We start from the raw sequence: 115343 nt of genomic DNA, 5'->3' as shown, positions 1-115343 counted from the left end.
TCTCGCTCACGCCCGATGCGCCCGAACCGCTGGCACCATTGCCACTGATTGTGGTGGTCATCGACGAACTGGCCGATCTGATGATGGTAGCCGGCAAGAAGATCGAAGAATTGATTGCGCGGCTGGCACAAAAGGCACGCGCCGCCGGGATTCACCTGATTCTGGCGACCCAACGGCCATCGGTGGATGTCATCACCGGTCTGATCAAGGCCAATATTCCCACCCGGGTGGCATTCCAGGTGTCGTCCAAGATCGATTCCCGCACGGTGCTTGATCAGATGGGCGCGGAAGCGTTGCTGGGGCATGGCGACATGCTGTTCCTGCCACCGGGCTCCGGTTATCCACAGCGGGTGCATGGTGCGTTCGTTTCCGATGAGGAGGTGCACCGCGTAGTGGAACACCTGAAGTCATTCGGCGAACCGGATTATGAAGAATCGATTCTGGCCGTACCCGAGTCGGAAGAAATTCAACTGGAACTGGGCGGCGATGCCGGTGATGTCGAAGCCGATCCCTTGTATGACGAAGCTGCCGCCTATGTCATTCGCAGCCGGCGTGCCTCGATCTCCTCGGTGCAGCGTCAATTCCGCATCGGCTACAACCGCGCCGCGCGGTTGGTGGAACAAATGGAAAGCGCCGGCATTCTGTCGGCCATGTCGCGCAATGGTGCGCGCGATGTACTGGCACCGCCGCCGGCAGATTGAACACCGGCCAGGTTGATGCAATCAGCCTGGTCCGCCGGCTTTGCGACTCTGATAAAACACCATGAATTCGGCAAATGGCATCGCCTTGCCGTACAGCCAGCCCTGTCCGAATTCCACTCCCAGCGCCTGCAGATAATCGGCCTGCTCCCGGGTTTCGATGCCTTCGGCGACAATTTTCAGTTGCAAGGTTTTGGCCATCGCCACGATATGCGGCGTCACGCTGCTGTTGAGCAGATCCAGGCCGCTGCTGCTGATGAATGACTTGTCGATTTTCAACGCATCCAACGGCAAATCCTGTAAACAGGACAGACTGGAATAGCCGGTGCCGAAATCGTCGATCGCCACCGCATGTCCCGCCGCCCGCGCCCGCGCAATGGTAATTCTGGCGGCATCGGTATCGATCAATCCGCGCTCTGTCATCTCCAGCCAGAGATGGCGGGCGGCGACGCCGGCGTCCCGCAAGGCTTGCTCCAGTACATTGAGAAAACGGCCGGTCTTGATATCCTGGGCACAGATATTGATGGCGATATGCAAATCAGGCTCGGCCTTGAAGTGCTCTTTGAAATCGTGGATGACGGTATGCATGACCTGATCGGTAATGGCCTGAATCAGGCCGTTGCGTTCGGCCAGCGGAATGAACAGGTCGGGACGCACCATACTGCCATCGGCGCGACACCAGCGCACCAGTGCCTCGGCGCCGACACAGACGCCGCTGCGCATATTGAGCAACGGCTGGTAATGCACGCTGAACCCGCGCCGGTCCACCGCCACGCCAAGCTCTCCCAGCAATGACAAGCGACGGCGCGCCAGCCAGATGACGATGCCAATGAGCAGGAGTGCCGCAGAGGCGCCGAACGGCATGAGCAGCCATTGCTGTTGCGCGACCCGCTCCAGCACCCTGGCATGCGGTTCGGTCAGCACCGCATGCAGATCAACGCCACGCACCACAACCGACAACGGCCCGCCGTCCGGGCCTGGCGGAACATGCAACAGCGACCGGTTCATGGCCAGATCAGGATCATGCTGCGTACCGAAAACACGTCCGTCAGCGGTCATCACGGCCAGCGTCATTTCCGGTTCCAGCACGATGTCGGCAAAACGGGCCGGATCGATCAGGACGTTGTACGAACCAAGATGCAACGCCGTCATCCGCTTACCCATGGTCACGACCGGTTGCATCCGCAACGTGACCTGAATACCGTCGGCCATCGTAAAGTCGGACGCTACCTGCGCCACGCGTGCCGTGGTGACGCCCCACGAAGTGCATTTCAGCAGGCCGGCATCGAAATATCCCATTTCCTCCACATTCTTCGAATTGATCACCGCCAGGCGCATTTCCTGTATGTGCTGCTCAGAACATGGGGGAGCCGTAAATTGCCCGGCATTCTGCAAGACCTTGCGGGCCGCATTCAAGGTCAGATCGGCACGCACGGTGGCCTGCCCAGCAAAGACCGTGAGCCGCTTCCGCTCTTCGCCGATGGCGCTGCTCCATGACAGACAGAACGCCGTCACCAGTGAGATGAGCGTCCCGGCGAATGCGGCCAGAATGGAAATGAAAATGATATATCTGCGATTCAATGTCGCTCCTGTTGCCAACAGGCAATATACAACTCATTATCAAAAAGACAAAATTCAACCGATAAATTTCATGTGCAGTCACCTTGGAATACAACAAAGTGTCAGCCAATTTTTTCTAATGAAATATCGTCAATAAGCGATTCACAGCCCTGGAAGCAGATCTTACAATTCGGTTTTTTGATGGATTCGCTGAGCGGAATCCGGCTCGCCTTGCGGTGCACCGGCACGTATTGAACACGCGTATCAGACCGTACGAAATATCCATCACCGGGCCGTCGCCTCATTCGGCAACGTGACAGCCACACGAGGCGGCAACGAGATGAACGATATGGCACGGATCGCCCCGGCCAATGCAGCGCTGGCAACCGGCGCACACGATGCCGCCGCGTCACAGCCGGCGTTGTCGCCGGCCACGCTGCAATGCGCCCGCCGGGCACACGCTCCATTTCACAGAAAGGATGTGCAGCACCCGCTGCCGGAGAAACAATCGTCATTCATCTGACCGATCCAGGCCGGCAACCGCATCGCCAGTACCCAACCCTCAGGAGGCATGTATGCGCCATCAATTTCTTTTTCTGTGCGCAATGGCAACCGCCACCATAGGCAACGCCCACAATCCGGTCCAGTTCACCAAAGCAGAAAAAAACTGGATCGCGGCACATCCTGTCATCCGCGTGGTCTACGACGCCGACTTCAGACCATTCTCCTACCTCAGCCACGGCGTCTATCGCGGACTGGTCGCCGATTACCTCAACTTCATTGCCAATGTCAGCGGCCTGCGCTTTGAAGCCGAACCCGACAGCGGCGATCGCGATGACCTGTCGCGCCGTCTCGGCGCCAGAGAAATCGATCTGGTCGCCGTTACCGTCAAAAGCAGCGTACTGAACCAGCCGCACCTGCTCTACAGCACGCCGTTTTACAAGGGCAACTCGGTCATCGTGACCCGCTCAAGCGAACTGATCGTGCCCCGCCTGCGCGATCTCGACGGCAAAAAACTGGCCGTGCGCAACGGCACCTACATGAAGCTGGTCAATGCCGAATATCCCGACATTGTCACCATGCCCTTCTCCACCCAGGAAAAAGCCATGGAAGCCGTCGCCGGCGGTCTGGCCGATGCCGCCCTCGATCTCGACGCCGTGCTGATCCCGATCATGCATCACCGCTACGCCAGCCAGCTCAATGTGTCGGGCGTGGCCGCCGACATTCCGATTCAGTTGCGCATGGGCGTGCGCCCGGAATTGCGCGAACTGGCGGCGATCATCAACAAATCGATGGCCTCGATGACCGCCAAGCAACGCGATGACCTAGCCAAGAAATGGCTCAACAGCGGCGATTACGGCGCCCCCAACTGGGTTGCCTTGTTGCGCTACTACACACTGGAACTGGCGGTCGCGGGAGCCGCCATCCTGCTGATGTTCATACTGGTCCTGCGGGAGCGCCAGGCCGGGCGGCGTGCCACCCGCAGCGAACGTGAAAAATCGCTGTTTCTGGCGGTCATGAGTCATGAAATCCGTTCCCCGATGAATGCCATCCTGTCCTCCATTGAATTGCTTCAGGAGCAGCAACTGGATGCCTCCGCCAATGAAATTCTGACCATGGCGGGCACGGCTTCCGAATCATTGCTTGCGCTGCTCGACAATCTGCTCGACTTTTCCAAACTGGAAGCACGGCGACTTGAGCTGATGCTCGCGCCACATGAATTGCGTACGCTCGTGCAAGATGCGGTCAGCATGGCGCGCCTCAAGGCGCGCTTCAAGGGATTGCCGATCCACGTCAACATTTCGACCCCGCATCAATGTCACGTCATTGTCGACGCCGCACGCCTGCGACAAATTCTGATCAATCTGCTTTCCAACGCCACCAAGTTCACCGACCAGGGGGCAATCTATGTGACGGCAGGTTTCACGCCATTGTCGATCGGGGATGCGAATGGCACGCTGGCAATTACCGTCGTCGACAGCGGCATCGGTATTTCGGCGGAAGCACAAAAGCGACTGTTCCGGCCGTTTTCTCAGGCATACGATGCCAGGGCACGACATCGCGGCGGCAGCGGGCTGGGCCTGGCAATCTGTCGCGAACTCATCGTACTGATGGGCGGCAGCATCGATTTGCGCAGCGCTCCCGGCACCGGCACCACGGTCAGCATCCGCATCCCCTGCCAGTCGCAATACCGCTCTGAGCAAAAATTTCCCGAACCTCTGCCAGTCGCCGACGTTCGCGTCAACGCCTACTCGTAACTCAGGCCTATTCGCAACGCCGCCGGGGGACTGCCGCCACCCGCAGGCGGGCGAAGCAGAGCAGCCAGTCAGGTCTGCTGCGCTGGCGGCACAGCATCTGACAGCAGACGGTCAGGACAATCGTTCGAGCTGTTCACGCAACTTGAAAAAATCGCTGTCGTTGCGAATTCCCAGCTTCTTGAATGCAAAGCTTTTTTGGGTGCTGATCGTTTTTGGGCTGCGCATGAATTTCCCTGCAATTTCAGTCACCGTCATGCCTGCCAGAAAACAGCGCACCACTTCTTTTTCTCTCGGTGTCAACAATACACCACGCAAGACCAGATCGTCGGCTTCCGCGTTGCCGGCCGTTTCGGCGATATCGGTTTGCCGCAGCGAAGTCATGCCCAGCATCGACTTGGTCATCAGCGGCGACACATAAATTTCACCCGCCGCCACCAGACGAATAGCCTTGACCAGGTCCGTCAGATCCTGCGTTTTGGCGATGAATCCATGACCGCCGGCACGCATCACCAGTGATACCGTACTTGGATTGCAATGCCCCGATGCCACCAGGATACGGCTGCCCGCGTATTGCGAACGCAAGGCGCGGATCAGATTGAGCCCGTCGACTTCTTTCGGCCCGAGAGCATAATCGACGACCAGAACATCGGCCGAAATATGTCGCAAACCGGCAAACAGTTCTTCACTGCTACGGTACATGCCAACGACCAGAAAATCTATTTCGCGGGCCAGAATGCTGGCGAATCCGTGCAGCGCGACATCATGATCATCGAGCAAAGCGACATGAATCGGCTTATTGGCGGGGTTGGGCATTTCTATCGTCTTTCAATGAACCGGCAGACTGCCGGATTGGTAAAAGGGAAGCAGATAATTGGCGACGCTCATCCGCAGGCAGCAGATTCAGGGCCGGCTTCAGCCCATCATTGAGGACGCGGCCAGCAGGCGCACGTCGAGACTGTCGACCACTTCATTGACGGCATCAACGGCATCCTGCACGATGTGCCATTCGATGCTGTCGAGTCGCAGAGCCGATTCCAGCGAATGCGCCAGTTCTGCAGCCTCCTGAGCACCGAACATGGGAGCGGCGCCTCTGATACGATGGCTCAGGTGTTTCAACAGCAGAATATCCCGGTCGGTACACGCCAGTCGCATGCGCATGGCATCCATGCGCATGGAGCGAAAGAAAAGATCATACAGTGCAGCGCCCTTGAGTGGTTCCTGCACCACGGGCGCAATTGCCGGATCTTCATGCGGCAACCATGCCGCCAGCAATTTTTTCAGTTCCTGCAAACGCAATGGCTTTTCGAGTATGCCATCCATTCCGCTCTCAAAACATTTTTCCTGATGCAAGGCATCGGTGGCCGCAGAAATCGCGATGATCGGAATCTGTTGCGCGGCATCCGCATGCCGGTCACGAATTGCCCGTGCCGTTGCGTAACCGTCCATATCCGGCATGTAGCAATCCATCAGTATCAACGCCACCGGTTGTTGCGGCAACAACGCCAGTGCCGCCGCCCCGCTGTCTGCCATCAACGCGTTCCGGCCAAGTACCTGCAATTGCCGCTCGATGGTAAAGCGGTTGGCAACCTGATCATCGACCACCATGATGGTTGAGGGCAATCCTGTCCGTGGTCTGGTGGCCGGCGGTGCAGACGGTTGCGCACGCGCTTGCTGCGTTATCCTGCCATCTCTTCGGTAGCTGCCGCGACGCTCACCGAGGCGAAGCAAGGTCGCGGCAATACGGTCACGCCATTTCATCGGCTATCCTCTCTTCCTGAAAAAATACGCTATGCCCGCCACTTGTTCCGGACTCCCCGCCACCGCACGGACTATCGGCTCTCAGCCTTTACAAGTCGGCATCAAATATGATGTTGAACTGCGAATGGTAAAGGCCGCCACGGAACCTGAGCATCTGTTCGACCCGATCCGGGGTAACGCGCAAATGCAAAAACGATCTCTGCCGGTACAAATAGTGACGCGGCTGCAATGTCTCTGGCGGCCGCGCCCCCGGACGCAGCGGCAGTATCGTCACCGGCATGTTTCTGACTTCGCTGCCATCGGCCTTGGTAACGAATGGCAAGGTCATCGCGATATCCATGACGACTGTTGCGAGGGCTTTCTCATTTCTAAGTACGCAACGCCCGTGACAAAAATCATCGGCACCCTCAATATAGACCCGGAACGGCGCCGAACTTGTCAGATAAAACGGCATGTCGTATCTGAGGCCGGGTACGCTGGCAGAATTTTCGATTTTCCAGCGATCCCAGCCACCTGCCGGCGACAGAACCACTCTGCTGAATTTGGCGTCCACTGCAATATCCGTGACCACCTTCAACACCAGATTGACGACGATTTTATTGTCGTTGAATTTGAAGTGTCGTCCGAAATCCAGTTCCTTGCCCGGACCGGTTGTATATTCAATCCGTGCGGTATATTCGCCGGCGAGCATCCGTTGCGGATCGGGTGTATGGATCTGATAAACCAGACTGAAGACGTCTGCGGCTTCGATCTCGGAGCCATTCATCGCATAGCGCTTGCACAGTGTGCCGTGCAGTATCCAGCAGGAATCCTGGTGCTTGAGATAACCCGAAAAAGTTTGACCAAAAATGCCGTGCAGTCTGCCATTGAGCAAGCGCGGGGCAAACGTCACCGGATAGGAAGCCCCGCTCGTCGTGTGCGTGACCATTACCTTCTTTGCGCCGGGAAACTGCAACTGTGCCGACGGCCCTTCTCTGGGCCTGATGCTGCGAGCCCTCACAGGAGGAGGATACCAAATCTGCTTCTGACCGCGCGGCGGATAAAGCGCAGCACGAAGCTGCGGCAACAATACCGACGATTCGCGCACATTACACAACGACGGCGCATCGGCACATAGTCCGGTGGCCTTCCCGGCGACAATGAACCGCCGTTCGGCACCGCCGGGCGGCATTTTGAACTCGGCGTTGATGGTCACCTCCACCGCTTCGACAGCAGCCCCTGCCAGCAGCAGCCAGCACAACATCACACCCGGCCACAACCAGCTCCCCGTTTTGCAACTTCTGATCATCACTCTCACAGCTCCTTGTTTGCATCATCATGAATATAACGACCGGCTTGCGATCGCGATGCATATGGATTCAAAAATCGGCATCGAACATCAATGTGACGTTGCCCACGAATTTGCCGCCATAGCGACGCATGTCTTTGGATTCCGGCCAATTGACATTGAAATGCACTTGCGACAGGCGCCGGGCCACGGCCCCCGTATCCGGTGCCAGCAACGGCGAGGCGTCGCGGTTATTGGACAACACCAGAAGACTGACATCAGCATCATCACGTTTCATGCCGGGCAGTGTTACGGCAATCTGCAGCGGTATATTCTTGTTGAAAAATGCATGACGTATCCCGCAACCATCGCCCATTGGAATGTCACATCCAGACAGATACACCTTGAACGGCCCCGAGGCACTCAGATAAAACGGCAGCTCGGCCTTCAGATAAGGTGGCGGCTGAGTTCCCCACTGCTGCCATCCGCCCGGCGGCAGCAACTCGACAGATGCCGATCCGGAGGCCAGTTGCACAGCCATTTCCTGCGTCACCGTCAGATTCACGTTAAAGACGAGTTCATTGGTGTTGTAGGTAAATCCGGCACCGAGATCAAGATCACCACCCTCGCCCACGGTATAGCGCAGGCTGCCGCGATAGACGCCGGCCGGCATATCGTGCGCTGCCGCTGCAACCATTTCATAACCAAGACTGATATTGGAAATACGCGTAATCGTGCGTTCCACTCTGGAAAACATGCGACATACCGGTTTTTCCGGCGCGAGCAGCCAGGCGAACTGATAAGAACGGGGGGTCGAGCCGCCGCGTGCGCCAAAGCTGCATTCCGGATCAAGCTGCCAGGAAGCGTTGTTGGGCGATTCTGGCATTTCCAGCGACATGCCGAACAATTTGGGAACAAACTTCAGCGTGCGCGACACGCCCAGTCCCGTATGCGTTATCTCGATCTCCATCGGGCCCGGCACCTTGAGCAGCAAATCACTGCCATCCGGACCCGGCTCCGTTCTGGCAACCATGTGCTTGGGACCGTCCGCCACGATACGCGTCATGACGGAGAACGGGAAATCCCCGCAGAAATACATCACGCTCCTGCATATGCCGGACACCGGCGTGGTATTGACGAATACCTGCCCGTCCCTGCCGGCCCCCCGCTTGAGCGAGGCGCTGATCTGGTGTTCGATCGCAGCCGCTGGTCCGGCCCAGACGAACAACAGCATGCAGCTGCGACAACAGGCCAGACCACCGTTTCGCACGCGCAGCATGGTCAGTTCAAACAGATACAGGAAAACGATCATCAGCAATATCCCTCCATTGTCATCCCGCCGTCAGAGGTCGCCGGCGCGTTTGCTGCGGCATTCACTGGAGGCCGGCACGGCCCGGCAATGTCACCGCCGCGATATTGGCGTCATGGCAGCGCACGTCTCCCAGCATCAGCATGTCGTCCTCTTTTCTGTGCGATCCCGGGTCGACCTTCAGACTGCACAGCACGATATCTCTGTTGCGCACTTCGATAGTCGGTGTGCGCGCACTCATTTCCAGAACGAAAACACCATCGGCTTCACTGACGCTGCGTCCGGCATGATTCACTACATGCAGGCCCTTGAGCGGCAGGCCCTCTGTATCAACAAGACGTCCCAGTACCGTCAGCGTTCTGGTAACGGTGATCTTGCGATATGCGACGCCGCCCTTGTTCAGGTGATACCCGCTGGCCGCCGGCGAAATGGCGATGGCCGTATCGGTATCGCGCGCCAGATCAAACTGCACCGTGCCCGGCTTGTAGGCTCCCACCGGCACGAAATTGCGCCCCTTCCGGAGCAGCGTACTGCCGCCGGCAGTGTCGTCGGCGCGCAAATCGAGTTCCGCCACATCGGATTCAATGTCGACGATCAGCCCGGCCGTGCCGCCCGGCAAATACTCTCCGCTGGCCGCCACGCCACCGCCACCGACGGCAACCGTACTGGTCAGGTTGAGGGCAGCAGTCGTGTCGCCATTGAATGACGAGCGCTGGGCATAGCCGTCACCACGCATGTAAGTATTCTGAAAGCCTGCGGCCGCATTGAGATTGAGTCCGTAACGATCCAGCAAGCCGCCGACCGACACCACGCGCAGCGCGTCCTCGTCGTGATGCCGGATATAGTTCAGCGCGGCGTACTGATCGCGGCCGCCATCGACCGCGTTACGCGCACCCATGCTGGCGGAAATACTGTCGCTGCCGCTGCCCAGACTCCAGTTGAGCGTCAGATCGAGTCCCCGGTTGCGCCGGTTCACCCCGTCGATGCTGTCAGCGCGTTGAAATACCGACAGCCGCCATTGGGCATCATTGTTGAACAGCTTGTGCCGGTGGCTGACGCCCAGATCCAGGCTGACACTATGGCTGGCGCCGCTGCTGTGATTGAAGCGGCCATCGGCCGAGGTCCTGCCGCCGAAGTTTCGCTGCAACGCCACCGACGAATTGGTGGTAACTCCCTGATAGCGCGCCACCGCGCTGGCTCGCGCGGAGCGATCCGGATTGCCGAGCCAGGCCCGGCTGTGGCTGAAGACCGCACTGCCGCTGTCAAACCTGAGAATGGTTTGCGCATCGATACCGGTGCCGAATTTTCCGGCCCGGTAGACATTGCCGTAGAAATTGACGCGTTCAGCCAGACTCCAGTCAACCGAAGATCCCAGCGACTGATGCGTTCCCAGGCGTTGCACCGACATACCCAGAATGACCCGTGGATGCAGCATGTAATTGGCGCCGATGCCGGCAAAAATCTTGCCCTCTTTTCCGTAGGACTGATTGTCAAGCAAGGTCCGCTGGCGTCCCAATACCACGTTGTAACGCCAGCGCTGCTCCGGGTTCCGCCAGTTGCTGGGTTTGTAAATCAGTTCTTCTTTGCGCGATGTCACGATGCCGTCTTCGATCACCCGCACCTCGACGTTATAAATCCCGCGCGGCAGCACCCGGGTATCGATCACCTGCAAGCCGGCCTTGACCGGCTGTGTGTTGATCAGACTGCCATTGCGGAATATTTCAACCATGCCCTGCCGGCTGGCGGTCACGTAGAGCGGATAGGTGCTGGCAGTGTCTTCATCTGCCATCAGGCTGTCGGAACTGCCGAGCATGGCCCCCAGAACGGTATAGGCACGTCCTCCGGGATTGCGCGGCTGGCGCAACATGCCTTCACCGCCGGGGGTAAAGAATCCGGCGCGCAAAAAATTGCCTTCCAGTTCACGCTCGGCATACAAATGCTGAACCGAGTGCCGTTTTTCGCGACCGGCCCTCTTTTCCACCAGCGCACCGAATGCGGTATTCCAGTATCCGAAACTGCCGCGCGCATCTACCGCATAGCGACCGGTAAACGTCTGACCTTCGCCGCCCAGCACATTGAGTTCATTACCGACAATGGCGCCATAACTGCCGCCTGGCGGCAAGCTCCGGTAACGCACTTCATTGTCGCTACGCTCAACCGCCGTCGTCAACACGGCGAGCACGGAGTTTTCCAGGCTATAGTGCAGCGCGACCAGCTCGCCGCCACACTTTTCGGTACAGTCGCCAAGTCTGGCGCCGGCCTGCAGCACGTCGGCCCATTTTTTTCTGCGTGCCGGGCTGATCCGGCTTCCGCTGACATCAGTAAACTCAATCAGATGGACGGTTTCATCACGGGAGACAAGTATTCTTGCCTCGCCGAGCAATTCGCCATCGAGTTCGATCAGCACGACGAGCGGCACATCGAAGAAGTGATCGCGAAATTCGGCAGGCAATCCTTCGGCCTGCGTCAATAAATTCAGGCTTGCGGAGGAAGCCTTCGCAGGCACCTGCTCTTGTCCGTGCGCGGTATCGGCAACAGACAAGGCCGCAGCAATAAAAAACGGGAATAGTTTTGACATCCGGTGTTGCAGGGCGTCCAGCGCCCTGCTGAATATGGCTTTATCGATTACGGAAAAAATCAGTTTGCTGCGGGATTGGTTTCAAACAGCAACGAGACAACACCTGAATAATTACCAAGAGCAAGTCCGCTTGGCGGATGCTCTCCGGGGGTGATGGAAAAGCCGAGACTGGCACCGTCTCCAGTCCTTGTGTCGTTGTGTAAAGCGACGGTCTGCGACTCCATTGACAGCATCTTGTCACCGACAGAGACATGCAGCGGAACGCTGGCAGTGCCATTGGTCAGAATCGCCAGGCCAACCAAACGGGCAGAAACATCGCCAATATTGCTGCGTACCCGGAGATGCCGGTTGGCGGCAACCAAGCGCCGGTTCTGAGTATCGAAAGCCAGTTTCACCGGAACGGTATGATCCCAGCCCAACGGCGATACCGAAAACTGCTCTGATGGCACATGCGCCTCCACATGCACCAGCATCGGAACCCGCTGACTCGTCTGCGCCGATACCGGATGCCACGCCAATGCCATACCGAGTGCAGCCAATGAAGATATTTTTTTCAAAAACATAATGCTTCCTTTAAACATATAAAAACAGTTAAGAACAGAACTACCCTGCAAACTCAAACGTCTTGTCGCGCTTTCCTTCATGCAATTTGAAGCGGTACTCATGCCCCGCTTCTTTTACAAACTCTCTGGTCCGGCCCGGCAGGACGTGATATTTCGAGGGGGTGCCGCAATCATTCCCGTCAACCTCGCAGGCATGGAAATCGGCCAGTACGACAGTGGCGTTACCGTTGTTGCGCACAATGATTTTCTGATCCTGCTCAACGACCTCGGTGTGATAGCTCGGACGTTTCGGCGCTACGAACAGCATCGCGCCGTATCCCATCAGCATCGTCACGCCGGCAGATACCGATTGCCGGTATTCGGCCGCATTTTCGGGACTGAATCCTTCTTTTTCTTCCGGTGCCACAGGCACGAAACGCACGCGGAAATAACGCTCCCTGTCGCGTTGACCGAGATACATCAGGCGTGCTGCCTGCATGCCGCCGGCCGGAATGATCAGACGGGCCGGACTTGCCACGAGCGTGGCTCCGGCCTGCTTCTGGCCGAGACTGATGGCGGCGGCGATTTTTTCTTGCGGCTCGCCGGTTTCGCCGAAGCTCACCTCGGTGATACTCACGCGGACAAAGGCGGTGCTATCGCCGGAATTGCGGATGCGTTTGAGCAAGGTGCTGCGGTCGTCCTCCAGATAGTCATACATGGCACCGATATGAATGCTCGGCGCCGCAACTGCAGCCATGCTCAACATCCCTGCCCCCCACAAAACCAGGCTTCGAATCATCACTCTTCCCCTATTCATTACTGTGCTTGCCGTGCGGCATGTCACCCCGGAAACTCATCCGCGAAAGTCATCTCTTTTCGTTGAGAGCACCTCGCATACTGTCCCGTCATCATAGTGACAGCGACCTGCGAACGAAATCAGCAAAGGCTGAAATTGAAATAGGAATTGGATTATTTTTGGGAGGCAACCGGCACCGGTTTGCAACGATCCGATGCTCTGGCACGCGCGCATCCGGCTGGCCGCGGCAACCGCACGGTGACGCCCGGAAACCGCTGCCATCCGCAACGGACCGCGGCAAGCGGCAGCCAGCAATGCATGCAGAAAATGTCAGGGAGGAATTTTTGCGGCAGAAACGGCAGGCGTCAGCGCGCAGCGGGAGCGATATTCATCTATGATAGCGAGCCTTGCATCAGGAACTCATCCATGTCCGACCAGAATACCCTCGACAGCGAATCGCCGGAAATCCCGGAAACCATCAATGAACCGCGCCTGTGGCGCGACGACGGCTGGACTGCCCGGGTAATCAACAATGATGACGATGACGGCTGGGCGGTCGAAATGACCCGCGAAGGCGAGCCCGAACCGACCCTGACCGGCCCCTGGACCATGGGGCGCGACAAGAAGAATCCGAAACCGCTGGATCGCTCGGCGTTCAACACGCTGGTCAAGACCGCTTCGGAATTCCGTCGCCGGCATGAACAACAATTACATGCGCAATTGCACAAGAGCGTGGAAGTCGGCACCAGTGGCATCCGGGTAACGCTGGATATTGTGCCGGATGATGATTTTCCCTATGCCGATCTGGCCGCGCATGATAATGACGGCGAGTTGCTGGCAAAGGTACAGGTGGCGGCGAACTTCAGATTGACCGAGGCCACTGCTGCAGCCTGGATAGAAAACGATTACCGCAAGCCGGCGTGAGGGCGGGCCTGCGGTGAACAGGTACTGAGAACCGCTGACACTTACAGGCGGTAGATCTTTTCTCCGGTCTGGACAATTTTGAATTTGGCGTCGGACAAGGGGTCAAGCGAACGTCCGTCGGCCAGTTTATAGGTTCTGGAGCCGGCTGGCGCATTGACATCGGCATCGGTCAGCCGTGTTTCATACACCTCAACATGGTAAGGCGCTCCGGTCTTGCCTTTTGCATCAAATTTCTCTACCAGATCCATATCAGTCTCCTTTGTTTGAAATGCGTGCGGATCAACGATACCAGATTTACATTTGCATCGCATGGAGATTTCAGCGCGGATCGGGCTTCGGACAGAGAATGGCGCCGTCATGCCGGCAAACATGCCAGCACATCAACATTGCCGTTTTGCAAAAACATCAGGCCGGATAGCGGGTACTTGCCATCAGTGTGCGGTACTCAACGATACTCAATGGCTGCACCGGTCCGCCGATATCGGCGTGGCACAAGGCCGCTCTGGCCTGCCGGCCGGGTTCGTCGATCAACAACAGGGCGTTGGTGCCGGCGCTGCCGGTCAGATGATATTCGGTCCACTCGCCATCCGGATGCGTGACCCGCATGAAGGCCTGCGAGGCGCGATCATTGCCACCCAAATGAATACGTATCTGTGCACTGGGCATCTTGAGTTCCCTGCTGGAAAATTGATCGAAAATCCAGGCCGCAGCCTACGGCCGTGAACGCGATCCGCATTGCGGGTGCGCCGCTCGGATCCGAGATCAATTCTGTTTTTTGTGACCGCAAAAAAACATCGCAATTCAGCGAGTTTTTAATGAAATATTATTGAGCTTCGCGCACTGATCCGCGCGCCTGACCTGCTGCGCACGGGCAGCAATCTACATGGCGCCAGACAAACGGCCGCAAATCGTGGCAAAGTACAGGCTTGAACAAAAAGGAATGACGATGGCAAAGAAAGAAAAGCTGGATCCCGAAACACAGGCGTTGATTGAATGGTGCACTGAAGTGGAGAAATTCCTGGTTGCCGGCGGCGCAACGCTGGATCAGGCGCAAGAACATATTGAAGAAGAAGTCGAATGGTTTACCGACATGTTCTACGACGGGCTGACACCGGAACAAGCCGCCAGTGCGGCATTGAACTGAATTGACATACGCCGCCGGCCGCCGCCGGCGCGCACTCCTGTAACGGTTGCAACGGCCGTTATGCCATTTTGCGGCAGCACCTGAGCGCACCCTCGTCCTGCTCTGCAACATCGCTCCCACCGCGTTTTATTGCATCTTCATAGTGATCTGATATGTTTCCTTCGGGAAATATTTATGCTATTTTTTCACGTCACTGTTCTACGGATTTATCCAGGCTTGACGGCTTCACGTATCCACCCGTCCGGTCATTACCGGAGCACTGCCGGATTACCGGTTCACCTGCCTGCCGGCGTCTGTTACTTCGCCATCGCCATCATAAGGATACCGATTCATGCCAATTTCTATCGTAGACAACCAGCCGCTTCACTATCTCGATGAAGGACAGGGTTTTCCCATTGTGCTGGCGCATTGCTATCTGTGGCACAGCGGCATGTGGCGTCCGCAGATCGAAGCCCTGTCGCAGCATTACCGGGTCATCGCGCCCGATCTGTGGGGTCATGGCGGCTCCGGGTCGCTGCCGCCAGCCACCACCGATCTGCAAAGCCTGGCCCGCAACATGCTGCAATTGCTGGATAACCTCGGTATCGGCTCGTTCTCGATGGTGGGCCATTCGATCGGTGCCTTATGGGGTACCGAGCTGACGCTGCTGGTACCGGCCCGGGTCAAGACGCTGGTGATCATGGATGCCTGTCTCGGGGTCGAACCTGTCGGTTCCCGTGCCCGTTACTGGTCCTTGCTGGACCAGATCGAAACCGCCGGGAAATTTCCCGAACCGCTGCTGGAAGCAATCGTGCCTCTGTTTTTCAATCCTTATGACGACATCGCCTCGCCGCTGCGTACCGAACTGCATGATGCGCTCGCCACCACGCCAGCCGAACGGGTACTCCAAAGCATCGTGCCGCTCGGGCGCATGATGTTCGATCGCAAGGATGTCGGTGAACGTCTGCGCCTGCTCAATCGCAAACGTACTTTGTTTCTGACGGGCGTGGCAGATATTCCCAGACCCCCCACCGATTTGCAGGAACTGGCAGACAAGATCGGCTGCCCGTTTGTTTCCATTCCCAATGCCGGCCATCTCAGCACGCTCGAAAATCCCGACTTCGTCAATCAGGCATTACTGGAATTTCTGGCGCCGCCGCGTACCAATTATCTGAACTTCATCCAACGCCTGATACACGCCTGAAAACAGCGGACAAGGCGACATCCCCCCACCCTTTCATTTGCCGGACAACAGCCGTTGATACAGCGGCAAGGCAGCATCGGCGATGCGCTCCAGACTGTCTTCCCGCAACTGTCCGAGATCGACCGTCAGCTCACTGTGCAGACCAGCCCAGCGCAACAGCGCGGAAAATGCTTGCGGCGCGTCGAACATGCCATGCAGATAGCTGCCCAATATCTGACCGTCCTCCGACACTGCGCCTTCATTGCGCAGGCCGTCGCCGGCGTCCACTGTCATCAGTTGAAACGCCGCACGCCTGAAAGCATTGCCGTGTGATTTGCCCATATGGATTTCATAGGCACTGACCGCGGCTGCGGTGTCATCGACCAGACAATGTCCGCGCACTTGCAACAAGGTTTTGTCGACGGTCAATTCGGTGCTCATATCCAGCAAACCGAGGCCGGCCGTATCGCCGGCAACACCCTCTACACCGTGCGGATCGCTGACGCTGTGACCCAGCATTTGAAAACCGCCGCAAATGCCAATCACCTTGCCGCCGTAGCGCAAGTGTTTGCGCAGCGCCGCCGGCCATCCCTGTTGCTGCAGCCAGGCCAGATCATTACGGGTATTTTTGCTGCCCGGCAAAACGATCAGATCCGCAGCCGGAATCGGCTGGCCCGGACCGATGAAACGCAAATCAACTTCGGGATGCGCGCGCAAGGCATCAAAGTCAGTGTGATTGCTGATGCGCGGCAGCACCGGCACCACTACCCGAAAACTACCGCTGGCGCTCTGCCCTTGCTGGATCGCATCTTCCGCATCCAGATGCAAGCCCTGCAGATACGGCAGCACTGCCAGCACCGGTTTGCCGGTACGCTGCTCCAGCCAGTCCAGCCCTGGTTGCAGCAGGCTGATATCGCCGCGAAACCGATTGATGACAAAACCGATGATGCGTGCCCGCTCGCTCTCGGACAAACAATCCAGGGTGCCGATCAGATGCGCAAAGACACCGCCGCGATCAATATCGGCCACCAGAATCACCGGACAATCGACCGCTTCGGCAAAGCCCATGTTGGCGATGTCACGCGCACGCAGATTGATTTCGGCCGGGCTGCCGGCCCCTTCCACCAACACCGTCTGATACTGTGCACGCAGGCGGCGGTATGACTCCAGCACCGCCGCCATGGCCGTGGTCTTGTACTGGTGATAATCGCGCGCATTCATGTCGGCCCGCACTTTGCCGTGAATGATCACTTGCGCGCCGGTATCGCTGGAGGGCTTGAGCAAGACCGGATTCATGTCGGTATGCGCAGCGATGCCGGCCGCCACCGCTTGCAATGCCTGCGCGCGGCCGATCTCGCCACCGTCAATCGTCACCGCACTGTTGAGCGCCATGTTTTGCGGCTTGAATGGAGCGACGGCTACGCCATGGCGGCGCAGCAGACGGCACAGGGCCGCCACCACCGTACTCTTGCCGGCGTCGGAAGTGGTGCCTTGCACCATCAGCGTATGGTGCGGGAAATCCGGCAAACTCATGATGCGGTTCCTGCGCTGGCAGACCAGCCGTGCAATGCGCGCTCCAGCCGTTGCCAGCCGGTTTCATGCGGCGGCAGACCAAGCCGTATGCCGCCCGCCCCGCGTGTAAACAAGCGCACCCAGATGCCTTGCTGCGCCATGTAGTCATGCCACGCGCCGGCATTCGCTTGCGGCCACCACTGATACAAGGCACTGCCGCCGGAGACGATGCCGCAGCTTGCCAGCAATTGCCGGAGGCGACTGCCATCGACCAGCAAACGTTCGCGCGTGGCCTGCTGCCAGGCGCTGTCACGCAAGGCCGTCAAACCGATTTCCTGCGCCGGCCCGCTGACCGCCCAGGGACCGAGCCAGTCACGCAAGTCGTCGAGCAGTATCCGATTGGCGGCAACAAATCCGAGACGCAAACCGGCCAGGCCGAAAAATTTCCCGACCGAGCGCAACACGATCAGGCCCGCCATCTCGGCATGTGCTGCTACGCTCTGCAACGGCAACGTATCGCCGAACGCTTCATCCACCACCAGCCAGCCGCCACGTGCTGCCAGCCGTGCGGCCCAGTCCAGCAAGACGCCGGGGGCGACGCCGGCGCCGGTGGGATTATTCGGATTGCAGACCACCATGACATCGCAGGTATCAATTGCCTGCGCCAGATGAGGATAGTCAATTTCCCGTACCGCGTGACCCGCCTGCTGCCAGCGATGGGCATGCTCGGCGTAAGCCGGTGCCGCCACCACCACCCGCGATAGTTTATCCGCTGCCTGCTGCCGTCGCAACTGCGGCAAAGCCTGAATCGCGGCTTGCGTGCCGGCCACTGCCAGCATGTCCGGTGCGCCGTAATAAGCGCATGCTGCGGCCACCAGTTCACTGCTGGTTTCCGGCAAGCGATGCCACACCAGCTGGTCCAGTATCGGCGACGGATACGGTTGCGGATTAATGCCGGTCGACAAGTCCAGCCATTGGCTCAGCGGTCGTCCGTAACGCTGCACGGCTTCGTGCAAATTGCCACCATGTTCCAACATCTGCGTTTTCCTTTAAGACTTCAGTATCCAGGCGATCACCAGCGTGACCACCAGCCACAGCACGGTGGTACGCATCACCAATTGCCAGGCGCGCACGATATCGGCCGCCTGCGGCGCGACACCGGCACCCAGCAGCGGCCGTTGTTCAAGTTCGCCGTGATAGGTAGCAGCGCCGCCCAGCGCCAGATTCAAGGCCCCGGCGCCGGCCGCCATTACCGGGCCGGCATTCGGACTGCTCCATTGCGGCGCCTGACGACGCCAGCAAGACCAGGCCTGACGCCAGTCACCCAGTACCGCATAGGACAGTGCGGTGAGACGCGCCGGCAGCCAGTTCAAGACATCGTCGATGCGCGCTGCGGCGCAACCGAATTGTTGATAACGCGGGGTGCGATAGCCCCACATGGCATCCAGCGTGTTCGACAAACGAAACAGCACGGCACCCGGTCCGCCTGCCAGCAAAAACCAGAACAAGGTACCGAACACGGCGTCGTTGCCGTTTTCCAGCAATGACTCCACGCCGGCCTTGGCCAGATCGGTTTCTTCTGCGGCACCGGTGTCACGACTGACGATGCGTGCCGTCAGTCGCCGCGCAGCCGGCAAGTCGCCCGCCGCCAGTGCCTGCGCAATCGGCAAGGCGTGCTCGCGCAAACTGCGCAAGCCGATGCAGAAATACAGCAGCAAGGCATGCACCGCTGCGGCACACCAGAATTGCACTGCGGCCAATTGCATCAGCAACCACCATGCCAGCGCGGTCAGTGGCAGTACCGCCAGCGCCCATGCCGCCAGCCCCCGCCAAAAACGCGCACGGCCACGATTGCAGCGGCGCTCGATGGCATTCGCCCAACGCCCGAATCCGACCAGCGGATGCCAGCGCCGCGCTTCCCCCAGCAACAGATCGAGCAGCACCCCGGCCAACATCAGCCAGGCCACGCTCATCAGGCTCATGACCTGCATCATCGCGGTTCCTTGAGCGTCAATGGCAAGCCGGCGGCAACCCATTGCACCCGGTCGCAGATTGCCGCCACCGCTTGATTCAGGCGTCCTGCTTCATCCACGAACCAGCGCGAGATTGCACCTTGCGGCACGATGCCCATGCCAACTTCGTTGGATACCAGAATCACCTCGCCGGGCGCCGCTTGCAAGGCCTGCAAGAATGCGGAACGCTGTTGCAGGAACAGCGCCGGTGCAACAATCTTGCCGATTTCCGGATAATCATGCTGCCCGGCAAACAGCAAATTGGATAACCAGACCGTCAGGCAATCCACCAGCACCAGATTGTCTGGCCTGCTATGCGCCGTCAGCGCGGCAGCGAGCGACAGTTGCTCTTCCACCGTATGCCATGTGGCCGGACGTTGTTGCCGGTGCAAGGCGATCCGCGCCGCCATTTCTTCATCACCAACCGCAGCCGTGGCGATATACGTCACCGGCTTGCCGCTGGCGCTGGCCAATTGTTCGGCATGCCGGCTCTTGCCCGAACGCGCACCGCCGAAAATCAAGGTGCGCTTGCCATCACGCACATCCATGCCTGATGCCGATTCATGCATCGTGCTGCTCCCTCGTATTTCCCCACGTATTCTGAAATACCAGATCGTCCAGTGCCTGCCGCCCGGCCCAGCCCTCCTGCTCCAGCATCGGACGCGGATAAAATTCCCTGACCTGCCCCAGACAAATGATCGCCACCGGTTGCGCACCCGGCGGCATCTGCAACAAGGTCGCCAATGCCTCTGCATCGAACAGCGAGACCCAACCCATGCCGATGCCTTCAGCACGTGCCGCCAGCCACATGTTCTGAATCGCGCAGGCGACCGAGGCCAGATCCATCTGCGGCAAAGTGCGGCGCCCGAACACATGTTCTTCGCGCCGGTCCATCAAGGCCGCCACCAGCAATTCACCGCATTCGCGCACACCTTCGACCTTGAGTCGCATGAATTCATCCTCGCGTTGCTGCAAAGCCTGCGCCGTCAATATCCGTTCCTGCTCCACCAGCGCATGCATGGCCGTGCGCAGGGCCGGATCACTGATGCGCAAGAATCGCCATGGCTGCATGAAGCCGACGCTCGGCGCCAGATGCGCCGCCTGCAGCAGCCGCGTCATCAACGCCGGCGCCAGTGCATCCGGCAAGAAATGGCGGATATCACGCCGCTCACCGATGACTTTGTAGATACTGGCAATGTCGGCAGCGCTGTAGGCATGGTTCATGGACGGCTGCTCCCGGTAAATAATGCTGCGGCAGCCAACGGCGCCGATCCGAAATACGCATGCAGATAAGTCGCGGTTACGCCATCTTGTTGCCATACCCGTTCGCCTTCCGAGGTATTGAACAGGCGTTCGCCATGCGCAACCGGCGGCAATGGCGTGACCGTCAGCGAATGATGAAAGGTGTGACAACGCAATACGCCGTCACGCCATGTCAGCGCTTGATAACCCAGCCCTTGCAAGCGCGGCGACATGCTGGCGCGGCCCGGCAGAATGCCTGTCATGCGCCCCGACTGGCCGTGCTTGTCAGTCAGTTCGTCGAGCAGATACAGCAGGCCGCCGCATTCCGCGTACAGCGTTTTACCCGCCGCCACGTGGTCACGCAAGGATTGCCGCATGGCATGGTTTTCCTGCAATGCGGGCAAATGCAATTCCGGGTAACCACCCGGCAGGTACACACTGTCGGTGACCGGCAATGCCGCATCATGCAATGGTGAAAAGAAGGACAGTTGCGCCCCCATGCCACGCAACACATCGAGATTGGCCGGATACGCAAACGAAAATGCCGCATCGCGGGCCACGGCAATCCGCACCCCGCGCAGTTCGGTTCCGGTCACCGCAGGGGACGCTCCGGTCACGCGGTCGAAATCGCATGGCGGCGGCAAGTCAACCAGCGCGGTCGCGCCAAGCAAGTCGGCCACTGCGACCAGACGCGTATCCAGATCCGCCACTTCGGCGGCCGGCACCAATCCCAGATGGCGCTCCGGCAAACTGAATTGCTGACGCCGCGGCAAGCTGCCAAGCCAGGCGATTGCGGCCGGCAACCCCTGCTGCAACATTTCTTCATGGCGGGCACTGGCAACGCCATTTGCCAACACGCCGGCAACGCGCAATCCCGGCCGATAATTCGCCAGCCCGCAGGCCAGCGCGCCCAGCGTTTGCGCCATGCCGGCCACATCGACTACCGCCAGCACCGGCACCCCCAGCAACTGCGCCAGATCGGCACTGCAGGGAGTACCGTCGAACAAGCCCATGACGCCTTCGATCAGGATCAGATCAGCTTCTTGCGCCGCGTCATACACCAGTTGCCGGCACGCATCGGCGCCGGCCAGCCACAAGTCGAGCTGATACACCGGATGGCCGCTGGCGCGTTCCAGAATGGTGGGATCGATAAAGTCCGGGCCGCACTTGAATACCCGCACATGCCGTCCCTGACGCCGGTGCCACAACGCCAGCGCTGCGGTCACGGTGGTCTTGCCGTGATTGGACGCAGGCGCGCTGATGAACCACGCCGGACAACTGCGCCGGCTCATCTGCCGTGCTCCGCTGGCGCTTGCATGCGCATCAGAATTCCACGCCTTTCTGCGCCTTGATGCCTTGTTCCTTGTACGGATGCTTGAGCGGTCGCATCTCGGTCACCAGATCGGCTTGCTCCAGCAATTGTTCCGGTGCATGGCGGCCGGTGACTACGATATGCAACATCTCCCGGCGCGCGGCAAATGCTGCCAGCACTTGTTCCAGTTCCAGATACTGGTATTTGAGGACGATATTCATTTCATCCAGAATCACCATGTCGTAACTCGGATCGGCAATCATCCGCAGCGCCTCGGCCCAACCGGTCGCTGCCGTTTGCATGTCAGCATTGCGGTCCTGGGTATCCCAGGTGTAGCCGGCACCCACCACATGGAAATCGCAATTGGCATGAGCACCCAGGATTTCGCGCTCGGCACTGTGCAAAGCGCCCTTGATGAATTGCACCACGCCGAGCTTCATGCCATGCCCGAGAATGCGCATGCCCATGCCGAACGCCGCGGTCGACTTGCCCTTGCCGGTGCCGGTATAGACGATCAGCAAGCCTTTTTCCTTTTGCGCTGCGGCTTTCTTTTTTTCAAAGCCTTCCTTGTGACGCTGGGTCATGCGCTTATGCGATTCTTCATCCGTTTTCATTGCTGCTCCTGTTATGGGTCATGACGGCTTATTTCCATTCCGTGCCGGTACGCGCCGACAATAAGGCGGCCACCCGGGCGCGGCTGGCGTGGTAACCGATGAATACCAGTTCCGAACCGGCCGGCGGGTGCCGCGCGGCATCGTTGGCGGCTTGTTGCTCAACGTCGATCGTGACGCGGGCGCGTACGCCCTGCACCAGCATGGCCTGCGCGGTACCGGCCGCGTGCACGAAACCTTTGGTGCGCAATACCGGCTCGACGGTGGCGGCTTCCACCAGCGCCAGACGCAACTGTTCTGCCGCTTGTGTCTCTTTGCTGCGCAGCGTGAATGACAGCCAGCCCGGGTCTTGCTCGTGAAAATGCTTGTGCGTCGCCAGCCCGTGACTGTGCGCGCCCAATCCTGAATGAACGTGACCGTTCAGGCGCTGCTGATCGGCCAGCACCTTGCTGTCGGCACCGGGCAGGCGCGGCAGCGGCGTATAGGTGTGCTGATGGCTGTTGAGGGTCGGCTGATGCAACCGCAAGCCGAGCGCCAGCCGGATATCGAGTCGCGCCTGATACGCCAGTTCCAGAAAGCGCACGTTCGGCGCGCACTGGCGCACGCGCTGTTCGGCCTGCAACAGATCATCTTCCTGCAAGCTGTCGATTTTATTGAGCACGACGACGTCGGCGTATTCCAGTTGCTGCTCGAACATGCCGGCAATCGCATCGGTGCCGACGCTGTGATCTCTGCTGCGCGCAAAACGATCCGACAGCAACAAGGGCGTATCCACCACCGCCAGCGTCGCATCGAGAATGAAATGCGGTGCCAGTTGCGGGCCCTGCAACAACTCCATGGCGGCGGTCGGCAACGCCAGCCCCGAAGTTTCGATCAACACATGATCGACTTCCGCGCGCCGTGCCGCAATCGCCAGCATGGTCGGGATAAACAACGCATCGTCGCCGTAGGCAATCAGACCATAGGGAAAATCGTGCACCCGCACATGACCGCTGCTTCCTTCTTCGTCCGCACGCAGCAAGTCGCCGTCGATAGTGACCGCGCCGAATTCATTGATCAGCAACGCCAGCCGCCGGGTTTGGCGGCGCTCCACCAGACTGCGCAACAGCGTGGTCTTGCCGGCGCCGAGAAAGCCGGTGACGATGGTGACCGGTATCAACTTGTTCATGTTGACATTGGTGCTGACACGCATGCCGGCATCCACGCCTGCACCTGCCGGCTGACCTGTTCAAAGTCGGCAGCCTGCAACGGATATTCGAGTACCGGCCGGCGTACCGTCAGCATCCGGATACCGAGCGCTTGCGCAGCGTCAGCCTTGGCCCGATAGCCACCGGCAACACCGGAGTCCTTGGTCACCACGCAATCAATATTCCAGTCACGCCACAAGGCCTCATTGAAACCTTGTGAAAACGGCCCCTGCATGGCGCAGATATGGCTGCGCGGGATACCGAGATCGATCGCGCGCTGGATGAATTCAGGTTCCGGCGTCACACGCACGAACCACATTTTTTCAGCCGCACCGGGTGCATGCAGAAAACCGGCCAGGTCCTTGGAGCCGGTTGCCAGAAAAATCCGCTGACTGCCGGCAATCGCAAGGCGCGCGGCCTCGTCCATGCTGTTGCAGATATCGCCGGCATGGTCGTCAGCCTGCACTGCACTGGCGCGCTCATAGCGTACATACGGCAATTCCAGACTGGCTGACAAGGCCATCAATTGCTGCGACATCAGGGTCGCATAAGGATGCGTCGCATCGACAATGGCGCGCGCCCGCGTGCGCTGCAAGACTTGCTTGCGCGCTTCCACCCCCTGCCGGCCGGACCAGACCGTGACGCCGGGGCAATCCTTGAGCGCCACCGCACCGCCATACTCGGTGGCGGTCGATACCACTACCGGATGTCCTTGCGCCGCCAGTTGTGCTGCCAGTGCGTTACCGTCGCTGGTGCCGGCAAAGACCCACACCGCCTCCTGCGGCAGATGCGCACTGTCGTCGAGCAATGCCGCCGGCGTCGCTTCATTGGTCCAGTTGTTGTAACCACGCGGCGTGAAGATCCAGTCGCGCTTGCGCTGGGTGAAACGGTTGCCGATCACGATGCTGGTCAGCATGTCGAATTGCAGTGCCGGCAATTCATCGAGCCGATGAATGCTGACCTGCTGGCCCGGGCGATAGGCGTTTTTCACCACGCCGCACAAGGTATGCGGTGCCTTCGACTGCAACATGATATTCAGGATTTTGTACACGCCTTCCTGGCGGCCGGCGCTTTGCACGTTGTACAACACGCACGCCAGATCGGCCTGGGCAATGTGGCTGGCACGATTTTCGATCCACTCCCACGGACACAGCAAATTGGACAGACTGAGCGTGGCGAAGTCGTGCGACAGCGGCGAACCCAGCAAGGAGGCGCAGGCATTGGCCGAGGTCACACCGGGAATCACATTGACGGCGTAAGTGTCATCCTCGCGCATATCATCGAACGCCAATGCCGCCATCGCATAAATGCCGATATCGCCGCTCGAAATCAAGGATACCCGTTTGCCGGCGCGCGCCTGCTCAATCGCCAGCAGCGCCCGTTCGCGTTCCTGCGTCAGCGGCGGCGTATGAATTTCCTTGCCGGCCAGATGCTCGCCGATCCAGCGCAAATACAATTCGTAAGCCACGATCACTTCACTGTCGCGCAAGGCCGCAATGGCCCGGGGCGCAATCAGATCGTCGAAGCCCGGCCCTACCGATACCAGATTCAATACACCACGCATTACTGTTCTTTCATATTCATTATGTGATTCATTCCTGTGCGCCGCGATCTTCGACCACCGCCACCGTCACGCCATCGAATGCCATCTTCGGCAATGCCAGCGCGCCGCGCGGACTGGCAATCAGCGCACACGGTTCGCACACGCCTTCGACACCGATGTTTTGCATCACCCACTCCGAAGGCTTGGTGACCCAGGCGCGGGCGGCAATGGTGGCGGTCGCGATGATGCGCAACGGCAAATCGTTGCTGGCGCAAAATGCCAGCAAACCGGGTTCGTCCGCTTTGACATCGATGGTCGCCACTTCCCGCACTTCCTGCAAACTGCGACCGCCCAGCTTGTCGAGCGCCAGTGCCACTGCTGCACCGATTTGCCCGGCGCTGGCCAGCTTGCGGCAACCGATGCCGAGCACCAGCGGCTTGAGCGCTTCGGTGGCCGTCGTGACTACCGGCACCGCGCCCGTGATCGCCGCCACCCGGTACGCCAGCCGGTTGGCACCACCTTCATGTCCGGCCAGCAAGGCCACCGCAAAGCGTGCCGCCTCATCCACCAATACCAGTGCCGGATCGCTGTATTTATCCTGTGGCAAGCCATCCAGAAAGCGGACCGCAATGCCGCTGGCGCCCACCATGATCCATTGGGCATGATGACGATAGGCGGCCGCGAATTGCTGCTTTTGCGGTATGCCCTGATTCAGCCACGGCCGGTACAAGGTGCCGTCCAGTTGCGCCTGCATGCGCCCCGCCAGCCGTTCACCTTCGGCTCTGACGATCCAGATCCCCAGCGGCGACTGCGGCGCGCTCATGATGACGCCTCGGCAGTCACCGTCTCCGGCTCCGCTGCGAGCACTTCACTCTTGCCTTTGCGGGTTTTCTTGACGACCCGGAACAAGTGCGTGAAATCCTTGGAGTACAAACTCGACTCCACCTGCTGGCCCTTATCCAGCGCGGCACCGACCAGCATCATGGTGGTCAGGTTCCAGGCGCCGCGTTTGGTTTCTTTGAGAATGGTGCCAAGCGTGCCCTGATAACTGCGCTGGTCCGGCCAGCTGGCGCGATGCACCAGTGTCACCGGCGTCGTCGGCGGATAGTGCAGCAACAGATCGGTAACGATTTTTTTCAGATGCGGTCCCGACAAGAAGATGCACATGGTGGCATGATGCGCCGCCAGCAAGGCAATCGATTCCAGTTCCGGCACCGCAGATGCCCGTCCGGAAACACGCGTCAGAATCACCGTTTGCGACACTTCCGGCTTGGTCAGCTCGGCACTGACAGCGGCCGCAGCAGCAGTGAATGACGATACGCCCGGCACCACTTCGTATGCAATGCCGAGTGCTTCCAGACGCCGCATCTGTTCCGCCGTCGCACCGTAAATCGCCGGATCGCCCGAATGCAGGCGCGCCACATCCATATCGGCGGCATGCGCGCGCTGATAACACGCTTGCTGCTGTTCCAGATCCAGTTGCGCGGTATCGATCAGTTCCGTGTCCGGGCCGCAATGTTGCAACATTTCTACCGGCACCAGCGAACCGGCGTACAACACCATCTTGACGCGCCCAAGAATCCCGGCGCCGCGCAAGGTGATCAGGTCGGGAGCGCCGGGACCGGCGCCGATGAAATATACCTTCATGATTGATGCCTCTTTTCCAATGCATTCTTGCGGATCAGCATGGTCGCCAGATACCCGCTCGGGGCGGCGGCGCAGCTGGTGTCGAGGGTGCTGACATCGCTCGCCAGCACTTCACCTTCCAGACCGATGCGCCGCGCAAAAGCGCAATGCTGCGCAATGCCCATTTGTTGCAACAATTCCAATACCCACGGCAAGCGGGCCCCGACTTTCATCAGCACCACGATGTCATGACTCTCGATTTCCTGCCGCAAGATAGCGGCGTCCTCGGGGCACGGCAGGATAAGCGTACGCTCTTTTCCGGTCCCCAGCGACCAGTCCAGTGCGGCAGCTGCCGCGGCATAGCTGGTGATGCCGGGAAAGGTGTGGTGCGGAAACTGCGGCAACAGATCGCGCAGTGCTGCCAGCACGTAACCGTAGGTCGAGTAAGTCAGCGAATCACCAATGGTCAGATATGCCACACTGCGGCCGGCGCGCAGTTCGGCGGCGATCTCTTGCGCCAGTTGCGCATAGTGTTCGGTCAGCACGCTGCGATCCGGATCCATGTTGAATTCGATTTCACGCAAGCGGCCCGGATTGCGTTCGAGGCCGATATCAATCCCGGCCAGACATTGCAATGCCACCGACAGCCCGGCACCGCGCGCGCGCGGCGCGTAAATCAGATCAGCCTGTTGCAAGGCTTGCAATGCCGCCAACGGCAAATAGCCGGCCGGACCGGGGCCGACGCCGATGCCCCACAACATGGCCGGCGCGGTCGCCTCTTGTTTCATTTCAGTCATGCACCTGCTCCAAGCAAATTTCCATCCAGATCGAACAAGCGTACCTCGACCCGGTCCACCGCCGGCAAGCGCTGTTGCGCCAGTGCCGCAATACGGTCTTCAATCTCCAGCCAGAATGCTTGCGCACCGGCTTCATTCTTCAGCAGCAGGATGATCGCCTCCACCGTGTTGGCTTGCTGCATGGCGGCAATCAATTCAGGCGCAAATCCCAGCACCGGCACCAACCCGGCAGCTACCCGCGCTACCCCGAGCATGGCCATGTTGCTCTTGCTGGAATGCGTGTCCCACACGCCATCCAATACCTTGGCCAGTTTGCCCGGATGCCCGGCCAGCCACAACACCGGCAAACGCCGGCCATGTTCGGTCAGCGCCTGCTGCGTGAAATCCAGCGCATCGCCGAGAAAATTGGCGATTTGCACGCTGCGCGGTTCCGGCAAGCCCAGTATGTCGCGCGCAAATACGCGTCCGATCTTGCCCGGCAGATACGCCACGCTGTCGACCACGCCGCCGCCCTCGGCCGCCAGTGCTACGCGGATATACACTTCAATCGATGCAATCCAGGATGCCATCGACATCGGTTCGACAATCCCCGAGGTCCCCAGAATCGAGATGCCGCCGACAATGCCGAGTCGCGGATTGAAGGTCTTTTGCGCAATCACGGCGCCGTTTTCACAACCGATACTAAGATCAAAGCCCTGCCCGGCATGCGTTTCGCAACCGCCTTGCGCCAACTCTTCCAGCACTTCCTGCACCGCCAGCCGCATCATCTGGCGCGGCACGGGATTGATGGCCGCTTCACCGACCGCCACCCGCAATCCGGGTTTGGTCGCGGTACCGACACCTTCAGCGGCAAAGAAGCGCAGACTGCCAACATCATTCTTGCGCACCTCGGCAAAAATGATGGCGCCATGAGTATTGTCCGGATCGTCACCGCCATCCTTGAGCACCTGGGCGCGCACGCTTTGTTGATCCTGCCATTGCACGTCATCCACCGGCACCAGCAAATAATGCCGGCCATCCGGCAAACTGACTTCAGCCCGGGTCACACGCAACTGCCCCAACAACATGTACAGCGCGGCCTTGACCGCCGCCGTCGCGCAACTGCCCGTGGTGCGTCCGCGCCGCAAGCCATTCGGCGCCAGCACCGTCAAATCGAATTCGGCGCGCTCACGTTCCAGCATAAGGCGTGCCATCGCCGGTCTGTCCGGCGGCCAGCAAATTGACCGCGTCAATCATCAAACCATTGACCACGCTGGCGGCCCACGGTGAGCCACCGCGCGTGCCGCTGTTGGTGATGCGCGGCACCTGCAGGCAACGCCGCAGATCATCCTTGCTTTCGCGGGTGCCGACAAAACCGACCGGCAAGCCGATCACCAGTTGCGGTCGCCAGCCGTGATCGCGAATCAGGCGCGTGGCTTCGACAATCGCGGTCGGCGCATCGCCGATGGCCAGTACGATATCGTTGCCGAATTTTTCCCAGGCCCGTCGCATGCCGGCGGCGGAACGGGTAATGCCCAGGGTTTGCGACATCAGATGCGATTCACGGTCATGCACGCCGCACCAGGTTTCAATTCCCAGTTGTTCCACCAGCGCCCGCTTGAGGCCGGTCTGCACCATGGTGACGTCGGTCACCACCCGTTTGCAACGCAACAGCGCGCGGATGCCGGCATCAACCGCGCCGGCCGAAAAGTAGATGTCGTCCACCGCGTGAAAGTCACCGCTGGTATGTACCAAACGTTGCAGAATGGTCAGATGGGCCGGATCAAAACCGGACCAGTCACGACCGGCAGCGATGATCTCGAAACTTTCGGCTTCGATCGGATGCGGTACATAAGCCGCAAACGGCAGCGGCGTCTCCGTTGCGGTTTGCGCCTCCTTCTGCAACAAGCCGCGCACCGGCGCGTGATGCGCACGCTGCGGCTCGCCGATCTGCTCTTCGAAGCCGACGATCTGCACCCGGTACTTGCACAAGGTGCAATTCATGTCGGCGCGTCCCTCGACGGCTTCACGGGCGCGTTCCAGCATCACATCGGCAACCGCCGGATGCACGCCGAGATAGCCCGCCTGCAATACTTCCAGACCCGGCTCGCGCTGCTGCAGATCGGCAGCAGCGGCATAGATGCGTTTCACCAGCACGCCGTCAAACAAAAAGAACGGCAACACGACGATGCGACTGAAACCGAGCAAGGCAGCGGCGCGCAAGCCATCTGCCACGAGCGGTTTGGCACTGCCGGAATAGCACACGTACACACCGCCGAAACCCATGCCTTCTTCCAGCATGCGCGCCAGCTTGGCCACTTCACCATTGGCATCGGGATCGGTGGTACCGCGCCCGACCACCACCAGACAAGTGTCATCGCGGCGCACTGTTTGCGCGGAGCCGGCTTCCGCTTCCAGAATCCGTTGCTGCGCGGCCTGCAACAGTTGCGGATGCAGACTGAGCGGCGCGCCAAAATGAAAATCGATATCGGGATGGGCTTGCGCCAGTGCCAGCAATTCGGCCGGCATGTCATTCTTGGCATGGCGCGCCGCCAGCAGCACGCCCGGCACCACTGCCAGCCGTCGCACGCCTTGCGCCAGTGCCGCTTCTACGGCGGCGCTGATGGTCGGAGTGGAAAACTCCAGATAGCCGTGGCTGACCGCATGGCCAGGTGCCCGCGTCCGCACCAGTTCCACCAGCGCTTCGAATTCACGTACGGCATCGGCATCGCGGCTGCCATGGCCGGCGATCACGATGCCATACGGCAATTCATCGGCTAATGTCGTCGTGGTACTCAATCCGGCAACGGTTGCTGCACGCAATGTCATTTCACCTCCGGCGGCGGTTCAATCTGGCTGGCCATCGGCGCCGGAGTCCGGATCAGCATGATGCTCATGTCGCTGAATTCCTTGTCGGCGCATGCCGCCAGTGTGCCATGCCATTCGGCTTCGGCGCGCGTCAGATTTTCCCAGACTTCGGTCGGATGATCTGCGGCGACGCCGTTTTCCAGCAAATATGCAGCGATGTGACGCGGCATGAAAGAGCGTGCCGCATCCCATGGGCAAGGAATCACGATGGCATTGCGGCCATCGTTGAGCACATGCACCAGATGACGCTTGAACGGCGTCAGGTCGCCGCGCCGGTGAAAGGTGATGAAGGTGGTTTCGTCGAAACAGACCTTGGCACGCGACGCCAGTATCTGCGCCGAGGAAATGCCGGGCAAGGTTTCCACCGGATGACCGCAGGCGCGCTCGACCCGCTCCAGATATTGAAAGCCGCTGAAGTGAATATCGCCCATGAACACCACCACGCAGCGTTTGCCGGCATGATGCGCAGCCGCCACCAGATCCAGTTGCGCCACCTGATCGCGATAATTCATCAACACCACTTCCGCCGTCGCCGGGATGATGCTTTGCACCACGTTCACCACCGCGTCGAAACCGGCCACCACGTCGGCGTTGCGAATCAATTCGGCGCCACGCTGGGTCAGATAGCCGATATCGCCGGGGCCGGCACCGATACAGATAATCATGCAAATTCCTCTTCAATAAATTAGTCTCAGGACGCGCAACGCGCCCTGATGGTCAGCGCCAGGTTGTCAGCCGACAGCGCTTCCAGCGGCAGGCATTCGGCACCGAGCGCTTGCGCCAGCCGCGCCGCCCGTCCGAGCCGCACATAGCCGGTTTCAGTATCGAGCACCAGTGCGGCAATGCCGGCAGCCGCAATCTCGGCCGCCAGCGCCAGCGTTTCTTGCCACGCATCGCCGCCCGTGCTCAGTGGCACATTGGCTTTGCCGTCGCTCAGCAATACCAATAGCGGCGGTGCATCGTCAGCAGCTTGCTGCAACAGTTGCAGGCTCAGTTGCAAGGCATGCGGCAACGGCGTGCGACCGCCGGTTGGCAATGCGCGCAGACCTTGTTCGGCTTGCTCCACACTGCGCGTCGGCGCCAGCAACAATTCTGCCGTCTCGCCGCGAAAGGCAATCACCGCCACTTCGTCACGCCGTTGATAAACATCGGTCAGCAAGGCCAGCACCGCGCCCTTGACCGCTTCCATGCGCCGTTGCGCGGCCATCGAACCGGAGGCGTCGACCACGAACACGATCAGGTTGGCGCTTTTGCCCACCCGTACTTGCGCATGCAAATCTTCCCGCACCAGTTGCAGGCTGCTGCCGCTGTTACCACCGGCAGCCTGACGCAATGCAGCGCTGCGCAAGGTGGCGCCGACTGCCAGGCTGGCCGGATTGCTGTCAGGGACGGCGCGAATGCTGCGGCCGCGCTCGGCGTCCGCCGCCTTGCTGCGTCGTCCGGCATGCTGTGCCGCACGCGGATCGGCAGCGCTATCGACTTTCAGCGTGCGTGCCGGTCCGGCTTGCGCCACCGCAAACAATTGTTCACCCTGCCCCTCATTGCTGTCGCTGTTGTCGTCGTTGCCGGCATCCTGTGCGTCGGGTTCAGCGCCGCCGTCATTGTCTGCCTCGCTGTCATCCCCGGCCTCGCCACCTTCAGCTCCGGCAGGCGGCGCGGCCTGCTGCATCAGCTCGTCGAGCTTGTCCTGATCCAGTCCCGGCTGTTCGAACGGCTTGCGCCGTCGTCGGTGCGGCAACACCAGTCCGGCGGCATTGCGCACATCCTGCGGCGTCACCTGCAAACGGCCATCGAGGGCGGCAAACGCCCTCGCGGTTTTGTGCATGACGATATCGGCCCGTAAACTGGCGACTTCAAATTCGCAGCACAAGTGGCTGATCAGGTCGAGCAATCCATCGGCCAGTACCACTTGCGGCAACACGCTTTGCGCCTGCGCCAGCGTGGCGCGCAAGTCTTGCTGAGCAAGCTCCCATTGCGCCACATAGGCTGCGGGATCGGCTTCATAGGCAATTCGCCGCCGGACCACTTCAACCCGCTCGGTCTTTTCACGCGGCGCGGCGACATCTACCATCAGGCCGAAACGATCCAGAAATTGCGGCCGCAGATCGCCCTCTTCCTGATTCATGGTGCCGATCAGCGTGAAGCGCGCCGGATGTGTCACCGACAAACCTTCGCGTTGTACCGAATTGACGCCCATGGCTGCCACGTCGAGCAGCACATCGACCAGATGATCGGCCAGCAGATTGACCTCATCGATATACAAGATGCCGCGATGCGCCGCCGCCAGCAAGCCTGGCTGAAACGTACGCTGTGCCCCTTGCAGTACGCGTTGCAAATCGAGCGTGCCGAGTACCCGGTCTTCGGTAGCGCCGAGCGGCAAGGTCACGAATGGCACCGGCCCGGTATTTGCCGCTGCCGCCTCATGGCAAACCTCGCACTCGCCATATGGCGCATCGGGATCGCAATTGAAGGCACAACCGGCGCGCCGCGTGATGGCCGGCAAGACTGCCGTCAATGCGCGTGCCGCAGTACTTTTGGCGGTGCCTTTGTCGCCCCGGATCAAGACCCCGCCAAGACCCGGATCGACCGCGCACAACAGCAAGGCTGTCTTGAGCTGCGACTGACCGACGATCGCCGAAAAAGGAAAATAAAGCGCAGTTGACATCTATGCACCACGCGGTGTTTCGCCGCGCGCCTCAAGCAAGGTTTCACTGTGGAGATACAACTCGCGCAACTGCGCCAGTGTCTGTTCTTGCGGTTGCGCCCACATGCCGCGCCCGGCGGCTTCCAGCAAGCGCTCGGCAATCGCATTCAAGGCCCAGGGATTGGCCTGTTCCAGAAACTGTTGCATGGTCGGGTCGAACGCGTAACTGGTCGCCAGTTCTTCATACATCCAGTCATCCATGACTTGCGCCGTGGCGTCGTAGCCGAACAGATAATCCACGGTCGCCGTCAATTCCAGCCCGCCCTTGTAACCATGGCGCTGGATGCTGGCCAGCCATTTCGGATTGACCACGCGCGAACGGAACACGCGCAGCGTTTCCTGTTTCAGATCGCGCACCTGGGCCCGCGCCGGGTCATGACTATCGCCGAAATAATGGCGTGGCTGCTGACCGGTCAAGGCGCGGATGGTGGCAATCATGCCGCCGTGATATTGCAGATAATCATCGCTGTCGAAAATATCGTGTTCGCGATTGTCTTGATTGTGCAAGGCTACCTGCACCCCGCTCAAGCGCGTGCGGAAAGCTTCACGCTGGTCGCTGCCCTGCGTGTCGCGACCATAGGCATAACCGCCCCAGTTGACATAGGCTTCGGCGAAGTCGGCATCGGCTTGCCAGTTCTTTTCCTGAATCAGCGGCAAGATCCCCGCGCCATAGCTGCCCGGCTTGGCGCCGAACACGCGGTACGCGGCGCGACGTGCAGCTTCCGCCGGCGCCAGACCCTTGACGGCCCAGCCGGCGACTTCCTGCAAATAATGCTTGCGCACGAAGTTATCGGTGGCAGGCTCGTCGAGTGCGATCACGGCATTGACCGCATCGTCGATCAGTTCGATCAATTGTGGAAAGGCATCGCGGAAAAATCCGCTGATGCGGGTGGTCACATCGATGCGCGGACGTTGCAACTGCGCCAGCGGAATCACTTCGATGCCGGACACCTGCCGATTGCCCGGACGCCATACCGGACGCACGCCCAGCAGACACAGAATCTGCGCCACATCGTCGCCATGGGTGCGCATGGCGCTGGTGCCCCAGATACTGATGGCAACACTTTCCGGATAAGCACCGGTTTCGCGCACATGGCGTTCCAGCACTTCACGCGCCAGTTGCTGACCGACGCGCCATGCCGATTGCGACGGTACGCTGCGCGGATCGACCGAGTAGAAATTGCGGCCGGTCGGCAAGATATGCGCCATGCCGCGTGTCGGCGAACCGCTCGGTCCGGCCGGTACATAGCCGCCGGACAAACCACCAAGCAGGTTGTCGATTTCATCGGTAGCGCGATGCAGATTCGGCACCAGTTGCCGACAGACGAAATCCAGAATCCGATGCAGTGCGGCAAACGGATCTGCGCCATTTGCGGGCGCATTTTTTTGCATCGCCGGCGGTGCTGCGGCAGGCGTTTTCGGCATCAATGCGCGCTGCCGTACTTGCGACAACATGCTGCCGCCGCTGCGGACCGCACTGACTTGCATGCGCGCCGCTGCCACTTTACCGTCGGCCACATGGGGAAACAATGCCGTCAATACTGACGCAATCGCTGATGACTGATACTGTTGCACCTGCAAATCTTGCATCAGTTGCAGACACAGCGCATCAATCGCTTCGATTGCATCCGCCCGCGTCACGATGGCACGTTGAGCGATACGTGCCAGTGCTTCATCCGCATTCAGGCGCTGACCCTTGTGTTCCAGCAGCATGTCGAGCTTGAGACCGAACAGCCGCGCCACCTCCTCCTGCAAACCGGGAATATCCTGATTCGGCAAGCGCGTGAGCGACACCAGCATGTCTGGCATCTGCTGCTGATCCGGCGTCTGTCCGAGCGTATGCAAGCCATCGCGGATTTGCGCTGCGCCGAGTTCGCACAGATAGCCGTCGAGATCTTCGATCAGATGCGCCACATCGGCACCGCCCATGCTGCTCAGGACTTCCGGCAATTCACCGTCGTGTGCGTGCGAATGATCGTGATCATGGTCGTGATGATGGTCGTGTCCATGATGATGGCCATGGTCGTGCGCATGGCCGTGATCATGATCATGGTCATGGTCATGATCATGATGCAGCAGCTTGATCTGCAGATCGGCATCCAGATTGGTGGCTTTGACCAGTTCCCAAATCTGCTGTTGCAGCAACGGCAGTTTCGACGGATCCAGTATTTCCACCTGATAATACTCATCCACCAATTGCGTCAGTTGCGCCAGCGCGCCATAACTGTCGGCAGTCGTCATCGGCGGCGTCAGATGATCCACCACCACTGCATGTCCGCGACGCTTGGCTTGCGCCCCTTCGCCCGGATCATTGATGATGAACGGGTAAAACAATGGCATGTCGCCCAGCAAGGCATCCGGGAAACAATGCTGCGACAAGCCGACGCCCTTGCCCGGCAACCATTCCAGCGTGCCGTGCTTGCCGACGTGGACAATCGCATCGGCGCCCCATTCGTCACTGAGCCAGCGATACAGACCGTAATAATGATGCGTCGGCGGCAGATCGGGCTGATGGTAAATCGCATCCGGATCCATACCGTAACCGCGCGGCGGCTGCAAGGCGATGAATACATTGCCCAGCTCCAGTCCGGCCAGCGCCAGCTGCCCGTCATGCACATAGGCCTCGCCCGGTGCCGCGCCCCATTGCGTTTGCATTTTCTGTTGCAAGACCGGCGGCAATTCGGCGAACCATTGCGCATAGCGCGCCGCCGGAATCCGTGCCGCGTGCTGCAATTGCTGCTCGGTCAGATAGATGTTGTCGTAGGAGCAACGGTCAACCAAGGCATGAATCAACGCCGTGCCGCTTTCCGGCAAATCGCCAATGGCATAGCCAGCTTCGCGCATGGCCGTCAGAATGCGCATCAGCGACGCCGGCGCATCGAGACCGACAGCGTTGCCGATTTGTGAAGCCTTGCTGTTGGAATTGGTAAAAATGAACGCGATCCGCTTGTCGCCGTTGGCGGTGTGCCGCAAGCGCGCAAAGCGCGCCGCCAGGCCGGCAATGCGTGCCACGCGATCGGCCAGCGGCCGGTATTCGAACAGCGTCGCCAGATCAGTATCGCCCGCCATGCCGGCCGCCGGCGCCTTGAATGACAGCGGTACCGTAATGATGCGGCCATCGAATTCCGGCAGCACCACGTTCATGGCGGCATCAAGCGGATTCATGCCGCGCGTCGATGTTTCCCATTGCTCCTGCGTCATGCCGCTGGTCATGGCTTGCAGCACCGGCACATTCAATTGTTCCAGCACCGATACCGACCAGCCGGCCGGGGTCGGCCCGCCCGGCGTAATTTCGCCCATGGCAAACGCGGTGGTGTTGATCACCACATCGACATGCGCGCCTGCTGCGCCGGCTGTTGCGGCGGCGCTGAAATAATGCAGCGCCGCCGGCAATCTGGCATCACCGGTGGCGCGCAAAGAAGACGTAAATACCGGCAAGACATCCATGCCACGCTGTTCCAGTCCGGAAATCAAAGCATCAATGAAGCGCGTATTGCCGCTCATCCAGTGTGCGCGATAAAACACAATGCCGACCGCCGGCTTGCGTTTTTGCTTATCCGGATTGGCCGCGCTGCGCCAGCACAGCCAGTCGCCGATAGCGGCATCCGGCTCCAGATCGGGGTGATAAATGCCGTGTTCGGGCAAGGCCACGGCGCTGTCATAGCCGAAGCCGCTCAACAGCAGATGGTCTGACAGATAGCGCAACAACTGCGCCAGATTGACGCTGCCGCCGCCATGAAAATATGCCAGCACCTGTTGCTGCACATCGGGCGCAACAGTCGATACCGCGGCCAGTTCGGCATCCGGTTCACCGGCACCGCTGACCGCGATCAGATGCCGGCCGCCGGCCTGAGCGTGCCGCAACAAGGCGCCGAAACCAGGAACGCTGCCGAGCCGGCCCAGCACCCGCAGAATGATGATTTCCACACCGGCCAATTCACCGCTGAGCAAGGCGTTGAGGTCGGCGTCATGCTCCAGCGCCTGCAGGTTGACGCCGTGGGTACGTGGAAAATCCGGCGGCAATTGCGTCAGGGCGTGGTGCAAAATCCCCAGATCACTCGGCGCATGCGTCAGCAAGGCAATCCGGACCGGTGTCGCGTTGACGGCAGAAGACATATCAACCCTGTTCATTTTCTTCGGTCACCACGTCGCCGCTGCCGAGACGATGGAAAATCAGTTCACTGACTTCATGGCCGCCCACCAGATGCTCCACCACCACGCGCTCAATCGCGGCAGCATCCTGACAGCGATACCAGACGCCTTCCGGATACACCACCACCACCGGCGCCTGCGCCTTGCACGCCACCATGCAATGAGTACGGGTGCGCTTGACGCGCAACTCGGGACGCGCATCGATCTGCGCGCCGAGTACCGCGAACATGGCTTCGGCCAGCACACCATCTTCGGTGCAGCGCGGTCCGGTACACATCAGTACGTGCCGGGTATGGGTTCTCATGATGCTTTCTTGATCTGCAGCCGGGCTGCCGGGAATGTGCGATGGATTGACGCTGCATCTTGCCGCCAGCGGCGCTGGCCCGACAACAGAGCCGGCGCCAGTGCAAGGCAGCAGTCGGTCAGGCGAATTTCTTGTAAAAGAAGCCGGTCAGTCCGCCCAATGCCAGCCAGAACACCGCATTGGCAATCGCCGTGGCCTGAATGAAGGCCAGCGCCAGCGATTCCGGTGCGGCACTGGCATGCACTTCCGGCTGCGGTGCGCCGACCAGATGTGGCACCAGCAACAGCACCAGTCCCAGCAATTTCAGCAAGCGATGACGGGCGTAGACAAAGATGCCGAGGCCCAGCGCGGTCGAACCGGCTGCCAGCAACCACCACAATTGTCTGTCATGCAACGGCGCGGCCTGCGTGCCCGGCACTTCCGGCGGCAAACCGAGCGACGGCGCCACGAAAAACACCAGATAACCGGCAGCTCCCCATAACAAACCGGAACGCCAGCCGACCTGCCGTCCGCTGACGCAGATCGCGGCTGCCAGGAACAAGGCGAAACCGATAGCCATGCTGATATTGGCCAGCACCGTATAGCCGGTGCGCTCGACACCATTGGCCGGCTCCCAGGCATCGGCTTCATGGTCGTGCTCGTGGCTGCGGATGGCTGAGGTTTCCGTACTGTGGTCGTGACCTGCGGCGGCAGTGGCAGCCTGCGCCGCTTCTTCATACACTTCCGCCTGCAAAATGATTTTCGACACCTGCACCTGCTGCACCGCCGTCAGCAAGGCGCCGGCCAGTACGCCCGATACCAGCACCGCCGCAGCGATGCGCTTGAATACTGCCAGATTGATCATCAATGCAACCCGTTCAATGGCACGGGAAGCCGGCCGAATGGCGACCGTCATGCGCAGCGTTATGCAATTCGACCTTGGAGGCAAAGCCGGCGGCATAGATCAGTGCCGCACCGAGTACGCAAGCCAGCAGCGCCGGCAACAGACGGTCTTGCCACAGCCGGCTGCCGGCAGCGCTGGTGGCAACATTGGTGACAGCAGCGCCGGATAAAGATGACATGTTCTGTTTCCTCTGGTGTGGTGTGACGCGCCGGGACACGATATCCGCAGCAACGCATGGCTCTGCATGCAAAGCCATCAAAATCAACACGAAGGAATGGAAACGGGTGCAGGAAAGCAGTCCGCCCGATCGCCCTCCGCGATACAAACTTACGAACTCATTCCGTGAACACCGCGCGCGGCGGCGATTGCATGCAATGAGTGTTGTCACCGAGGGCCGGTCTCCGGACTGGCGAGCCGGACCGAATTTCCATTTCCCTAAGGAAATTGAAATTCGTCCGCGATTTGCGCCTTCCCATGCTGTGCACAGTGGCTGATTGCAAACCGTTGACTCGCTTACCGTTGCGGGGGCAGTGCAGGAATTGCCTGCGCGGGACGGACCAGCCGACCGGCAGACGCACCTGCTTCCCGTTTAAATGTTCTGCGCGAACAGGTCTTTGCGCAGAAAATACCCAAGGCGATGCTACCCGCGCAGTATAGGTGTGACGCTACAAACTTGCAAGCCGCGCCAGCTCTGCCTTGGCCGGTTTTACAGTCCGGCCGCGGCCTGCTTATTCCAAGGTCAGATGCCCGGGCGCTTCACTCAGGGCCGGCGGCGCCGGCGACGCAACAAACCGGCGATCAGCAACAAGATTATCAGAACGGCAATGCCGATGACCGGGATCATGTAGGGTTGCGTTTTGGCCAGCAAGGGTTTGGGCCCGCCTTCCCGCGCCACCGCCACGTCATGGGCGGTCACCTTCGCTTCCGGATTGCCGTATTGCTGCAATACATAGTTGGAAATCGCGGCAATCTGATCGTTGCTCAACGGATTGAGATAAGACATGCTGTCGAAGCGCGGCATCATGACTTCCTTGTCGCCCACCTTGCGTTCGACCCCATACAGGATGGTCGCCACCAGATTGGCCGGATTGGCTGATCCGGTCGCAGTATTGTGAAACAGCGACGGATAATTGCCATTGTCGCTGCCGCGTCCGCTGGCCTGATGGCAACTGGCGCAATAGGCACTGTAAAGCACCGCGCCGCTATCCAGGCTATGGCGCTCATTGGGTCCGCGCGCACCGCGCAGACTGGCTTCCATGCTGCGCGCCTGACCAAAATCATGCGCCGCCTTGACATCGGTTGCAGTGCGGATCGGTTTGGTGTTGCGCAGATAAGCCACCAGCGCCGTCACGTCGTCGTCATGCAGATACTGCAAACTATTTTCGATGGCCTCCGCCATGCCCCCGGCGGCTTGACTCTTGCCACGCACATGACCGGTTTTCAGATAGGTCCGCAAATCGTTGTCGCTCCAGTCACCAATGCCACTGACTTTGTCGGAAGTGATATTCGGCGCATACCATGGCCCCAGTGCCGCACCGCCCAAGGCTTGTTTCTTGTCTTCCGCCATCAAGGCGTTGCGCGGCGTGTGGCAGGCACTGCAATGCGCCAGCCCTTCGGCCAGATAGGTGCCGCGATTGATTTCCTGCTTCTGGCTGCCATCGGCAACAAAACGCCGGTTATCCAGAAACAGCAGATTCCAGGCCGCCATCGAGGCCCGGATATTGAACGGGAACGGCAAGTGCGTCGCCGGCGGCGCTACCTCGACCGGTTTCACCGCTTGCATGAAATAGGTGTACAGCGCATGCACGTCATCATCACTGAGCAAGGTGTACGAAGTGTACGGCATGGCCGGATACAGATGACTGCCGTCAGCCCGCACGCCCTCGCGCAAGGCGCGTGAAAATTGCTGCTCCGTGTAATTGCCGATACCGCTGGTTTTGGACGGCGTGATATTGGTCGAATAAATCAGACCCAGCGGCGATGCGATACCGTAGCCGCCGGCAAACGGCGCGCCACCTTTGGGTACGGTATGGCAAGCCATGCAGTCGCCGACCACCGCCAGATAACGCCCCTGTTCGATCAGCGCCGCGCGGGTGCCGCCACTGGGCAACGGCACGGGCTCAGCTTGTTGTGCCTGGCCGGTACCTGCCGCCAGCAGCAAGCCCACGGTGACCGCCACCAGACGGCAACGCTGCAGCAATTGATTGCGCCCCATGATTCAACCTTTCGCCAGCGTTTGCGAGATGGCATCGGCGGCTTTCAAGCCCAGCGCCGCCATGCTCAAGGTGCTGTTGACCACGCTCGCCGACGGCATCGCACCGCCGCCCGGCAACCACAAATTGGCGTGATCGTGGGTACGGCAATTGCCATCCACCACCGAGTCATTCGGATTGCTGCCCATGATGTTGCCGCCCATGATGTGATTGTTCGCATTCAGGCTGGTGGTGATATCGAACTCGACCGCCTTGAACAAGCGCCCGATCTCTTCCAGTTGCTTATGTGCCGCCTCGGCGCCACGCCGCACGTAATCGCCGACGTCGTAGTGAATGTCCGGGCACGCCAGACCCAGCGGATCGCGCCGGGTCGGACTCAGGGTCAGGCGATTGGCAGGATCCGGCAACGGCTCAAGGCTGATGGAGAGATCTACGCCATAAGCAGCACGACGGCGGATTTCATCATCGAGTTCTTTGCCTACCAGCCCCAGTTTCAGCGCTTGCTGCGTGGCCGGACCGACCCGCGATATATTGTTCAGGATCATTTTGTTGGCAGAATATTCCGAGCGGAATTTGCCGTCGCGCGGCCCCACCAGACAACTGCTCTGCGCCGGACCGCGCCCGGTCCAGATCGGCTCATTGGCCAGAAACGTGCAATGGAATCCGGAGTGGTCCATCATGTTGCGGCCGACCTGATCCGAGCTGTTGGCAATGCCGTTCGGATTGCGCGGATTGGCTGCCAGCAATAACAGCCGTGGTGTTTCTATACTGTTGCAGGCGAGCACGAAGGCCTTGCCGCTGGCGCGATGCGATTTCTTGCCGGCGTCGTACCAATGCACGGCGGTGACACGATTATTGTCATCCGTATCGATCTTGTACACCACCGCTTCCGCAATCACTTGCGCGCCCTTGCGCTCGGCGCTCTGCACATGGTTGATGCCGCTGTACATGGCGCCAATCGGGCAAATCGGCTGGCAGTTATTGTTGCCGCAGCAGGCCGGCCGTTCTTTCCATGGCTTGACGCTGCGTCCTTGCGGAATCGGCACCGAACGATATCCATACGGATTGACGATTTCGGCAAAGCGCTTGTCGCCATAGCCCCACGGCACCATATCCATCGGATACGGCTGGCTGCGTTCAACCGGCGATTGCAATGCCGGATCGTTGGGCCCGGACACACCCATTTCCTGCTCGGCGCGGCAATAGTAGGGTTCCAGTTCCTCATAGGAAATCGGCCAGTCGCGGCCGACACCATAGGCACTCTTCATGCGCAGATCGACCGGCAGATGGCGCCAGCACGATGCCGCCCAGTGCCAGGTAGTGCCGCCCACGGCGCGCAGATAACCTTGCTGAAAACTGCTGCCGCTGGGGCCGCTCAAACCGACGTAATCATTCTTGGGAAAGTACAGCGGCGCCGGCGCATTCGGCGCTTGCGGATACAGTCCCTGATAATCGGAACCGACACGATTTTCAAATGGCATGTTGCGCCAGTTTTCCACTGCCTGGCCGCGCTCGATACGCAAACCTGCTTCCAGTATCAATACCGAATATCCCTGCCCGGCCAGTTGATCGGCGATCATCGCGCCGACCACACCGGATCCGACCACGATGACATCGGCAACGGCATTGCCGTCGGCTTCAAAAATAGGTGATTTCATGTTCAAGACTTTCCTGGCTGCTGCTTCGGTTCAGGCGTGCCAACGGTAGACGGGGCACTCGCTGCCGGCCGCTCTTGCGGCGCGCCGACACCTGCTTCAGGTGGTGCTTCGGTCCACCAGCCACCGCCATGCGTGCAATAAGTAGGCACTTCCTGTGCATCGGCGGTCGGCCGGTACATCAGCGCTTCGTAATACGAAACCACGGTGGCTTTGGCGCCGCTGCCGATGGTGCCGGTGTACCAGGCAGCCACAATCGCCAGCGCGGCCTCGCGCAAACCGGCCACGGCGGATGCCGATTCCAGCAACGCCTTGGGTTCCTGTCCCGGCTGCACCAGTGCACTCAGGCTGGCAACCTGCGTAGCGAAATCGGGATTCAAACCATGCAGCGCGACTGCCATGCGGCCAGCGGTTTCGGGGTTGAGATCAGCATGTCCGGTCAAGGCTTTCGATAACGCCAGAAAGGCGCCGCTGGCCACTGCCGTATTGGCATTGCCAGCGCCGGCGTTGGCACCGCTGGCGGTCGGCGGCACCGACTGACCAATCGAAAAACGCGGCATCAATGCGGCATCCGCCAAAAAGGCGGCAATGCCGATCAGCAAGGTGCGTCGTGACAAGATGTGCGAGGCGGAACGAGAAGAACCGGAAGAGCTGTCGGTCCCGGCGGCAAGCGCTGCGGACGGTAGTGAGGCAGTTGATGTATCTGACCCGGAAGAGGTTCGGGCGGCGGAAGCACCGGAAGTGTGGACGTTGTAACGAGGATCAGATGGCGTCATGCGCGAGACTCCGATCCGTTGTTCAGTGTCATCATTCGAATTCCTTCTGGGTATCGATGCAACGATGTTACTCCAAACATAAAAAGCAAATGCAAAAAATTTAAAGACATAACGATGTTGTTTTGTGGTCGGCGCGTTGAGCGCCGGCATCCTTTTATTTTTTCGGTGGCGTCAGACTGACCGGATCGCTGGCGGGAAACGTATGTTCCAGCGCATCATCAAGTTCCTGTTCGAGGTGTGCTTCGCGAGCGCTTTTTTTCTGCCGCGCCAAATCCTTTTCATCCGCTTCGACAATGTCTTCGGCGACACCGTTATCGCTGGCAATCTGTTCCACGGCTTCCGGACTTTCCGGTGCCCGCGGTGCCGTCGCCATGCTCACCGAGGCGCGTTCGCCGGTGCCATGCGAGTCGCTGTCGGACTCCGTTGCCAGATTGCATACATCGCTGCCGCTGTCGGAGGTATCTCCAGGTCCCAGTGCGCGATTGCCATGTCCTTTTCCCAATTGCCGGTCGGCAGTCGAAAAAATGTCCGGATCAAGGGTGCTGGTGACCATGATATTTCTCCTGAAAAATGATATTGAGGCAGGCCAACTTCGCGCTGCCTTGTCTGACTTGTCTGACCTGCGCCGGCGGGTTCAGGCTGCGCAGTTTGATCGGTATCTCAGCCGGCTCCGGCGCACGTCGTTCAGGATCCGGATTGCGCGGCGGGTCTTCTACCGGCGCCGGCTCACGTACCGGCAGATCGGGCGGCAATTCTGCCGGATCGGGGATCTCTTGCGGTGTATGCATACCGGGGGTCAAGTCGGGTTTTGATGCGGGATGGGTTCCTGGCGCGGTGTCGGATCCAGCGGCGGCACCTCCAGCGGGGGTACGTCCTGCGGCTTGTGTTGGCATAGCGACATAAACATCCTTTCATCATAAATGGAGCACATGCTTCAGGATAGGACAAAATCACCCAATGTCGATATCAGACAAACGCGCTTTTTCACTTCCATAACACCTACAAAAACAAGGGAGAAAAAATCGAAAGATTAATCAATGGAAGTTACGATTTGCGCGACTGCGAACGACGATACATGCGCATCAAGGGTGTCGCCGAAATGCCGTGCAACACGATCGACATTGCCACCACGGTCAATACATCGGTCGCAATCCGGCGCGTCAATGGCTGGTCCCAGTATTGCAAGGAAAAACACAAATAATAGAGGGAGCCGATGCCGCGGATGCCAAACCAGGCGATCAGCCAGCGGTGCACCGCCGAGGTGTTGGAAGCAGTCAGGGCCATTGCCACCGACAGCGGGCGCACAATGAAAAACAGCAACAGCGCCAGCAACGCCCCTTCCAGCGAAACACCGGTCGCCGACAATAATATGCCCAATAACAACACCATGAAAAATTCGGCAAAATGTTCCATTTGCTGATTGAAACCGAGCACGGTCTGCGTCAGATATACCGGCGCCTGCTCCGGATCTGTGGCAGCTTCGGTACCCGAACCCGAGGCCGCGACAATCTCACCGGCGCTCTTGTCGCCACTGCTGGCCGACTCCATTTGACGCATCGCCAGACCCGCCGCAAACACCGCCAGAAATCCGATGCCGTGGACCAGTTCAGCCAGGCCATAGGACAACATGACGATGCCGATTGCCATGAATTCTTCCATGCCGAGCGCGAGCCGGAAGCGCTGGCGCATGAGTAGTACCAGCCGCGACAAGCCCCAGCCGACCAGCGCACCGCCGGCAATGCCCGCTGTCACCCCCCATGAGACATGCCACCAGAAGGCTGCGCCGCCGTATGACTCAGCCTGCGGCACGCCGAGCAATGCCAGCGCCAGCATGATGAACGGAAAGGCGGTACCGTCATTGAGTCCGCCCTCGCCGCTCAGACTGAAACGCAAGCTGTCGGGATCATCAATATCTTGTATTTGCACATCGGAAGCCAGTACCGGATCGGTGGGCGCCAGAATCGCTGCCAGCAACAAGGCCACGGCAAACGGCAAATCAAACAGGAAGGCGGCGCACCAGGCCAACAAAGGAATGGTCACCAGCATGGCCAGCACGCCGAGCCGGAACGGCAGCCACCAGAGACGGTTGCGCCACGCCACCCGCAATTTGAGGCCGACCGTAAACAGGGACAGCAACAAGGCCACGCGCGTGATGACGGTCAGCCATGACGACTGCGACATCAGGTCCACTGCAATCAGGCCGCTGCCGCCCGGGCCCAGCAGCCAGCCGACCGGCAGATAAATCATGGCGGCGCTGAACGGTAATTGCTGCAACATCGGCTCCAGAAACACCATCGACATCAGCAATACGCCGGCCAGCAAAAAATAAATGGTTGGAATATCGATGATGTCTCCCGGTGCTTACGATGACTTGCCGCCAGGGCCGTCTGGCAAGGTGCCGCGCTTCAGCCTGGCGGCACTTTGCTGGGCGGCGCCGTGGGCGCCAGTCCGTCATCCATACTGGAACCCGGGTCTTCGCTGCCGTCCGGGGCGATCACGGGTATCGTGCGCCCTTTCGGCGTTGCTGCCGGCGGCACAATCGGTTGTTCACGCAACAGGTCGGATGAGGTGCCGGGCAATGAGTCCGGCCCGGAAGACATGTCACGCGTCAGTTGCCCCTTGGCATCGCTGCTGAAATTGTCGTCACGCGGATCGGTCTCGCGCCCGGTAAGATCGCCGCCGGCCTGTTGATCGGTAAAGCTCGGACTACCCTGTTCCAGCGGTCGTCCCAGCGGATCGGTGTACTTGCGCTTGGGTGTATCCATGGCCAGCTCCTGTGAAGGTGAGGAAAGCGAGCCAGACTCGCGACACTGCGACACTGGCTCCCTGCATCATAGGCCGGCCACAGCCGCCACGCTGCCGGACAAGCACTGCTTTGGCTGTCAGCGTAAAAGCCGGGTGCGGCGCAAAGGACGATTGAATGACGATTGAATGCGGATCAGCGCGGAGTGGCAGAAATCAATGCCAGCACTGCTTCCAGTTGTTCGAGATCGAATGGTTTGGGTAAGGAAAAGGCATCAATTCCGGCATTCTTGGTGACCACGTTACCGTAGCCGGAAGCGAATACGATATGCAGCGCCGGCTGGGCAACCCGTGCCCGGCGTGCCAGCTCAACCCCGGAGATGCCGGGCAGACTGACATCGGTAAACAACACATCAAACGCACCAGCGGCCAACGCGGTCAATGCAGTTTCGCCATTGGTGTGTCCCTCGGCGCTGTGCCCCAGCGACTCCAGCAATTCACATACCAGATGCTGGGCGTCGAGGTTATCTTCCACCACCAGGATACGGAAACCGGCAGCGGGCTGCACCGCCACCGGGTCCGGCATCACGCTGGCCTTGCGATCCAGCATGGCGCGGATTTTCCGGGCCAGGGTTTCCTGACGGTACGGCTTGCTCAGCAAGGCCACGCCGCTGTCGAGCCGGCCATCATGAACAATGGCATCCTCGGCATAACCCGAGGTAAACAATATCTGCACCTGCGGCAACAGTTCTCTGGCGTGACGTGCCAGATCAGGACTGCGCACATGGCCCGGCATGATCACATCGGTAAACAGCATGTCGACGGTAACCCCACGGCGCAGCATATCCAGCGCGTCATCGCCGTTGACCGCAGTCACTACCCGGTAACCGAGGGTACTCAACGTATCGTGCACGGTGAGCCGCACACTGGCATCATCCTCTACCACCAGTACCGTTTCATTGCCGCCGCGCACAAGCTCGTCACCCGGTTCCTGCACGATGACATCGGCTGCCATCGAGCGCCGCAGATAAATGCGAATCGCCGTGCCGCGCCCCAGTTCGCTGTCGATATCGATGTGGCCGCCGCTCTGGTGCACGAAGCCGTACACCATGCTCAGCCCCAAACCGCTGCCGGCGCCTTTGGTGGTAAAGAAGGGTTCGAATGCGCGGGCCCGCACATCCGCCGGCATGCCACGGCCGTTATCACTGATCGTCAGCACCACGTATTCGCCCGGGCTGACATGGTCGGCGCCCGGCCATGCCGGGTCCGGCAATGTCGCATTGCGCGCCTGCAGCGTCAGGACGCCGCCATCGGGCATGGCGTCGGCCGCATTCAGCACCACATTGACGATCATGCTTTCGAACTGATGCGGATCAATCAGCGTATTCCAGATGTCGCTGTCAATCGCGTTGTCGATCTGTATTGTCTCTACCAGTGCCCGTCGCAACAAATCCTGCATGCCATGCAATACCCGCCCCGGATTGGTACTGACTGGCTGCAACGGCTGCCGCCGCGCGAATGCCAGCAATTGCGTCGACAGTTTGGCACCGCGCCCGGCCGCCGTCACGGCGCGTTCCAGACGCAGATTGGTTTGATCGGACAAGTTGCGATCGGCTTGCAGCAATTGCAGATTGCCGGTAATGACTTGCAAGACATTATTGAAATCGTGCGCAATACCGCCGGTCAATTGCCCCACCGCTTCCATTTTCTGTAATTGCCGCAAGGCTTCTTCAGCTTCGCTGCTCTTGCGGATTTCTTCGGCCACGCGCAGTTCCAGCGTTTCATTCAAATGCAGCAATGCCTCTTGGGCAACACAACGCTCGGTGATATCGCTGCCTTCGATAAAAATGCCGGTGACACGTCCGTCCACCGAGCGAATCGGCTGGAAGATGAAATCCAGTACCCGCGCCTCCAGTTCGCCGTGCTCGGTCGGCAACAAATAATGCTGCTCGCGTCCGACATAGGGGGTGCCGCTGCGATACACATGATCCAGCAAATCGAATACCGACTTTTCTCCGTCTGCCACCTCAGGCAATACGCTGCGTATCGGCTTACCCGTAACCGCGGTACGGTGAAACAAGCGCAGACAGGAACTGTTTGCCAGTTCCACCACATGCGTGGGTCCGCGCAACACGGCCATGAAACCCGGCGCCTGCTCAAACAGATCGCGCAGAAATCCGGTCTCCACCGCGAGGCTGCGGTTAATGCGCTGCAAACGCTGTTCTTTTTGCTGCCGCTCACGGTCCTGCAACATGCGCGCCGTGGTTTCAATCACGGTACACAATACGCCGCGTACTGCCGCAGCTTCATCATAGACAGGGGTATAGAACAGATCGAACCAGACGTCTTCGTCGCGCCCGTTGCGGGCCACGACCATATGCTGATCCGTGTAGGTCAGCACTTCGCCGCGAAACCCGGCTTCCAGCACCTGGCGGTTCCAGTCCCAGATTTCCGGCCAGATCGCCGGCACTGTCGCGCCCAGTGCGTGTGGATGGCGGGCGGCTGCAATCTCGGCATAGCTGTCGTTGTACAACATGACATGGTCTTCGCCCCACATCAGCACCATGGCCACCGGCGAGTTCAAAATGATATCGACCGCCGTACGCAAGCTTTGCGGCCACGCATCAAGTTTGCCCATGCTGGTCGCGGCCCAGTCGAAACCGCGCACCAACGCGCCGGCATTGCCGCCACCGCGCGGCCAACCGGATTGTGTGATGCTGCTGTTGATGACTGTACTCATGGCGCTGATGGCATTGGCTGACGCAGCCGGTCAATGACGATTCCCCCGTATGGCTTATAGTAAAACATTCTGGTGCGTCAGCACCGCCGCCGCGCGTCATTCAGACTTGTCCGATACAGCCGCAAGCCGCGCAACTACGGCATTGCAGCGTACACTTCATGATGTCCTACAGCATTTTCAGGACTCTTCCGACACCTCAGGACAGTGCGTGCGTGACGATCTGCTGCGCTTGCGCAAAGATTTCTTGCAGATGGGCGTCATTGCGAAAACTCTCGGCGTAAATCTTATAGATGTTTTCCGTGCCGGACGGTCGTGCCGCAAACCAGCCGTTATCGGTCACGATCTTGAGGCCGCCGAAGGCTTTGCCATTGGCTGGCGCAGTCGTCAATATCTGACGAATGGTTTCCCCGGCCAGCTCGGTGGAGCGCACATTCTCCGGCGACAACGCGCTCAGCAATTTCTTTTGCTCCGGCGTTGCCGCGGCCTCGATACGGCCGTTGCATGGCCGTCCCAGGCGTTCGGTCAGCGCCTGATACATCTCACCGGGATCGCGCCCGCTGCGGGCGGTCATTTCCGCCGCCAGCAGCGCCGCCGTCATACCATCCTTGTCGGTGCTCCAGGAAGTACCATCCATGCGCAGGAACGATGCGCCGGCACTTTCTTCGCAACCAAGTCCCAGGCTGCCATCGGCCAGGCCGCCGACAAACCATTTGAAGCCCACCGGCATTTCCTGCAATGGCCGTTGCAAATCAGCGGCCACGCGGTTGATCATCTGGCTGCTGACCAGCGTTTTGCCAATCCCGGCATCGGCACGCCAGCCCGGACGATGCGTGAACAGATAAGACACCGCAGCCGCCAGATAATCATTGGTCGGCATCAGGCCGACGCTCTTGGTGACAATGCCGTGACGATCGTGGTCGGTATCACAGGCAAAAGCGATATCGAAACGCTCCCTGAGACCGATCAATTCCTTCATCGCATACGCCGACGACGGGTCCATGCGAATCTGCCCATCCCAATCCAGCGGCACAAAGCGGAAAGTAGCGTCTACCAGCGGGTTGACCACTTCCAATTGCAAACCGTGGCGTTCCGCAATCGCCGGCCAATAATCGACACCAGCACCGCCGAGCGGATCGACGCCCATGCGGATGCCGGCGCTGCGAATGGCGGCGACATCCACCACGTTCGGTAAATCGTTGACGTAAATATCGAGGAAATCGTAGCGATGCGTACTCGATGCACGCAACGCACGTTCGAACGGAATCCGGGCAATGCGTCCGACACCTTCCTGCAACAAGGTATTGGCACGGCGTTCGATCCAGGTAGTGACATCGCTGTCGGCCGGACCACCGTTGGGCGTGTTGTATTTGAAACCACCGTGTTCCGGCGGATTATGGGACGGCGTGATCACAATGCCATCGGCAGGCGCATGGGCATGCTGGCGGTTGTGCATCAGAATCGCATGTGACACCGCTGGTGTCGGCGTGTACTGACTGCCGCGCGCGATCATGGTTTGCACGCCGTTGCCGGCCAGCACTTCAAGCGCGGTAGCAAAGGCCGGCATGGACAAGGCGTGGGTATCGATGCCGAGAAACAAGGGGCCGGAAATAGCGTTTTGCTGCCGATAGTCGCAAATTGCCTGCGTGATCGCCAGCACATGCCATTCGTTAAAACCGTGGGCGGTAGCACAGCCGCGGTGACCGGAAGTACCAAACGCCACGCGATGTGCGGCGACGCCGACATCCGGCTGCAGTGCGTAATAGGCAGTGACCAGTGCTGCCAGATCGGTCAGTGAAGATAAGGTGGCGCGTTGCCCCGCCAGAGGACTGATGCTGCTCATAAATGGTTTTCATTTCCGAATGAGAAGATGGATGCCGTAATGCAAGGTGACCACGCCATTCTAATGCTTGCGGGATCAGACAGCTATCGCCCCCTCCGGTCGCGCTCCTGACAATTTCTGACGGTGCGGCTTCAAGGTGCCGGCACGACTCCCAGATCAATCTCGGCAAGGCGCGGCAAACGTGGCGACGGGCGATGCGTCTGCGGCCTTTGGGTGCGATTTTCGATGTTGAGGGCGGCCAGTTTTTGCAACGCCGCGATGCGGTTGGTGCCCGGCCTGCGCGCGGCACTTTCCAGTTCTTGCAGCGCCGCTGCCAGCCATGGATACAGCGTATCGCGTCGCAGTTGATTACGCTGCGTCAGTTGCAACAGCCAATCGGCAGTCAGAATCGACGGCTCGCTGGCCTGACATACGCGGCCGCCAAGACGGGCATTGCTGCCGAGATAGGCCAGCGCCAGACGGCGACGGCAATCGGCAATGCCTTCCTGCGTATCGTATCGGGTGCGACAGGCAGCGGCTTGTTGCACATAGCCAGGCCAATCGCCCTGCACTACTTGTTGCGGCGCATGCGCCGTCGTGACTGATGCTTCCGACATGTCCCATCCCCCTGCAAAAGACGCGGCAAGAATGCGGCAAAAAGCCGGAGCGATACCTGGGACAATGCATGAATCAACACGCCGTTTTTCTGAAGCTGGCTGCTGCATCGAGCGCACACTGACTATCTGCGCTGCACATCCCCGTCACGCCACCAGACCGCATCGTGTTGCGCCGAACTCCGGTGTGATTCAGCGCGCGCATGACAGCAACCGCCGCATGCCCCCGCCGTACAACGCCATTCACATGCAAACCGGCCGCATCCACAGATGCGGCCGGTTGATGTTGCTATCTACGCTCGTTTGATGATACGCAACAGCAGCAGCAGGACTACTGCGCCGATGGTTGCCGTAACGATGGAAGCTGCCATGCCGCCGCCGACGCCGATCCCGAACAACCCTGCCAGCCAGCCGCCAATAAAAGCACCGACGATACCGACCAGTATGTCCACCAGCAAGCCGAAACCGCCACCTTTTACCAGAATGCCGGCCAACCAGCCAGCGATGGCACCGATAACCAGCCAAGCAATAATTCCATGGGACATGATGTTCCTTTCAGTTTGTTTTTGTCGAACACCGTCGTGATGCACGGTTGACATGATGATAAGAGTGCCTGCACGGCAAATGTATCGGACGGTTTCCGATTCGCTTGTAGGACAACGGGAAGTCCGCTGGCTTCGCTGCACTGCCGCAAGTCCTACAAGGCAAAGAGACAGTTTCCTATAGTCAATCGATATCAGTTTTCTTTATGGTAAGTCCAGATCTTATTTGATCCGCCTTTCAATCAACATAGAGCAGAACATGACCAAAATCACTAAAGCTGTATTTCCGGTAGCCGGGCTCGGCAGCCGCTTTTTACCGGCCACCAAGGCGCAGCCCAAAGAGATGTTGCCGATCGTCGACAAGCCGCTGATTCAATATGCAGTAGAAGAAGCCGTTGCCGCCGGCATCACGGAAATGATCTTTATTACCGGCCGCAACAAGCGCGCCATCGAAGATCACTTCGATACCGCCTACGAGCTGGAGTCGGAACTGGAAGCGGCCGGCAAGACCAAGCTGCTGGAATTCGCGCGCAATGTCATTCCCAAGCATGTGAATTGCGTCTACATCCGGCAGTCGGCGCCACTGGGTCTCGGCCACGCGGTGTTGTGCGCGCGCCCGGTCGTCGGCGATGAGCCGTTCGCGGTGATACTGGCGGATGACTTCATGGATGTCGATCAGGGTCGCAAGAATGTATTGGCGCAAATGACCGAGGTATTCGAACGCGAAGGAAAAAGTCTGCTGGCGGTACAAAACGTGCCGCGCAATGAAACGCGCCAATATGGCATCGTCAGCGCCCGGCCGTATCAGGACCGTCTCGATCAGGTCGATGCCATGGTAGAAAAGCCGTTGCCCGAAAATGCGCCATCGACGCTGGCGGTAGTCGGCCGTTACATCCTGACGCCGGCCATTTTCGATCATCTGGAAGGTATCGGCAAAGGCGCCGGTGGCGAAATCCAGCTGACCGACGGCATCGTCGCGCTGATGCAAGAACAAGCAGTGCTGGCCTATCGCTATCACGGTCTGCGCTATGACTGCGGCTCCAAACTCGGTTACCTGAAAGCCACAGTTGCGATGGGTGCCAAGCATCCGGAAACCGGCGCTGCTTTCACTGAATACTTGCGCCAGTGGCAGGATGAAAACACGCCGCAACCGGCACTCAAGCTGGCCAGCGCCGGCTAACAGCAGCGCCCCGGACGGCGTACACTGCACGCGTTTCAGGCAGATGGCGCTGCACGGCGCGGTCGGCAGAGCCATCCGCTCAAAATATCTCCGCGTCACAAGCATCTGAGCACTGCCATTCTGTGCAAGAATGAGGCCGGTGATCGCTGCCGCCTGCACGCAATGACGGCAACCGGTCGACCCCGTGACGGCCGCCCGCTGCTGCCGCCCACTTGCCCGCTGTGCCTGCCATGGAGTGCCTGTCGTCGCATCATGCAACCAAAGTTACCCGAACTGATTGAGCTGGAACGCATCATTGAAGCCGGCAAGTCCTTGCTGAACGCACGCATTGCTTGCAATGTCGAGGTCAAGGGCGAACGTTTTCCGGTCTATGTACTGACCATGGGCAGCAGCGACCCGCAGGCCCCGGCAGTCGGATTTTTCGGCGGCGTGCACGGTCTGGAACGCATCGGCACGCGCGTCTTGCTGGCGTTCCTGCGCAGTTTGCTGGCCCGTCTGCAATGGGATCCGGTATTGCATCATCAACTGACTTCGGTACGACTCGTCTTCATGCCGCTGGTCAATCCGGGTGGCATGTGGAACAACACCCGCTGTAATCCGGGCGGTGTCGACCTGATGCGCAATGCGCCGGTGGACTCGCTTGAAAAAGTCCCGTTTCTGCTCGGTGGTCAACGCTTCAGCGCCCGTCTGCCCTGGTATCGCGGAGCGGCCGACGCCCCCATGGAACCCGAAGCGCAAGCGTTGTGTGAAGTTGTCCGTACCGAACTGAGCTGCCGGCCATTCAGTCTGGCGCTCGATTGCCACTCCGGTTTCGGCTTGCAGGATCGCATCTGGTTTCCCTACGCCCACAGCGAGATACCGATCCGCCATCTGCCGGAAATCCACGCGCTCAAGGATTTGTTCAACCAGACGTATGCCGAACACAATTACCTGTTTGAACCGCAAAGTCTGCAATATCTGACCCACGGCGACCTGTGGGATTACCTGTATCTGCAAGCGACCACCGAAGGCAACAAGATATTCCTGCCACTGACGCTGGAGATGGGGTCGTGGCGCTGGGTCAAGAAAAATCCGCGCCAATTGTTTTCGCGCGACGGCATCTTCAATCCCAACAAGCCCCATCGGCAACAACGTGTCTTGCGCAGCCATTTGCTCTGGTTCGACTTCCTGACCCGCGCTGCCTGCGCCCACCAGTATTGGTTGCCACAGCCGGCAAGCGATGCCGGCCTGGCGCTGACTGCGGGTATCGCCGCATGAGTTGCTGGGTATTGTTGCGCGGCCTGATGCGTGAAACACGGCATTGGGGCGACTTTCCGGCGATCTTGCAGCAGGCCTTGCCGCACGCCCGCCTGACGCTGCTCGATTTACCCGGCAACGGTCAATTGCATGCGGAGCAAAGTCCGTCGCGGGTGGCGCAAATGACAGAAGCCTGTCGCCAGCAATTACACGCCATGCAGTTGCCGCCGCCTTACCATCTGCTGGCGCTGTCGCTCGGTGCAATGGTGGTATGCGACTGGGCCGCCCGGTATCCCGAGGAAGTTGCCTGCGGCGTGCTGATCAATACCAGCCTGCGTCCGTTCAGTCCGTTTTACCAGCGCCTGCGGCCGCACAATTACCTGCAATTGCCAACCCTGTTACTGGCCGATGCCACCCGGCGCGAACGCGCCATTCTTAAGCTGACCAGCAACCGGCCGCCATCGCTGCAGTTGCTGGCGCAATGGAGTTTGTGGCGACGCCAATATCCGGTAACGCGGCGCAATGCCTGGCGTCAGTTGCAGGCGGCAATGCGCTACCGCGCGCCGTCCGCAGCACCGGCAGTGCCGTTGCTGGTGCTGACCGGCAAAGGTGATCGATTGGTTGATCCACGTTGCTCGCAGGCATTGTCACGGCAATGGCAAATACCGTTGCGGGAACATCCGGACGCAGGCCATGATTTACCACTCGATGACCCGCAATGGGTGGCGGCACAGGTGCGCGACTGGCACCACGCAGGGCCCGACTGCAGTTGAGATCCACAGTTGAAATCCGCAGTTGCGATCTCTGCCTGCGCGCCGGCTTATGCGGTTGACGCATGACCACATGAAGAAATAATCGTAGTCAGATTGCGTCATGCTGCTTATAGTTGGTTCAAGAGAGATTCACTATTCAGCAACGCGACTTTCCAGATAGGACTGCGCGTTGCGAATCCTCTTGTTGCAACCTTCCCGCCCCTCCTCGTACGCTTTCCGTGGCCTCGCCTTCCCGCTTTGTTTTACCCGCGGATTTTTCACCTTGCTGCACATGGCATCGTCAGCGGCAACGAATGTAATCGATTTCATTGCGGCAAATCAAAAATAAATGCATAAAAACAATGATTTGCATGGCTTCAGCAATTGCCGTCATGTAAATAACGCTATATATTGTTTATATCAATTTCAAGGATAAACAATGACCACTCGTACCCCGCAGAAAAAAGCCGCTGCCCCGGCCCGCGCCAAAACCACCGCAGTCAAGGCAACTGCTGCCAAGCCGACACCGGCAAAAGCGGCAGCCGCCAAACCGGCCGCACCACGCAAGCCAGCCGCTGCAAAGTCGGCAACCGTAGCGAAAAAACCTGCTGCTGTAAAAAAAGTGAGGGCAAAACTGGCACCGGTTGCAGCCAAACCTGTTGCTGCCAAGCCAACTGTCGTTGCCAAAGTGGCAGCCAAGGTGATTGCTCCCGCCATCAAGGCACTGGCACCGGCACTGAAGAAGAAAACGGTGCATGCGCCGAAACCGGCCAAGAAATCCGAAATCAAGATCAAGAAAATCAAGCAGGTGCGCGACAGTTTCACCATGCCGGAAACTGAATATGACGTCATCGGTCAGGTCAAGAAAGCCTGTCTGAAGGCCGGATTTGAAATCAAGAAAAGCGATCTGCTGCGCATCGGCATCCTGCAGATCAAGAGCCTCGATGTACCGAAGCTCAAGACATTGCTGGCTGCGCTGACACCATTGAAAGTCGGCCGTCCGAAGAAATGATGTGAATCAGAATCGCGCAATCTGACCCGGTGCGTGCGCCGGGTCAGTCTCCACGGTCTCGATGCTCTTGAGGCCGGGCCGGATCTTCACCGCATGTACGCGCGGCCCCGCGCTTACCTTCTCGCCTTCGGTAAGTACCGTCCATACATCTTCACCATATTTGAGCGCCTCCAGCACATGGATGATGTGGCTTTCGGCCGGCCTGGTTTTCCAGCGGTTGGTATCGGTATCGGCCAGCCCCCAGCGCACCCGCTGCACATATTGTCCGGTTGGATCGTAGCTGATTGCAGTAATGACGCGAATGACCGGCATGAGATTCCTTGGTTCTTGAGATTGATTCGGATCAGCGCCGGGAGCCAATCATCTTGACCGGCACCCAATTCGCATTTTTTACCTGATATACCGTGAAGGCCGGATTGCGCAAGTTGCCTTCGGCATCGAATGAAATCAACCCGGTAATGCCTTCATACCGGATTTGATGCAACGCTGCAGCAATTTTTTTCGGCTCCAGCGAATTCGCCTCGCGCACCGCTGCCACCAGCACGCCTACGCCGTCATAAGAAAACGGCGCAAACAATTCCATGGTGCTCCCCGCCCGTTCGCGATAGCTCTTCTCGAAACGCTTCCATTGTGCACCTTTGTACGACGGCAAGCCGGGCTCCACCGCAATGGTGCCTTCACCGGCAGCACCGGCGGCGCTCAGGAACGGCTGGCCAACGGTGCCGTCGACACTGACCAGCCGTGCGGCAATATTGAACCGTTTGAGATCGCGCGCGAATTGCCCGGCCTGGGTATCCAGCCCGCCGAAGAAAACCACGTCGGGTTCCGTCAGCGCCATTTCCTTCAAGACCGCATTGAAGTCGGAAGTTTTGCTGCTGACCGTATAGCGCGACACGACATTGCCACCGCCGGCCTGTACCGAGCGCGCAAACTGTTCCGCATAGCCGGCACCGAATGCAGTCCGGTCGTCGACGATGGCGATACGACGTGCACGCAATTGGCGTAATACATAGTCGGCACTCAGGTCAGCGCCTTCATCATCATGCCCCACCATCCGGAAAGAGGTCGCCAGATTTTGCTGGGTATAGGCTCTGGCGGTCGATGCCGAGGCCAGTTGTGCGATGCCGGCCTTGGCATAGATCCGCGAGGCCGGGATGCTGACGCCCGAGTTCCAATGGCCAATCACGCCAATCACGCCGCTTTTGACCAGATATTCGGCGACCAGCACGCCAGTCGCCGGATCCGCCCGGTCGTCCTGGCTGATCAACTTGAATACCAGACGTTCGCCTTGCAAACGTATCTCGCTGCGGTTGGCATCGTCAACCGCCATCTCCACCGCTCGCAACAAATTCAGACCGGCCGGTGCCGAAGCGCCGGTCAGCGGTCCGGCGTAACCGATCAACACCGTCTTGTCGGCAGCCCGCAGCGCCGGCGTCACCAACATCGAACTCATCAGGCAGAAACTGCAAAGGATCTTCAAGCAATCCTGTCTTGTCATCACACATTCCCCGGGTGTATCGTTTTTATCATGACGAGATGCATTGCGCGGCGCATGCATGCTCGCTTGCAGTTGGCGTTAATGTTACCTCAGGCGGTGCCGGAAAATGCATATCCGATGCATCAAAATTTGAAGGCGTACTCCAGCGCCTGACCGACTTCCAGATACTGACCATTTCCTGACGTGACGATGGCATTCTGGCCGAAGGTCAAACCACCTTCCATACGCGGATCGGCGCGGTAAGTTGCCATGGTATCGAGCGGCTCATGCGGCCATTGCGGATGGCGCAGGCCGCTGTGCTGATCAATGCCGGGGATCTCGCAACGGATACACGGTTTGACCAGTTGCAGCACGATGTCGCCGCCGGCGCTCACGGTATCCAGATAATCTTCCTCGCCAACGTCCAGTCCGTCCAGCACCAGGTTCGGCCGGAAGCGCTCCATCGGCAACGCCGGCGCTCCCTTTTGCTGCATGCGGCGATTCAGGTCCTGCAACGTCGCGGTGGCGGTAACCAATAACGGAAAGCCATCGGCAAAACGGGTGCTGGCAGCAATGCCATTGGTCCAGCGTGCACTGCAGGCACGGGTGATGACCGGATCGAAACGCACCAGCCGGGCCTCGGCGCCCATGACTTGGGAAAACCAGCGGCCTGCAATATCGCCCTCGTCGAGCGCCGGCAATTGATCATCCCACACCGTTACCGGTATCGCGTCCAGTGGCGCGGCCGGTGTCAGCGGCACCTGCAAGGCCGGCATGCCGGGCGCTTCGACGCTGAGCCGGTCGCCATGCAAGGTCGGCACGATGGTCGCCATGTGCGCATGTTCCCGTTGTGACAGAAAGCGGCCGGCGGCATCAACCAGCATCCACTGGCGGTCATGGGCGAGTCCGGTACTGCCGAGCAAGGCCCGCTGCATGCTGGTGCCACGGCAGGATTTGATGGGATAGATGTACAACGCATTCAGGGTAATCATGGAATCACTATCGGCGAGTAAAGTGCGGCGTGCTCTCACGCATGAGACAATGCGCCACTTTTAAGTTCATCGGGAGACATCATGATGGCAATTGCCAAATTCTTGCACATACTCGGCTTCACCATTTGGGTCGGCGGCATGTTCTTTGCCTACATGACACTGCGGCCGGTGGCTGCCGTCAGTCTGGCGCCGCCGCAACGACTGACGCTCTGGCATGGTGTGTTCAGCAAATTTTTCACTTGGGTATGGCTGGCGATTCTGGCGATTCTCGCCAGCGGCTTGTTCATGATGGCGAAACTGGGCAAACCGCCGATGTATATTTCCGGCATGTTCGTACTCGGCATTCTGATGATGCTGATTTTCGCGCATGTCTTTTTTGCACCGTTCAAACGTTTGACGCGCGCGGTTGCCGCCGAAGACTGGAGCGCCGGCGGCGCCGCACTGGGACAGATTCGTCAACTGGTCGGCATCAATCTGGTGCTCGGCCTGTTGACGATCACGCTGGGCGCGCTCGGCCCCATGCTGCTGTAACGCGCCTGCCGCCGGTCAGCGTTGCGGCTTGGCGGCCGCAGCGCTGTTTCCGCTTTTATCTGCCCGCAACATGCTCTTGATGCCGCGCACCGCCTGCCGGATGCGCGCCTCATTTTCAATCAAGGCGAAGCGCACGTACTCGTCACCATATTCGCCGAAGCCGATACCCGGCGACACACACACCTTGGCCTGTTCCAGCAATTGCCTGGCGAACTCGAGCGAGCCGAGATGCCGGTATGCCTCCGGAATGCGCGCCCAGATATACATCGAAGCCTTGGGGATATCGACCATCCAGCCGGCTTCATGCAAGCCCTTGGCCAGCACGTTGCGGCGACTCTCATAGTTGGCGCGAATGTCTTCCACGCATTGCTGATCACCTTCCAGCGCGGCAATCGCCGCCACCTGCACCGGCGTGAAGCTGCCGTAATCGTGATAACTCTTGATGCGCGCCAGTGCCGCCACCAGCTCCTTGTTGCCGACCATGAAGCCGATGCGCCAGCCCGCCATGTTGTAACTCTTCGACAGTGTAAAGAACTCCACCGCGACATCGCGTGCCCCCGGCACTTGCATGATGGACGGTGCTTTCCAGCCATCGAACACGATATCGGCGTAGGCCAGATCGTGCACCACCAGAATATTGTGTTCCTTGGCCAGCTTGACCACGCGCTCGAAAAATTCCAGCTCCACGCATTGCGCAGTGGGATTGGACGGGAAGCCCAGCACCATCATTTTCGGCTTGGGATAGCTCTCGCGAATCGCGCGTTCCAGCTCGGAAAAGAAATCGACATCGGGACTCATGCGCACCGAACGGATATCGGCGCCGGCGATGACTGCGCCATAGATATGAATCGGATAGCTGGGATTGGGCACCAGTACCGTGTCGCCCTTGTCGAGCGTGGCCAGCATCAGATGCGCCAGCCCTTCCTTGGAGCCGATGGTGACAATCGCTTCGCTGTCCGGATCAAAACTGACGTCGTAGCGACTCTGATACCAGTGCGCGATGGCGCGCCGCAAACGGGGAATGCCCTTGGATGCAGAATAACCGTGAGTGTCCGGCCGCTGAGCGACTTCCACCAGCTTGTCGACGATATGTTGCGGCGTGGCGCCGTCGGGATTGCCCATCGACATATCGACGATATCTTCGCCGCGACGGCGCGCCGCCATTTTCAGTTCGGCAGTGATATTGAAGACGTAAGGAGGCAGGCGATCGATGCGCGAAAAACTGCGCGGAATGCGGGATTGAGTCATGTTGTACTTTCACGTAAGCGCCCGGAACCGTCCGAGCGACGTTGGAACATCAGATGTTCCGCCGACGATTCTACGACAGACTTGATGGCAATGTACAGCCCCTTTGCTGCAAACAATCTGCGGCATCACATTACGCAGACAATGATGAAATCATTGCACCAATGGCAGTACCGGTTGCGAACTCAGGAATTCAAGCAGACGGCGAATCCGCAGTGGTACCATGCGCCCCGGCAAATGCAATGCATAGGCAATATCGCCGTTGGCGGCATCTGCCGTCCAGTCCGGCAGCAGTCGCAGCAATTGTCCGGCCGCCAATTCCTGCCGTATGCAATAGTCGGGCAACACGGCCATGCCCAACCCCGCCACGACAGTCTCCTTGACCAGCCCGAGGTCGTTGGACACCAATACCGGCTCTTGCAACAATTGAATCTGTTCTGCACCACGCGATAATTGCGGTGCGCGGAAACGCTGCAGCCGCGAAAAGCCCGCCAACGGCAGATGCGCCAGCCCGGCTGCGTCAGGTTGCTGCGGCAAGCGCGCCAATAACTGCGGCGCCACACACAGATGCCACGATACGGCAAACAACTTTTTCGCCACGACATTGTCGGGTGGCCGCGACGTCACCCGAATCGCCAGATCGGCGGCATCGCGCAACATATCCACGCTCTGTTCGCTCAACCGCAAATCAACATTGATGCGTGGATTGGACCGCATATAGCTCATGATCAAGGGCTTTAGCCACATCGCCCCCAAACCTGGCGGCGCCGATATGCGCAGCAAGCCGCCGGCATCCTGATTCAAGCCCTGCCCCAGCAGATTCGCCTGCTGCAAGGTCTGCGCCATATGCGCGGCATGGCCGGCCAGACGGTGCCCCGCTTCCGTCAGCGTCACGCTGCGCGTAGTGCGCACCAGCAATGGACACCCCAGTTGCAGCTCGATGGCCTTGATGCGGTGACTCAGCGCAGAACGCGACAAGCCCAATTCCTGCGCCGCCTTGCTCAGGCTGGCAGTGCGGGCGACATGATGAAACACAATCAGCGCGTTGGCATCGAGGTTTTTCATTGGTGAACCTGTTTCAACAAAGAGGTGAGCTCAGCATAGCTTATGCGTACCGGCTTTGCTTTCTACAATGCAGATATCACCATTTTCTGAATCATCATGCATATCGAATCCGAAATCCAGATCGCCGCCACCGATGGTTATCCGCTCGGCGCCACCCTGCACTACGCAGATGATTCGGCGCAACCGCAGTTGCTGGCCATCATCAATTGTGCCACCGGCGTCAAGGCAAGTTATTACGCCAGATACGCACGCTTCCTGGCGGATCATGGCTATCTTGTGATCAGTTGGGATTACCGTGGCATCGGCCGTTCCCGTCCGGCCTCACTGCGCCGGCTGCAAGCCAGCAAACGCGACTGGGGTGAAAAGGATTTTGAAGGCATCTTGCAATGGGCCATCAAGAATTTTCCGCAACACCGGATACATGTGATCGGCCACAGTATCGGTGGCGTGATGCCCGGCTACAGTGAGTCCAATCGGTGCATCGAACGCTTGTTGCTGGTCGGTGCGCAATTCGCTTACTGGAAAGATTACGCGCCGGCGGCACGGCACCGGATGTATTGGAAATGGCATGTGCTGATGCCGCTGCTGACGACGCTCTGCGGCTATTTTCCTGGACGGGCCCTGGGCTGGCTGGAGGACTTGCCGGCCGCGGCGGCCTTCGAATGGGCCACGCGCGGACCCCGCATCGATCACCATGACCCGCATCTGAGCGCGCGCTTCAGTCATCTGCGGGCGCCGATCCTGGCCTGGAGCATCAGTGACGATAACTTCGGCACGCCCGCCGCCATGACTCGCCTGCTGGATTATTACACCGGTAGTGATCGCACGCTGCTGCGCATCACGCCGGCGCAACTGCATTTGCCGCAGATCGGCCATTTCGCATTTTTTCATGACCGTTTCAGCACCAGCCTGTGGCCGGAAACCTGGCATTGGCTGAGTACCGGACAGGTCTTGCGACCGGCGTTGCGACACTTTGCGGCGACGCCGGCTACCCTGCACGCGGCACCGCCGGCCGGCTGAATGTCCCCAGCGCGATGCCGCCCACGATCAGCGCCATTGCCGCCAGCAATGGCCAGCCGAGACGCTCACCGAGAAACAATGCCGAACAGGTGATACCGAAGATCGGCACGCCGAGCAAGCCGAGCGCCGTCGTCATCGCCGGCAGTGCCCGGTTCACCAGCGTGATGGCCCAATATGCCAGCGCGATACCGAACAGACCGCTGTACAGCATCTGCAATACCAGTTCCCAATGCCAGTTGATCTGCGGCCAGCCTTCCAGATACAGCGCACAGGCCGATAACACGCAGGTCGCCAGCAAGGCTTGCCAGAACAGCAGGCCAAACGGATCGGCCAGCCATTTGTGGGCGCGCACATACAAGATGCTGGCGGCCCAGAACATGGCGGCTAGCAAAATCATGGCATTGCCGTACACCGCCTGAGAATTGTTCCAGTCAAATGTCAGCGGATTGAAAATGAACAGCAAACCGGACAAGCCCAGCGCGCAACCGGCTGCACGCTGCCAGGTAAATCCTTCGCCCAGCAACCAGCGCGCGCCCGGCCCCACCCACAACGGCGTGGTGTAAGCCAGCACCACCGAGCGACCGGCCGACACGTGTTGCAGACCGATATTGGCCAGCATGGCGAAAGCACTCATGTGCAACAAGCCGATACTGAACACGACCGGCAAATCACCGCGCTGCGGCAACCGCAAGCGCCCGCGCAATAACAGCAACAACGCCAGCGTGCCAATCCCGGTGCGCAAGGCGCAGGCCCAGATCGGCGTCACATCGTGCAGCATGAGTTTGTTGACCGGCCAGGTACTGCCCCAGGAAAAAATCACCAGCGCCAGCAACACCACCGCATGGCTGCGCCGCAAGGTCACGTTTGGCGCCAGCGATACAGGTTTCATGCGGCGACGGCATTGCCGGTGACATCCTGCATGACTTGCCCGAGACTGCGACGCTGCTTGCCATCAGCATCGAAATTGGCCGGTTCCAGCCAGCGCTCATAGGCATTGCGCAATGCCGGCCATTCACTGTCGGTGATCGAAAACCAGGTGGTATCGCGCGAGCGCTGCTTGTACACCAGCGCCTGCCGGAACAATCCCTCGAACTGAAAACCATAACGCAAAGCTGCGGCACGCGACGGTGCATTCAGGCTGTCGCATTTCCATTCATAACGGCGATAGCCGAGTTCATCGAACGCGCGCCGCATCATCAGGAACATGGCTTCGGTGGCGATACGGGTGCGCTGCAACAGCGGCGAGAAATTGATGTTGCCGACTTCGATCACGCCGGAATTCGGATCAATCCGCATCAACGCCGCCACACCGAGTGCCTGCCCGCTTTCCACATCAACGATGGCGTGAAACAGAGGATCGGTGCTGGTGCTCATTTTATGCACCCAGGATTGGTAAGCCGCAAAATCGGCCGGCGCATCATGAAACAGATAAGTCCAATTAGCACCGTCGACATCCCCGCGATTAGCCTCAAACAGCTGCGCCGCATGCACTTCCGGATCCAGCGTTTCCACTCTGCAATAACGGCCATACATGGCAGTGGCCGGCGGCAGTTCGCGGGGAGTCCATTGCGGCAAGGCCGGTCCGATCGGTTGACCAAGGTGATTGAGGCGAGTTGTCATGGGTATGCCAGGTGATTTGGTTGAACAAGGTGCTCAGATTAGTGCTAAATTTGGCATCTCGAAAGAGCCAATATCAACGGATTTGAGCAAACCAATTTCTGTCAACCAATTCATCGCGAGCAATCCATGCCAGCATCGGTACCAGCCGCCTCCCCGTTTCCGTTTGACCCGACCGGATTGCGCCTGAACGCCGGTAAAGGCCTGGCGATTCAGGTCTATGAAGCCTTGCGCGACCGCATTCTCAGCGGCAGCATTGATCCCCGCGTGAAATTGCCGACCACCCGTGAACTGGCGCTGGCCTTGCAGATTTCGCGTACCACCGTGGTACGCGCCTACGATCAGTTGTATGCCGAGGGGTATATCAGCGCCCGCGTCGGCGACGGCACTTACGTTTCCGCTCCGGCGTCGGCGCTCACCCGGCAGGCCAATCCCGCCAGCAGCGCGCCGCAATTGTCGCAACTGGCACAGCGCCTGGAACAACGCCGCGCGCCGCCGGCGCCGTCCGGTGCGCCTTGTGCCTTCCGGCTCGGACTGCCGCCGCTGGATTTGTTTCCCAGCGCGATCTGGTCCCGTCTGCATGCCGATTTCTGGCGCCACACACCAGAGCACCGCATCGGCTACAGCGACCCGGCCGGTGATCTGCAATTGCGTAGCATGCTGGCCGGCTATCTGCGCCATGCCCGCGGTTTGGTGTGCGACCCGGAACACATCATCATTACCGCCGGCACCCAGCAAGCCATTTTCACGTGCGCCCAGTTGTTGCTCAATCCGGGCGAACTGGCGGCTATTGAAAATCCCGGCTATCAACGCGCCGGTGCGGCACTGGCGCTGGCCGGGGCGCGCTTGTGCGGGATCGCGGTCGACGCCGAGGGGCTGGTCACCGAGCAGTTGAAGGCGCACAGCGCGGCGCGACTGGTGTATGTCACGCCATCCAATCAATACCCGACCGGCGTTACCTTATCGCTGGCACGCCGGCTGGAATTGCTGGCCTGGGCCGAACACAGCGGCGGCTACATTCTGGAAGATGATTACGACGGTGAATATCGTTACAGCGGTACTCCGCTGGCTTTGCTGACCTCGCTCGACCGCGCCGGCCGGGTGTTGTACATGGGCACCTTTTCGAAAATCGCCTTTCCCGGTTTGCGGCTCGGCTATATCGTTGCGCCACCGGCGCTGGCAGCACCGCTGGCCAATCTGCGCGGCCAATATGATCGCCATTCGTCATGTGCCGAACAGGCCGTCATGGCCGAATTCATTACGCAAGGACATTTTCACCGCCATGTCAGACGCATGCGACGCGCCAGTCGCGCGCGCCGCGATACGCTGCTGGGCGAATGGGAACGACTGCGCCCCGGCGGCGTGGTGTTGCCCGACATCGCGGCCGGTCTGCATTGCTGCGCCAGCCTTGAGTCGCCGCAGCGGGAACAGCAATTGATCGCCGCCGCGCAGGCGGCCGGGGTCGAAATCACCGGACTGAGCCGGTTCTGGTTCGATCACAACGAGGTCGCCGGCAGCGTGGCCGACAGCAGCGGACTGGTGATGGGGTTTGGCAGTATTGATGAGGCCGCCATCGCCCGCGCCGTGAAAACATTGCAGCAGGCCTGGCGGCATGTGTAGCTGCGGGCCGGCTACGCCAATTCCGAAATTTCAATCAGATTCAGATCGGGATCACGCACGTACACCGAACGGATCTTCTGCGTCGCACCGGTGCGCATGACCGGGCCTTCGATGATCGGCCATTGCTGCGCGTGCAGATGTGCAATGACCTGCTCCAGCGGCACACTGGCGATAAAACACAGATCCAGCGCGCCGGGCACCGGCAAATGCGCTTTCGGCTCGAATTCCTGGCCGCGTATGTGAACATTGATTTTCTGGTTACCGAAGCGAAATGCAATGCGCCCGGCGCCGAAGGTTTCCAGTTCCATGCCCAATACCTCGGTATAGAAACGAATGCTGGCTTGTGCGTCAACGCAAGTCAGTACCAGATGGTCGAGATGATCGATGATGCGCATGCCTGCTCCCTGAAATCAACAATGACTCATCAGCACTACTTCAAGCCGATTGTAATTGTTCTGGCTGCGGGTGCAAGTCCAGCCGGCGACCGGCCTTGAGCACCTGACCCGGCACCTCATGCCCGATCATGGCCGGCAGCAAACACGCCGCCTGCAATACCGCAGTCAGATCGATGCCGGTACGATACCCCATCAGGTCCAGCATATGGATCATATCTTCGGTACACACGTTGCCGCTGGCGCCCGGCGCGTAGGGACAGCCGCCAAGGCCGCCCAGGGCGGCGTCGAAACGCACTACGCCGGCATTGATTGCCGCCAGGGTGTTGGCCAGCGCCATGCCGCGCGTATTATGAAAATGCAGGGTCAGTTGCTGTTCGCCAAAGCGTGTGCGTGCGCCTTCGCAAATGCGCTGCACTTGCGAAGGAAATGCCATGCCGGTGGTATCGCACAAGGTGAATCCATGCACTCCGATAGCGGCGAAGCGGTCCATCCAGCGCCAGATCTCATCGTCGGCGATATCGCCCAGCATCGGGCAACCGAAGGTGGTCGACAGCGAAACATTGATCAGCACCGGCGTGCGCTTGAGCACCGCTACCACTTCCTGCAATTGCTGAAACGATTGCTCGCGCCCCATCCGCAAATTGGCGCGATTGTGGCTTTTGCTGAGCGACATCACCAGATTGGCTTCATCGATCTGACATGCGAGGGCACGCTCGGCACCGCGCGCATTCGGCACCAGCACCGTGTAGAGCACATCCGGATGACGCCGGATGCGATGCATGACGGCTTCGGCATCGCGCAAGGCGGGAATGGCCCGTGGCGAAGTAAAGGAGGTCACTTCAATCTTGGCGAAGCCGCAGTTGCTGAGGCGATCAATCAGCGCGATCTTGTCATCGGTGTCGATAAACTTCGCTTCATTTTGAAAACCGTCGCGCGGTGCGACTTCATTGATGTACAGGTTGATCCGGCTGGGATCGGTGGTGCTCGGCATGGGGCCTCCGGTTGGATGTCGCCATGATGAACCGGCCGGCGCTGAATGACCATGTCTGATTATTTGAGCACCCTTGCCAGATCAGCAAGGGTCACGGATCAGCCTTCAGCGCGACTGGCGCAAATCGGAAGTCAGGAACTCAAACAGGCTGGCGGCCTCGGCCGGCAATACTGCACCGGCTTTCACGCCGGCCCACAAGGTGCGCTGCGCCCAACTGTCCGTGAGCGGGATGGCGCGCAAGCCGGCGCCCAGAATTTCTTGTCGTACCGATGCCTGCGGCAGAATGCCGATGCCGAGTCCGGCTTCGATCATGCGGCAGATGGCATCAAAACTGCTGACTTGCATGCGCACTTTCAGCGCCCGCTGTGCGGCACTGGCTGCATCCACCAGCCGCGCCTGCAGCGAACTGCCCTGGCTCAGGCCGATGTAATCAAAATCCAGCGTGGCAGCGAATTCAATCTCGCTTGCGCTCGCCAACGGATGCCCCGGCGGCACCAGCAGCACCAGCTTGTCTTGCCGGTAAAAACGTTTTTCTATTTGCGGCGCCGCGATGTTATCGGCAAAGATGCCGATATCGGCCTGACCTTGCTCCAGGGCATCGACGATATCGCTGCTGACACGCTCTTCCAGTCCGATATGGACGTCGGGGTGAGCGGCCAGAAACAGCGGCAAATCTTGCGGCAGAAATTGAATCACTGCCGATGTATTGACCCAGATCCGCACGTGGCCGCGTACCCCGACTGCAAAATCGTCCATCTCGCCGGCCATGCGGTTGACCTGATCGATGATGCGGCGCGCATGATCCTGCAAGCCCTGCCCGGCAGGTGTCAGCGTGACCCCGCGCGGCTGGCGCAGCAACAAGGTGCAATCGGTGGTTTTTTCCAGTTCGGCAATTCGCTTGCTGACCGAGGACAACGTGGTGTGAGCGCGCTCGGCCGCCTTGGTCAGACTGCCTGATTCCGCCACCAGCAAGAACAGACGCAAGGATTGCAGATCAAAATGGGTGGGATTGATCATGGACAACGCGCGGTATCCGGCGTCGCCGGCGACCGGCCGCTACCCGCGACAATCATGGCTGCCGCACCGCTTCGAAACGTTGCGACAATTCCTGACGCAGTTTCTTGCGCAGAATGGCTTCGTCGAAGCGTCGCTTCTCTTCCGCCGAGAATGGCCGCAACGGCTGCACTGCGACCGGGCGACGCTCATCATCGACCGCCACCATCGTGAAAAAGCAACTGTTGACGTGACGCACGACCTGGGTCCGGATATTCTCGGCCACCACCTTGACGCCGACTTCCATCGACGAGGTCCCGGTGTGATTGACGCTGGCCAGAAAGCTGACCAGTTCGCCGACGTGGATGGGCTGGCGAAACATGACCTGGTCGACGCTCAGGGTAACCACATACTGTGCCGCATAACGGCTGGCGCAGGCATATGCCACCTGATCCAGCAGCTTGAGAATGGTACCGCCATGCACATTGCCGGCAAAATTGGCCATATCCGGCGTCATCAGGACGGTCATGGTGAGTTGATGAGATGGCATGTCCATGGCTTTTGGCTTTCTCTGAAAAATCGGTCCGGCAAATTCGGTATTGGCACCGCCGCTGACATCAATGTTCAGCGACAGCAATCAACCGGGAAGCGTAGCGCTTCTGCGCACCGCTCGCAAGTGCGCCATGCAGAAAATCTGCCAGCTACCCTCATTCGTGCCCGCGACTTGCAAAATGGCGTGCCGCATGCGCCATAAAGGCGCTGATCGAAGCATTGATCGCTTCCGGCGAACGTCCGGCAACATGCGGGCTCAATACCACATTGGGCAAATCCAGCAAGGCCGCCGGCGGCAGTGGTTCACTTTCATAGACATCCAGCCCGGCACCGGCGATCTCTCCGTTACGCAAGGCCTGTGCCAGTGCCGCCGTATCGACCACGCTGCCGCGTCCGATATTGACCAGATAGCCGTCCGGCCCCAGCGCCTTGAGCTCGGCACTGCTGACCAGATGACGCGTAGCCGCCCCGCCCGGCGTCGCCAGCACCAGCACATCGGACCAGGCCGCCAGTTCGGCTACGTGCGCATAGTAGGGATAACTGACATCCGGCCGCTGCGAACGGCCGCAATACGCGATTTGCATATCAAAAGCCGCCGCGCGACGGGCAATTTTCTGGCCAATATTGCCAAGCCCGACCACTCCCAGGCACTTGCCCGACAATTGCGGGCGCATCGGCAAGGCATCGCGCCAGACACCCTCGCGGCAGGCACGGTCAAATTGCGGAATGGCGCGCACCACGGCCAGCAACAAGGCCAGTGCCTGATCGGCCACGACATTTTCATTGGTGCCGGCACCGTTGGCGACTTCAATCCCATGCGCGGCGGCATGGACGGCGTCAATATTTTCAACACCCGCGCCTTGCGCGCAGACCAGCGTCAGGTTCGGCAACGCACGCATCTCCACTGCGCTCAGTCCGGCCGTGCCGTTGGTCAGCACCGCCTGCGTGGCATGCACGGCGTGGGCCGGATCAGCGGCCGCAGCAATCATGGCCGCCCGGCTGGCCGGGTCCGGCGCATACACAAAATCGAACATGGCAGCAATGCGACGCTGGTTTTCCTCGCTCATGTGAATCAGGATCAGCAAGGCAATTTTTGGCAATGGAGTAATGGATGTCATGGCAGTCAGAATGAGGAAAATGCAGGAAAACAAAAGCTGTGCGATGAATTCTATGGCGAAATCAGGATCCGCGTTTTTCACCCAAAACTGTCGCTGTCGCCATTCGTGTACACCGCCTCAGTAAACGCTTGACGGGGGTGCCCCCATCAACTATATTTCGCGCATCTAATTTTTCGGATTCGACACGAAGTGGACAGTTGTTCTAAACATGCCAAGCAGATGGGTTTGTAACCCGAAACGTCCTTTTCAGTAGCGATCCCCAGCTGCGACCGAGACGTATCGGTTGCAGTGTCTGGCGAGTCAAACTCGCACACCGCCTTTCCCATCTTTTCATTATTGAGTGATCCGCAGCGCCGGCCGCATGGTCGCACCTGTCTGCGGGCGGCCCGATGCTGCATGCGTCTGGCCACAGGAAAGGATTACAGATGGAACCTCATATCTTCGCCCTGCGCGTCTTGCTGGCGCTGTTTCTGGGCTCGGTCATCGGCGCCGAACGGCAAATGCGGCAACGCATGGCCGGCTTGCGCACCAATGCGCTGGTAGCCACCGGGGCCTCCTTGTTTGTGATGGTGTCGGCCTTTGAATCCGACCCGCAAGGCGCGACCCGCATCGCTTCGTATGTAGTGTCGGGTATCGGCTTTCTCGGTGCCGGCGTGATCATGCGCGAAGGCATCAACGTGCGTGGTCTCAACACTGCCGCGACCTTGTGGTGCTCGGCTGCGGTCGGCGTACTGTCCGGACTGGGTCACGCCTTCGAAGCGGCCATCGGCGCGGCTGCGATTCTGGGCGCCAATGTCTTGTTGCGCAGCGTATCGCATCTGATCAATCGCCAGGATTTGCAAGGCGCCACCGAAATCGAACAGGTGTATCGCCTGTCTATCGTCTGCCGTCCCGATGATGAAGTACAGGTACGCACGCTGATGCTGCATATGCTCAACGGCATGCCGCATCTGGTGGTGCAATCGCTGCACAGTGAAGATTTGCCTCAGGGCGACCGGCTGGAAGTGCGTGCCGACCTGATTACCTCGCCCAGCAACCATTTGCAACTGGAGCAGATCGTCAGCCGGGTCAGTCTGGAAAAAGGTGTCAGCGCCGCGCGCTGGGCAGTACTCAATGCAATTGAAGTCTGAAGTCTAACGTGTAACAAGAAAGGAGCATGCCATGCGTATTCCCACACTCGATGCTTTCCTCAACGGTGGCTACTTTCAGGTCCGCAGTACAACGCCGGGTACTGTCGAATCGTTTCCCTACCGGATTACCGCCTTGTGCCGCGGCGGCGATGTCAGCGATATCAGCGCGTTGATGCAATCGCATCTGGAACAGGCCTTCGGCCATGGCATCACGTTGCAGAACCGGCCGCACATGGCCTTGCCGCTGACGGAAATTGTCGCCGATATCAGTTGCAGCATTGCTCAGCGCGGCGAACTGGTGCAACTGGTGACGCGCCTCGGCTACGAATCCGGCGTCCGCAGCGTACGCTGGGAAAGCGTTCCGCACCGCCCGTGCTGAACCTGTTGCGGCCTGCCAGCGATGGCTGGCCGCATTTCAATGCCTGCGTTCGCGCGCGGCATGGAATCATGATCTGTTCCGCAACTGACTACGCCCCGCAACCTGTATTATTTCTCTCACACCTGAAGCAGCATTGCTGCTATCGTACGCATCATTAACGTTGTCCAAAAAAAACATCACAGACAACCACTTCCGTTTTCCATTCATACAGCGACGATGGAATCGAATTGCATGCCAGCGCCAAACGAGACAAACATTGCGGCACCCACGATACTGACCACCAGAATTTTTGCGATGTCATTCGTCGCGCTGGTCTGTATCTCCATCCTTTTGCTGCATATATTGTTTGTCTGGATGGCCCGGGTCAAGGATATCGACGACGCCGAGACGGCTCTGAGCAACTTGTCGCAGGCGCTGGCACAGCACGCTGAACAATCCGTTACCTCGGCCGATGCGGTGTTGCTGGGGATCGTGCAACGACTCGAAGTCGAAGGCATGGATCGCGATTCGCTGGCACGCCTGTACCCGTTGCTGGTGTCGCAAGTCAATGAACTGCCGCAATTGCAGGGCCTGTTCATTTACGACCATATGGGCCGCTGGATGGTGAACTCGCTCGATGATTCGCCCTGGCTTCTCAACAATGCCGACCGCGAATATTTCATTTATCACATGACCCATATGGATCGCCAGGCCCATGTCGGCATGCCGGTGCAAAGCCGTTCCACCGGCGACTGGATCATCCCGGTGTCGCGCCGCATCAACCGGATTGACGGCAGTTTTGGCGGGGTTGCGCTGGCCACCATCAAGGTCGAATTTTTCGTCAACTTCTATGCCGGTTTCGATATCGGCAAATTCGGTTCCATCGTGCTGGCCCTGCAAAATGGCACCATGCTGGTACGCCGCCCGCTGCTGCCTGACTCGATTGGCAAAAGCATGGCCAATACCAATATTTTTCGCGACCACGCCGCACTGCATCCGAATGGCATGGCGATCATCAAATCGACCCAGGACGGGGTGGATCGTCTCAACACTTACCGCCGGCTGGAAAAATATCCGCTGTTCGTGGTGGCCGCACAATCCTACGACGAAGTGTTGGCCGCATGGCGCATGGAGACCATCATCCAGAGCACCGGGGTGCTGATATTGATTGCGCTGCTGGGATGGATTGGCAAACGACTGGTGGATCAGATCCGCTTGCGCGCACAAGCCCAGCAAAAGTTGCTGGAAGCGCGCGCCAAGCTGGTGGAAATGAATCAGGCCTTGAAGAAAATGGCGCTCGAAGACAGTCTTACCGGGGTCGCCAACCGGCGCCAGTTTGACGTTCGCCTGAAAAGTGAATTCAGCCGCGCCCGGCGGGAGCAGCAATCACTGGCATTGCTGATGATCGACATCGATCATTTCAAACAATACAACGACCTGTATGGCCATCCCGCCGGCGATGCCTGCCTGCAAGCCGTGGCGCGCCTGCTGACGACACAGCGTCCGGGCGATCTGACGGCCCGTTACGGCGGCGAAGAATTCGCGATTCTGTTGCCCAACACCAGTTTTGATGGCGCGCTGCAAATTGCCGAAAAAATTGCCGGCAATGTCGGCGGCGTAGTGACCGTCAGTATCGGCGTGCATGCACTGGTGCCGGCGACCGACCAGCGCAATCCGCTGGCGCTGGTCAATGCAGCGGATCGCGCCCTTTATCTGGCCAAGGCCAGAGGCCGCGACCGCGTATGCAGCAGCAGTGACATCGACACCAACCAGATCGATCCGGCCTGATATCGCTGCTGGTTATTTGTGCGGCAGCATGGCGATGGCCGCTTTGCGCGCCTCCTGCTCCGCCGTCTTCTCATCATGAAACACCTGCTCCGGCAACACCCGTTGCGACGGGAATACCGGATGACGGTGCATGGGATTGGTGGACGGGCCGAAGATGGTCACATTGGCGACCCAGCCGTCGTCCTCGCTGGTCAGCTTGACGCCGCTGTACTCGATTTCATAGTCGCCCAGGTGTTCTGTCGGCATAGTGCTCTCCTCTGGTGTCGGATAATCAGCCGCCTTCTGCCGAACGGTCACCGAGATGACTGATGGCATATCCCTTTTCTGAAATCTGGCTCATCGCGTCGTTGGGATCCAGCGTGAAATGGACTTTGCCATCAAGTTCGAAATCAACGTTGCGATCAAACACCTGCCAGTCGGTATTGGTGACTTCCTGCGGCAAAGCATTCTCGGTCGGGACAATCAGATAGGAATACAGATTGGCGTCTTCGCTTCGTTTGTACACATCGACTTTCATGGGGGGCTCTCCGGTGAGGGGTAATCCTGCTTGAATCGAGATCGTGCCAATACAACCGCCTGTGCTCACTGTACTACTTCAGCAGCATTACCGGTAATCGAAAAACGACATCGGCTGGGATCATTGCAATGAAGAAATTACAAAGTGGAAACACGGCATGCCGGCGCCACTTGCAATCAAAGTCATGCACGGCCGATAGTTTCGGCGGTGCACTTCGCTGGGACTGAGTCACTATTCGATAGTTCCAGCTGATTCCGGCCCGGCAGACCAGCATCAATTCCCGCCCCATCGTACTCTGGACAAAACAACAACACTCGGCCGCGCATGCTATTGCGGTGACGGCGCAGTACAAACCGTTCCCGGTGCCGCGCCGCTGCCGTCAATACACGGCAGCAACGCTTGGGGTAACATTGACGACATCTGCATGTGGTCGCGTTGATCGCATGCGTACCTGAAAAAGAAACAGACACCGTATGGAATCCATCGACTTCGAAGTTCTTGCCGCCGCTCAGCGCTGGCATGATGAGGGCCACTATGTGTTGCTCGGCACCGTGGTCCATACCTGGGGTTCGGCACCGCGTCCGATAGGTTCCATGATGGCGATTCGCGCCGATGGTCATGTCCGTGGTTCGGTTTCCGGCGGCTGCGTCGAAGACGATCTGATTCAGCGGGTGCAAAGCGGCGAACTGCGTCAGACCACGCCATTCGAATTGCGTTACGGCCTCAATGCCGACGAAGCACATCGTTTCGGACTGCCATGCGGCGGCACGCTGGCGCTGGTGATGGAGCCGGTATCAGCCCATTCCGCGTTGCCGGAATTGCTGGCCGCAATCAGCCAGGGTTTGCTGGTTACCCGCACGCTTGATCTCGCTACCAGTATCGCCACCATCAAGGCCGGCACCAGCGGCAGCCAGACCCGGCTGGCGGATGGCCGGCTGCAGACCCAGCACGGCCCGCGCTACCGGCTCATCATCATCGGTGCCGCGCATATGTCGCGCTACGTCGCCCAATTTGCGCTGGCGCTGGATTATCACGTGATCGTGTGCGATCCGCGTCCGGAATACCTGGATGAATGGGATGTCGCCGGCGTCGAATTGTCGCGTGAAATGCCGGACGATTTATTGCTGCGTCTGCAACTGGATTCGCACAGCGCAGTGGTGACCCTGACCCACGATCCGAAACTCGATGACATGGCATTGCTGGAAGCACTGAAATCGGCGGCCTTCTATATCGGCGCCATCGGCTCCCGCACCAACCATGCACGGCGCCGTGAGCGACTCACCTTGTTCGACATCAGTCCGGCTGAAATCGACAAGCTGCACGGCCCGGTCGGCCTGCATCTCGGTGCGCGCACGCCCCCGGAAATCGCGATTGCGATTCTGGCTGAAATGACGGCCATACGAAACGGCGTCGAAATCAAACAAAGCCATGTGATGCGGACCGAAGACAGCGGATCGGCGCCTTGTATCGTCAAATAAGCGGGATTCAGCGGCAGTGCAGGTCGTCGCGGGTATCGATATCCCGGTGAATGCCGGGATCGTTGACCGGAATTTCCTGCACCGGAAATTCCTTGAGCAATTGCCGCCCGCCACGGTCGCCTTCGAGGGCCATCAGACGTGACCAGTGACGCCGGCTGAACGCCACCGGATTGCCGCGTTGTCCCTGATAAACCGGCACCGCAATATCGACGCCATCCTTCAATGCCGCCAGCAAGCCGGCATACGTCGAAGGTTTGACGTAAGGCATGTCACCCAGCGCAATGATCCACCCCTGCGCTTGCGCGGCATGCTGCAAACCATACTTGAGCGATGCGCTCATGCCCAGCCCGGCTTCAGTGCAGATCAGCGCGGTGCAACCGGCTGCCGTCAATCCCGGCACCAGCAACGGGGTCCGGCATACCGCCAGCACCGGCACCGTTTGCAGCAGGTTGGCGGCGGCAGTCAACACTATCGCTTGCTGCAGATCGGCCGGTATCGCCAACAGTTTGTTGTCAACGCCGGCCGGATCAAAGCGCGAACCTGTGCCGGCGGCCAGCAAAATGCCGCAATAGCCGGTATTTGCCGTCGTGGTGTCGGGAGAAGAAAGAGCGGACATGCTGCCAGTGTAAGCCGAGACCGGCCTGCGGTTCAATCTGCTTATTCCAGTTGCGTCGTCAGCCAGCGCAAGGCACCTGCGCTGCTGCGAAAATCCTGCATGGAGCGACAGGCAATGGCCGGATGGCGCTCACGCAACATGCGCGACAAGGCGGCGCCCGGCCCCAGTTCCAGCGCCACCGTAATGCCCTGCTCGGCGCAGGCATCCATGCAGGCGGCCCACTGAATCGGTTCCGTCAATTGACGCGACAAGCTGCTTTGCGCGGCCGCCACGGTATCGATCAGTTGTCCCGAAATCCCCTCCGCCACGCGCACTAGCGGCACTTGCCAGTCCAGCGTCCTGAGCATGGCGGTGAATGGTATCTGCGCCGCCGCCATCAGTGGCGTATGCGAGGCAATGCCGACCGGCAGCGGGCTGACCCGGGCACCGCCGGCTCGCCATTGCGGTTGCATCGACGCCAGCGCAGCGTGATTGCCACCGATGATCATGCTGTCAAATCCGGTTTCGATGGCAATCCAGGCCGATTGTCCCTGCAATTGCCGGCGCACCGTCGCGGCGTCAATACCACTGAGCGCCAGCAATCCTTGTTGCGGTTCAGTATGCAGGCAATCATCCATATATTGCGCGCGCTGCGCCGCAGCGGCGATCACTTGCGGCACCGGCAGCGCGCCGGCCACGCCGTATGCGCTCAGTTCGCCGATGCTGTAGCCCGCCACCAATGCCGGCGCCGGCAATTCATCTTTGAGCATGGCCCACATCGCCAGTGACGATGCCGCCACCAATGCCTGGGCATAGCGATTGGCAAACAGGTGCCGGTCATCCGCCAGCAATGCCGTCAACGGTTGGCCGCAGCGCGACTCAAGCGCACAGGCTTCCAGAGCTGCGCGGCCACGCGCATCAGCCAATGCCAGATCGAACATCCCGGCATGCTGCCCGCCTTGCCCCGGACACAGAATCGCCAGACGCGCCGTCATGCCGCCATCTCTTGCTGGCATATCTGTTGCAGCAAACAACACGCTGCCAGCAAATCAGCAGCGCCACCCGGCGACAGCCGCAGCCTCACAAATTCGTGATGACTTGCCAGCGCCAGCGCCATCCAGTGCGGATTGCCGGTACCGCCGGCGGCAAGGAAACGGTGACTGGCCCCGCGCACTACCGCCATCCCGCCGGCGCCGCCACGATGATAGATGTTAGTGTCGCTGACGTGCGCCATCAAAATGAAAAAACCATCAATCTTGGCGTGCTCCCAATCACGTCCGGCAGCCAGTGCTGCCTGCATGTGCGGCAGCGCAATCTCGAACAGAGCCGGAAATCCCAGAGCGGCTTCTTCCCGCGCGCCGCCAACCGCATGCTGCACCGCCACTTGCAAACCGTTGCTGAGTCGGGTGTCGGTGGCGACCGCAACGACATCGGTATGCTGCGCCAGCGCTTCGCCCCAATGCAACAACAACACCGCTCTGATCGCCGGCGGTGACAGCGCAATCCCTTGCGCATGACAGGCGGCCATCGCCGCGCACAGCATGCCGAGACTGAAAATGGCGCCGCGATGGGTGTTGACGCCGGCAGTCGCCAGCAACATGCGCTGCTCGGCGGCCACACCCAGCCGCTTCAATTCCGTGAATGATGCAGCGGCGACCCCGGCCTCGGCAATCAAGCGGAAATAATGGCGCAAGGAAAACAGACTACGCATGAAAGTCGCAGCATTCATATCGTGATGACTGCCATTATCGACCAGCGACACCAGCCCCGGCTTGGGATAAAGCGTCAGCTCCTGATACAGGCTGCGCACCGCCTGACGTGCCAGCCGGCGACAGAAATCACGCATCGCAACAGCGTCACGGCGACCGGTTGACGCGGATAAGCCGACGGCTGACAACACCGGTTGCCTGTGGCCGGCAGATGGAGAGGCGTTCAGGCTGCGCATGTCGTCACTGCAAGTGTCGCCAGTAGTGCATCAACCCGCATCAAAACTACGTCGGCGGCACGTTTTACCAGCACCCGGTCCGCGCTTGTCGCTCTGGCCCATTCTTTCCACGCCACCGCCAATTCACCGGGAAACACCAGTTCGCCATCCAGCGGCAACCATGCTGCATGACGGATCAGCAAGGCCAGTGTCGCCTGCAACTGCGGCACCGAGATCGGACGCAACAACACATCAATATCGGAGGAGGCTTGCACATAGGGCTGCCCGGTCAGTACTTGCAGGGCGAATGAGCCATATACGGCCAGCGTCAATGTCGCTGGCAATTGCCGCAACTCCTGCAACAACAATGGCAGATGTTCCCGCCACGCTGCAGGAATGGCGGGCGCATTGATGACAGCACTGCCCTGCACCACCTGGTCCAGACTCAGCGCTGCCAGTTGTCGGGTCACACCGGCATGCGATACGCGCAGCGCGATGCGCCGTTTATGGCCGTTGCGGTCGGGCGGCAAGGCCACGCCCAGGCACAACTGACCGGGTCCGGCATCTGCATCGTGACGCCGCACTATCGCCGGCCAATCCTGCGCCTGCCATTGCATCAGTGCCGCACGGTCCGATGGTGCAGCCTGCGCCAGCGCCTGCTGCCAGCCGACGGCAGACAGCCAGACCAGATTATGCCGGGGCAACATCGCTGTTCGTGACAATCGCCGTCACTACCCGCTGCGACCAGTTGCGGCCACCGCGTGCCAGACCCAGTGCAGCCCGCTCGTCCACTGCACTGGCAGTCTGGACAGCCTGCGCCAGCGCCGCTGCCAGATCACCGCTCCAGATATCGGCTACGCCGCCCATGCGTTTATAGTTTTCCGGCCCCGGTGCAAAGACCGGATTGCTCTTGGCCAGTTCGACCAACGTTTCTTCCGGCACTTTGGTAATGCGCGCCATGGCAGGCAAGCCCATCACGCGAATCGTTGCATCCGGCAAGGCATAGCAGGCATCGGCCATCAGCCCGCTGGTGATGAAGCCGCCCGACAAGGCCTGGTCATAAACCAGGCCGATGATGCGATGACCCTGCCGCCGCGCCAGTTCGATACACTTACCAAGATGCGCCATGTAGCTGTTGATGCCGAGCATTTCGTCACGATGCCGCAAACGCTGCCCCTGCGTATCGACCAGAATCACGATGGCACGGCCGGGATGTTCCCGCACCGTCTGTAAAATCGCCTGCGCCTGCAGCAAGGCGATCTCCACCCCGATCGGTGTATGTCCGGTAGTGCCGACGATGCTGACGGTCGCGCCTTCGACTTGCGCCGTACCGCTCAGGAAATTCTCTTTTGCGCTGATGCTGTAGCCTTGCGGAAACAGCGCCTGCGCCAGTGGTTGCCATTCCATGCTCACTCCTTGATCCGATAGGCTGCCGTCAACGCCACAAACGGCTCTGCTTCCAGCATCGGCAATTGTGCCGCTTGCGCAATCCCGAGCCGGCTCCAGATATCGGCCGGGTCTTCGGCATCGCCGAACGCAGTCAAGCGCTTGCTCAGCATGGCCTGTTCTGCTTCCAATGCCGCCAGCGTCAGACCACTGTGGCTGCCGCTCAGGCTTTGCATGGCTTGCAAGACCGCATCGCGGAATGCCGTCGTATCGTCCGCCACCAGCGCCTGGCAATCGCCCAGCAAATAACGATGCTTGCCGCCGGTGGTGCGCCACACCAGCGCGCGGTCGCGCGAATCGAATTCTTCCACGCCGTTGGCGGTTTCAATCACTTCCGGTCCGGACATGGCCAACCGCCCTTCTTCCGACATGATCACGCTATTGGCGCAACGGGCGACGATGCCCATGCCGCCGAAACAACCGTTGGCGCCGCCGACCAACACAATCACCGGAATGCCGGCAGCGCGCGTATCGAGCACGGCACGCATGACTTCGGATACCGCGATGAGGCCGGCATTGGCTTCATGCAAACGCACACCGCCGGTTTCCAGCAGCAGAACGACTGCCGCCACCTGTTCCTGCACTGCACGCTTGAGCAAACCCACCAGTTTGGCACCATGGACTTCGCCTACAGCGCCGCCCATGAAGCCGCCTTCCTGCGCTGCTGCCGCCACCTTCTGGCCGCCCAGCAAACCCAGCCCGACCATGACGCCGTCATCGAATGACACCGGCGCATCCAGTTGCCCCAAATGCGGACTGACGATGCGCGCCGCCGGCGGCAGAAATTCGGTAAAGCTGCCGGCATCGAGGATCTGTGCCATGCGTTCGCGCGCATTCGCTTCCAGATAACTGCTCATGGCGCCACCATCGCTTCGACCGCCTGATCCAGTCGCAAACTGACGACTGCCGGTGTGGCTCCCATGTCATTGATGGCGATACGCGTATCGGCCAGTTGCCAGCGTTTGTGAAAGTCGCCCATCACCGCTTCCCAGATCGCGCCGAAGCCGCGTGCGGCAGTCTTGATTTCAATGCTGCAAGCACCGTTCAGCGCTGCCGGCTCGATCAACACTTCCAGGTTGCCGGAACTGACCACGCCGACCAGTTGCGGACTTGCCTTCAAATGACGCTGACCGTTTTCGAAACGGAATACCAGAGTTTCCATGATGTACCACTACCTTCTCGTCAAATCGCCTGCGAATGCTGCGCAAAACCGGCCAGCATCAGGCGTTACCAGTTGCGGAAGCGTTTCGGCGGGTGATACAAGCCACCCGACGCGCGCACCAGATCTTTCATGTTCTTGGCAGCCAACAGATCGCGGGTCGCCAGCCGCTTGTCGATGCCCATGTCTTCCGGACGCCGGATAATGCCGCGGTCGCGCAGGTTTTCCACCATGCGACGGTCGCGCCCGAGTCCGACCGGGGTGTAACCGGCCACACCGCGTATTGCCTGTTCACGTTCTTCATCGCTGCGACACAGCAGCAGATTGGCGATGCCTTCTTCCGTCAAAATATGGGTCACATCGTCGCCGTAAATCATGACCGGCGGAATCGGCATGTTGGCCTGTTCTGCCAGTTGCCAGGCATCGAGTCGTTCGACGAAGGCCGGTTGCATGTGCTCGCGGAAGGTTTCCACGGTTTGCACCACCAGTTTCTGACCGCGCGGAATGGTGTTTTTGCCGGCGCGTGCCTGTTGCCCTGCTTTGAGCCAGGCCGGACTGGCGTGCCGCCGGCCACGGGCATCGGCGCCCATGTTGGGGGCGCCGCCGAAACCGGCAATCCGGCCCAGCGTCGCAGTCGAGGAATTTCCCTGCAAATCGATCTGCAAGGTAGAGCCGATGAACATGTCGCAGGCATAATGCCCGGCCGTCTGGGAAAAGGCGCGGTTGCTGCGCATGGAACCGTCGGGACCGACGAAAAAGATGTCAGGACGGGCCCGGATGTAGTCTTCCATGCCCAGTTCGGAACCGAAGGAGTGCACCGATTCGACAAACCCCGCTTCAATTGCCGGAATCAGGGCCGGATGCGGATTCAATGCCCAGTGTTTGCAAATCTTGCCGCGCAGGCCGAGCGATGCGGCATAGGTCGGCAAGATCAGCTCGATGGCGGCAGTATCAAAACCGATACCGTGATTGAGGCGTTGCACTTCGTATTCGGCATAAATCCCCTTGATCGCCATCATCGCCATCAAGATCTGGATTTCTGAAATCTGTGCCGGATCACGCGTAAACAACGGTTCGATGTAATGCGGCGTCGGCGCCTTGATCACATAACTGACCCAGTCCGCCGGAATATCGATGCGCGGCAAGACATCCACAATTTCATTGACCTGGGCAATCACGATCCCGCTGCTGAAGGCGGTTGCTTCCACAATCGCCGGCGTATCTTCGGTATTCGGCCCGGTGTACAGATTGCCGTGGCGGTCGGCTGCCTGCGCGGCGACCAGCGCTACCCGCGGCGTCAGATCCACGAAGTAGCGGCCGAACAATTCCAGATAAGTATGAATCGCGCCGATGTTGAGCTTGCCGGACGAAGCCAGCTTGGCCAGCCGCCCGGCTTGCGGGCCGGAAAATGAAAAATCCAGCTTGGCGGCAATGCCCTTTTCGAACAGGTCCAGATGCTCCGGCAAGGCCAGCACCGAAAACAGCATATGCAAGTCATGCAAGCGCGCCGGATCGAGTCCGGCCAGCGCCTTGGCCAGAAAATCGGCCTGCTTCTGGTTATTGCCCTCCAGACACACCCGGTCACCCGACTCGATCACACTGTAGAACAGATCAGCAATACGTTCAGTCGCAACCAGTTTGCCGTTGAGCGCGCCGCCCAAAGATGAGGCGGCGCGCGCCAGGCGCGCATCCCGGTTTTGCTGACGCTGATTCCACTCGCGCTCGCTGCTTGGCATTTACTTTACTCCCATCAACATATCAGGCAAACCGGTGGCAATGCCCGGGAACAGACACAGCAGCACCACTGCCAAAAACATCAAACCAAGGAACGGGATGGTTCCTTTGATCACATCCGACAAGGCAATGTCAGGCGCGATATTCTTGATGACAAACAAATTGAGTCCGACCGGCGGATGAATCAACCCCATTTCCATCACCACGGTCATGACGATACCGAACCAGATCAGGTCGAAACCGGCTTCCCGCAGCGGCGGCAAAATGATGGGCGCGGTCATCAGGATAATCGATACCGGCGGCAGGAAAAAGCCGAGCACGATCACCATCAGCAAAATCACCGCCAGCAACAGCCACTTCGACAGATGCATGTCGACCACCCACTGCGCCGCCGACTGACTGATGTGCAGATAACTCATCACATAGGAGTACAGCAGCGACATGCCGATGATCAGCAGCAGCATTCCTGATTCCTTGATGGTCGAGTTCAGGAATGGCACCAGTTCACGCGGCTTGTAGATGCGATACACCACGGCAATCAGCACGATCGCCAGCAACGCGCCCAAGCCGGCCGTTTCGGATGGTGTCGCCAGACCGCCATAGAGCGCCACCATGACACCGATCAGCAAGATCAGGAACGGCAGCACGCGCGGCAGCATTTCTACCTTTTGCGCCAGCGTGAAATGCTCATCATCCAGATAGGCCGACTTGAGGCCGCCGCTTTGGTAGATTGCATGCGCCATCTTGTATTCCTTGCGCGCCCGATACACGGCATAGCCGGCAAACAGGATCACCAGCAACACGCCGGGACCGATACCGGCCAGAAACAGGCGCCCCAGCGATTGCTCGGCAGCCACCGCATACAGAATCATGGTGATCGACGGTGGCAACAGAATGCCGAGGGTACCGCCGGCAGCAATGATGCCGGCCGCAAACCCGGGCGAATAACCGCGCCGGCGCATTTCCGGAATACCTGCCGAGCCGATGGCCGAACAAGTCGCCGGTGAGGAACCAGCCATGGCCGCAAACAAGGCGCAGGCAAAGACGTTGGCGATGCCGAGACCACCGGGAACCCGGTTGAGCCAGGCGTGAATCGCTGAATACAAATCCTTGCCGGCGGGCGATTTGCCTATCGCAGCGCCTTTCAGGATAAACAGCGGAATCGACAACAAGGTGATCGAGGCGATTTCTTCATAGACGTTTTGCGTCACGGTATCGAGGGAAGACGCCGGCATGAAGAAATACATGAAGCCGGTCGCCACCACGCCGAGCGCGAAGGCAATCGGCATGCCGGAACACATGACGAGAATCGTGACAATGCCATACAGGCAACCAAGGGTAAGCGGTGTCATGTGGCCTCCCGGGTACCAGTGATGCGGGTCAATACTTGCACCAGCAACTGCAGTGTCAGCATGCTCATGCCCAGCGCCATCATCGCGTAAGGAATCCACAATGGCGGTGCAAAGGTCGACGATGTAGTCTGGCCATCCACCCAGGCTTCATGGAACAGCGTCCATGATTTCCAGGAAAAGAAGGCGCAAAACGCGAACGACACCAGATCAACGATGAACATCCGGATACGATTGGCCAGCGGCGACAACATGCCGGCCAGCGCCTCGATGCCGATGTGTCCGCGCAAGGACTGCACATACGCCGAACACAGAAAGATCACGCCCACCAGCATGAAGACCGATGCCTCGTCCTGCCAGTCGGTCGGATGATGGAAAAAGTAACGCACTACCACCGAGTACGTCAGGATTACCGAAGTCAGCAACAAGGCAATCATGGCCAGAAACACCGCCACCTTGTTGTACTTGTCGAGCAATCCGGCTACGGCTGCCAACACGGCGTTGGCAGGCACCGGCGGCTTGGCCGCCGGTTGCATTTCAAAGCCGTGACTCATAGGAGTTTCTCCGCCAGCTTCATCAGATTGGCGCAATTGGCATTCTTGGCAGCGTAGTCTTTCCATGCCGTGGCACGGGCGATGTCTTGCCATTTCTTGACGGTAGCGGCATTCAGGTCAACTACCTTGGCGCCGGCTTTCTGATACACCGCAGCCACGGCGACGTCATCCGTCTGGGCCGCCTTCAGGGCAAACGTCTCCATATCTGCGCCGACGGCCATGATGATGGCTTGCTGTTCTTTGCTCAGGCGGTCAAATACGGCCTTGGAAATCATCAGCGGTTCGAACATGTACCAATACGCCTTGTCGCGTCCGGTGGTCAGGCTCTTGGCCACTTCTTCCAGGCGGAACGACATGAACGAGGTCGACGATGTCATGGCCGCATCCATGGCGCCGGTTTGCATGGCGGCATAGATCTCGTTGGATGGCAGCGTAACGACTGCGGCACCGGCTTCTTTGAGAATCAGGTCCATTTCGCGCGAACCGCCGCGTACCTTCATGCCTTTGGCATCGCTCGGATCAATGATCGGTTTGCCGCGTGAGGCGACGCCGCCCGCTTGCCAGATCCAGCTGACAATCAGAATGCCCTTTTCGGACAGGATGCGCGCCAGCTCCTTGCCGACTTCCGCATTCTTCCAGGCCGAGCCTTGCTGGTATGACGTCACCAGACCCGGCATCAGGCCGATATTGGTTTCCGGCACTTCGCCGCCGGCGTAGTTCAATGGCACCAGCGACATATCCAGCGCGCCTTTGCGCATGGCCGAGAATTGCGCATTGGTTTTCATCAGCGAAGAACCGGGATAAATCTCGAATTTCAGGCTGCCCTTGCTGCGCTTGCCGACTTCTTCGGCAAACAGGCGGACCAGCCGGTCGCGGAAATCGCCCTCGTTGATGGTGCCGCCGGGAAACTGATGTGAAATCTTGAGCGCCGTGGTTTGCGCCCATACCGATGTACTGCCGGCCCACAAAGGTGTGGTTGCCAGCGCCCCCAAAATGCTTCTGCGTTTTTGCGATGTCATGTCTATCCTCCTGGTGAATGGAATATATTTCTACGCTTTTTCTACTCTTTTGATTTTTTATGGCTTATTCTTGTATACAAGATCTTACAGCGCGCATACATTGTCAAGCACAAATTCTGCATTAAAATGTTTTCGCCCTTCACTTGGTAAAGACCATGGACACACCCAAAAACCGATCCGAAACCCTGCGCGAGCAAATCGAAGAAATGATTGCCGTCGGCCGGCTGGCGCCCGGCCAGCATCTCGATGAAACTGTGCTGGCGGAGGAATTCGGGGTGTCGCGTACACCGATCCGGGAAGCCTTGATCCAGTTGGCGTCGATGGGAATTATCGTGATGCGGCCGCGACGCGGTGCCATCGTGGCCGAGATCGGGCCGCAACAATTGATTGAAATGTTTGAAGTCATGGCGGAATTCGAAGCCATGTGTGGCCGTCTTGCCGCACGGCGCATGAGTGTCGCCGAGCATGCGACGCTGATGGCCAGTCATCTGGCCTGCAAGCAAGCGCGCGACAGTTCCGATACGGATGCCTACTTCTACAAGAACGAAGCGTTTCACGAGCAGATTTATGCCGGCAGCCACAATACCTTCCTGGCCGAGCAGGCGCGTGCCCTGCACCGCCGGCTGCGGCCTTACCGGCGTTTGCAACTGCGCGTGCGCGACCGCCTCAAAACCTCATTCGACGAACATGACGGCGTGGTCAACGCCATCATTGCCGGCAACAGTGAGCTGACGGTCGAACTGCTGCGGCAGCACATCATGATTCAGGGGCAACGCTTTGCCGATCTGGTCGCTTCGCTGCACCAGTTGAAGACGGTGACCGACGGCGACAAGCCGGCGCTGGCGGATGCAGCGGCCTGATCAGATGTCAAACCGGATTTCAAACCCGGTTACAAACGCCGCTTGCTTTCAAAATAACGGACTTCCCCGCTCAAGGGATCGGTAAACGCAATCGAGCGCGCCAGCAGTTGCAATGGCGCGTCGTAGTCATCCGGGGTGCCGGCAGGTACCGCGTGCGGATAAAACGTATCGTTCAGGATCGGTATGCCGAGGGCTGCCAGATGGACCCGCAACTGATGTTTTCTGCCGGTGACCGGATTGAGCCGATACAGGCTGTGTGCACCACGGCGCTCAATCAGATCGATATGGGTTTCAGAGTTCGGTGCTCCCGGCACTTCACGCATCAGAAAAAATTGCTCGGCCTCCTCCAGCCTGCTGCGGTAGATCAATGGCAACTGTGTGGATTCCAGCGTCCCGGCTACCGCTTCATAGGTCTTATCCATCTCCCGTTGCTGGAACATGGACTGATAGGCCCCGCGGCTTGCGGTATTGGTTGAAAACAGGATGACCCCGGCTGTCTCGCGATCAAGCCGGTGAATCGGCGTCAGATCGGCCAGCCCGGTTTTTCTTTTGAGTCGTACCAGCAGGGTCTCGTGCAAAAAGCGGCCGGTCGGGATCACCGGCAAAAAGTGCGGCTTGTCGACCACCAGCAAATGCTGGTCCTGATGCAGGATTTCTTCCTCGAAAGGAATCGGCTGTTCACGCCCTTCCAGATCGCGATAGTAAAAAATGCAATCGCCGCGGCGGCACGGACTATCCGGATGCAATCGCTGCCCATGCTGATCAGCCACTTCACCGCGCTGCATGCGCAAACGCCAAGTGGCTTCATCAATCGCCGGAAAACGCATCAGCAAAAATGCCAGCATGCCATCCGCTTGACCGCCGGGCAGCCACAGATAACTCGGGGCCACGCCATCCTTGATCGGCAACGGTGAAGATGGCTTCATGCATGTCCTCCGAGTTTGCGCGCAGCACGACGCTGCCAGGCGATGACACTGGGATTGCATGCCAGATGTTCGGTGATGCGGCTTTGCTGAACCGCAGTCAATGGCAGCGATTGCAGCAAATCCGGCCAGCTTTGCATCGCGCGTTCGACCGTATCGATCAATACCATCTGCAACTTCGGTTCGGGAATCTGCCAGATATTGGCGAGCTGGCGCAACACCGCCGGCGTCAGCAATTGTTTGGGTTTCTGGCGTGGCGCAAATGCCAGCGCATGCCCATTGCCGGTCAGATACGCGGCATAAGCCACAATATCGTAAGCTGGCGACAGCACTGCGCTGGTCGGGGTGCGATACAGCAGGCTGAAATTCTTCAGATGCGCATCGAAATTACCGAGCAATTCGTTGACCTTGATCCGCCGCAACAGCTCGAACACATCTTCTTCACCGAGATTGCTGCGTTCTTGCAAGACCACGCCCAGCGCGGCATAAGTACCGGAATATTTGCCACTGGCCGGGGTACCGGTGATCTGGGCAAAGTCTTCCATGTGCAAACGGCCGGTGGCAGTACCGGCATCACGGTCGAAACGATGGATCAGCAGGAAGTGTTCAGCGTCACTGCGCAAGCCGAATGGCAGGCGATCGGCAATCGCGCTCAATGGCACCAGTTCGAAGTCACAGACATTGACCCCGGCCGCCCGCGCCAGCGTCAATGAGGCGAATTCGACTTCCGGCATGCCGGGATAATCGCTGGCAGGCAATTTGCCGATGAAGTGCTGCCCCCGGCTATCCTTGGAGCGCATCACGTAACGGCCGCCGGCAGCGCGCACCAGACCGATCTTCGGCTGCACCCCGGAAATCGATTCACCATCCGGCGTCGGCAACTGACCGGCGCTCATTTCATAGCTGTCACGACTCTGGGCAATCAATCGTCCGAGTGCCCGATCATCCAGGTTTTCTGCAAGCACCGATACATCACCCGGCAAATCCTTGCCGCAATACGCCAGCAAACCGAATTCATCATCGGGCGCCAATCCGGCACGCTCCATCAGATGTTTGCGCAACTGTCCTTCCGGCAGCAGGTTCTGGAAAAACGGCGGCAAACCGCCCTTGCCATCACCGCGATTGACATCCAGTGCAGGGTCCAGCAATTGTGCGATGGTGCGTTCTTCGGTCGCCGCGCAATACAACTGCGACAAGACCGGTCGCCCGGCAGCAGTGGCATAGGCATCATCGAAACGGAAATACACGCGTCCGTCATCGAGCGCAAACAGCGAACCCACATCCGTTACGCCAAGACGCACGCGCAGTGCCCGCAGCATGGTCATGGTGCGTTCTCCATCAAACTGTCCAGACGCTCCGACAATTCCGTGCGTACGCCCTGATCGTCAGCGGCGCGCAGCGCATACACTTGTTGCGGCACGAACAGCAATTCCAGGCCGAGTTCGGAACACACCGACAATAATTTGCTCAACTCGATATTGCCTTTGCCGGTTTCCAGCGCCAGCAAGGTATTGCGATGGATGCCGCTGCGTTGCGCCAGCACCTGGGCACTCCATTTCCGCTCCTTGCGGGTACGACGTATCTGAGCGCCAATTGCCGCTAATGAGTTCACCATAAAATGGACCTTTCTCAATTAAAACCATTTTATTGTGCAGACAGGAATAAGTCAAAAATGAATAATTAATTGTTCATTTTTAAAAAGTAACAATAAATTGTTTATTTTTAAAAGGGTTTCTTGCGCCTAGACCATCCCTCGTTTGGGGGAAACCTGTCTGTGGACACACAAGGGACTTGATGCTCCATGCGCCTGTATGGAGCATTCAGTTGTATGAGCCAGTTGAAGGCTCCACTGGCGGAGCAAAGTGCCAAGCGCTGCCAGCCAGTGCCGGTGCCTGAAACAGCGTCGTCAGGAAATGATTTTCTCGAGATTTTCGAGTGTCATGCCAGGTTGCATGGGTACGCCAACCCCGGCATCGACCGGAAAGTCCTGCAATACACCCATGCGCACATAACCTCGGCGCAGGTAAAAATCGATCAGCTCATGCCGTGGCGACAGCACCAGCATCAACAGCCGTCGGGCACCGAAATGTTCTGTTGCGTGCTGTTCGGCGCGCGCCAGCATGACCTTGCCAACACCGGTGTTTTGCATGGCCGGGGCCACGGTCAGCGTACCGATGCAACTATCGGATCCTTGCTTCTGTACATGCACACAGGCCACAACCTCCTGCTTCGCCAACGCCAAGATCACAACTGAATGCGGGTCCGCGATGGTATGCCTCATTTGCGCCGCGTTGATTCTCGGCCCCGATACCAATCCCCCTTCATGCGTCCAGCCACCATCCTGTGCAGGACGATAGGCAGCATTAATCAACGCCACCAGCGCATCGACGTCACCGGCGCTCGCAAATTTATAAGTTATCGACATTCATCACCTCAACGGAATCCGCTACTGACCGATTTCTTGCGAGACGACCACGCCGCCAGCATGCTGCGCAACAGTGTACGCAATACCAGCGCCATGACAAGCAGCGGCACGATAATATCCATGTGCGCCAGAAACAATTCGCGGGTTGCTTCGCCGGCCCCCCAGGTATTGCCGAAGATCAGCGGCGACGGCGGGCCCCAATACATGGACAGCAACAACGCGATGGCAAAACAGCCATATTCGGCAAACTGGGGCAACCGTTCACGCACCAGTCGCTCCGCTAACAGCAGCAACACCCAGCCGGCCAGTGCTGCCATCACCGCATCGATGACAAAGTCGCGGCGCTCGTAAATATAAGGAGCCTCGGGAATCAGCAAACCCAGGCTGCCGGTCTGCAATCTGGCCGTCAATATCGCGCCAAACAAAAGCGCCGCCAACAGCAGCAGACCAACATCACAGACGCGTTGCAGGTATTTCAGCATTGCTCGTCGCTCCAAAAAAACAAAACCCGCCATTCATGGCGGGCTTGTCGAACGGCACCAATATGTCGGCCCAGCCCTTATGCCGGCAAATCAAACACTGCCATCGACTCCACGTGTGCGGTATGCGGGAACATGTTGACCACGCCGGCCAGCTTCAGTTGATAACCGCCCTGCACCAGCTCGGCCGTGTCGCGCGCCAGTGTTGCCGGGTTGCAGGAAACGTAAACGATGCGGCGCGGCATCAGGTCAGGATGGGACGCGCGCAAGCCGACGATGGCGCGACAGACTTCGAGCGCGCCTTCGCGTGGCGGGTCGACCAGCATGCGATCAAACTTACCCAACGCCACAAAATCTTCAGTCTTGGCTTCAAACAGATTGCGGCAATGGAAGCTGGTTTTGGCAGCCAGGCCATTCACGCCGGCATTGTCGGCAGCGCGTTCGGTCAGTGCCGTACTGCCTTCGATGCCGACGACTGTCTTGGCCTGCGTGGCAATCGGCAAGGTGAAATTGCCGAGGCCACAGAACAAGTCGGCAATCCGTTCTTCCGGCTGCGCATCCAGCAGCCGCAAGGCACGTGCGACCAGCACGCGGTTGATCTGGTGATTCACCTGGGTAAAATCGGTCGGTTTGAATGGCATCTTGACGCCGAATTCAGGCAAGGTGTAATGCAGGTCGGATTGCGGCGGATAAAACGGTACTGCGGTGTCCGGTCCTTTCGACTGCAACCACCACTGCACCTTGTGCAGGTCGGCAAAAACCTTGAGCTTGAGTTGGTCGTCAGCGGTCGGCGGTTCCATCACGCGCAACACCATCACCGTCACTTGCTCGCCGCCTTCGCCCTCGCCAATGGCCAGTTCGATTTGCGGCAGACGATCAATCAACGACAGCGAACCGATCAATTCCCGCAGCGGCACCAGCATGGCCGACACATGCGGCGGCAGAATTTCGCAGGTCTTCATGTCGCTCACGAACGGCGATTTCTTTTCATGAAAACCGACCAGCACGGTGCCCTTCTTGACCACGTTCTTGACCGAAATGCGGGCCCGGTAGCGATAGCCCCAGGTGGGCCCGTAAATCGGCCGCAACATGGTCTCCGGCCTGGTTTTGGCAAGATGCCACAGATTATCTTCGAGCACCCGCTGCTTCATGGCAACCTGTGCCGACGGTTCCAGATGTTGCATGGCGCACCCGCCGCACACACCAAAGTAGGCGCACCGCGGTTTGACCCGCTGCGACGACTCGCGGATCAGGCGCGTCATGGTCGCCGCTTCCCACTTGGGCTTCTTGCGGAAGGAGTGAAACGTGACCTGCTCGCCCGGCAATGCGCCTTCGACGAACACCACTTTGCCTTGCGTGCCATCCTCATTATTGAGATGACCAACGCCACGCCCATCCATGTCGAGGGCTTTGATATCGATGATAAGTTGCTGCATGGGAACCTGTGAAGCCGGCCAGGACGCCGGAAAAATGCAAAAGCCGCTATTGTCCGCGATACCGCGATGCGAGGGAAGCGGGAAATGACATCGCCGCAAACAAGAGGATGAACATCAATGCGGTAGAACGCAGAGCCGGCTCTAGAACAAGGCGTCCTTGCCGACCCCGCGCGCCGTCAGGGTGCGTTTCAGTTTGATCAGCGCCTCTTGCTGCACCTGCCTGACCCGCTCGCGGGTAATGCCCATCTCGGTCGCCAGTTGTTCCAGCGTTGACGGATCGTCATTATCGAGACCGAAGCGACGCATGATGACCAAGCGTTGCTTGTCTGACAAACTTTTGAGCCAGTCGCGGATCAGCAAGGTCATTTCCTGCGACTCGGCACGTGCATCGGGGTTTTCTTCCATCGCGCCCGGCAGCAAATCCATCAGGCTGGCTTGCGGATCGCCATCGAGCGGCGTATCCAGTGATGCCGCATGCTCGGACAGCGCCAGCACATCCTGCACATCTTCAATCGGCCGCCCAACCAGATGGGCGATGTCCTCGACCGAGGCATCGCGGCCGTCGTGCTGTTGCGCTTCCAGATGGTATTTGGCACGCAATATCTGATTGAGCTCGCGCACCATGTGCACCGGCAGACGTACAGTCCGGGCCTGATTCATGATGGCGCGCTCGATACTCTGGCGTATCCACCAGGTGGCGTAGGTAGAGAAACGGAAACCGCGTTCGGGTTCGAACTTGTCGATGGCACGCATCAGACCGAGATTGCCTTCCTCGATCAGGTCCAGCAACACCACGCCGCGATTGATGTAATGCTTGGCAATCGACACCACCAGCCGCAGGTTGTGTTCGATCATTTTTTGACGGGCGACGAATTCGCCCTGCTTGGCCAGCGTTGCAAAGTGCAACTCTTCGGCCGCGCTCAGCAGCGGCCGGGTGCCGATCTGGTTCAGATAGTGCTGCGTGGTATCGGTCGACAACTCGGCGACCAATACCTTTTTCAGTTCTTCGACGCCATCCACCTGCGCGACGACAGGCTCCTCACGGCTAACGAGTTCACCGTCAACAACTTCGACTTCCTCAGAGATATCTTCGGCGGCATCGAGATCTTCTGATCCCGCCTCATCATCATTCAAATCGTCATTGCGGTGAACTGTGCTCATACGCTAACGCGGTGGTAAATATTTGGATGGATCGACCGGCTTGCCTTGCTGCCGGATTTCAAAGTGCAGCTTGACGCTGTCGCTGTCGGAATTACCCATTTCGGCGATCTTCTGCCCCTTGGTCACGGCCTGACCTTCCTTGACCAGAATCACCTTGTTGTGCGCATAGGCGGACAACAGATTGTTGGTATGTTTGACAATCACCAGATTGCCATAGCCGCGAATGCCGCTGCCGGCATACATGACCTTGCCGGCACCTGCTGCCAGCACGGCCTGACCGCTCTTGCCGGCGATATCGATACCCTTCTTGCCGCCATCGAAGGTGCCTACCACTTTGCCTTCGGCCGGCCACATCCACGACACATTGTCATCATCGACTGCCGGTGTGGCCGGTGCCGTTGCCGCCGGTTTTTCAGCCGGCGCCGGTGTTGCATGCGAGGTATCAGGCTTGACCGGTGCAACCGCAGCCGGTGCCGATGGCGTTGTGCTGTCCGGTTTTTCCAGTTCTGCCAGCGTGCTGTCGGAATAGGCGCGCTTGTCGCCGCGCGGTCCGCTCTTGTTGCCACCGGCAGCAACGGCAGCCGGTGCTGGTGCCGCGCCCAGCGGCTTGACCTCAATGCCGGAAGATGGCGAACTGATCGCGCCGGTCTGCGCCCCCCCAGCAAGATTGTTGCCGTCCGGCGGTGCTACCCGCAATACCTGATCGACCTTGATATCGTTGGCATTGGCCAGATTGTTCCAGGCCACGATGTCACGATAGCTTTGTCCGAACTCCAGCGCGATGCGATACAGCGTGTCGCCCTTCTTGACGGTGTAATACCCTTTGCCTTCGGGACGTGGTGCCGCCGGCGCTGCATCCGCAGCCGGCTTGACACCACCCGATGTCCGGTCAACGACCGGCGCGGCGATACGCGGCGTAGTCGTACACGCAGCCAGCAAACTGACTGCAATCCCCAAACATGCCAAACGAATTTTCTTCATGCTCATTACATTTAATCTTTTGCGACGATATCGTTGACCCGCGCCCGGCGCGAGAAGTTCACCGGGGCCCACAGCTTAGTGTGCGCCCGTCCCGTTTTTTTGTGCAGCAGCCCGGCCGGACATGCTGCGACATTCATACCGTGCCAGGACGCAAAGGAACAAAATGACATTCTTCCAGTGTGTCGCTGGTCCACTCATACTTGCTGACCCGCTGAATCAGTTGCAGCATTTGTTGCCGGGCGCCAACCGGCGCCACCAGCCGTCCGCCGATCGCCAGTTGCTCCAGCAATGCCTGCGGCACTTCCAGCCCCGCCGCAGCCAGAATGATGCCGTCAAACGGCGCTACTTGCGGCAGACCAAGCATACCATCTCCGTAATGCAAGCGGATGTTTGGAATACGCAGCGGACGCAAATTGGTCTTGGCCAGCTCATGCAACGGTTTGATGCGTTCAATCGAATACACCTCTTTCGCCACCAGCGACAATACCGCCGCCTGATAGCCGCAACCGGTACCGATTTCGAGCACCCGGTCGAGTACGCCTTGCTTGCCGTTGGCACGCATGATTTCGATCATGCGGGCGACGATGTAAGGCTGGGAAATGGTCTGATGATGGCCGATCGGCAACGACGCATCGATATACGCCTGACTGGCCAGTGCCGGCTCCATGAACAGATGGCGCGGCACCGCTTCCATGGCTGCCAGTACTTTGCTGTCCTTGACGCCCTGACGGGCGACGCGCGCCACCATCGCTTTGCGTATTGCTTCCGAGACCAGCGGTGTCGGCCGGTCTGCGGCCGGCGCCTTGATGACTCCCGGCGCCGCCCGTGGCACCGGTTTGGCCGTACTGCCGGCGGCCGGCGGCCGGCTGTATTGGCGATTCAGATCCTGGGCGGCATTTCTGGTTGCCGTCTGCGGCGTGATGACGGTTCTGGTGGGTGTTGCTGGCGGCGAGCCTGAGCCGGAACGGGTGGCCGGAGTCCGGGTCTTGTTTTCCACCACCGAAGACAATGTCAGTGGAAAGCGGCTCGGTTTGCCTGTCATGCCAGCGCCTTTTTCAGGTGATCGAGCTGACTGGTATGGGTCAGATCAATCTGCAACGGTGTAATCGAAACATGCCCCAGCGCCGTCGCATGAAAGTCAGTCCCGACCCCGGCATCCCGGACCGCACCGGCCGGGCCGATCCAGTACATATCCTTGCCGTGCGGGTCCTGCATCTTGTAGACCGGCTCCGACATATGCCGCTTGCCCAGCCGCGTTGCCACTGTCGGTTTCAATTCGCCATACGGCAAGTTGGGGATGTTTACATTGAGCAGATAGGGCTTGGGCAAGGCGTCGAAATGACGTTCCACGATATCGCGCGCCACGCGAGCGGCGGCATCGAGCTCGGCCCAGCCTTTATGCAACTGGGAGAAGGCAATCGCCGGCAGGCCAAACAGAAAACCTTCGGTGGCCGCCGCCACGGTGCCCGAATACAAGGTGTCGTCGCCCATGTTCTGGCCCTGATTGATGCCCGACACGATCAGATCCGGCCGTTCCGGCAACAGGCCTGTGAGTGCAATATGCACGCAATCGGATGGCGTACCGTTGACATAATAGAAACCATTGGCGGCGCGCTCCACACCCAAAGGCCGGTCCAGCGTCAGCGAATTGGAGCTGCCTGAACGGTTGCTGTCGGGTGCCACCACCGTAATCTCGGCAATCGCTGACAGCACGTCAGCCAGCGCCACGATCCCGGGCGCAAGGTAACCATCATCGTTGCTGATTAATATTTTCATGGCGCCATTTTACCCGAAGCTGCACCCGAGAAATACGCTATCAAGCGTCCTCAGTCCTGCTCGGAAACGGTCTGAAAAATGAAGGCTGACAGAACCAGATGTTCTTGCGGCGTAAGGCCGGTGAATTCCAAACCGTAACGCACAGTGCCGGCCTCGGCGTTACCTTCGGTAGCACGCACCACCACCGCCAGATCCAGGTTGTGATCCTCATTGGCGGCATGCAGGCGAAACCGCAGGCGGCCAATGGCATCCTTGGCGAATGCCGCCCGGGTGCCAATGCCTGATACACCGCCGACACTGATATCCGTCACTTCGATGGCAAACGGATCAATGCCCGCCACATCGGCAGCACCGGTCAGAAATGCAGACAACGTCACATCCACCCGCACATCGCGACGAATGACCGTGCACCGCACGTCTTTCGGCACGGACAAATGCAGATAGTGATGGGGAGACTGCTGATATTTGAGGAGTTTGGTGCCGAAAGCGTAGGCCCGGCGTCCCGCCAGTGAACGTACGATAAAGGCTTCGCCTTCGCGCAGATACACCAGCTTGCCGTCTTTCACCGGCGCCGTCACCAGAATGCTCTTGCCGCTGATGCTGCCAATCAGATTGACGCCATAGCGCACCGCCGGGCTGAGTTCGGGCTGCAGCCACAAGACATCGCCCATGCGCCAGCGGACATCGGCGATATCGACCACGCTTTCCTTGCCGTAGGCGGCCGGTGCACGCCGCCGTTTGCCGGCAGCCTGACGCAAGACATCCATCGATTGCGGCAACGGCACCGATTCGGTATCCGGTTCGCTGATCCATTTGCCATTGCGATACAAGCCGAACTTGATCAAACCTTCAAGCTGGCCCTGGGTATCGATCACCGTGCCACGCGCCAGCAACAATTCGCCGGCCTCGTTATAAATCGGCCACGGCGCAGCTTGCCCCAGCGCCAGTTCAGAGGCGCGCACCGGCACCAGTGAAGTTGACGAACTCATGACTTACTCCACGGCAATCGCCGGCGATTCCGGCGACGGCGCTGTGTGCTGACGGGCAAAAAATTCCTGCACGGCAGCGATATCACGGGTCCGTTTGAACGGCGGCAGGCTTTGCCAGATGCGACGACCGTATCCTTTCGAAATCAGACGCGGATCGCAGATCATCAGCACGCCGCTGTCGGTCTCGTCGCGAATCAGACGGCCGGCACCCTGCTTCAGATTGATGATGGTTTCCGGCAATTGATGATGCATGAAACCGTTCAAGCCCTTCTTTTCCAGTTCCGCGATGCGCGCTGCCAGCACCGGATCGTCGGGCGGCGCAAACGGCAGCTTGTCGATGATCACCAGCGACAAGGCTTCACCGCGCACGTCGACACCTTCCCAGAAACTCTGGCTGCCGATCAGGACGCCATTGCCGGCGGCACGAAAACGATCCAGCAATTCGGTACGGCCGGCTTCGCCCTGCACCATCAGTGGAAATGGCAGATTGCGCGCCTCGAATTCGGCGCGCAGCCGCTCGGCCGCACGATTGACGGCGCGGATCGTGGTGCACAACAAGAAAGTACGGCCACCGGCCGCTTCGATGGCCGGCAAGGCGGCATCGATGACGGCGTCGGTGTATTCGAAGGAATTCGGCTGCGGCAGACTGTCCGGCACATACAGCAAGCCCTGTTGTTCGTAATTGAACGGGCTCGGCCACGACTGCGCCGGCTCATCCCGCAATCCCATCTGCGAGGTGTAATGCTGAAAATCGTTTTTCACTGCCAGCGTCGCCGAGGTAAAAATCCAGGCCCGGGGCACGCCTTCGCGTTGCTTGTTGAAGATCGGCGCAATCGATAACGGCGTCCGGTGCAATTGCAGCGAGTTCGAAAATGCCTCGACCCACAGCACATAAAACTGACCGCCATCGGCTTTGTCATCCTTGCCGTTCCAGCTCGCCAGTTGCTGCGCCAGCTCGAGTGCCCGGGTACGGCATTGTTCCAGTGTTTCCGCCCGTTCCGCCTGCGTTTGCAGGGTCAGAATCATCTCGTCGAGTGCATCGCGCATGGTATCGAGCGCCGGGAAAAATACACTGGATGGCGCAATCTGATGCACTGCCAGACGCACGATATCTTCCGGAAACGCCAGCCGCAAATCGCGTGCAGCACGCTCCACCGGCGACACCAGCTTGGCCCAGTCGGCACCATCGCGGGCATGTGACAGCCCCTCGGCCAGCACATCGCGGCACAACTCCAGCACTTGCGAAGTGGAAATGGTATCGCCGAAAAACAAGGTCGCCACTTCCGGCAATTGGTGCGCTTCATCGAAAATGACGGTATTGGCCGATGGCAGCAATTCCGCGACGCCACTATCCTTGAGCGCCACATCGGCAAAAAACAGATGGTGATTGACCACCACCACATCGGCCTGCTGCGCTTCCTTGCGCGCCTTCATCACGAAGCAATCCTGATAGTACTGACATTCGGCACCGAAGCAGGTATCCCGGGTCGAGGTCACCAGATTCCAGATCGGCGCCGTTTCCGGGACTTTCGATAACTCTGCCTTGTCGCCTGACGACGTGGTTTTCATGAAGCGCGAGATTTCGCGCAGATAACCGACATCATCGCGGGAGGTCATGCGTCCGTTCTGCAGCGTGCGCTCCAGATGGAAGTGGCAGACGTAATTGGAGCGCCCTTTGAGCAACGCAATCGATACCGGCGCATTGAGCGCTTTGCGTACCGTCGGGATATCGCGCAAAAAGAGTTGGTCCTGCAAATTCTTGGTGCCGGTAGATACGATCACCTTGCCACCCCACAACAGGGCGGGCACCAGATAGGCAAAGGTCTTGCCGGTACCGGTACCGGCTTCGGCGATCAGCGTGGTCTGGCCGGCAATGGCCTCGGCGATGGCTTTAGCCATCTGGGTCTGGGCGTGGCGCGGACGATAATTGCCGACTGCGCCGCCGAGCGGGCCGCCGGCGCCGAACAGGCGATCCAGCTCGGCATCATGGATACCATATGAATCGGGAACAACGGTATCTGTGGTCGAGCTCACTGACTAATGCCTGTAGATGAATTGAAAATGAAAATGCGGTAAAAAAACAAACAGAACCGGCACCGGTGCACTACTGCGCCAAGGGCTGCCGGATCAGCACCCGCCGGTATGCGACACCCATGGCGCGGCGCCGGACAATGGCCGCAGTATCAGGCGGGAATATCAGGTATCAGCTGCATTTTCAGCAGCATGATATGGTCTTTCAGTTGCAACTTGCGCTTCTTCAGACGGCGCAACTGCAACTCTTCATGGCGCACTTCGTGCGACAAAATGTCAATCACGGCATCCAGATCGCGGTGCTCCACTTCCAGTTCGATGATACGGCGTTGTATATCTTCGCGATGCGTCATTGTCATGATAGCTCTGTTACAAGTACGGGATTATCTGCGAACCGCCAGCGCCGGCCGGCGAGCGCAAAACACTGACGACAGTGTAATCCACCTGCCGCAGGTCAACAATCAAATCACGCCCAGACAAACCTGGTTGATTGCCGGCAATCACTGCCTGCTTACCTGGCAGTACCGGGCGCGGGTGCTGCCGCCGGCGGCGTTACTGCGGCCGGCGCCTGTTTGGCGGCCCGCTCACGCTCTTTCTCGGCTTTTTTCTGCTCTACCTCAAGGCGATGCGCCTCGGCTTCCTTCACCTTGGCCTTGTAGGCCGCCTCATTGGCCGCCCGTTCGGGCGCCTTGGCGGCCTCTTCGGCACGCCGCGCCCGCACTTCGGCTTCGTGTTGTTTGACCCGATAGTCGCCCTTGCCTGCCGTTTGTGCTTCGCGCTCCTGCACTTCTTTGGCCTTGGCCTGGCTTTCCGCTACTTTCTTCTGAGCGGCAGCCGCCTTTTCCTGCTGCTCCTGCGCCCGTCGCTTGGCATCCGCCTGATCGACCGTACGCTGTTCGGCCAGCGCCTTGTCACGTTCATCGGCCTGATGCTGGCGTTTGAACAGATTGGCCTCCATTTCGACCTGACGAATCTGCTTCAATTCGACGCGCCGCACATCGGTCGCGTCTTCCAGACAGGAAGAAACAAAGAACCGCTTGTAACAGCGGCGTTGCTCATCTTCATACGCCATTTCAACCGCTTGCCGCGCCTGCGTCGTCGCCGTCAGCGCTTCATCGGCCGACTCTACCGTATAGGCAGTGCCGGGCGGGAAGCGTTCGATCAGCGCCTTGCTGGTCACGGTCATTTGCGCCGACACCGACTGCACCGCGCATACCGCCGCCATTACCGCAATGCGGCTGAGCAGACGTACGCCCCGGCGGCGCTTTACATCAGAAAAAAAAGATTGCATGTAATCCTGTCCATGTTCAAGCAAGCTTGTCGGCGGCGAGACGCCGTTCCGAGTCCATATATTCTTTCGACTGCATTTCAATGATACGTGAAACCGTGCGGTGAAATTCATTTGCCAGCATGCCTTCGGTGTACAACTCTTCCGGCTCGACCTCGGCTGACATCACCAATTTCACCTTGTGATCGTAAAACACGTCAATCAGCCAGGTAAAACGGCGTGCTTCCGACGACATTGCGGCCGACATGCGTGGAATACCCGACAGGATAACAGTTTGAAAACGGCTGGCGATTTCCAGATAGTCATTTTGCGAGCGCGGACCACCGCACAATGTCGCAAAATCAAACCAGATGGCGGTACCGGCACGGCGCAAGGCATGAATTTCACGTGCCTCAATATGCACCCGCGGCTCTTCATCCGCAGTTTCCGCGACACTGGCGAAAGCATTGCGCAATTCGCTGTCAGTCTTGGCACCCAGCGGCGTATGGTAAATCCTGACCTGTTCCAGCGCGCGCTTGCGGTAATCAACGCCGGCGTCAATATTCATTACATCCAGCCGGTCTTTGAGCAATTGAATGGTCGGCATCATGCGATCACGATGCAAACCATCCGGATACAGGTTGTCGGGCAGATAATTCGACGTCATCACGAATGACACCCCGCTGTCGAACAATCCTTTGAGCAGATTGTAGAGAATCATGGCATCGGCAATATCCGACACATGGAATTCATCGAAGCAGATCAGCCGATACTTGCGGGCAATCCGACGCGCCACTTCATCGAGCGGATCGGCAATACCCTTGAGTTCATCCAGCTGGCGATGGACGTCACGCATGAATTCATGAAAGTGCACGCGCGTCTTGCGCACTACCGGCACCACCGAATAGAAGCTGTCCATCAGGAACGATTTGCCACGTCCCACGCCACCCCACATATAGACGCCGCGCGGTACGTCCGGGCGGTTGATCAGGCGCTTGAAGGTACTGGAACGCTGGGCCTTGAACGTCACCCATTCTTCATACGCGCGCTGCAGGCGATCAATCGCACGCTGCTGCGCTTCATCAGACTTGAAGCCGCGCTCGCTCAGCGCATGATCATAAAATTCGCGGACATCCATGATTGTTTTATCCCTGTCTGCGCCTCAGGCGCAGCCTTGCTACCAGCAAATACAAGCAAAATGGGCGAGCCAGGCTCGCCCATTCATTCCATCAAACCATCACTATGCTGCAGTGCTGCGATGTTGCATCAGAAGTTGAGCGCACGCTTGTCAACTGCCAGCGCCGCTTCTTTGGTTGCTTCAGACAGCGACGGGTGAGCATGGCAGATACGCGCGATGTCTTCGGCCGAAGCACGGAATTCCATTGCTACCACGGCTTCCGAAATCAGTTCGGACGCAACCGGACCAACGATATGCACGCCGAGAATTTCGTCGGTCTTGGCATCGGCCAGGAACTTGACCATACCGGAAGTATCGCCCAATGCACGGGCACGACCATTCGCCAGGAACGGGAACGTACCGGCCTTGTAAGCAATGCCGTCCGCCTTCAGTTGCTGTTCGGTCTTGCCAACCCATGCAATTTCCGGCGAGGTGTAGATGACCCACGGAATCGTATTGAAATTGACGTGACCGTGCTGACCGGCGATACGCTCGGCAACCGCCACGCCTTCTTCTTCGGCCTTGTGCGCCAGCATCGGGCCGCGCACCACGTCACCGACTGCCCACACGTTTGGCAGGTTGGTCTTGCAATCGCCATCGACCGCGATAAAGCCGCGCTCATCCAGCTTGAGGCCGATGGTTTCGGCATTCAGACCGGTAGTATTCGGCGTGCGGCCGATCGATACGATCAGCTTGTCGAACACGGCCTTGTGCTCGGTGCCCTTGTCGTCGACATAGGTCACTGCCACATCTTTCTTGCCCGCCTTGATGTCGCCGATCTTGACGCCCAGATTGATCGACAAGCCTTGCTTCACCAGCAGCTTGTGGGCTTCTTTGGCGATCTGCTCATCCACTGCGCCGAGGAACGTCGGCAATGCTTCCAGCACGGTCACTTCGGAACCGAGACGACGCCAGACGCTGCCCATTTCCAGACCGATCACGCCGGCACCGATAACGCCGAGTTTCTTCGGCACTTCGGTAATCGCCAGCGCGCCGGTGTTCGACAGAATCAGGTTTTCATCGAATGCCGCACCCGGCAATGCGCGGGCATTGGAACCAGTGGCAACGATGATGTGCTTGCCGGTAATCGACTCTTCGGCAGCGCCGCTGACCTTGATTTCATAACCGTTGGCATCGCCCTTGACGAACGCGCCGCGACCATGGAAAAACGTCACTTTGTTTTTCTTGAACAGGTACAGGATGCCGTCGTTGTTCTGCTTGACGACGGTATTCTTGCGACCCAGCATTTGCGCCAGATTCAGGCTCAGGCCCTTGACTTCGATACCGTGTTCGGCGAACGCATGCGAAGCATGATCGTAATGCTCGGACGATTGCAGCAATGCCTTCGATGGAATGCAGCCGACGTTGGTGCAGGTACCACCCGGTGCCGGACCGCCCTTTTCGTTTTTCCACTCGTCGACGCAAGCGGTGCTGAAACCAAGTTGGGCAGCGCGGATCGCCGCGATATAACCGCCAGGACCGCCGCCGATAACGACCACGTCAAAATTCTTGCTCATGATTTTTTCCTAATTTGTGCCGCGCACCCGGTGCGCGCGCAAAATGCAAAAAGGCGCAGGATGGTCAGGGGACGATTGCGCCCCATGCGTCTCCTGCGCCCTGCGGTCCGATTAGAGGTCCAGCAACAGGCGGGCCGGATCTTCCAGCGCGTCCTTGATGGCAACCAGACTCAACACTGCTTCGCGACCATCGATGATGCGGTGATCGTAGGACAGTGCAAAGTAGTTCATCGGACGTACCACGACCTGACCGTTTTCAACCACGGCGCGATCCTTGGTGGCATGAATACCCAGAATTGCCGATTGCGGCGGGTTGATGATCGGTGTCGACAGCATCGAACCGAAAGTGCCGCCGTTGGAAACGGTGAAGGTACCGCCGGTCATTTCTTCGATCGACAACTTGCCGTCCTTGGCCTTTTGACCGAATTCGACAATCTTCTTTTCGATATCGGCAATCGACATTTGATCCGCATCACGCAACACCGGCACCACCAGACCACGTGGCGAACCGACGGCGACGCCGACGTCGAAGTAACCGTGGTAGACGATATCGTTGCCGTCAACCGACGCATTCACAATCGGGTACTTCTTCAATGCGGCAACCACTGCCTTGACGAAGAACGACATGAAGCCCAGCTTGACGCCATGCTCTTTCTCGAATTTGTCTTTGTACTTGTTGCGCAGGTCGATGACCGGCTGCATGTTGATTTCATTGAAGGTCGTCAGAATCGCGTTGGTTGCCTGCGATTGCAGCAGACGCTCGGCCACGCGTGCGCGCAGACGGCTCATCGGCACGCGCTCTTCAGGGCGGTTTTCCAGGCTTGGCTTGCCCGGTGCAGCAACTGCCTGCAATGCCGGCTTGGCAGCGGCTGCCGGAGCTGGTGCAGCCTTCGGTGCGCTCAACGCACCCAGCACATCGCCCTTGGTGACGCGACCATCTTTACCAGTACCTGCAACTTGCGCGGTCGACATGTTGTTGTCGGCCAGCAGCTTGGCAGCAGCAGGCATGGCGACGTTGGATTTGTCGGCCAGTTCAGGAGCAGCAACCGGAGTCGGCTCATTGGTTTGTTGCGGTGCTGGTGCAGCCTTGACTTCCAGCGGGCTGACCTGGGCCGAGGCGTCGGTATCGAGAATCGCGATCACTTCGCCGGCCACCACGGTGGCGCCGTCAGCGCGGATGATTTGTACGATCACGCCACTGTCAGGGGCGGGCAATTCCAGTACCACTTTGTCAGTTTCAACGTCGATCAGGTTTTCATCGCGTGTAACTGCTTCGCCCACTTTTTTGTGCCACTGCAACAGGGTTGCTTCAGCAACGGATTCTGATAATTGCGGGACTTTTACTTCGATTTGTGCCATGTAACTCTCCGATTCGGTTTATTCGCTTGTAGCATCGGCGCGCAATGCCCCAGCACTGCGCGCCTGACAGCTGATTATATGAGCCTGATTATTTGGTCAGGACAAAGCCCTTGAGCTTGGAAAATGCGGTGTCGATCAGCGCTTTTTGTTGCGCATAGTGCTTGTCGTAGTAACCGACAGCTGGCGATGCGCTGGCTGGACGACCTGCATAAGCAAGCTTTTGACCGTCAGTCAGGTTTTCAAAAATGTTGTGCTGAATCTGCAGCCATGCACCCTGGTTTTGCGGCTCATCTTGCGCCCAGACCAATTCCGAGAAATTCGGGAATTGCTTGAGCGCAGCAGCAAACGCCTTGTGCGGGAACGGATACAACTGTTCCAGACGAATGATGGCGGTATCGTTCTGACCACGTTCCTTGCGGGCGTTGACCAGGTCGTAATACACCTTGCCGGAGCAGGCTACCACGCGCTTGACCTTCTTCGGATCGATCTTGTCATCCTGTTCCGGGATGACAGTCTGGAACGAACCCTTGGCCAGATCGGACAACGGCGAACCGGCATCCTTGTTACGCAGCAACGACTTCGGTGTCATGATGATCAGCGGCTTGCGGAACAGGCGAATCATCTGACGACGCAGCAGATGGAAAATCTGCGCTGCAGTGGTTGGCTGGACGACTTGCATGTTGTTGTCTGCGCACAGTTGCAGATAACGCTCCAGACGTGCCGACGAGTGCTCCGGACCCTGGCCTTCGTAACCGTGCGGCAGCATCAGCACCAGACCCGAAGCGCGACCCCACTTCACTTCGCCGGAGCTGATGAATTGGTCGATCACGACTTGCGCGCCGTTGGCGAAGTCACCGAACTGAGCTTCCCAGATGGTCAGCGTGTTCGGCTCTGCAGTCGAATAACCGTACTCGAAACCGAGCACTGCTTCTTCCGACAACACCGAGTCAATCACGGTGAATGGCGATTGGGTTTCGGCCACGTTTTGCAGCGGAATGTAAGTACCTGCATCCCAACGTTCACGGTTCTGATCATGCAACACGGCATGACGGTGAACAAAGGTACCGCGGCCGGCATCCTGACCGGTCAGGCGGATGGCGTAACCGGAGGCGACCAGCGAAGCGTAGGCCAGATGTTCGCCCATGCCCCAGTCCAGATTCAGTTCGCCGCGACCCATGGTAGCGCGGTCATTGATGACCTTCTCTACCAGTGCGTGCGCCTTGAAGCCTTCCGGAATCGTGGTGATGCGGGTTGCCAGACGCTTCAGTTCAGCCAGCGGCACTGCGGTATCGGCAGCGTCAGTCCACTTGCGGTTGAGGAATGGCAGCCAGTCGACCGCGTACTTGCTCTTGAAGTTGGTGATGACCGGATCAACAGTATGCTTGCCGGCGTCCATCGCATCGCGATAGGCCTTGACCATGGCGTCGCCGCCTTCGGCCGGGATCGTGCCTTGTGCCGACAGCTTGTCAGCGTACAGACGGCGGGTACCAGGATGTTGTGCGATCTTCTTGTACATCAGCGGCTGTGTCAGCGCCGGTGTATCTTGCTCGTTGTGACCCAGCTTGCGGAAGCAGATGATATCAACCACGATATCCTTCTTGAACTGCATGCGGTAGTCGACAGCGATCTGGGTTGCGAATACGACGGCTTCCGGATCATCGCCGTTGACGTGCAGCACCGGTGCTTCAATCATCTTGACCACGTCCGAGCAGTACAGCGTGGAACGGGAATCGCGCGGATCGGAAGTAGTGAAACCGATCTGGTTGTTGATAACGATGTGCACCGTGCCGCCAGTACCGTAACCACGGGTCTGCGCCAGATTCAGCGTTTCCATGACCACGCCCTGACCGGCGAACGCGGCATCGCCGTGCACCAGAATCGGCAGCACTTGCGAACCATCCTTGTCGCCGCGGCGATCCATACGCGCCTTGACCGAACCTTCAACCACCGGGTTGACGATTTCCAGGTGGGACGGATTGAATGCCAGGGACAAGTGAACCGGACCGCCCGGAGTGCTGATGTCGGACGAGAAACCTTGGTGATACTTGACGTCGCCGGCTGGCAAATCGTCAGCGTGATGACCTTCGAACTCGGAGAACAGTTCTTGCGGAGTCTTGCCCAGCGTGTTGACCAGCACGTTCAGACGACCGCGGTGGGCCATGCCGATGACGATTTCCTGCACGCCCTTTTCGCCGGCGCGCTGGATGGTTTCGTCGAGCGAGGCGATGAAGCTTTCGCCGCCTTCCAGCGAGAAACGCTTTTGACCAACGTACTTGGTGTGGAGGTAGCGCTCCAGACCTTCCGCCGCAGTCAGGCGGTCGAGAATATGCTTTTTCTTTTCCGACGAGAAATTCGGCACCGCGCGGGTCGGTTCCAGACGTTCCTGCATCCAGCGCACTTCTGCCGGATCGCTGATGTACATGAACTCGGCGCCGATCGACCGGCAGTAGGTTTCGCGCAGCGCATTGAGCAGATCGCGCAGCGATGCTGTTTCCTGGCCGAAATAGGTATTGCTGATGTTGAACACGATGTCCATGTCGGCATCGCTGAAACCGTAAAAGCTTGGTTCCAGTTCAGGAATGCTTGGACGCTCCTGACGTTGCAGCGGATCCAGATTGGCGAAGCGCGAACCAAGATCGCGATAGCTGGCGATCAATTGGGTGGCGGCGACGCGTTTGCGGCCCATTTCAGTGTCGGCGGATGCCACCACGGTGCGGATCGGGCCTTGTTTGGCGCGTTCTGCAAAGGAGGCAATGACGGGCGCGTGGGCGACGTCAGGACGATTGGAGCCATCGGCAGCAGGCACGTGTTGTACCGCGTCGAAATAAGCACGCCAATTGTCAGAAACAGAACCGGGGTTGTTGAGATACGCTTCGTACAATTCTTCCAAGTACGGCGCATTGCTACCAAAAAGGTAGGAATTCGAGTTGTATTGCTCGTAAAGTTGCGTCATGTCTTGCTCACCTGTCTTCGCGTTTCGCGAGATTAGCGGGTTAATCTAACCTTCCGCGACACGGCCTGACCGGTTAGCGGATTGCACATCAAGTTGTGGGGAAGGACCATGTCTACCTGAAAAATATTATTTATCCAGCCAGCATAGCCGCGATTATAGCCGTATATCCATAATAAATTTAGGGAATCGCTGTTTTTTTGATTTGTTGATGCCTTGCCATCTTGTGCGCCGCTCTGCAACATTCGGCAACACACATATAACATCCACCTTCCCGCTTCAAATGGCACGCAACACCACGCACACGCAGCAAACCACACCGTCTCCGGACATCCGCCGGCGCGCAACAACTGCCGCCCGGCGTGATGCAAAACGGACATAAAAAACGATCTGGGCACCGAAGTGAACAGATCGTTTTTGGGAACAAACAGCGTCAGTTGCCCTGCCGCTTGTTCATGACTTGCTAATCAGCCGCGCTTGTCGATGGCAACAACGTCACGCTTTGGCGAACCGACGAACAATTGACGTGGACGACCGATTTTTTGCTCTGGATCGGAAATCATTTCATTCCATTGCGCAATCCAGCCGACGGTGCGCGCCATTGCGAAGATGCAGGTGAACATCGAAGTCGGGATGCCCAGTGCACGTTGCACGATACCGGAGTAGAAGTCGACGTTCGGATACAGCTTGCGGGACACGAAGTAGTCGTCTTCCAGCGCAATCTTTTCCAATGCCATTGCCAGCTTGAACAATGGATCGTCATGCAGACCGAGTTCGTTCAGCACTTCGTAGCAGGTTTCACGCATCAGCTTGGCGCGTGGATCGTAGTTCTTGTAGACGCGGTGACCGAAGCCCATCAGCTTGACGCCGGAGTTCTTGTCCTTGACCTGCTTGATGAACTCAGGAATCTTGTCGACCGAACCGATCTGTTCCAGCATCGTCAATGCAGCTTCATTGGCGCCGCCGTGAGCAGGACCCCACAGGCAGGCAATACCGGCTGCGATACATGCAAACGGATTGGCGCCCGACGAGCCGGCCAGACGCACGGTCGAAGTCGATGCATTTTGCTCGTGATCGGCATGCAGGATCAGAATGCGGTCCAGCGCGCGGACCAGCACTTCGTTGACCTTGTACTCTTCGCACGGATTGGCGAACATCATGCGCATGAAATTGGCGCTGTACGACAGGTCGTTGCGCGGATACACGAACGGCTGACCGATGTTGTACTTGTATGCCATCGCCACCAGCGTCGGCAGCTTGGCAATCATGCGGATCGCCGACACGTCACGGTGCACCGGATTGCTGATGTCCAGCGAGTCATGATAGAACGCCGACAACGCGCCGACCGAACCGGTCAGTACGGCCATCGGATGGGCGTCACGACGGAAACCGCGGAAGAAGAAGTTCATCTGCTCGTGGACCATGGTGTGCTGGGTCACGGTGCCGACGAAGTCTTCCTTTTGCTTTGCATTCGGCAGTTCGCCGTGCAACAGCAGGTAGCAGGTTTCCAGGAAGTCGCAATTGACCGCCAGTTGTTCGATCGGGTAGCCGCGGTACAGCAGCTCGCCCTTGTCGCCGTCGATATAGGTGATCGAGGAATTGCACGCGGCAGTCGACATGAAGCCCGGGTCATACGTGAACTTGCCGGTAGCACCATACAACTTGCGGATATCGATGACGTCCGGGCCAATGGTGCCCTTGTAGACCGGGAAATCCAGGGATGGAGTACCGTCGGAAAACGACAAGGTCGCTTTTATATCGGAGGTGGGCATAGCTATTCCTTCAGCTGAGATGATGAATCGTTAAACAAAAATCGCAAACCAACCGCTTAAAGTACACAACACGGGTTGCGTTTGAACAAATGCTGACCGAAGCGTGATCAGGCAATACGCAATTTTTTCAGCAAGGCGTGGACTTGAGGCAAGTCTACTGCTGCTTCAGGTTCTTTGCGGACAAGGAGCAAATCCATCAGGTCATTGTCCGGCAAATCCATCAGGCGCGAGAACGCATCGACCTCATCGTCCGTCATGGCGGCTTCATTGGCATCGAGGAAGCGCGTCAGGATCAGATCGTTTTCCAGCAAACCACGACGCGCACGCCAGCGCAGGCGGGCTCGTTTAGCCGGATCGTCTTGATGGTTCAGGGACATGGATTCAATTCACTTCTACAAGATACAGACTTGAAAATCACTGCCCGCCAGCTGGCAGGCAGACGGCGGGAGCACCGGGCTCCCGCGCAGGATACGGCTTAAATCGCGCGCCGCACCATCAGTTCCTTGATCTTGCCGATGGCCTTGTTGGGGTTCAGACCCTTAGGGCAGACATCGACGCAGTTCATGATCGAACGGCAACGGAACAAACGATATGGGTCTTCCAGATTGTCGAGACGGTCACCGGTGGCTTCGTCGCGGCTGTCGGCGATGAAGCGGTAGGCTTGCAACAAACCGGCCGGACCGACGAACTTGTCCGGATTCCACCAGAACGACGGGCACGATGTCGAGCAGCAGGCGCACAGAATGCACTCGTACAGACCATCGAGCTCTTCGCGCTGTTCGGGCGATTGCAGACGCTCTTTTTCAGGCGGAATGTTGTTATTGATCAGGTATGGCTTGACTGAATCATACTGCTTGAAGAAGTTGGTCATGTCCACGATCAGATCGCGGATCACCGGCAAACCTGGCAACGGCTTGAGTACGATAGGCTCGCTCAGTTCGTTGAGGTTGGTGGTGCATGCCAGACCGTTCTTGCCGTTGATGTTCATGGCGTCGGAACCGCACACGCCTTCACGGCACGAGCGACGCAGCGCCAGTGAATCATCAACGTCGGACTTGATGCGCTGCAAGGCATCCAGCAACATCTTGTCGGTTGGCTTGAGCTCAACGGTCAGATCCTGCATGTACGGCTTGTCGTCCTTGTCCGGATCGTAGCGATAAATTTTGAATTTCAGGGTACGTGTCATCATCTGACCTCTTAGAAAGTACGTGCTTTAGGTTTAAACGTTTCGACAGTCAGCGGCTTCATGTTGACCGGCTTGTAGTCGAGACGATTCCCCTCGGAATACCACAATGTGTGCTTGAGCCATTCGACGTCGTCGCGCTGTTCGTAATCGCGATGTGCGTGCGCGCCGCGCGATTCCTTGCGCGCTGCAGCCGAAGTGATGGTGGCCTTGGCGGTTTCGATCAGGTTGTCCAGTTCCAGTGCTTCTACACGTGCTGTGTTGAAGACCTTGGACTTGTCCTTGAACGAAACATGTTTGCGGCGCTCATCGAGCTCCATGATTTCCTTGTAGCCCTGTTGCAGCAATTCGTCGGTACGGAACACGCCGCAGTAGTGCTGCATGGTGGCGCGGATCGTGTTGGCCACGTCCTGCACGCGCTCGGAACCGGTGCTGTTTTCCAGACGTGCCAGACGCTCCATCGCGAAATCGGTAGCATCGGCCGGCAACGGCTTGTGGCTGCGATCCTGCAACTTGCTTTCGACAATGTGATTGCCGGCAGCACGACCGAACACCACCAGATCCAGCAGCGAATTGGTACCGAGACGATTGGCGCCGTGCACCGATACACAAGCACATTCGCCGATGGCGTACATGCCCTGCACCACTTCTTTTTGCGAACCGTTTTTCGGCGCCACAACCTGGCCATACACGTTGGTCGGAATACCGCCCATTTGATAGTGAATGGTTGGAACGACCGGAATCGGTTCCTTGGTAGCATCGACGTTGGCGAACTTGTGTGCGATTTCCAGAATCGACGGCAGACGTTTCTGAATGGTTTCGGCGCCAATGTGACGCAGATCCAGCAACACGTGATCCTTGTGCGGACCCACGCCACGACCTTCCTTAATTTCCTGATCCATCGAACGCGACACGAAATCGCGTGGCGCCAGATCCTTCAGGGTCGGCGCATAGCGCTCCATGAAACGTTCACCGTTGCTGTTGATCAGGATGCCGCCTTCGCCGCGCACGCCTTCGGTAATCAACACACCGGCACCGGCAACACCGGTCGGGTGGAACTGCCAGAATTCCATATCCTGCAAAGGCAAGCCGGCACGTGCCGCCATCCCCATACCGTCACCGGTATTGATGAAGGCATTGGTCGATGCGGCCCAGATACGACCTGCACCGCCGGTGGCGAACAAGGTAGTCTTGGCTTGCAGCATCATCACTTCGCCGGTTTCCATTTCGAGCGCAACCACGCCCAGAACTTCACCTTCCTGATCGCGGATGATGTCGATTGCCATCCACTCGACAAAGAAATGCGTCTTGGCGCGCACGTTGCGCTGATACAGCGTATGCAGCAGTGCGTGACCGGTACGGTCGGCTGCAGCACAGGCGCGTTGCACCGGCTTTTCGCCGAAGTTGGCAGTATGGCCGCCGAACGGACGCTGATAAATCGTGCCATCGGGATTGCGGTCAAACGGCATGCCGAAGTGTTCCAGCTCGTAAACCGCCTTCGGCGCTTCACGGCACATGAACTCGATGGCATCCTGGTCACCCAGATAGTCCGAACCCTTGACGGTGTCGAACATGTGCCAGTACCAGTTATCTTCCGACATATTGCCGAGCGAGGCACCGATACCGCCCTGCGCGGCAACCGTATGCGAACGGGTCGGGAAAACCTTGGACAACACCGCGACGTTCAGACCAGCTTCAGCCAGTTGCAGCGAAGCACGCATGCCGGAACCGCCGGCGCCGACGATGACCGCATCAAAGCGGCGGGTAGGGATTGTGGATTTGATAGCAGCCACGATTACACTCTCCACAGAATCTGCGCCGCCCATCCGGCGCAACCGATCAGCCACAGGATCGTGGCAACTTGCAGTACCAGACGCAGAGCGGCTGGTTTGACGTAGTCCATCCAGATGTCACGAACACCGATCCAGGCGTGATAAAACAGCGCCATGAATGCGACGAAGGTAGCGATCTTGAACCATTGATGTGTGAACAGACCGGCCCAGCCCTCATAGCTGAAGTTGGAACCAGTCAGGAAGGTCACCAGCAGGATGACGGTGTACAACGCCATCACCACTGCCGTTACGCGTTGCGCCAACCAGTCACGCAGGCCGTAATGCGCCCCGACGACCAGTCGGTTTGGTCCGATATTATTGTTTGCCATTTTAGAATACTCCGAACAATTTCAACGCCACCAGCACAGCCAGCGGCAGACTCACGATCAGTACACTGGCAGCGGACTTGCGTGCACTGACTTTATCCAGACCAATGTGGTTGTCCATGATCAGATGGCGAATGCCGGCACAGAAGTGATGCAGGTAAGCCCAGGACAGACCCAGAATGATCAGTTTGACGAACCAGTGTGTGGTGAAGCCGCGGAAATACTCGAAGGAAATTTCGGACAGCAAGCTGTTATCCAGCAGATACAGGATGAACGGCAACATCAGGAACATCAGCAGACCGCTGATGCGGTGCAAAAACGACACCACGCCGGCCAGCGGCAGACGGTAACCAGCAAGTTGGGTAATGTGTATGTTACGAAATTGTGGCCGTTGCGGCTTGGCGGCTTCTGACATAACAAGGTTCTCCTCAGATTTAAAACAATCCTGCAATTTTCGCTTATTTCGCGAACCATCACCAACACTTATTCTGCTTTGCAATAAATATAATCGCTTGACAGGCGGCCCCGAAACACGAGCCGCTGGATACGGAAGGATCAGATCAGCTTAACTCGCTCTGGTAGTGATAACTCGACGTCAAATACAAGCCTCGACGCATTTCCACCGGCTTGTCGCCGTAGGTAAATGAAGCACGATCAACACTTAACAGGGGAGCGTGCAGTGCCACTCCCAGTAACTCAGCCGATTCCTGATCCGCGCCGACAGCGCGAATCTGTTCTTCCGCGCGGATCATGCGCGTACCGAACTCGGTTTCGAACAGGCCGTACAATGGCCCTTTGTATTCAATCAGACGCTCGGCGGTCAACCCTTTGAACATCAGCCCCGGCAGCCAGATGTCTTCCAGAATGGTCGGCACGCCGTTGAAGGATTTTACCCGCTTGATGAAAATGACGGAGTCGCCCGACTTGATATCAAGCTGGCGCGCCACTTCTGCCGGCGCGCGCATGCGCTTGACCTCGATGATCTTGTTGTCAGCCCGTTGCGGCCCTTCGACATCCGGCATCAGGCGCAAAAAACGGAACTGCGCATGGGTTTCATGATGCGTCGCAACAAAAGTACCCTTGCCTTGCCGCCGCACCACCAGGTTTTCGGCAGCCAGCTCATCGATTGCCTTGCGCACGGTCCCTTGGCTCACCTTGAAACGGTTGCCGAGTTCGACTTCGCTGGGAATCAACTCACCCGGTTTCCATTCACCGGACTCAAGCCGCTGCGTGATGAGCGCCTTGATTTGCTGATAGAGGGGACTGAAGGTAGGAGATGCTCCGGCGACACTGACGCCCACGCTTTGCGCGTCGCCATTATTCAAATTGGGCAGGATGGAGCTCATAACCCCGGATTTCAACACAAAACACCCCTCCCCGTCCAGTACAAACTACGCAATAATATGTCTTATATAAGATATAGGATTGTGATTGACATCCTGCAAACGCAAGCCTAAACTCGCGCACATCATTTTGCGGAATTGCATTTTGTCGCGCGCACAACCGACCAAACAAAATGCGAATCAGTTTGCAAGGCAATCCCGGCCCCGGCGGCCGGCATGAAATGCGCGAAACAAACTGACTCGCCGCTGTTTCATCGGTATGATGACAGGCTCTGCAAGAATACGAAGTAATGCCAATATCTTTACGGATAACGGCAAGAAGTTGCACCGCGTCTCTGATCGACGGACAAACGCAGACAGCTTCGCAGCAATTGAACCGCTTTCTATCACCACTTTGGAGATTCAACATGGCTAAAGCCCCCAAGCGTGTTGCCGTCACCGGCGCCGCCGGTCAAATCGGTTATTCCCTTCTGTTCCGCATCGCCAATGGCGACCTGCTCGGCAAAGATCAGCCGGTCATTCTGCAATTGCTGGAAATCCCTGACGAAAAAGCACAAAAAGCGCTCAAGGGCGTCATCATGGAAATTGATGACTGTGCCTTCCCGCTGCTGGCTGGCGTAACTGCCCACAGCGATCCGCTGACCGCATTCAAGGATGTCGACGTTGCCTTGCTGGTTGGCGCCCGTCCGCGCGGCCCAGGCATGGAACGCAAAGATCTGCTGGAAGCCAATGCCCAAATCTTCACCGTGCAAGGCAAGGCACTGGACGCTGTCGCTTCGCGCGACGTCAAGGTACTGGTGGTCGGCAATCCGGCCAACACCAATGCTTACATCGCAATGAAGTCGGCCCCCAACCTGCCGGCCAAGAACTTCACCGCCATGCTGCGTCTGGATCACAACCGCGCACTGTCGCAAATCGCAGCCAAGATCGGCAAGCCGGTAACATCGATCGAAAAACTGTTCGTCTGGGGCAATCACTCGCCAACCATGTACGCTGACTACCGTTATGCAACGGCTGACGGCGCATCGGTCAAAGACACTATCAACGATCACGACTGGAACAAGGATGTGTTCCTGCCAACAGTCGGCAAGCGCGGCGCAGCGATCATCGAAGCACGCGGTCTGTCGTCGGCCGCCTCGGCTGCCAATGCTGCCATTGATCACGTACGTGACTGGGTGCTGGGCACCAACGGCAAGTGGACCACCATGGGTATCCCTTCCGACGGTTCTTACGGTATCCCTGAAGGCACCATGTTCGGCTTCCCGGTGACTACCGAGAATGGCGAATACAAGATCGTTCAAGGCCTGGAAATTGATGCATTCTCGCAAGAGCGCATCAACGTCACGCTCAAGGAATTGCTGGAAGAGCGCGAAGGCGTCAAGCATCTGGTAGGCTGATTCTGGCCGCCGGCGCGGCGGCAGCAACTTGCCGCCGCGCATTTATTTTTAGATTTTCGGAAGCGCCGGATAAGCAAACCGCGCAGTGCGATCCCAGGATTGAACCGCCGCAGCTTAAACTGCCAATCCACATTTGGAATACAGCAGCAATGCACCCCACCCAGGTCTTGTTCCCAGGCACCCGACAACCGGTTTCGTTACCGGTTTGTGATCATTACGCCGGTTCGGAAAAACTGATGCGCAAGTCGATCGCCCTGCAACAAGAACTTGGCCCGTTGTTCGATATCACACTCGATTGCGAAGATGGTGCCAGCGCCGGCAACGAAGCGGCACACGCCCGGCTGGTGGCAGATCTGGCTGCCGGCGACGACAACCATTTCGGGCGCATCGGCGCCCGCGTTCACGATGTCGGCAGTCCGTTTTTCGCGCAGGACGTGGCAAGCATTTGCAGCATCGCAGCACCGCGACTGGCATATCTGATGTTGCCCAAGGCCGACGGACTGCAAGATGTACTCACCGCATTAACCACCATCAATCACTACAGCCAGCCGGCCGGGCGCACAGCGCTGCCACTGCATGTACTGATCGAAACTCATGGCGCACTGGCCGATGTGCGGCAGATAGCTGCCCTGCCCCAGGTGCAATCGTTGTCGTTTGGCGTGATGGATTTCGTTTCCGCACACAACGGCGCCATTCCTGGCAGCGCCATGCGCTCACCGGGACAGTTCAATCATCCGCTGGTAGCGCGCGCCAAGCTGGAAATCGCTGCTGCCTGCCATGCGCATGGCAAGGTGCCGTCGCACAACGTCACCACCGATTTCAAGAATCCGGCCACCGTCATCGACGACGCCCGTCGTGCCGCCACCGAATTTGGCTACACCCGGATGTGGAGTATCCATCCGGATCAGATCCGATCGATTGTCAGCACGCTGTCGCCCGCCAGCCAGGAAATCGATGAAGCCACACAGATTTTGCAGAAAGCCAGCAGTGTGCAATGGGGGCCGATCCAGCATCACGGCGTGTTGCATGATCGGGCCAGCTATCGTTATTACTGGTGCATTTTGCAGCGCGCGCATGCCGCCGGCGCACCACTGACCGAGGCGGTAAAGCAATGGTTCCAGCCACCGTCCTCTCCCACTTCAACTACCCAGCATTGATGATCACCATGAAAAAATACCTGACCGCACTGACGCTTCTCGGCGCGCTGTTTGCCACCGCGATGCCGCAAGCCTACGCCCAGACCACTGACGCGGCGCCGGCCAAAAAGACGGTCAAGAAAAAAGCGCCCGCAAAAAAGGCAGCGCCAAAAGCAGCAGCTGCTCCAGCTGAGAAAATGGCGTTTTCATCCGATGCCGAAGATGATGAATTCGAGCCGGATATGGGCGGCACCAAGTCGGCAGAATTTGATTGCGAGCTCGGCAACAAGCTGACCATTTACAAGAACGATGCCGACGACAAGCACATTGCGATTCGCTGGAACAAG

The 115343-nt window shown here is 58.9% G+C and carries 112 protein-coding genes and 1 riboswitch (2 of these 113 cut by a window edge); of the genes, 21 read left to right on the top strand and 91 right to left on the bottom strand.

Features of this window, described 5'->3' with window-relative positions; genetic code table 11:
* Positions 1–701: the 3' end of an FtsK/SpoIIIE family DNA translocase gene (locus AKL27_RS07105; protein ID WP_050462092.1), read on the top strand. 2002 nt of this gene lie to the left of the window's left edge; 701 of the gene's 2703 nt are visible here — the last part of the coding sequence; the start codon falls outside the window, past its left edge; its stop codon occupies positions 699–701.
* 21 nt (positions 702–722) lie between these two features.
* Here the strand turns inward: AKL27_RS07105 and AKL27_RS07100 are convergent, their stop codons facing one another.
* Positions 723–2279, bottom strand: a complete 1557-nt coding sequence (locus AKL27_RS07100; RefSeq protein WP_050462091.1) for an EAL domain-containing protein — start codon at positions 2277–2279, stop codon at positions 723–725.
* Between the two features lie 319 nt (positions 2280–2598).
* On the opposite strand from AKL27_RS07100, the gene AKL27_RS28105 reads away from it, so the two are divergent.
* Both AKL27_RS28105 and AKL27_RS07090 read left to right on the top strand, forming a co-directional pair.
* Positions 2599–2781: a hypothetical protein gene (locus AKL27_RS28105; protein ID WP_050462090.1), complete on the top strand. Its 183-nt coding sequence runs from the start codon at positions 2599–2601 to the stop codon at positions 2779–2781.
* Positions 2782–2833: 52 nt separating this feature from the next.
* Positions 2834–4516, top strand: a complete 1683-nt coding sequence (locus AKL27_RS07090) for an ATP-binding protein (RefSeq protein ID WP_050462089.1) — start codon at positions 2834–2836, stop codon at positions 4514–4516.
* A gap of 111 nt (positions 4517–4627) precedes the next feature.
* Here AKL27_RS07090 and AKL27_RS07085 read toward each other — a convergent pair whose 3' ends face one another.
* From AKL27_RS07085 to AKL27_RS07055, 7 genes are all read right to left on the bottom strand, one after another.
* Positions 4628–5329: a response regulator transcription factor gene (locus AKL27_RS07085; RefSeq protein ID WP_050462088.1), complete on the bottom strand. Its 702-nt coding sequence runs from the start codon at positions 5327–5329 to the stop codon at positions 4628–4630.
* A 99-nt stretch (positions 5330–5428) separates the two neighbouring features.
* Entirely contained in the window at positions 5429–6274 is an 846-nt protein-coding gene (locus tag AKL27_RS07080; RefSeq protein WP_083438913.1) for a response regulator, read from the bottom strand.
* A gap of 88 nt (positions 6275–6362) precedes the next feature.
* Positions 6363–7565 carry a hypothetical protein gene (locus tag AKL27_RS07075; protein WP_157056826.1) on the bottom strand — a complete coding sequence of 401 codons (1203 nt, stop codon included), beginning with the start codon at positions 7563–7565 and terminating at the stop codon, positions 6363–6365.
* Positions 7566–7632: 67 nt separating this feature from the next.
* The gene (locus AKL27_RS07070; protein ID WP_157056825.1) at positions 7633–8853 is read right to left on the bottom strand and encodes a hypothetical protein; all 1221 of its coding nucleotides are present in this window, start codon (positions 8851–8853) and stop codon (positions 7633–7635) included.
* 61 nt (positions 8854–8914) lie between these two features.
* Positions 8915–11428 (bottom strand): TcfC E-set like domain-containing protein, encoded by a 2514-nt coding sequence (locus AKL27_RS07065; RefSeq protein ID WP_050462084.1) that lies wholly within the window; start codon positions 11426–11428, stop codon positions 8915–8917.
* Positions 11429–11487: 59 nt separating this feature from the next.
* The gene (locus AKL27_RS07060; protein WP_083438912.1) at positions 11488–12093 is read right to left on the bottom strand and encodes a CS1 type fimbrial major subunit; all 606 of its coding nucleotides are present in this window, start codon (positions 12091–12093) and stop codon (positions 11488–11490) included.
* Positions 12032–12727: a fimbrial biogenesis chaperone gene (locus tag AKL27_RS07055; RefSeq protein WP_232310925.1), complete on the bottom strand. Its 696-nt coding sequence runs from the start codon at positions 12725–12727 to the stop codon at positions 12032–12034. The genes AKL27_RS07060 and AKL27_RS07055 overlap by 62 nt, the downstream gene beginning before the upstream one ends.
* A gap of 465 nt (positions 12728–13192) precedes the next feature.
* Here AKL27_RS07055 and AKL27_RS07050 point away from each other — a divergent pair, with 465 nt between their 5' ends.
* Positions 13193–13690 carry a hypothetical protein gene (locus tag AKL27_RS07050; RefSeq protein ID WP_050462081.1) on the top strand — a complete coding sequence of 166 codons (498 nt, stop codon included), beginning with the start codon at positions 13193–13195 and terminating at the stop codon, positions 13688–13690.
* A gap of 41 nt (positions 13691–13731) precedes the next feature.
* Here the strand turns inward: AKL27_RS07050 and AKL27_RS28375 are convergent, their stop codons facing one another.
* Together AKL27_RS28375 and AKL27_RS07040 are read right to left on the bottom strand one after the other, a co-directional pair.
* Positions 13732–14061: a hypothetical protein gene (locus AKL27_RS28375; protein WP_232310924.1), complete on the bottom strand. Its 330-nt coding sequence runs from the start codon at positions 14059–14061 to the stop codon at positions 13732–13734.
* Between the two features lie 34 nt (positions 14062–14095).
* Complete coding sequence (locus tag AKL27_RS07040) at positions 14096–14356, bottom strand: hypothetical protein (protein ID WP_050462079.1); 261 nt, start codon at positions 14354–14356, stop codon at positions 14096–14098.
* 280 nt (positions 14357–14636) lie between these two features.
* Here AKL27_RS07040 and AKL27_RS07035 point away from each other — a divergent pair, with 280 nt between their 5' ends.
* Positions 14637–14834 (top strand): hypothetical protein, encoded by a 198-nt coding sequence (locus tag AKL27_RS07035; protein WP_050462136.1) that lies wholly within the window; start codon positions 14637–14639, stop codon positions 14832–14834.
* A 331-nt stretch (positions 14835–15165) separates the two neighbouring features.
* A complete protein-coding gene (locus tag AKL27_RS07030) occupies positions 15166–16017 on the top strand; it encodes an alpha/beta fold hydrolase (RefSeq protein ID WP_050462078.1) in 852 nt (283 codons plus the stop codon).
* Between the two features lie 33 nt (positions 16018–16050).
* Here the strand turns inward: AKL27_RS07030 and AKL27_RS07025 are convergent, their stop codons facing one another.
* The 31 genes from AKL27_RS07025 to AKL27_RS06875 form a co-directional block, all read right to left on the bottom strand.
* Positions 16051–17529 (bottom strand): cobyric acid synthase, encoded by a 1479-nt coding sequence (locus AKL27_RS07025; protein WP_232310923.1) that lies wholly within the window; start codon positions 17527–17529, stop codon positions 16051–16053.
* Positions 17526–18545, bottom strand: coding sequence for a threonine-phosphate decarboxylase CobD (cobD, locus tag AKL27_RS07020; protein ID WP_050462077.1), 1020 nt, complete (start codon positions 18543–18545; stop codon positions 17526–17528). Before cobD ends, AKL27_RS07025 begins: the two co-directional genes overlap by 4 nt.
* 12 nt (positions 18546–18557) lie before the next feature.
* Positions 18558–19502: an adenosylcobinamide-phosphate synthase CbiB gene (gene cbiB / locus AKL27_RS07015; protein ID WP_050462076.1), complete on the bottom strand. Its 945-nt coding sequence runs from the start codon at positions 19500–19502 to the stop codon at positions 18558–18560.
* Positions 19499–20089: a bifunctional adenosylcobinamide kinase/adenosylcobinamide-phosphate guanylyltransferase gene (gene cobU / locus AKL27_RS07010; RefSeq protein ID WP_232310922.1), complete on the bottom strand. Its 591-nt coding sequence runs from the start codon at positions 20087–20089 to the stop codon at positions 19499–19501. Before cobU ends, cbiB begins: the two co-directional genes overlap by 4 nt.
* Positions 20082–20744 (bottom strand): 5,6-dimethylbenzimidazole synthase, encoded by a 663-nt coding sequence (bluB, locus tag AKL27_RS07005; RefSeq protein ID WP_050462075.1) that lies wholly within the window; start codon positions 20742–20744, stop codon positions 20082–20084. The genes cobU and bluB overlap by 8 nt, the downstream gene beginning before the upstream one ends.
* The gene (locus AKL27_RS07000; RefSeq protein WP_050462074.1) at positions 20741–22054 is read right to left on the bottom strand and encodes a cobyrinate a,c-diamide synthase; all 1314 of its coding nucleotides are present in this window, start codon (positions 22052–22054) and stop codon (positions 20741–20743) included. Before AKL27_RS07000 ends, bluB begins: the two co-directional genes overlap by 4 nt.
* A gap of 31 nt (positions 22055–22085) precedes the next feature.
* The gene (gene cobO, locus AKL27_RS06995) at positions 22086–22688 is read right to left on the bottom strand and encodes a cob(I)yrinic acid a,c-diamide adenosyltransferase (protein WP_050462073.1); all 603 of its coding nucleotides are present in this window, start codon (positions 22686–22688) and stop codon (positions 22086–22088) included.
* Positions 22689–22716: 28 nt separating this feature from the next.
* Positions 22717–23853: a CobW family GTP-binding protein gene (locus tag AKL27_RS06990; protein WP_050462133.1), complete on the bottom strand. Its 1137-nt coding sequence runs from the start codon at positions 23851–23853 to the stop codon at positions 22717–22719.
* The gene (gene cobJ / locus AKL27_RS06985; protein ID WP_050462072.1) at positions 23850–25436 is read right to left on the bottom strand and encodes a precorrin-3B C(17)-methyltransferase; all 1587 of its coding nucleotides are present in this window, start codon (positions 25434–25436) and stop codon (positions 23850–23852) included. Before cobJ ends, AKL27_RS06990 begins: the two co-directional genes overlap by 4 nt.
* Positions 25437–25464: 28 nt before the next feature.
* Entirely contained in the window at positions 25465–26238 is a 774-nt protein-coding gene (locus AKL27_RS06980; RefSeq protein ID WP_050462071.1) for a cobalamin biosynthesis protein, read from the bottom strand.
* A complete protein-coding gene (cobM, locus tag AKL27_RS06975; RefSeq protein WP_050462070.1) occupies positions 26235–27062 on the bottom strand; it encodes a precorrin-4 C(11)-methyltransferase in 828 nt (275 codons plus the stop codon). The genes AKL27_RS06980 and cobM overlap by 4 nt, the downstream gene beginning before the upstream one ends.
* The gene (cobI, locus tag AKL27_RS06970) at positions 27059–27838 is read right to left on the bottom strand and encodes a precorrin-2 C(20)-methyltransferase (protein WP_408609758.1); all 780 of its coding nucleotides are present in this window, start codon (positions 27836–27838) and stop codon (positions 27059–27061) included. Before cobI ends, cobM begins: the two co-directional genes overlap by 4 nt.
* On the bottom strand, positions 27835–29019 hold the full coding sequence (gene cbiD / locus AKL27_RS06965; RefSeq protein ID WP_050462069.1) for a cobalt-precorrin-5B (C(1))-methyltransferase CbiD: 1185 nt from the start codon (positions 29017–29019) through the stop codon (positions 27835–27837). The genes cobI and cbiD overlap by 4 nt, the downstream gene beginning before the upstream one ends.
* Positions 29006–30646: a precorrin-8X methylmutase gene (locus tag AKL27_RS06960; protein WP_083438911.1), complete on the bottom strand. Its 1641-nt coding sequence runs from the start codon at positions 30644–30646 to the stop codon at positions 29006–29008. Before AKL27_RS06960 ends, cbiD begins: the two co-directional genes overlap by 14 nt.
* The gene (locus AKL27_RS06955) at positions 30643–31350 is read right to left on the bottom strand and encodes a cobalt-precorrin-7 (C(5))-methyltransferase (protein ID WP_050462068.1); all 708 of its coding nucleotides are present in this window, start codon (positions 31348–31350) and stop codon (positions 30643–30645) included. Before AKL27_RS06955 ends, AKL27_RS06960 begins: the two co-directional genes overlap by 4 nt.
* A 26-nt stretch (positions 31351–31376) precedes the next feature.
* Positions 31377–33350 carry a putative cobaltochelatase gene (locus AKL27_RS06950; RefSeq protein ID WP_050462067.1) on the bottom strand — a complete coding sequence of 658 codons (1974 nt, stop codon included), beginning with the start codon at positions 33348–33350 and terminating at the stop codon, positions 31377–31379.
* Entirely contained in the window at positions 33351–37520 is a 4170-nt protein-coding gene (locus AKL27_RS06945) for a cobaltochelatase subunit CobN (RefSeq protein ID WP_050462066.1), read from the bottom strand.
* The gene (locus AKL27_RS06940; RefSeq protein ID WP_050462065.1) at positions 37507–37845 is read right to left on the bottom strand and encodes a (2Fe-2S) ferredoxin domain-containing protein; all 339 of its coding nucleotides are present in this window, start codon (positions 37843–37845) and stop codon (positions 37507–37509) included. Before AKL27_RS06940 ends, AKL27_RS06945 begins: the two co-directional genes overlap by 14 nt.
* Before the next feature lie 118 nt (positions 37846–37963).
* Positions 37964–38740 (bottom strand): CbtA family protein, encoded by a 777-nt coding sequence (locus AKL27_RS06935; protein WP_408609757.1) that lies wholly within the window; start codon positions 38738–38740, stop codon positions 37964–37966.
* Positions 38703–38906, bottom strand: coding sequence for a CbtB domain-containing protein (locus AKL27_RS06930; protein ID WP_050462064.1), 204 nt, complete (start codon positions 38904–38906; stop codon positions 38703–38705). Before AKL27_RS06930 ends, AKL27_RS06935 begins: the two co-directional genes overlap by 38 nt.
* Positions 38907–39103: 197 nt before the next feature.
* Positions 39104–39376: riboswitch (cobalamin riboswitch) on the bottom strand.
* A gap of 112 nt (positions 39377–39488) precedes the next feature.
* Positions 39489–40943, bottom strand: coding sequence for a cytochrome c (locus AKL27_RS06925; RefSeq protein ID WP_050462063.1), 1455 nt, complete (start codon positions 40941–40943; stop codon positions 39489–39491).
* Between the two features lie 3 nt (positions 40944–40946).
* Entirely contained in the window at positions 40947–42599 is a 1653-nt protein-coding gene (locus AKL27_RS06920; RefSeq protein ID WP_050462062.1) for a GMC family oxidoreductase, read from the bottom strand.
* A 2-nt stretch (positions 42600–42601) separates the two neighbouring features.
* Positions 42602–43213, bottom strand: coding sequence for a sugar dehydrogenase complex small subunit (locus AKL27_RS06915; protein WP_050462061.1), 612 nt, complete (start codon positions 43211–43213; stop codon positions 42602–42604).
* 313 nt (positions 43214–43526) lie between these two features.
* Positions 43527–43925, bottom strand: a complete 399-nt coding sequence (locus tag AKL27_RS06910; RefSeq protein ID WP_050462060.1) for a hypothetical protein — start codon at positions 43923–43925, stop codon at positions 43527–43529.
* Positions 43906–44160, bottom strand: coding sequence for a hypothetical protein (locus tag AKL27_RS06905; protein WP_050462059.1), 255 nt, complete (start codon positions 44158–44160; stop codon positions 43906–43908). Before AKL27_RS06905 ends, AKL27_RS06910 begins: the two co-directional genes overlap by 20 nt.
* A gap of 256 nt (positions 44161–44416) precedes the next feature.
* Complete coding sequence (locus AKL27_RS06900) at positions 44417–45673, bottom strand: cation:proton antiporter (RefSeq protein ID WP_050462129.1); 1257 nt, start codon at positions 45671–45673, stop codon at positions 44417–44419.
* A 104-nt stretch (positions 45674–45777) separates the two neighbouring features.
* Positions 45778–46137 (bottom strand): hypothetical protein, encoded by a 360-nt coding sequence (locus AKL27_RS06895; RefSeq protein WP_050462058.1) that lies wholly within the window; start codon positions 46135–46137, stop codon positions 45778–45780.
* Between the two features lie 173 nt (positions 46138–46310).
* Positions 46311–48854 (bottom strand): response regulator, encoded by a 2544-nt coding sequence (locus tag AKL27_RS06890; RefSeq protein WP_050462057.1) that lies wholly within the window; start codon positions 48852–48854, stop codon positions 46311–46313.
* A 196-nt stretch (positions 48855–49050) separates the two neighbouring features.
* Positions 49051–50694 carry a phosphoglucomutase (alpha-D-glucose-1,6-bisphosphate-dependent) gene (gene pgm, locus AKL27_RS06885; RefSeq protein WP_050462056.1) on the bottom strand — a complete coding sequence of 548 codons (1644 nt, stop codon included), beginning with the start codon at positions 50692–50694 and terminating at the stop codon, positions 49051–49053.
* Positions 50695–50825: 131 nt separating this feature from the next.
* The gene (locus tag AKL27_RS06880) at positions 50826–51290 is read right to left on the bottom strand and encodes a hypothetical protein (protein WP_050462055.1); all 465 of its coding nucleotides are present in this window, start codon (positions 51288–51290) and stop codon (positions 50826–50828) included.
* Positions 51291–51580: 290 nt separating this feature from the next.
* Entirely contained in the window at positions 51581–51832 is a 252-nt protein-coding gene (locus tag AKL27_RS06875) for a GlsB/YeaQ/YmgE family stress response membrane protein (RefSeq protein WP_050462054.1), read from the bottom strand.
* 256 nt (positions 51833–52088) lie between these two features.
* Here AKL27_RS06875 and galU point away from each other — a divergent pair, with 256 nt between their 5' ends.
* From galU to AKL27_RS06855, 4 genes are all read left to right on the top strand, one after another.
* Entirely contained in the window at positions 52089–53009 is a 921-nt protein-coding gene (galU, locus tag AKL27_RS06870) for a UTP--glucose-1-phosphate uridylyltransferase GalU (protein ID WP_050462053.1), read from the top strand.
* Positions 53010–53261: 252 nt separating this feature from the next.
* On the top strand, positions 53262–54266 hold the full coding sequence (locus AKL27_RS06865; RefSeq protein ID WP_198155900.1) for a M14 family zinc carboxypeptidase: 1005 nt from the start codon (positions 53262–53264) through the stop codon (positions 54264–54266).
* The gene (locus tag AKL27_RS06860; protein WP_050462052.1) at positions 54263–55018 is read left to right on the top strand and encodes an alpha/beta fold hydrolase; all 756 of its coding nucleotides are present in this window, start codon (positions 54263–54265) and stop codon (positions 55016–55018) included. The genes AKL27_RS06865 and AKL27_RS06860 overlap by 4 nt, the downstream gene beginning before the upstream one ends.
* Positions 55019–55436: 418 nt before the next feature.
* Positions 55437–56009, top strand: coding sequence for a hypothetical protein (locus AKL27_RS06855; protein WP_050462051.1), 573 nt, complete (start codon positions 55437–55439; stop codon positions 56007–56009).
* 6 nt (positions 56010–56015) lie between these two features.
* Here AKL27_RS06855 and AKL27_RS06850 read toward each other — a convergent pair whose 3' ends face one another.
* The 3 genes from AKL27_RS06850 to AKL27_RS06840 form a co-directional block, all read right to left on the bottom strand.
* Entirely contained in the window at positions 56016–56321 is a 306-nt protein-coding gene (locus AKL27_RS06850; protein ID WP_050462050.1) for a hypothetical protein, read from the bottom strand.
* 31 nt (positions 56322–56352) lie between these two features.
* Entirely contained in the window at positions 56353–57462 is a 1110-nt protein-coding gene (locus AKL27_RS06845) for a branched-chain amino acid ABC transporter substrate-binding protein (RefSeq protein WP_050462049.1), read from the bottom strand.
* 167 nt (positions 57463–57629) lie between these two features.
* Positions 57630–58478: an MOSC domain-containing protein gene (locus AKL27_RS06840; RefSeq protein WP_050462048.1), complete on the bottom strand. Its 849-nt coding sequence runs from the start codon at positions 58476–58478 to the stop codon at positions 57630–57632.
* Positions 58479–58562: 84 nt separating this feature from the next.
* Here AKL27_RS06840 and AKL27_RS06835 point away from each other — a divergent pair, with 84 nt between their 5' ends.
* Positions 58563–59009, top strand: coding sequence for a CopD family protein (locus AKL27_RS06835; protein WP_050462127.1), 447 nt, complete (start codon positions 58563–58565; stop codon positions 59007–59009).
* 15 nt (positions 59010–59024) lie between these two features.
* Here the strand turns inward: AKL27_RS06835 and alaC are convergent, their stop codons facing one another.
* Entirely contained in the window at positions 59025–60257 is a 1233-nt protein-coding gene (gene alaC / locus AKL27_RS06830) for an alanine transaminase (RefSeq protein ID WP_050462047.1), read from the bottom strand.
* A gap of 150 nt (positions 60258–60407) precedes the next feature.
* On the bottom strand, positions 60408–61319 hold the full coding sequence (locus tag AKL27_RS06825) for a LysR family transcriptional regulator (protein WP_050462046.1): 912 nt from the start codon (positions 61317–61319) through the stop codon (positions 60408–60410).
* Positions 61320–61415: 96 nt separating this feature from the next.
* On the opposite strand from AKL27_RS06825, the gene AKL27_RS06820 reads away from it, so the two are divergent.
* Positions 61416–62339: an alpha/beta hydrolase family protein gene (locus tag AKL27_RS06820; protein WP_083438907.1), complete on the top strand. Its 924-nt coding sequence runs from the start codon at positions 61416–61418 to the stop codon at positions 62337–62339.
* Here AKL27_RS06820 and AKL27_RS06815 read toward each other — a convergent pair.
* Together AKL27_RS06815 and AKL27_RS06810 are read right to left on the bottom strand one after the other, a co-directional pair.
* Positions 62308–63228 carry a DMT family transporter gene (locus AKL27_RS06815; RefSeq protein WP_050462045.1) on the bottom strand — a complete coding sequence of 307 codons (921 nt, stop codon included), beginning with the start codon at positions 63226–63228 and terminating at the stop codon, positions 62308–62310. The two genes, AKL27_RS06820 and AKL27_RS06815, sit on opposite strands and share 32 nt — an antisense overlap.
* The gene (locus AKL27_RS06810; protein ID WP_050462044.1) at positions 63225–63959 is read right to left on the bottom strand and encodes a GNAT family N-acetyltransferase; all 735 of its coding nucleotides are present in this window, start codon (positions 63957–63959) and stop codon (positions 63225–63227) included. The genes AKL27_RS06815 and AKL27_RS06810 overlap by 4 nt, the downstream gene beginning before the upstream one ends.
* Before the next feature lie 126 nt (positions 63960–64085).
* On the opposite strand from AKL27_RS06810, the gene pdxR reads away from it, so the two are divergent.
* Positions 64086–65576 carry a MocR-like pyridoxine biosynthesis transcription factor PdxR gene (gene pdxR, locus AKL27_RS06805; RefSeq protein WP_050462043.1) on the top strand — a complete coding sequence of 497 codons (1491 nt, stop codon included), beginning with the start codon at positions 64086–64088 and terminating at the stop codon, positions 65574–65576.
* Between the two features lie 11 nt (positions 65577–65587).
* Here pdxR and AKL27_RS06800 read toward each other — a convergent pair whose 3' ends face one another.
* The 5 genes from AKL27_RS06800 to AKL27_RS06780 all read right to left on the bottom strand — a co-directional run bounded on the left by AKL27_RS06800 (position 65588) and on the right by AKL27_RS06780 (position 69625).
* A complete protein-coding gene (locus AKL27_RS06800) occupies positions 65588–65971 on the bottom strand; it encodes a VOC family protein (protein WP_050462042.1) in 384 nt (127 codons plus the stop codon).
* Between the two features lie 40 nt (positions 65972–66011).
* On the bottom strand, positions 66012–66962 hold the full coding sequence (locus AKL27_RS06795; protein ID WP_050462041.1) for a hydroxymethylglutaryl-CoA lyase: 951 nt from the start codon (positions 66960–66962) through the stop codon (positions 66012–66014).
* A 105-nt stretch (positions 66963–67067) separates the two neighbouring features.
* The gene (locus AKL27_RS06790) at positions 67068–67979 is read right to left on the bottom strand and encodes a LysR family transcriptional regulator (protein WP_050462040.1); all 912 of its coding nucleotides are present in this window, start codon (positions 67977–67979) and stop codon (positions 67068–67070) included.
* Between the two features lie 52 nt (positions 67980–68031).
* Positions 68032–68511, bottom strand: a complete 480-nt coding sequence (locus AKL27_RS06785) for an acyl-CoA thioesterase (RefSeq protein ID WP_050462126.1) — start codon at positions 68509–68511, stop codon at positions 68032–68034.
* Between the two features lie 151 nt (positions 68512–68662).
* Positions 68663–69625 carry a 2-hydroxyacid dehydrogenase gene (locus tag AKL27_RS06780; RefSeq protein ID WP_050462125.1) on the bottom strand — a complete coding sequence of 321 codons (963 nt, stop codon included), beginning with the start codon at positions 69623–69625 and terminating at the stop codon, positions 68663–68665.
* Between the two features lie 425 nt (positions 69626–70050).
* On the opposite strand from AKL27_RS06780, the gene AKL27_RS06775 reads away from it, so the two are divergent.
* From AKL27_RS06775 to AKL27_RS06765, 3 genes are all read left to right on the top strand, one after another.
* The gene (locus AKL27_RS06775; RefSeq protein WP_050462039.1) at positions 70051–70755 is read left to right on the top strand and encodes an MgtC/SapB family protein; all 705 of its coding nucleotides are present in this window, start codon (positions 70051–70053) and stop codon (positions 70753–70755) included.
* 31 nt (positions 70756–70786) lie between these two features.
* Complete coding sequence (locus tag AKL27_RS06770; protein WP_050462038.1) at positions 70787–71134, top strand: hypothetical protein; 348 nt, start codon at positions 70787–70789, stop codon at positions 71132–71134.
* Between the two features lie 294 nt (positions 71135–71428).
* Entirely contained in the window at positions 71429–72901 is a 1473-nt protein-coding gene (locus tag AKL27_RS06765; protein ID WP_232310921.1) for a sensor domain-containing diguanylate cyclase, read from the top strand.
* A 12-nt stretch (positions 72902–72913) separates the two neighbouring features.
* Here the strand turns inward: AKL27_RS06765 and AKL27_RS06760 are convergent, their stop codons facing one another.
* Complete coding sequence (locus AKL27_RS06760; protein WP_050462036.1) at positions 72914–73147, bottom strand: hypothetical protein; 234 nt, start codon at positions 73145–73147, stop codon at positions 72914–72916.
* 25 nt (positions 73148–73172) lie between these two features.
* The gene (locus tag AKL27_RS06755; protein WP_050462035.1) at positions 73173–73418 is read right to left on the bottom strand and encodes a DUF6139 family protein; all 246 of its coding nucleotides are present in this window, start codon (positions 73416–73418) and stop codon (positions 73173–73175) included.
* 473 nt (positions 73419–73891) lie between these two features.
* Between AKL27_RS06755 and AKL27_RS06750 the strand changes: the two genes are divergently transcribed.
* Positions 73892–74896: an XdhC family protein gene (locus AKL27_RS06750; RefSeq protein WP_050462034.1), complete on the top strand. Its 1005-nt coding sequence runs from the start codon at positions 73892–73894 to the stop codon at positions 74894–74896.
* A gap of 7 nt (positions 74897–74903) precedes the next feature.
* Here the strand turns inward: AKL27_RS06750 and AKL27_RS06745 are convergent, their stop codons facing one another.
* The 11 genes from AKL27_RS06745 to dctP all read right to left on the bottom strand — a co-directional run bounded on the left by AKL27_RS06745 (position 74904) and on the right by dctP (position 84676).
* Positions 74904–75512 (bottom strand): nucleotidyltransferase family protein, encoded by a 609-nt coding sequence (locus AKL27_RS06745; protein ID WP_050462033.1) that lies wholly within the window; start codon positions 75510–75512, stop codon positions 74904–74906.
* Between the two features lie 41 nt (positions 75513–75553).
* Positions 75554–76507: an ACP S-malonyltransferase gene (locus AKL27_RS06740; RefSeq protein WP_332308334.1), complete on the bottom strand. Its 954-nt coding sequence runs from the start codon at positions 76505–76507 to the stop codon at positions 75554–75556.
* Positions 76483–77436, bottom strand: coding sequence for a triphosphoribosyl-dephospho-CoA synthase MdcB (gene mdcB / locus AKL27_RS06735; protein ID WP_050462031.1), 954 nt, complete (start codon positions 77434–77436; stop codon positions 76483–76485). Before mdcB ends, AKL27_RS06740 begins: the two co-directional genes overlap by 25 nt.
* The gene (mdcG, locus tag AKL27_RS06730; RefSeq protein WP_050462030.1) at positions 77424–78122 is read right to left on the bottom strand and encodes a malonate decarboxylase holo-[acyl-carrier-protein] synthase; all 699 of its coding nucleotides are present in this window, start codon (positions 78120–78122) and stop codon (positions 77424–77426) included. The genes mdcB and mdcG overlap by 13 nt, the downstream gene beginning before the upstream one ends.
* Positions 78106–78822 (bottom strand): biotin-independent malonate decarboxylase subunit gamma, encoded by a 717-nt coding sequence (mdcE, locus tag AKL27_RS06725; RefSeq protein WP_050462029.1) that lies wholly within the window; start codon positions 78820–78822, stop codon positions 78106–78108. Before mdcE ends, mdcG begins: the two co-directional genes overlap by 17 nt.
* Before the next feature lie 2 nt (positions 78823–78824).
* Positions 78825–79718: a biotin-independent malonate decarboxylase subunit beta gene (locus AKL27_RS06720; RefSeq protein ID WP_050462028.1), complete on the bottom strand. Its 894-nt coding sequence runs from the start codon at positions 79716–79718 to the stop codon at positions 78825–78827.
* Positions 79715–80023 carry a malonate decarboxylase acyl carrier protein gene (mdcC, locus tag AKL27_RS06715; RefSeq protein ID WP_050462027.1) on the bottom strand — a complete coding sequence of 103 codons (309 nt, stop codon included), beginning with the start codon at positions 80021–80023 and terminating at the stop codon, positions 79715–79717. Before mdcC ends, AKL27_RS06720 begins: the two co-directional genes overlap by 4 nt.
* Positions 80024–80088: 65 nt before the next feature.
* Positions 80089–81756, bottom strand: coding sequence for a malonate decarboxylase subunit alpha (gene mdcA, locus AKL27_RS06710; RefSeq protein ID WP_050462026.1), 1668 nt, complete (start codon positions 81754–81756; stop codon positions 80089–80091).
* A complete protein-coding gene (locus AKL27_RS06705) occupies positions 81757–83106 on the bottom strand; it encodes a TRAP transporter large permease (RefSeq protein WP_050462025.1) in 1350 nt (449 codons plus the stop codon).
* On the bottom strand, positions 83103–83657 hold the full coding sequence (locus AKL27_RS06700; RefSeq protein WP_050462024.1) for a TRAP transporter small permease: 555 nt from the start codon (positions 83655–83657) through the stop codon (positions 83103–83105). The genes AKL27_RS06705 and AKL27_RS06700 overlap by 4 nt, the downstream gene beginning before the upstream one ends.
* The gene (gene dctP / locus AKL27_RS06695) at positions 83654–84676 is read right to left on the bottom strand and encodes a TRAP transporter substrate-binding protein DctP (RefSeq protein WP_050462023.1); all 1023 of its coding nucleotides are present in this window, start codon (positions 84674–84676) and stop codon (positions 83654–83656) included. The genes AKL27_RS06700 and dctP overlap by 4 nt, the downstream gene beginning before the upstream one ends.
* Positions 84677–84831: 155 nt before the next feature.
* Here dctP and AKL27_RS06690 point away from each other — a divergent pair, with 155 nt between their 5' ends.
* Complete coding sequence (locus tag AKL27_RS06690) at positions 84832–85536, top strand: GntR family transcriptional regulator (RefSeq protein WP_050462022.1); 705 nt, start codon at positions 84832–84834, stop codon at positions 85534–85536.
* 29 nt (positions 85537–85565) lie between these two features.
* On the opposite strand, the gene AKL27_RS06685 is transcribed toward AKL27_RS06690, so the two are convergent.
* The 25 genes from AKL27_RS06685 to AKL27_RS06565 form a co-directional block, all read right to left on the bottom strand.
* Complete coding sequence (locus AKL27_RS06685) at positions 85566–86462, bottom strand: pseudouridine synthase (RefSeq protein ID WP_050462021.1); 897 nt, start codon at positions 86460–86462, stop codon at positions 85566–85568.
* Entirely contained in the window at positions 86459–87784 is a 1326-nt protein-coding gene (locus AKL27_RS06680) for a type II toxin-antitoxin system HipA family toxin (protein ID WP_050462020.1), read from the bottom strand. Before AKL27_RS06680 ends, AKL27_RS06685 begins: the two co-directional genes overlap by 4 nt.
* The gene (locus AKL27_RS06675) at positions 87781–88074 is read right to left on the bottom strand and encodes a helix-turn-helix domain-containing protein (protein ID WP_332308333.1); all 294 of its coding nucleotides are present in this window, start codon (positions 88072–88074) and stop codon (positions 87781–87783) included. The genes AKL27_RS06680 and AKL27_RS06675 overlap by 4 nt, the downstream gene beginning before the upstream one ends.
* A 291-nt stretch (positions 88075–88365) precedes the next feature.
* Complete coding sequence (locus AKL27_RS06670; protein WP_050462019.1) at positions 88366–88884, bottom strand: GNAT family N-acetyltransferase; 519 nt, start codon at positions 88882–88884, stop codon at positions 88366–88368.
* A gap of 8 nt (positions 88885–88892) precedes the next feature.
* Positions 88893–89366, bottom strand: coding sequence for a hypothetical protein (locus tag AKL27_RS06665; protein ID WP_050462018.1), 474 nt, complete (start codon positions 89364–89366; stop codon positions 88893–88895).
* 77 nt (positions 89367–89443) lie between these two features.
* Entirely contained in the window at positions 89444–90799 is a 1356-nt protein-coding gene (gene rlmD / locus AKL27_RS06660; RefSeq protein ID WP_050462017.1) for a 23S rRNA (uracil(1939)-C(5))-methyltransferase RlmD, read from the bottom strand.
* A 141-nt stretch (positions 90800–90940) separates the two neighbouring features.
* The gene (gene rpoS / locus AKL27_RS06655; protein WP_050462016.1) at positions 90941–91960 is read right to left on the bottom strand and encodes an RNA polymerase sigma factor RpoS; all 1020 of its coding nucleotides are present in this window, start codon (positions 91958–91960) and stop codon (positions 90941–90943) included.
* Positions 91961–91963: 3 nt separating this feature from the next.
* The gene (locus AKL27_RS06650) at positions 91964–92941 is read right to left on the bottom strand and encodes a peptidoglycan DD-metalloendopeptidase family protein (RefSeq protein ID WP_050462123.1); all 978 of its coding nucleotides are present in this window, start codon (positions 92939–92941) and stop codon (positions 91964–91966) included.
* Between the two features lie 133 nt (positions 92942–93074).
* Complete coding sequence (locus tag AKL27_RS06645; protein WP_050462015.1) at positions 93075–93983, bottom strand: protein-L-isoaspartate(D-aspartate) O-methyltransferase; 909 nt, start codon at positions 93981–93983, stop codon at positions 93075–93077.
* Complete coding sequence (surE, locus tag AKL27_RS06640) at positions 93980–94717, bottom strand: 5'/3'-nucleotidase SurE (protein ID WP_050462014.1); 738 nt, start codon at positions 94715–94717, stop codon at positions 93980–93982. Before surE ends, AKL27_RS06645 begins: the two co-directional genes overlap by 4 nt.
* A 50-nt stretch (positions 94718–94767) precedes the next feature.
* Positions 94768–95706: a flagellar brake protein gene (locus tag AKL27_RS06635; protein WP_050462013.1), complete on the bottom strand. Its 939-nt coding sequence runs from the start codon at positions 95704–95706 to the stop codon at positions 94768–94770.
* Positions 95707–95709: 3 nt separating this feature from the next.
* A complete protein-coding gene (locus tag AKL27_RS06630; protein ID WP_050462012.1) occupies positions 95710–97740 on the bottom strand; it encodes an ATP-dependent DNA helicase in 2031 nt (676 codons plus the stop codon).
* A gap of 149 nt (positions 97741–97889) precedes the next feature.
* Positions 97890–98096, bottom strand: a complete 207-nt coding sequence (locus tag AKL27_RS06625; protein WP_083438905.1) for a YdcH family protein — start codon at positions 98094–98096, stop codon at positions 97890–97892.
* A gap of 152 nt (positions 98097–98248) precedes the next feature.
* Positions 98249–99028 carry a hypothetical protein gene (locus tag AKL27_RS06620; RefSeq protein WP_157056823.1) on the bottom strand — a complete coding sequence of 260 codons (780 nt, stop codon included), beginning with the start codon at positions 99026–99028 and terminating at the stop codon, positions 98249–98251.
* A 16-nt stretch (positions 99029–99044) separates the two neighbouring features.
* Positions 99045–100142, bottom strand: a complete 1098-nt coding sequence (zapE, locus tag AKL27_RS06615; RefSeq protein ID WP_050462009.1) for a cell division protein ZapE — start codon at positions 100140–100142, stop codon at positions 99045–99047.
* Between the two features lie 128 nt (positions 100143–100270).
* Positions 100271–101698, bottom strand: coding sequence for a dihydrolipoyl dehydrogenase (lpdA, locus tag AKL27_RS06610; RefSeq protein ID WP_050462008.1), 1428 nt, complete (start codon positions 101696–101698; stop codon positions 100271–100273).
* 111 nt (positions 101699–101809) lie between these two features.
* A complete protein-coding gene (gene odhB, locus AKL27_RS06605) occupies positions 101810–103057 on the bottom strand; it encodes a 2-oxoglutarate dehydrogenase complex dihydrolipoyllysine-residue succinyltransferase (RefSeq protein ID WP_050462007.1) in 1248 nt (415 codons plus the stop codon).
* Between the two features lie 88 nt (positions 103058–103145).
* Complete coding sequence (locus tag AKL27_RS06600; RefSeq protein ID WP_050462006.1) at positions 103146–106010, bottom strand: 2-oxoglutarate dehydrogenase E1 component; 2865 nt, start codon at positions 106008–106010, stop codon at positions 103146–103148.
* A 464-nt stretch (positions 106011–106474) separates the two neighbouring features.
* Positions 106475–107779 (bottom strand): citrate synthase, encoded by a 1305-nt coding sequence (gltA, locus tag AKL27_RS06595; protein WP_050462005.1) that lies wholly within the window; start codon positions 107777–107779, stop codon positions 106475–106477.
* 107 nt (positions 107780–107886) lie between these two features.
* On the bottom strand, positions 107887–108156 hold the full coding sequence (locus tag AKL27_RS06590; RefSeq protein WP_050462004.1) for an FAD assembly factor SdhE: 270 nt from the start codon (positions 108154–108156) through the stop codon (positions 107887–107889).
* A gap of 98 nt (positions 108157–108254) precedes the next feature.
* Positions 108255–108965, bottom strand: coding sequence for a succinate dehydrogenase iron-sulfur subunit (locus tag AKL27_RS06585; protein WP_050462003.1), 711 nt, complete (start codon positions 108963–108965; stop codon positions 108255–108257).
* A gap of 11 nt (positions 108966–108976) precedes the next feature.
* Entirely contained in the window at positions 108977–110755 is a 1779-nt protein-coding gene (sdhA, locus tag AKL27_RS06580) for a succinate dehydrogenase flavoprotein subunit (RefSeq protein WP_050462002.1), read from the bottom strand.
* A 2-nt stretch (positions 110756–110757) separates the two neighbouring features.
* The gene (sdhD, locus tag AKL27_RS06575) at positions 110758–111123 is read right to left on the bottom strand and encodes a succinate dehydrogenase, hydrophobic membrane anchor protein (RefSeq protein ID WP_050462001.1); all 366 of its coding nucleotides are present in this window, start codon (positions 111121–111123) and stop codon (positions 110758–110760) included.
* 1 nt (position 111124) lies between these two features.
* Complete coding sequence (gene sdhC / locus AKL27_RS06570; protein ID WP_050462000.1) at positions 111125–111535, bottom strand: succinate dehydrogenase, cytochrome b556 subunit; 411 nt, start codon at positions 111533–111535, stop codon at positions 111125–111127.
* Between the two features lie 145 nt (positions 111536–111680).
* Complete coding sequence (locus AKL27_RS06565) at positions 111681–112466, bottom strand: GntR family transcriptional regulator (RefSeq protein WP_050461999.1); 786 nt, start codon at positions 112464–112466, stop codon at positions 111681–111683.
* A gap of 404 nt (positions 112467–112870) precedes the next feature.
* Between AKL27_RS06565 and AKL27_RS06560 the strand changes: the two genes are divergently transcribed.
* From AKL27_RS06560 to AKL27_RS06550, 3 genes are all read left to right on the top strand, one after another.
* On the top strand, positions 112871–113860 hold the full coding sequence (locus AKL27_RS06560; protein ID WP_050461998.1) for a malate dehydrogenase: 990 nt from the start codon (positions 112871–112873) through the stop codon (positions 113858–113860).
* A gap of 149 nt (positions 113861–114009) precedes the next feature.
* The gene (locus AKL27_RS06555; RefSeq protein ID WP_050461997.1) at positions 114010–115017 is read left to right on the top strand and encodes an HpcH/HpaI aldolase/citrate lyase family protein; all 1008 of its coding nucleotides are present in this window, start codon (positions 114010–114012) and stop codon (positions 115015–115017) included.
* An 8-nt stretch (positions 115018–115025) separates the two neighbouring features.
* Positions 115026–115343, top strand: the 5' portion of a protein-coding gene (locus tag AKL27_RS06550; protein WP_050462122.1) for a hypothetical protein. The gene runs 204 nt beyond the window's last position; only the first 318 of its 522 coding nucleotides appear in the window; its start codon is at positions 115026–115028; the stop codon falls past the right edge of the window.

The sequence above is a fragment of the Herbaspirillum autotrophicum genome (assembly GCF_001189915.1).
Taxonomy (GTDB): domain Bacteria; phylum Pseudomonadota; class Gammaproteobacteria; order Burkholderiales; family Burkholderiaceae_D; genus Herbaspirillum; species Herbaspirillum autotrophicum.
This window is presented reverse-complemented; position numbering and strand designations above follow the sequence as displayed.

Excerpts from the sequence above, each read along its gene's own strand:
- AKL27_RS06895 (WP_050462058.1), bottom strand. The coding sequence starts at position 46,137 with ATGGATACACCCAAGCGCAAGTACACCGATCCGCTGGGACGACCGCTG.
- AKL27_RS06785 (WP_050462126.1), bottom strand. The coding sequence starts at position 68,511 with ATGGACATGCCATCTCATCAACTCACCATGACCGTCCTGATGACGCCG.
- AKL27_RS06620 (WP_157056823.1), bottom strand. The coding sequence starts at position 99,028 with ATGCAATCTTTTTTTTCTGATGTAAAGCGCCGCCGGGGCGTACGTCTG.
- AKL27_RS06700 (WP_050462024.1), bottom strand. The coding sequence starts at position 83,657 with ATGAGTCACGGCTTTGAAATGCAACCGGCGGCCAAGCCGCCGGTGCCT.
- AKL27_RS06980 (WP_050462071.1), bottom strand. The coding sequence starts at position 26,238 with ATGAGCGCGCCGCAGTCGCCGCTGGGGATCTGGATCGTCAGAGCCGAA.
- AKL27_RS06940 (WP_050462065.1), bottom strand. The coding sequence starts at position 37,845 with ATGAGAACCCATACCCGGCACGTACTGATGTGTACCGGACCGCGCTGC.
- mdcC (WP_050462027.1), bottom strand. The coding sequence starts at position 80,023 with ATGGAAACTCTGGTATTCCGTTTCGAAAACGGTCAGCGTCATTTGAAG.
- AKL27_RS06840 (WP_050462048.1), bottom strand. The coding sequence starts at position 58,478 with ATGATTACCCTGAATGCGTTGTACATCTATCCCATCAAATCCTGCCGT.
- AKL27_RS07055 (WP_232310925.1), bottom strand. The coding sequence starts at position 12,727 with ATGGCTGCAGTTGCGGCGCCGAGCATTCATATCGGTGCCATGTATGAC.
- AKL27_RS06800 (WP_050462042.1), bottom strand. The coding sequence starts at position 65,971 with ATGCGCATCATCGATCATCTCGACCATCTGGTACTGACTTGCGTTGAC.
- AKL27_RS06585 (WP_050462003.1), bottom strand. The coding sequence starts at position 108,965 with ATGACACGTACCCTGAAATTCAAAATTTATCGCTACGATCCGGACAAG.
- AKL27_RS07000 (WP_050462074.1), bottom strand. The coding sequence starts at position 22,054 with ATGAGCCGGCGCAGTTGTCCGGCGTGGTTCATCAGCGCGCCTGCGTCC.
- AKL27_RS06910 (WP_050462060.1), bottom strand. The coding sequence starts at position 43,925 with ATGGTCACCAGCACCCTTGATCCGGACATTTTTTCGACTGCCGACCGG.
- AKL27_RS06780 (WP_050462125.1), bottom strand. The coding sequence starts at position 69,625 with ATGACATCCATTACTCCATTGCCAAAAATTGCCTTGCTGATCCTGATT.
- AKL27_RS06555 (WP_050461997.1), top strand. The coding sequence starts at position 114,010 with ATGCACCCCACCCAGGTCTTGTTCCCAGGCACCCGACAACCGGTTTCG.
- zapE (WP_050462009.1), bottom strand. The coding sequence starts at position 100,142 with ATGGATGTCCGCGAATTTTATGATCATGCGCTGAGCGAGCGCGGCTTC.
- AKL27_RS06810 (WP_050462044.1), bottom strand. The coding sequence starts at position 63,959 with ATGACAACTCGCCTCAATCACCTTGGTCAACCGATCGGACCGGCCTTG.
- AKL27_RS07030 (WP_050462078.1), top strand. The coding sequence starts at position 15,166 with ATGCCAATTTCTATCGTAGACAACCAGCCGCTTCACTATCTCGATGAA.
- AKL27_RS06960 (WP_083438911.1), bottom strand. The coding sequence starts at position 30,646 with ATGACATTGCGTGCAGCAACCGTTGCCGGATTGAGTACCACGACGACA.
- AKL27_RS06635 (WP_050462013.1), bottom strand. The coding sequence starts at position 95,706 with ATGAGTTCGTCAACTTCACTGGTGCCGGTGCGCGCCTCTGAACTGGCG.
- AKL27_RS06650 (WP_050462123.1), bottom strand. The coding sequence starts at position 92,941 with ATGAAGAAAATTCGTTTGGCATGTTTGGGGATTGCAGTCAGTTTGCTG.
- cobU (WP_232310922.1), bottom strand. The coding sequence starts at position 20,089 with ATGCATGAATCGGCATCAGGCATGGATGTGCGTGATGGCAAGCGCACC.
- cbiD (WP_050462069.1), bottom strand. The coding sequence starts at position 29,019 with ATGCTGGAACGTGAGCGCGCCGAATTCGATTTGACGGTGCTGGCGCCG.
- AKL27_RS06665 (WP_050462018.1), bottom strand. The coding sequence starts at position 89,366 with ATGCTGAAATACCTGCAACGCGTCTGTGATGTTGGTCTGCTGCTGTTG.
- AKL27_RS06565 (WP_050461999.1), bottom strand. The coding sequence starts at position 112,466 with ATGAGCTCCATCCTGCCCAATTTGAATAATGGCGACGCGCAAAGCGTG.
- AKL27_RS06875 (WP_050462054.1), bottom strand. The coding sequence starts at position 51,832 with ATGTCCCATGGAATTATTGCTTGGCTGGTTATCGGTGCCATCGCTGGC.
- galU (WP_050462053.1), top strand. The coding sequence starts at position 52,089 with ATGACCAAAATCACTAAAGCTGTATTTCCGGTAGCCGGGCTCGGCAGC.
- AKL27_RS07025 (WP_232310923.1), bottom strand. The coding sequence starts at position 17,529 with ATGAGTTTGCCGGATTTCCCGCACCATACGCTGATGGTGCAAGGCACC.
- AKL27_RS28105 (WP_050462090.1), top strand. The coding sequence starts at position 2,599 with ATGAACGATATGGCACGGATCGCCCCGGCCAATGCAGCGCTGGCAACC.
- AKL27_RS06905 (WP_050462059.1), bottom strand. The coding sequence starts at position 44,160 with ATGCATACACCGCAAGAGATCCCCGATCCGGCAGAATTGCCGCCCGAT.
- pdxR (WP_050462043.1), top strand. The coding sequence starts at position 64,086 with ATGCCAGCATCGGTACCAGCCGCCTCCCCGTTTCCGTTTGACCCGACC.
- AKL27_RS06990 (WP_050462133.1), bottom strand. The coding sequence starts at position 23,853 with ATGAACAAGTTGATACCGGTCACCATCGTCACCGGCTTTCTCGGCGCC.
- AKL27_RS06950 (WP_050462067.1), bottom strand. The coding sequence starts at position 33,350 with ATGTCAACTGCGCTTTATTTTCCTTTTTCGGCGATCGTCGGTCAGTCG.
- cobI (WP_408609758.1), bottom strand. The coding sequence starts at position 27,838 with ATGACTGAAATGAAACAAGAGGCGACCGCGCCGGCCATGTTGTGGGGC.
- rpoS (WP_050462016.1), bottom strand. The coding sequence starts at position 91,960 with ATGAGCACAGTTCACCGCAATGACGATTTGAATGATGATGAGGCGGGA.
- AKL27_RS07060 (WP_083438912.1), bottom strand. The coding sequence starts at position 12,093 with ATGAGTACCGCTTCAAATTGCATGAAGGAAAGCGCGACAAGACGTTTG.
- AKL27_RS07085 (WP_050462088.1), bottom strand. The coding sequence starts at position 5,329 with ATGCCCAACCCCGCCAATAAGCCGATTCATGTCGCTTTGCTCGATGAT.
- AKL27_RS06815 (WP_050462045.1), bottom strand. The coding sequence starts at position 63,228 with ATGAAACCTGTATCGCTGGCGCCAAACGTGACCTTGCGGCGCAGCCAT.
- AKL27_RS06740 (WP_332308334.1), bottom strand. The coding sequence starts at position 76,507 with ATGCCAGCAAGAGATGGCGGCATGACGGCGCGTCTGGCGATTCTGTGT.
- sdhC (WP_050462000.1), bottom strand. The coding sequence starts at position 111,535 with ATGTCAGAAGCCGCCAAGCCGCAACGGCCACAATTTCGTAACATACAC.
- cobJ (WP_050462072.1), bottom strand. The coding sequence starts at position 25,436 with ATGCGTGGTGTATTGAATCTGGTATCGGTAGGGCCGGGCTTCGACGAT.
- cobO (WP_050462073.1), bottom strand. The coding sequence starts at position 22,688 with ATGAAAACGGATGAAGAATCGCATAAGCGCATGACCCAGCGTCACAAG.
- AKL27_RS06750 (WP_050462034.1), top strand. The coding sequence starts at position 73,892 with ATGGAATCCATCGACTTCGAAGTTCTTGCCGCCGCTCAGCGCTGGCAT.
- AKL27_RS06935 (WP_408609757.1), bottom strand. The coding sequence starts at position 38,740 with ATGACGGTCGCCATTCGGCCGGCTTCCCGTGCCATTGAACGGGTTGCA.
- AKL27_RS06625 (WP_083438905.1), bottom strand. The coding sequence starts at position 98,096 with ATGACAATGACGCATCGCGAAGATATACAACGCCGTATCATCGAACTG.
- AKL27_RS06835 (WP_050462127.1), top strand. The coding sequence starts at position 58,563 with ATGGCAATTGCCAAATTCTTGCACATACTCGGCTTCACCATTTGGGTC.
- cobD (WP_050462077.1), bottom strand. The coding sequence starts at position 18,545 with ATGTTGGAACATGGTGGCAATTTGCACGAAGCCGTGCAGCGTTACGGA.
- AKL27_RS06720 (WP_050462028.1), bottom strand. The coding sequence starts at position 79,718 with ATGAGCAGTTATCTGGAAGCGAATGCGCGCGAACGCATGGCACAGATC.
- cobM (WP_050462070.1), bottom strand. The coding sequence starts at position 27,062 with ATGAAGGTATATTTCATCGGCGCCGGTCCCGGCGCTCCCGACCTGATC.
- AKL27_RS06645 (WP_050462015.1), bottom strand. The coding sequence starts at position 93,983 with ATGACAGGCAAACCGAGCCGCTTTCCACTGACATTGTCTTCGGTGGTG.
- rlmD (WP_050462017.1), bottom strand. The coding sequence starts at position 90,799 with ATGCAGCAACTTATCATCGATATCAAAGCCCTCGACATGGATGGGCGT.
- AKL27_RS06795 (WP_050462041.1), bottom strand. The coding sequence starts at position 66,962 with ATGCCGAGCACCACCGATCCCAGCCGGATCAACCTGTACATCAATGAA.
- odhB (WP_050462007.1), bottom strand. The coding sequence starts at position 103,057 with ATGGCACAAATCGAAGTAAAAGTCCCGCAATTATCAGAATCCGTTGCT.
- bluB (WP_050462075.1), bottom strand. The coding sequence starts at position 20,744 with ATGAACCATGCCTACAGCGCTGCCGACATTGCCAGTATCTACAAAGTC.
- AKL27_RS28375 (WP_232310924.1), bottom strand. The coding sequence starts at position 14,061 with ATGTTTGCCGGCATGACGGCGCCATTCTCTGTCCGAAGCCCGATCCGC.
- AKL27_RS06955 (WP_050462068.1), bottom strand. The coding sequence starts at position 31,350 with ATGATTATCTGTATCGGTGCCGGCCCCGGCGATATCGGCTATCTGACC.
- mdcA (WP_050462026.1), bottom strand. The coding sequence starts at position 81,756 with ATGCCAAGCAGCGAGCGCGAGTGGAATCAGCGTCAGCAAAACCGGGAT.
- AKL27_RS07050 (WP_050462081.1), top strand. The coding sequence starts at position 13,193 with ATGTCCGACCAGAATACCCTCGACAGCGAATCGCCGGAAATCCCGGAA.
- AKL27_RS06745 (WP_050462033.1), bottom strand. The coding sequence starts at position 75,512 with ATGTCCGCTCTTTCTTCTCCCGACACCACGACGGCAAATACCGGCTAT.
- AKL27_RS06880 (WP_050462055.1), bottom strand. The coding sequence starts at position 51,290 with ATGTCGGAAGCATCAGTCACGACGGCGCATGCGCCGCAACAAGTAGTG.
- AKL27_RS06865 (WP_198155900.1), top strand. The coding sequence starts at position 53,262 with ATGCAACCAAAGTTACCCGAACTGATTGAGCTGGAACGCATCATTGAA.
- AKL27_RS06685 (WP_050462021.1), bottom strand. The coding sequence starts at position 86,462 with ATGAAGCCATCTTCACCGTTGCCGATCAAGGATGGCGTGGCCCCGAGT.
- AKL27_RS06845 (WP_050462049.1), bottom strand. The coding sequence starts at position 57,462 with ATGAGTTCGATGTTGGTGACGCCGGCGCTGCGGGCTGCCGACAAGACG.
- AKL27_RS06690 (WP_050462022.1), top strand. The coding sequence starts at position 84,832 with ATGGACACACCCAAAAACCGATCCGAAACCCTGCGCGAGCAAATCGAA.
- cbiB (WP_050462076.1), bottom strand. The coding sequence starts at position 19,502 with ATGATGCAGGTCATGAGCCTGATGAGCGTGGCCTGGCTGATGTTGGCC.
- AKL27_RS07040 (WP_050462079.1), bottom strand. The coding sequence starts at position 14,356 with ATGCCCAGTGCACAGATACGTATTCATTTGGGTGGCAATGATCGCGCC.
- gltA (WP_050462005.1), bottom strand. The coding sequence starts at position 107,779 with ATGCCCACCTCCGATATAAAAGCGACCTTGTCGTTTTCCGACGGTACT.
- AKL27_RS06560 (WP_050461998.1), top strand. The coding sequence starts at position 112,871 with ATGGCTAAAGCCCCCAAGCGTGTTGCCGTCACCGGCGCCGCCGGTCAA.
- AKL27_RS06705 (WP_050462025.1), bottom strand. The coding sequence starts at position 83,106 with ATGACACCGCTTACCCTTGGTTGCCTGTATGGCATTGTCACGATTCTC.
- pgm (WP_050462056.1), bottom strand. The coding sequence starts at position 50,694 with ATGAGCAGCATCAGTCCTCTGGCGGGGCAACGCGCCACCTTATCTTCA.
- AKL27_RS06770 (WP_050462038.1), top strand. The coding sequence starts at position 70,787 with ATGCGTATTCCCACACTCGATGCTTTCCTCAACGGTGGCTACTTTCAG.
- AKL27_RS06775 (WP_050462039.1), top strand. The coding sequence starts at position 70,051 with ATGGAACCTCATATCTTCGCCCTGCGCGTCTTGCTGGCGCTGTTTCTG.
- AKL27_RS07090 (WP_050462089.1), top strand. The coding sequence starts at position 2,834 with ATGCGCCATCAATTTCTTTTTCTGTGCGCAATGGCAACCGCCACCATA.
- AKL27_RS06680 (WP_050462020.1), bottom strand. The coding sequence starts at position 87,784 with ATGACCATGCTGCGGGCACTGCGCGTGCGTCTTGGCGTAACGGATGTG.
- AKL27_RS06670 (WP_050462019.1), bottom strand. The coding sequence starts at position 88,884 with ATGTCGATAACTTATAAATTTGCGAGCGCCGGTGACGTCGATGCGCTG.
- surE (WP_050462014.1), bottom strand. The coding sequence starts at position 94,717 with ATGAAAATATTAATCAGCAACGATGATGGTTACCTTGCGCCCGGGATC.
- AKL27_RS06900 (WP_050462129.1), bottom strand. The coding sequence starts at position 45,673 with ATGTCGATGGTGTTTCTGGAGCCGATGTTGCAGCAATTACCGTTCAGC.
- sdhD (WP_050462001.1), bottom strand. The coding sequence starts at position 111,123 with ATGGCAAACAATAATATCGGACCAAACCGACTGGTCGTCGGGGCGCAT.
- AKL27_RS06945 (WP_050462066.1), bottom strand. The coding sequence starts at position 37,520 with ATGAACAGGGTTGATATGTCTTCTGCCGTCAACGCGACACCGGTCCGG.
- AKL27_RS06930 (WP_050462064.1), bottom strand. The coding sequence starts at position 38,906 with ATGTCATCTTTATCCGGCGCTGCTGTCACCAATGTTGCCACCAGCGCT.
- AKL27_RS07070 (WP_157056825.1), bottom strand. The coding sequence starts at position 8,853 with ATGATCGTTTTCCTGTATCTGTTTGAACTGACCATGCTGCGCGTGCGA.
- AKL27_RS06920 (WP_050462062.1), bottom strand. The coding sequence starts at position 42,599 with ATGAAATCACCTATTTTTGAAGCCGACGGCAATGCCGTTGCCGATGTC.
- AKL27_RS06755 (WP_050462035.1), bottom strand. The coding sequence starts at position 73,418 with ATGAAAGTCGATGTGTACAAACGAAGCGAAGACGCCAATCTGTATTCC.
- AKL27_RS06675 (WP_332308333.1), bottom strand. The coding sequence starts at position 88,074 with ATGGTGAACTCATTAGCGGCAATTGGCGCTCAGATACGTCGTACCCGC.
- AKL27_RS06790 (WP_050462040.1), bottom strand. The coding sequence starts at position 67,979 with ATGATCAATCCCACCCATTTTGATCTGCAATCCTTGCGTCTGTTCTTG.
- AKL27_RS07035 (WP_050462136.1), top strand. The coding sequence starts at position 14,637 with ATGGCAAAGAAAGAAAAGCTGGATCCCGAAACACAGGCGTTGATTGAA.
- AKL27_RS06890 (WP_050462057.1), bottom strand. The coding sequence starts at position 48,854 with ATGAGTACAGTCATCAACAGCAGCATCACACAATCCGGTTGGCCGCGC.
- dctP (WP_050462023.1), bottom strand. The coding sequence starts at position 84,676 with ATGACATCGCAAAAACGCAGAAGCATTTTGGGGGCGCTGGCAACCACA.
- alaC (WP_050462047.1), bottom strand. The coding sequence starts at position 60,257 with ATGACTCAATCCCGCATTCCGCGCAGTTTTTCGCGCATCGATCGCCTG.
- mdcE (WP_050462029.1), bottom strand. The coding sequence starts at position 78,822 with ATGGAATGGCAACCACTGGCGCAGGCGCTGTTTCCGCAAGGCTACAGC.
- mdcB (WP_050462031.1), bottom strand. The coding sequence starts at position 77,436 with ATGCGCAGCCTGAACGCCTCTCCATCTGCCGGCCACAGGCAACCGGTG.
- AKL27_RS06825 (WP_050462046.1), bottom strand. The coding sequence starts at position 61,319 with ATGAAAAACCTCGATGCCAACGCGCTGATTGTGTTTCATCATGTCGCC.
- AKL27_RS06855 (WP_050462051.1), top strand. The coding sequence starts at position 55,437 with ATGACCACTCGTACCCCGCAGAAAAAAGCCGCTGCCCCGGCCCGCGCC.
- mdcG (WP_050462030.1), bottom strand. The coding sequence starts at position 78,122 with ATGTTGCCCCGGCATAATCTGGTCTGGCTGTCTGCCGTCGGCTGGCAG.
- AKL27_RS07080 (WP_083438913.1), bottom strand. The coding sequence starts at position 6,274 with ATGAAATGGCGTGACCGTATTGCCGCGACCTTGCTTCGCCTCGGTGAG.
- AKL27_RS06850 (WP_050462050.1), bottom strand. The coding sequence starts at position 56,321 with ATGCCGGTCATTCGCGTCATTACTGCAATCAGCTACGATCCAACCGGA.
- lpdA (WP_050462008.1), bottom strand. The coding sequence starts at position 101,698 with ATGAGCAAGAATTTTGACGTGGTCGTTATCGGCGGCGGTCCTGGCGGT.
- AKL27_RS06765 (WP_232310921.1), top strand. The coding sequence starts at position 71,429 with ATGTCATTCGTCGCGCTGGTCTGTATCTCCATCCTTTTGCTGCATATA.
- AKL27_RS06590 (WP_050462004.1), bottom strand. The coding sequence starts at position 108,156 with ATGTCCCTGAACCATCAAGACGATCCGGCTAAACGAGCCCGCCTGCGC.
- AKL27_RS06820 (WP_083438907.1), top strand. The coding sequence starts at position 61,416 with ATGCATATCGAATCCGAAATCCAGATCGCCGCCACCGATGGTTATCCG.
- AKL27_RS07065 (WP_050462084.1), bottom strand. The coding sequence starts at position 11,428 with ATGTCAAAACTATTCCCGTTTTTTATTGCTGCGGCCTTGTCTGTTGCC.
- AKL27_RS06760 (WP_050462036.1), bottom strand. The coding sequence starts at position 73,147 with ATGCCGACAGAACACCTGGGCGACTATGAAATCGAGTACAGCGGCGTC.
- AKL27_RS06860 (WP_050462052.1), top strand. The coding sequence starts at position 54,263 with ATGAGTTGCTGGGTATTGTTGCGCGGCCTGATGCGTGAAACACGGCAT.
- AKL27_RS06925 (WP_050462063.1), bottom strand. The coding sequence starts at position 40,943 with ATGGGGCGCAATCAATTGCTGCAGCGTTGCCGTCTGGTGGCGGTCACC.
- AKL27_RS06600 (WP_050462006.1), bottom strand. The coding sequence starts at position 106,010 with ATGACGCAACTTTACGAGCAATACAACTCGAATTCCTACCTTTTTGGT.